The sequence below is a fragment of the Aquimarina spinulae genome (assembly GCF_943373825.1).
GTDB classification, from domain to species: Bacteria; Bacteroidota; Bacteroidia; order Flavobacteriales; family Flavobacteriaceae; genus Aquimarina; species Aquimarina spinulae.
Genome location: NZ_CALSBP010000003.1, coordinates 1 through 115,343, shown reverse-complemented (window position 1 = coordinate 115,343; position 115,343 = coordinate 1). Strand labels below are relative to the sequence as shown.

Genomic DNA, 115,343 nt, shown 5'->3' with positions numbered 1-115,343 from the left:
GTTATACACATATCATACCTACCACGCCTGAGCGAAAATGTAAGAATGATGATGATGTACAAATATATTATTCATTGTTTTTTTCTAAATACCCTGCGAATTTATAAAAAATTATTTTTACTCAAACGCATTTCAGCTTATTTTTTTGCGATTCATCTTTTTTCTATGATTAAATCCTTAGAATTTAACGCCTGCAATAGGTTGATTATAAACATTTTTATAACTTTAAAAAACCAATACTAATCAACAACGCATGAAAAATTTCTCCTCTTTTCTTATTTTTTTACTTTTTGCCTGGCTGGCAATATGGTGGTATTACTCTTGTGATTGGTGTACAAAAAGCACTAATGAAAGTATACCTGTAGTAGAACAAAAACCTGATCCCGAATTAGAAGCATTAGCAAAAAAAGCATATGAAGATAGCATCGCAGCAGCAAATAGAAGTGTTGGATTATTTGCAAAAGGACCCCACGGGCAAGATGTATTTAGATATGTTGAAAATCTAAAGATTAACAATACCAATGGAGATGTATTTATCCCCAATTCTCTAAAAGGTTTTAGCCAACAAGTAACTGATTACTTAGGACAACACCAAGATCAGGAACTTATCATTTATGGTTATGAGAATTCTTCTGAAAATAGTGATAGCACACAATTAGGTAGTTCTAGAGCTAACTTTATTAAAGATATCTTGGTTACAGCAGGAATTAATGCAGATCGTATCGTAACCAAAACGCAATTAAATAATTACACCTACTCTGATAATGGGGAATATCCTGGTGGAATACTATTAAATTTCAGCACATTAAATGAAGCTAGATTAGCCGAAGTTGAAAAAAGTATAACTACTCGAACATTGCATTCTAATTTTGGTCAAAAAACATTTCAACCAGATGCCACTTTATCTAATTATGCATTAGAGCTTAAAAATTACATTAATAAATATCCTGATAAATCTGTTGTAATCACTGGACATACAGATGATGTTGGTGAGGAAGAAGCAAATCTCTGGTTTGGACAACAAAGAGCAAATAATGTAAGAGAATATCTTATTTCGCAAGGTATAGCTAAAGATAAGATTATAGCCTTATCTAAGGGAGAATCAAATCCTATCGTTCCGAATGATAGCGAGGAAAACAAAGCAAAAAACAGAAGAATAGAAATAACCGTAAACTAAAAATATTATAACTATGTTAGATTTTTTAAACGAAGCAAATTGGTGGTGCCTATTATTGCTATTATTCCTGGCATTTTTGTTAGGAAGGTTCCTATCAAAAAGAGCGCTCAAAAAAAAATATAAAAAAGCATTGGATGAGTGTGAAAGAGAAAATGCCATGCTTAAAAATGCAAATAACGAAAAGGCAAATTCGACATTTTCTAATCCCGAAAATGGAATTAAAGCAGTTAAGACGCGGGATCACGGAGGAGTAGCTGTTACAAATGGCGGAGAAATGCCTACATTAAATTTTGATAGTTTTGGTAAAGCAGATGCCTCTCAAAAGGATGATTTAAAGCTAATTAGTGGTATTGGTCCTTTTATTGAAGAAAAATTAAACAGTATTGGTATCTATACTTTTGATCAAATTAGTAAATTTACCACAGAAGATATTGATACCGTAACTACTCTTATTCAATTCTTTCCTGGCAGAATTGAAAGAGATAAATGGACAAAGCAAGCTAAGAAACTTAAAGATAAGTAGTAACCACTAACCATTTTACTATTTAGTAAGGCCTTCATAATTTATATTATGGAGGCTTTTTTACTTATAAATATAAACAGAAGTAAAAAAAAAGAAGACTGCCCTTTCAGACAGCCTTCTAAACAAATCACTGTTATAAAAATTATTATTTTTTCACGAATTGTTTAATCATTATATCATTTTCTGATTTTAATTTCAGTATGTATATTCCTTTATTTAAGTTTTGAACATCCACCTTATTATTATTTATAACTCCCTGAGCAACAATTTGTCCAGCAGCATTCATTATCATATAATTTATTTCTGATATATCTGTTGTAGCAACATACATATCATTTTCTACAGGATTAGGGTAAAAGCTAAGTGGCATCGGAGTTATAGGAGGCCCTGTAAGATCAGTACTCTGGGTCGAATTAGCAACAGCTGCAACAGCTGCAGGAACTCCACATGGCCCAAGATTAGTCCAGATAGTAGCAGCTCTCTCATATAAATTTCCTAAGTATGTTACTCTACTCCCTACCGGATATGCCTGACCATTAACATAGGCAGCCACTCCTGCACAAGGGTCAACTGGTGCTGGAGCTAATGTATTAACATTAACTGCATTACTAAATCCAGATTCGTTTCCTGCAGCATCCTTAGCTTTAATTCTAAATTGATAAGGAGTATTAGCAGTTAACGAATTAATATTAGTACTTGTTCCGGCTGTAGATCCGATTCTAGTATTTCCTTGATATACATCATATTCTGTAACGCCAACATTATCATTAGATGCAGTCCAGGATAATGTTAGTGTAGTTTCTGCAACATTAGATGCTACAAGATTCGTTGGTGCTGTAGGCGCTTGAGCATCTCCTGGAACTCCACATGCTCCAAGATTAATCCATGTTGCAGCAGTTCTCTCATACAAATCTCCCGAGAATGTCACCCTGCTTCCAACCGGATATGCCTGTCCATTAACATACGCAGCTACTCCTGCACAAGGGTCAACTGGTGCTGGGGCTAATGTTGTAACATCAAGCGTATTACTAAATCCAGATTCGTTTCCAACGGCATCCTTAGCTCTGATTCTAAATTGATAAGAAGTATTAGCTGTTAACGAATTAATATTAGTACTTGTTCCTGCTGTAGATCCTATTCTAACATTTCCTTGATATACATCATATTCTGTAACGCCGACATTATCATTAGAAGCAGTCCAGGATAATGTTAACGTAGTCTCAGCAACATTAGATGAGATAAGGTTTGTTGGCGCTGTTGGCGCTTCATTATCTTGCACTCCATTAGCAGTAAATGAACCTGTAAAAATACCTCGCCCATAAGTAGAAGCTATAATCGTATTATTATTTTGATCTCCATTTATTTCCCAATAATCAAAAGAGGTTACACTAGCATCACTCATACCATTTTGTGATCTAACCCAATTTGGATTTGCTGTATCAAAATTAGTAGTAACCCATACTCCTAGTTGTGTTGCTACAATAACTTCTGTTCTATCTAATGGGTTTTGTAAAATATCTCTAACCGGGATATCAGGAAGATCTCCTTCTTTATTTGACCAATTAACTCCTGCATCAGAAGAGTACCATACACTAGTAACACCATAGTTATGAATCGTAACCATGATATCATTTGCTGTTGCTCCTAATCTAACAGAGGAAACAGATCCAACAAAAGGCGTATTTATTTCCGCCCAATTAGCTGCTCCAAAACCTACATTTGTTAATCTTAATAAACCACCAGAGGCAGTTCCTACATACCAGGTATTGTTAGCAAAAGGAGAAGCGATAAAAGCCGTAGGCTTGCTTGTTAGTAATGCATTTGTAATATCATCATTTCTATTTCCGGCAACATCAATAGTTTTTATAAAATAGTTCCAAGTCTCTGTAGCTGCATCATAAGAAGAGGCATTCGATAATAAGTAATTAGCATTACTATCATATCCCATTTGGTTTACAAAATCTCCGGTAGAGTCTTCATTTACAAGAGTAGTTGCTCCTCCTTGTATTCTACTACGTCCATCCCATGGTAAATTAAATCTATGAATTACATTATGTACATACGTAGCAATCATATATTCACCATCTTTATCTATAAAAGTGTAGAAACCATCTCCTCCTGTTAATTGTTCGGATCCATTTATTCCTGCTACTATATTTCTAAATGCCTGAGATCCATTATCCTGAGCTCCTGCAGAAAAGATACCTGCTACATCGCCAGCTCCATTAGGACCTATACCTGCCTTTACATATTGGGTTACATTATAATTATTATTTCTTGCTCCAAATACATTATTATTTGCAGCCGTAGACAAGCTATTTGCATAAAATACCCCTCCATCATTACCAAAAATTGCCTGATTTGAGTTTCCTGGTCTAAATGTCATAGCATGCTGATCTGCATGAACAATTGAAGCTCCTAATCCAGCTAAATTATTATTGTTAGACCATTTTGAAATTTGGCTCCATGCATCACCACTATTTGCAGATCTAAAAAGATCAATTCCTCCAACATATAGTATATTATCATTATTGGGGTCTGACTCTATCATTAAATCATAAAACGCCTGTCCTCTGGTAAAATCTTTTGCAGGAATACCATTGTCTACATCATTTGGTAATGTTGTAGCAGTCGGAGCTGTTGCAAAACCATCCAAACTACGATAAACATGAACTGGATCTATTACATCATTATTAGCATCTCTGGCAACACCTTGGGTTAATGCATATATTTTATTAGCATTGGTTGCAGAAGTTTCTAACTCTACTCTATTAGAATCATTAAGTGGGGAAGCTGCTGCTTCTGTCCAGGTTGCACCATCATTAGAGCTAAATACACGTCCTCCTCCATTTCCTAACGGTGAATTAATAGTACCAACCCATAATCTATTATCGGCTCCTATTTCAAAATCATTAGGTATATAGTAATAATTTACATTATTATTTTGGTATTGCATATTAGCCGATTCTATTCTATTCCAGTTCGCTCCACCATCTATTGATCGGTAAATTCCTGCAGACTGGATTCCTAACCAGTTTGTTGGTCCAGAAGAGTCTCCATATCTATGTGCTCCTACTCCAACGAATAATTCAGTACGATTTTGTGCTGTATTATTCCATGCTACAATATCATTTACATAATAAATCCCTGAAAGGAAAAGGTTTGTAGCGCTAAAATTAATATTTCCGCCTCCAGCAGCAGGAATATTGACAGCTTGCCAGGTATTACCACCATCTGTAGAGCGGTATACTCCATTACCTACCACTGCACCAAAGGTATATTGTTCTCCTGTACCTACATACCATGTATTTGAGTTTCTAGGATCTACAGTTATTGAGGTTACCGAAAGATTTCCGGGAACATTCTGCACTCGACTCCATTGTGAAGCGGCAGATGTAATATCGTTATTAACCCATAATCCACCACTTACACCACCGGCATAAACTCTTCTATTGTTGGCATCATTGGGGTCAAATAAAATAGCTCTGGTACGTCCTCCAATATCATTAGGACCTCTTTCTATCCAAGGGTTATCTTGAGCATCTCCCGGAGCTCTTTTTGCTGTATTTGCTAATTGTTTTTGAACTGCATAGATCTTCTCTGGTTCTGTTTTACCAGTTGTAGGATTCATAGTTAATTCCCACATTTGCTCAAAATATCTATTTGGCGGAAGTCCTTTGGCTTTTCGCTCAGACTTTGTAAGTCTTAAAGTCTCTTTGTAAGGGCTGTTTTTTAAATAGGTACTGTGTTGTTCTCGTAGATTATCGATTTCAGTTTCGTTCGTACTTTGTTCTAAATTGTCTTTCTTTATAGAAATAATTACGATTACTGATAGGGCGACTAATCCCAAGCCCAGTAGAACCGGGCGGATCATTCTTTTTTTCATATAAGCATTAGTTGAGTTTAAGGTTTAAAAGTAATATAATTACGGTAAAAAACCAAATTTAACACAATAGAAGTTAAATTTAACATAATTTAACTTTCTCACATCTAATACTAACTATACTCTATTTTTCATCACTCCAAGCAACAGAAGACATTTTCCAATCAAGACCTACTTTGATAAACTGAATAGTTTTCATTCCCCGAGACTCAAAATACACTCCGTTTAATTTACCCGATTTTTCATAAAAACTAAATCGTTGTGCTACATTACCGTATATTTCTGTTTTATGTAAAATTTCGCTTTCTCTAAAATCTGTAAGTGTCCCATCGCTTAGCATTTTTTTTCTTGGAGTTATAAACTCATTAAGATCATAGATTTCTGGAACACCATGGGTATTACTTATTATGATGCCATTAGAAATAAAGATATTCTCAATTTCTTCAATATTAGGGGTCTTCCCCTCTGCATTGGTAAACAGGCTAAAAAATCTCGTTGTTAGTTTGTTTAGTTCTTTTTCTTCCTTAGTATCTGTAGGGGTAGAAAAAAATAGGACTGTATCCTTTTCTGATAATTCTATCGTTTTCACAAAACGTAATCCTATTTTGTTTAACAACTTAATTGAAGCAATGTTATTAGGGTTTGTTATGCCAACAATTTTATCGAGATGTAAGGTATTTTTAGCATAGTTCATTGTTGCATTGGCTACTTCATACCCATACCCCAATCCTAAATGTTCTGGAAGCATTGCAAATCCGATATCAATATCTTCTAATGTATCTCTATTTACTAATCCACACATTCCTATAGAAGTACCGGTTTCTTTTAATACAATTACCCATAAACCGAACCCATTTTCTTTATAACTTTGTATTAGATTATTTTCTAAAAATCCCTTTGCTTCAGCTTGTGTTCTAACATTTCTATCTCCTATAAATTCTAACCACTTTGGAGAGTTAACCAATTCTAAAACAAAATCAGAGTCTTCTAGGCTAAATTCACGAAGAGATAATCTTTCGGTTTCTAATATTTTTCTCATTTGTATTCTAATGTTCTATTCATTATTCCTCACTTATAATACTATCAAACATATTAATATCTGTTGCACCTTCGGTACTTATAAAAAGAATATTAGTGGTTTCATTTATACGTAACGTTTCTTTTATCGGTTTACATTCTTGTTCTTTCATGATCGCAATAAAACCTGCTAAACCGCTAGCGCCAGATTCTCCAGAAATTATTTTTGTATCCGAACCACTAGAGAAATAAAGTTCCCGAATTGCTTCTCTGGAATATTTATCATTAATTTTGATTGAGACATCACTTCCATTTTTTATTAAATCCCATGCTCCTAGAGAAGGTGTTCCGCAATTAAGTCCCGCCATTATTGTTTCACTATTTCCTAACGAAGTCGTTATTTTTCCTTTTTTAAAAGAAGCAAGAATTGCATCTGCTTCTGTTGGTTCTACAATGATAATCTTAGGGCGGTTTGCTCCATACCTTTCTAAGTAATATCTAATTCCTGTTCCTGCAAAACTCCCTACACCAGCTTGTAGAAAAACAAGATCTATTTTTGGATTTGACGCAAGATGAAGGCTATCTTCCATTTCTTGAAAGAGTGTTAAATACCCTCCCATAATATATGCTGGAATTTCTTCATAATTCTCCCAGGCAGTATCCTGTACTAGCTCCCATCCATTTTTTTCACTTACTGCTTTAGCATAAGCACAGGTTTTATCATAATTACCATCTACTTGTTCAACTATAGCCCCTTCTTTTTCAATAGCTTTTATACGTTGATTTGTCGTTCCTTTCGGAACAAAAACTACTGCTTTTTTATGAAAAAAATTAGCCGACCATGCCACAGCTCTTCCGTGGTTACCATCTGTAGCGGTACAAAAAGTGTCTATCTGTGGTTTCTTTTTAAGGACCTGATGTATAGCATATGAAGCCCCTAACCCTTTAAATGCATTTAAACCAAAACGAAATGATTCATCTTTGATATAAATATTACCAACATTATATTTTTTGGAAAGGTTAGGTAAAGGAATCAAAGGTGTTGGTTTATATCCTGGTAAAGATGAATGAAATGCTTTCGTATCATCACATTCCTCCAGAATAGCAGTAGTTACATTATCTACAAATGTATTATCCGGATTATTTATGTAAAACGAAGAATCTTCCTTATTTTTTATCTCCATTTGAATGATTTTTTGTGTTTACGATCTTCATAGTATAGCATCTGCTATAATTCTTTATCGTTTATGATTACTAAGAGGTTTTACACGTATTTAAATTAATAAAAAACACAGGCACTCTAGAGTGCCTGTAAACCTAATCATACGATCTTGTTTTTCTATTGGTTACCAAGAATTATTGGCATTCCATCTTTTCCTGACCCTACAACTACTACCTTGGCATTAGGTGATTTGGCTAGTTGTAATGTAGCTTCTATTCCTTTTTCTTTAAGAATTTTATCTGTTAACGAAGCGCTTAAAATTTGATTAGCTACCGCTTTACCTTCTGCATCAATTTTTTGTCTTTCAGCTTCCTTTTTGGCTTTTTCTAATCTAAATTCATATTCTAACGATTCTTGCTCTTGTTTTAGCTTACGCTCGATTGCCTCTTTAATTGTTGGTGGTAATGTTACATCACGTACCAATACTTCATTAAGTTGGATGTATTGATTACTTACAATTTTCTTTGTCTCTTCAAAAATCTCTTTTTGAATCGCATCTCGTTTACTAGAATACAATTGCTCTGGAGTATACCTTCCTACTACACTACGGGCTGCAGATCGTATTGTCGGCAATAAAACTCTTGCCACATAATTTTCTCCTTTTTGTTGGTGTAATAACCCTAATTTTTCATAATCTGGTTGAAACCATGCAGAAGCATCTAATTTAATTTCTAACCCGTTAGAAGAAAGTACTTGCATTTTTTCAAAAACTTCTTGCTGTCGTACTTCATAAACGATTACTTTATTCCAGGGAGCAACTAAATGAAACCCTTCTCCCAGAGGTGGACTATCTGTAACCACACCTCCTCCAAATGTTTTATAAAGCACACCGGCTTCTCCAGAACCAATAGTTTCTGTTGATTTTGAAATAAAGACGATTACTAATACTAATAGAATTAGAATAGGCAATCCTATTTTTGGTAATTTTTCCATAATAATTTTGAGTTTTTAGTTTTAAATAAGTCCGTTATATTTTCGTGCAAACCATTCTATAGTAAGTAACAAAATAACTATTGCTAAAAGATATTTCCAGTCTATTAAAGATACTACATTTTCCTTATTTTTTTGTATCGTTTGATATCTTTGATCTGCTAGTAATTCTTTTATAAGTGTGTCTTTTTGATTTAAATAATATGACTTACCATTAGTATTAGTAGCTACTTGCTTCAGTTTTGTTACATCTGCGTTAAGAAATTGTTGTTCTACATCATATTCCAGAATTGCAAAACTTCCAGAACGTGCTATATTTTCACCTAATACTGTTACTGTATAGTCATAATTTCCCGCATCAAGATTACTCAAATCTACTTCATATGAATTATTTTTCAATAACATAGGTATAGTTTGAGTAGCTTCTGTTTCTTTATTTTTAATTGAAATTCTTAAATTTCCTCTCCTATCAAATTCGTAATTTTTTGTAAAATATTCTGCTTTAATAACAACACTGGCATTACCATAATAAAATGACTCTGAGATAGTATTTAACCTACTCTTTCTTTTATTTGAAGCCAGATACTGGATCAGTTTGCCAAAAAACTCATCAAAATCTTCAAATTTTTGAGTATCTAAATAACTTTGAGCTCTCCATCTCCATATTCCTTCTCCAAACAAAACGGCTTCTCTTATTCCTCCTTGTTCTATGGTTGCAAGTAACATTTCGTCTGTATCAATATTACTTATTGTTCTATATAATAAAGGGTCATGATTCGAATTCATTCTAATTTCTCCAAAAGTACCTATTAAAGGAGGGTAACCTTGAAAACCAATATCTTCTTGAAGAAATGCTCCATAATTATTGTTATACCTGGGAACATAATATTCATTCTGTCGTGTAATTTCCTGGGTATATTTATTTTGTATCCTATTAAGAAAAACCCAATCTGTTTTTGAGCCGGTAATCGTAAAATAATTTTTTTTCAGGGTATTTAATTTTTCATATACTGCCCTATATCTAGTATTGGGCTGATACAATATAACTAACTGATAATCATCTAATTCCTTATTCTCATTAGGTTTACTAATCGTTATACTTCGCCTTTCATTACTTTCGACACTTTTCTTTATAGCTCCAAGATCTGGATGTACTATATCACTAATCAACAACACATTGGTTTTTTGATCAATTACCTCGACAGCAAAAGTTTTCGAATTATTTATTGTGTTTTTTTCTATATCCAAAGGTATCAATGCCGCAACGTATTGATTTACACCTACCGTATTAGCCGGCAGGGTAAAATTAACTACTGTAGAGTTATTTGTTCCTGAGAAAGAAACGGGTTGAGAAAAAATTGTACTACTACCCGACCTTACCTGAAATGTAGTTGTAATCTCCTCATTGCCTGAATATGTAAGAATTACCTCTACAGGAAATTTATTTTTTAAATATGCATAACGGTTAACATTGAGTTGCTGTATTTTGGTATCCAGCACCTTAATTGTGTCTCCAGAAATAATCGGATACACAGCTTGCTTATACCCTATGCTACTAAATTGATAATCTTTACCATAAGTTTGATTTCCATCGGTGATCACAATTGTAGGAGCAATTGTATTTTTATGAATTTGCTCAAGTTCTTCTAACGCTTTTGATATATTAGTCTGCTTTTGATCAAAAGAAAAGCGTAGAGAATCATTTAATTTATCAGAAAATGAATAATAAGTAATATCAAATCTTTCATTGAGTTCTTCATTATCAGCAATTTGGTTTGCAAACTGAGTAATTTTCTGATCTTGTTTAAGATATTTTATTGAAGAAGAATTATCCACTGCAACTACCAAAGCAGGTTTCTCTACATAATACGTATTCTGTTTGAAAGTAGGATTAATTAACAGCAATAGTAGTGCAAAAACACTAAGGAAACGTAAAAAAGCAAAAAACAGGATGTTTTTTTTCCTGTTTTTTGTTTTATACCAATATTGAAACAATGCAACAATTAATGCTGTTATAAAAGCGGCTATGATCAATAAGATTGTTTCTGTTTGCATTCTATTAATTACGATATACGATGGTTGAGTTACGAATTACAATTTATTTTAGAGTGTTAAGTGCAACTCATTTCATACAAGTTGAAATTTAATGACTTTTAGCATCAAAAAATATTAAAATATTCAAAAAAATGATTCTTAAATCGTTAATCGTAATTCTAAAATCAAGTAAGCATTCCTCCATCCACATTAAGTACTTGCCCTGTAATATATGCACTTAAATCACTTGCCAGAAATAGGCATGTATTTGCAATATCTTCGGGACTACCACCTCGTTTTAGTGGAATTGCATTACGCCATCCTTCTACAACTTTCTCGTCAAGTTTTTCTGTCATTTCGGTTTCAATAAAACCAGGGGCAACTACATTACTTCTAATATTTCTAGAGCCAAGTTCTAGCGCAACAGATTTTGAAAAACCAATAATTCCTGCTTTTGAAGCTGCATAATTAGCTTGACCTGCATTACCTTTTACCCCAACAACCGAACTCATATTTATTATACTTCCTTTACGTTGCTTAAGCATAGTTCTTTGAACTGCTTTTGTCATATTAAATACGCTTTTCAGGTTTACCTCGATAACTTTATCAAAGTCTTCCTCACTCATACGCATTAAAAGGTTATCTTTAGTAATACCAGCATTATTCACTAAAATATCAATACTACCAAATGTTTCTAATACATCTGCAGCTAATTCCTGTGCCTGATCGTAACTTGCAGCATTACTTTGATATCCTTTAGCTTTTATTCCTAATCCGTTTAATTCTTTTTCTAATGTTTTAGCTGCTTCAACAGAAGAACTATAAGTGAAAGCAATATTTGCTCCTTGTTGCGCAAAAATTTCTGCTATTCCTTTGCCAATACCACGAGTAGCTCCAGTGATAATAGCTGTTTTACCTTGTAAAAGATTCATTCGTTATGTTCTAATTTTTGTGGTATCTAAACCATTTATAATTTGCAATGTGAATTCAAATATAAGAATTACAAACAGGTCAACAGCAATAAACCCTGTGATTTCTCACAGGGTTTATAAATTAATAATCGTTTATCTGATTTTACAGTTTTATATCTTCATTTTTCTTCTCATAATTGAAAAGATAATCAACATCCATTTCTTTAACTACACCTAATTTGGATAACGCATCCATATTTACATCTTTTTTATTACCAACTACAAGTACGTTATAGGTTTCTCCTTTTATATTTTCATTAAAGAAAGATTTAAGATCATCTAGAGTCATATCTTTAATAGTATTATACATCTCTTCTCGGTTATCATTATCGATTCCTCTTTTCTTTAATCCTTCATAAGTCCAGAAAATATTAGATTTGGTTATACGCTGAGCAGCAATTTTCTTTAATGTTGCTTCTTTTGCTGCGTTAAACTGTTCTTCTGCTTCTGGCATATTAGTCATTAAATCCATCATTGCATCTACTGCCTGAGGCATTTTATTTGCCTGGGTACCTATATATGCATATACATAATTAGAATCTCCTTTTTCTGATGCCGTTGAATATGCAGAAAATGCAGAGTATGCTAATGATTTTGACTCTCTAATTTCTTGAAACACTATAGACGATAACCCACTACCAAAGTATGTATTAAACAATCTTGAAGCTGCCATTTTACCAGAATCAAACTCTGATCCTTTTGCTAAAAATATCATTTCACTCTGTACCATATCATAATCAACAAAGTACACATTACCTCCGGTTTCTTTTTGAACGTATTTAACTTCTTCTGGGTAGTCTAACAATTCACCTTGAATCTTATGATTTTTGTTTATAGAGGCTATTGCTGCATCTACATCTTTACCATAATAAAATATACGTTGTTTGAAATTACGAAGCTCTTTAATTTTATCTACTAATTCCTGCGGATTAACAGCCTGTAACTCTCCTATTGTATAGATATTACGTAAAGGAGAATTATCACCATACATACCATAACTCATCAACCCATTCCACAAAATGTTTCCTTTTTGTGTTTTCGCATCCTGACGTCCTTTTGCGATCTGATCTACATATTTTGCATATGTTTCCTGGTTAGGAACTGCATTAGTCCATAAGTGCTCTAATAAAGCCAAGCCTGCATCAAGGTTTTCTTTTAATCCAGAAATACCAACATATGTTTTATCAGAACCTGCATTTACATAATAATCAATTCCTAGTTTATAGAACTCTTTCTTTAACTCTTCGGGAGAGTATTTATCTGTACCTAAATAATCTAGATATCCTGTTGCCAGAGAAACTTTACGATCATTATCTCTTCCCATATCAAAAATGATACTAAGATTAAATAAATCATTATTAGGATTATCAATATAAGACACTTTTAATTCGCTATTGGTTTTAGTTTCTTTAATTGCCGATTTATAATCAATATACTTAGGTGTTAAAGCAGGAGTTTCTTGCTGAGCAAATGCCTTGATAAATTCTGATTGTTTATCTCTATTTAACTCTACAGGTGTAATACCGGGATTTTCTACTTTGGTAATATTTTTATCTTCTCCTTTACGCTTATATATCACTACATAATTATCCTTGTAAAAAGAATTTGCAAAATCTACTAATTCTTGTTTAGAAACTTTTTTAAGTTCATTTAAGAATTCGACTTTATCTTTCCAATCCTCTCTATGAATAAATGCATTATAATATGCCGAAGCTAATGCAGTATTATTTTCATATTCTCTTGTTTGACTAAGTTTTAAATCATTAACTACGGCAGAGATCATCCAATCTTCAAACTCTCCTTTTTTTAACTTATCGATTTGAGAGAGCAATAAGTCTTTCACTTCATCCAGAGTCTGATCTGCTTTTGGTGATCCATAAAATTGGTGGTACCCATAATCATTTAAAAATGTAGGTGAACAACCTGCATTTTGAACTACTTGTTTCTGATTTAAGTTCAAATCAATTAGGCCCGCATTACCATTAGCAAGTAACATATCTGCTAATGTGAGTAGTTTTTCTTCTTTTGTACCTATTGCAGCAGAACGAAATGCCACAGAGACAGATTCTGCCGTAGGTCCAAATACTTCTTTAATCACCGGACTGGTTATTGGGTCTTCTTTAGGTAATACAGGGTGAACAACCTCTTTCTTCTCAAAACCACCAAAAGCTTTGTTTACTTTCTGTATAGTTTGATCAAAATCAATATCTCCAACCAATACCATAGCCATATTATTAGGAACATAATACTTGTCAAAATAATTATGTATCGCTACCATTGAAGGATTCTTAAGATGCTCAGAGGTTCCTATTGTTTTTTGTTGCCCATATGGATGATTGGGAAACAAACCTTCTAGCATCGCTGCGTATGATTTCCATCCATCATTATCCTGTCCTCTATTAAATTCTTCATAAACTGCTTCTAACTCTGTATGAAACAAACGTAATACCAACTGGCTAAATCGCTCACTTTCTACAGTAAGCCACTTATCTAATTCATTAGCTGGGATTTTGTTTTTGTATACGGTCTCTTCAAACCATGTATGTGCATTGGTTCCTTCTGCTCCTAAAGAACTAATCATTTTATCATATTCATTAGATATAGATATTTTTGAGGCTTCGAAAGAAACTTCATCAATCTTCTTGTATATCTCCTTCTTTTTATCTGCATCTGTTTCTGCCTTATGTTGTTCATATAAATCAGAAATCTGTTGTAGTAATACTTTTTCTTTTTCAAAATCCTGAGTACCTATCTCATCAGTACCTTTAAAAACCATATGCTCTAAATAATGAGCAAGCCCTGTAGCTTCTTTAGGGTCATAATTTGAACCAGCTCGTACGGCTATAAAAGTTTGAATTTTTGGTTCTTCTTCATTTTTAGCTAAATATACTTTTAAGCCATTCTCCAAGGTATATAGTCTTAACCCTGTTGGATCGTTAGTAACAGTTTCATAGTTGAAACCTGCTGTGTCGGTATGTTGTTCGACTTTAATTTCTTGCGAAACACTCGTTTCTGATGATGATTTTTTACAATTGCTAAGACAAATGACTGACAGCAATAACAAAACCGTTTTAATTAATTTCATATGTTATTTTAATTGTTTTATGGTGTTTTGTAACACACCAGAGTTGATTATATGAGTTAGTTTATAATTAATGTACTATAATACGTGTAGTTATTATCAATGTTACAAATATTAAGAATATTTTAACAGGAATAGAATTATATAAGAAGAGCAAATTATAGATAGTAAACTACCTTGATACAGGTATACCAAGTATTCTATAAAAGAAAGGTTTTTCACTAAAGATCTTAGGCACTACAACCACCTTTCTCCTCATAAGAGGCAATGCATTGTAAACTGGGTCGTAGGAGATTAAAAGAGAAGTTTTTCAAAAGACTTCTGTAATACCATTAGTTTACATTGTAGGATTTTAAAAAAAGGAAATACTGGTATTGAAGATATATGTAATGAAGGAAGAGAAAAATCGTTAAATACATTAAATAGATTTTTCACAATTCTTTTATTTTTAAATATTCAAGAAAAAAATCCGCTGGATAATATGATAAGTATTCTTCATTGGTTATTAACCTTTCATAACCTTTTAATTTTTTGCCTATAGGTTTTACTGTAAATTTTTTGTTGTTAGCAAATACTAAAGCATTATAAACAAATTCTGAGCAATACAACCCCAAATTGGTTTTAGGGTCAAAATCAAAATGAATCTTTTCTTTTTCAAGTTTTTTTATATACTCTTTCAATCTTTCATATTCTTCTTTGCTAATTGGCAATGACCAAATTCTATTATCTTCTTTATTTGGGGAAGACCAAAAAAGATCTAATTTTTCTTTTATTAATGAAGAACCAAAACTATTAATACTGTCATAACTAACATTATATACATATGCATCAATATCTTTGCTAAAAGTGATACCAATATGTGAAATATCGTTAGGAGTAGAATTGTATTTTAAAACTAAATTACCTTCTTTACTTTTTGAATTTCGTGATACTATATATAAATGTCCATCATAACTTATATTATCACAACTAAATAACATAAAAGTTAGTAAAAAGAATGCAGTTATTTTGGTTAAATAAATTTTCATAATTGTGTATAAAACGAATTCTAAATATTATATTCCAGTACTTAAATGTAATCTGTATTTTTAAATAGTGTGAGTGTGAGTTTGAATTATAAAACTAAAACAGCTTTCATAATTCACACTCACACTATTTAAAATTGGGTTATACTATTTATACAAACCAATCTCTTATTTATTGTCTGGATTTGTATAGGTGTAAGCTGTTGAGCTTGCAGTCACTCCTGTAGCTATGGTCCCCGCCATTGTACCACCAACATCTGCAGCAGCTACTATTAGCCATTGCCACCATTTTCTCTTCTTTGCAAGTGAATTATCAGCTACTCTTATAGAGCTATAATAATTATACCAATAGCATGTTGAGTATCTTGCCGTAGAAATAGCAGATAAAATTGTTTTTCTCTCCTCTCTAGTATAATCTTTATTTTGAAGAGCATTATTCTCGAATCTAATTAAATCCCCTTGAACTGTATCAAAATTAGGTTCTCTCTCTGAATATGCGTTATCAAACAGATAATCAATTAAAACTTTTAAATCATTTTTTGCACGTGATGACAATCTCAGGTCGTTTATAATGTTATGAAAATTATTTCCAAAATCATCAATTCCTCTCAATATATCTGATGGATCTACAGGGGCTTCCTCATCCTTAATACTTAAAAATCTTGGATTTTCATTTGCTAAACCTTCAACAATACTAACTATCTCATCTACCGACAATCTTTTTCCCGAATAATTAAGAACAAATTCATTTAATATTTCATTATGTATTTCACCTACATAATTGTAAGGGTTTTTCGAATCAGCTATTGTAGTACAATATTCAATAGCATTTTTAGAGCTATCAGAAATAGTTTTTAATTGATTTTCTTGTAAATCATTATTATTGTCTTCTGCACAAGAAAACAGTAAAAAACCTAAAAGTAACGTTATTATAATTTTTGATTTGTGTAACATATTTAATATAATTTTAATTGTATTAACACTATAAACATTTAAAGACACTTATAGTTTATGTCCATTCTTCGCGAAAGAATTTTTATTAATATTTTTATGCTTTCTAACCACAAGATGAAGATGCAGCAGTTAAACCACCACCTATTGCTCCAACTATACCTACTCCAACGCACCCTACAACAGCCCCGACTCCAGCTCCAACAGGAGTAGCTATTCCTGCACTAGGTATGCCAGCTATTGCAGCTCCTGCAGTTGCGCCAACAGCTCCACCAACAGCGCACCCAGCTACTCCACCTGTTAATGCTCCTCCTATTGTTGCCGCAACACATGACCCCCAACACGACCACCATCCATCGCAGTCTTTTTTATTTATAGAATTAAATTTTATTAAATTAGAATCTTTTAATGTTTCCATCCAGTCTGTAAATTCAACTAAAAAACTTATAGTGTCTACTAATAATTGTTTTTCTTCAACTGACATCTTTGAATTTATGACATCCCTTTGTAAAGAAGTTAAGCTATTTTTGTATTCTTCTTTAGTATCATAATTGTTAGTCTTTTGAAGACTATTAGATAGATAGATATACTCTTTTGAAAATACTGGGTGATTATTTTGATTTTGTTGAATTTTAACAATTCTTAATCCATTTTTTTTAGATTCTTCAATAAATAAACTTCCTAAATCCTCATCGCTTAGTTTTGGATTTGAAATAGATTTCTTTAAAAGAAAATCAAAAGAACCTATTAGTTTTCTGATATTTTCAGAATTATCCATTAACTCTTCTTGTTGAATTAGTTTTTGATCAATATTATTTAAACTCTCAACCGTTTGTTTATCAATATTATCTGTTGAGCAACCTATGGTGAAAAGAGATATACAAAATATCAAGATGAATTTTTGAAGTATATTAAAGTTTAATGTTTTCATTTTTTTATGATTTATATTAATAATAGTTAGAAAAAAAGTTTATAGTAGACTAATAACTTATAACGCACATAATTCGTCATTCTCTGAAATATCTGCACAATTACAACTTGTTGTATTCACAGACATCCCAAGAATATTTAGACATTGATCTTCAACTTCTGTAATCACTTTAATATTTAGTAATCTCCCTCCCGATACCTTTTTTTGCTCTTTTCTATTTAAGACCTTCCCTAGTCTTGAAATATTTTCTAACATGATTTATGTTTTAAAAATTAAAATTTACTATGATCATTTAAAGACACTCACAGCATATGTCCATTCTTCGCGAAAGAATTTTTTGATATAATTAGAAAAGAAAAAAAGATTCCCTATTAATAATTACGCTGTCCTGTGACCATAATAAGTATTTTGTTACCCAAAAAAATTATCTTTTTTTGATAAAAAACAGTAAAACACTGATTATCAATACTGAAAAAAGGAATAAAATAACCCCGTAGAAGAGATTATTGGATGGAAATAATTTGGTTTCTGAATCACCAATTAATACAAATGTTGCCCAATAATGAGGTGAGGCATCTGATAAAGAAGTCGAGTTTATATATTCAATTTTAGCATTATGCAAAGCTTTAGATTTAGTTTGCCCCTTATCTAAATTACTATAAAAGCTTTCCATTATCTGAGCTGTAGATTTATCATTAGCACTCCATAGAGATGAAATCACCGTATTAGTCCCTGCATAGAAAAACCCTCTCGCCAAACTCATAACACCCTCACCTTTGGCTATTTTCCCTAAAGACGTATTACAAGCACTTAATACCACTAATTCTGCTTGATTTCTGGACGTGTATAACTCATGATATTCTAAACTAGTATCATTAAATGCTATTTGAAGGTTATCCGAAAAATTAGCATGCGTAGCCAGATGGATTATTTTATGGTTCTCTATTTTGGATAAAAAATTTTGTTTAGATGCTTCCTTTTCTATATAACTACTTAAGGATATATAATCATCTATAGCATTAATTTCATTGATACTGTTGGTAATATCATCTAAATCGCTATGTGCAAAAGTTACTGGGGCAAAGGCTACTAAATTCATAGATGGCTTTCTCTTTACGGTAGCATTATGCTGTAAAAAAGACATAGAATACCCATAACTTATTTCGTTGTCTTCTATAAGATATCGATTTGAATTCTTATCTATTACTAAAGATTCAAAAGGAATATATTGTAGAGTACCATCAGGAATTATAATAAGGTGTTTTTGATTCAAAGACATTGAGATTTTACCTTTTGGAATCAATAAAGTATATAATTCGGAAGCTATTTCCTGAAATCTTAATCTATCTTCTTCTGTCTCAAAAGGTTTAGATAATTGATTTCTGTATGTTCTAATCAGTTTTTCTACAGCTTTTAATTCGCTTATTCTTATTATTTCTGTTTTGGTATTAGAAACCAAAACTGCATACAATTCACTAAAAGAATCATCATCATCATCAATATTACTAACATAAGATATGATAACACTGTCTTTATCTAAAGTTTCTTGAATTTTCTTTAAATCAATTATGCTAGTCGTTTCTTTCTCTTTGTAATAATCTGGAAATACTATTTGTAAAGAGTCTTCTTGTTTCTGATATTGTTGTTTTAATTCGAAACGCTTATGCTCTAATTTCTTAATACTGTCTTTATTTTTCTGAGTAGAAATTAAATTTTCTAGATCTAGAATCTGCTTTTTAAGCTCATTTTCTAGTTCTAATACTTCACCTGGTAATTGCCATTTATCAGTATTCTTAAGGATATCTTCAGTTAAAAGTAATGCTTTCTTTTTTTCTGAAAAATAAAAGGCTTTTTCTTCTTTATCAAGAATTTCACAAATCAGTATTCCCTTTAGATAAATTTCTGAAGCTTTTTTTCGCCAGTTCAATCTTGATTTTTCTTCCTTGCTAACATCGAGTAAAACATCAACTAATTTATCTGCTGATAACAAATTAGAAAGTGCGAGTTCAATATGTTTACTATTATTTTCTTTCTCATATAGTTTTATAAGAATAGTTGCTTTCTGAATCAAAGCTAGTAAAATGTAGTACTGATTATCCGAAATTATTAAATCATTCAATCTAGGTAAAGTTGAGATATTCTGATCCAGATGAGTGCTCTCAATTAGAGACTTTTGAATATTATCAAGTGCATCTTGATACTCGCTATTTTCTATATAATAATTACTTAAATTATGATATACTATAGACTTCTCTTTTCTTCCTCGAGAATATTTCAATCCATTATTCAAAAAGAAGAGGACACTGTCTTTTCGTTCTTCATTTTTAGCATCCATATATAAATCCCCAAGATTGGTATACGATGTATATACAAAAGTAGAATCATTCTCTTGTATGGCTTTATTTAAATTTCGATAACTATAATATCTGGCTTTTTCAAAATTTAATCTTTCTTTAGTATTATAATAAATTCCATAGTAGTTATTCAAAGTACGATAGTCATGTACTGAATAATTCGGAATAAGAGAAAAAAGTTGATTGGCCTTATCCAGTATCTCCAACATTTTATCTAAACTGTGTTTAGTACCTATTTCAAATAAAACACGTGAATAATTTATATATTTTTTTATTAAAAGTTTCTTTTTATCAAATTTTTCTAAACCAGTAACCCCACGAGAATAGTAGTCCTTTGACTTAAAAAAATCCCCACGTTTATAATAATACTTTCCTAATTCACAAAACGCTTTGGCTGTACTATATTCATCGGTATTAATATCAACTACTTCTTGATAACAAGTTATAGATTTTTCAAAATTCTTTACAAAGGAATAAAAAAGCCCTAAATTATATAGAGCTTTTGCATACTTACTATTTCTTATATGTAACTTTCGATATACTGATATTTCGTATTCTACATATCTAATTCCTTTTATATACAAATCTTCTCGATAGAGTTTTCTGGAAAATTCATGAGCGATTTTAATACTATGCAAATACTGTTCTTTTTTCTCATAAAGATCTATAATACTATCAACTTCTTTTTCAATACTAGAAATAGTGATATCCTTACGATCCCATAAAGACTCGTAATATTCATATAAATCCTGAGCATTACCATTTATTGTTATACACAAGAAGCCTATCCAAAGAAATATATATGATTTCAATATTAATCTTCCTTATAGTCTTTACAGTTAGCATTCAAAGTCACTTTATCCATATCTTCTTTATCTGGATCATTAAGTGGTGCAGGTCGGTATGACGCATAAATTTCAGCATCTACTACCCAAACTTCAACATCGTCATTATCCTCTATTTCACATCCTTCCCAACTTAATAACAGACCGGTACCGATGTAATTGCCACGAATTTTTTCTTTATTATATTCCGAAGTTCCTTTTCTATATTCAATTAAAATTTCCATAGTTCTAACTGCACGTACCTGCTTAACGTCTGTTTCTTTAGTAACATTATAAGGTATATCGGTATCGTATGTACAACTTATTACAGACAAAAATGCACATATAATCAATACTATATTAAAAAAAAAACTTCTTTTCATCTCTATAATTTTATAAATTAATTTACTTTCACCTTATCAGTTACCAAAACATCAATTTTGTTACCCAAACGAAGATAAAAAAATTATTTTCGCATATAAAGATTCACTATTTTTTGATGACGGAAAAAACGCAACACCTTACCAGTTTACTTAATAATGACTCTAAAGGAATCATGAACATCTATAACCTGGTATTTCCTAGAGTTAGAAAATTTATTCTACAAAATAAAGGACAACAACAGGATGCCGAAGATATTTTTCAAAAGGCTTTGTTGCAGATTACCGTTCGATACCGTAAAGAAAGATTTGAAATCAAGAGTAGTTTTGAAGCCTATTTATTTACCTCTTGTAAAAATTTATGGCGTAGAGAATTAAAAATTTCAAAAAACAGGGTAACAAATAGTGAAATTATTGAACTAGTACCTGCCGAACGTAATCTCGCATTATCAATTCTAGAACAAAAAAGATGGGAATTATTCACCGAAAAATTGAATTTAATCTCAGATAATTGTAAAAAAATATTAACCCTGTTTTTTAATAATACTTCTTATGAAGATATTGTAAAAACAATGGGGTATAATTCTGAAACCGTTGCCAGACAGCGTGTTTTTAAATGTAAAGCAAAATTATCTGAAGTAATCAAAAACGATGAACGCTATAATTCTCTAAAAAAACTATGAGTATAGATGAACAAATATTAATTCAGGATTTTCTAAATAACAAACTTACAGAAAAAGAAAGAGATCTGGTTTTGTCAAGAATGGAAAGTGATAAAGATTTTCTTGAAAAAGTTAATTTTGAGAAACAACTCATTCTTAATTTGAATGATTCTGAATGGAGTATTAGTAGCAATACCAACTATTCTGAAATTGATGAGTATGAAGTATTATTTAGAAGTGAATCAACCCAAACACTAAAAGATACATTACATATAGTAAATTCTGAATATCAGCTACAACAAAAGAAAAGAAATCAATCTTGGCTTTTATACACAGGTATCGCAGTTATTTTGGTTATTATTGGTCTTACCCTTTTTTCTCCTTTTAAAACTTCTCCTAATAAACTATATGCATATTATTTAGATTTATCAGAACTACCTTCTTTAGTAGATCGGGGTAATAGTGAACAAAAATTACTAATCAAAGCGCAAAAATTATTTGAAGCTAAAGAATATGAGCAATCGTTGGATATTTTAGAAGAAGAACTTTCTAATGCTCAAGAGAATAGAGCAACCATATATCTTTATACTGGAATTTCTCAAATGGAACTAAGACAATTTGACAAGGCAGAAATTAGTTTTAATACACTAATAGAAAACAAGTTTATAGACAGTCCTAAAGGTAAATGGTATAAAGCTTTATTATTTCTTAAAAAGAATGACATATCAAAAGCAAAGAATATATTACTCCAAATTACAGAGTCTTCAAGTAATTATAAATTTAAAGAAGCATCAGAGCTTTTAAGTAAGCTATAAAAAAAACTTATAATGAAAATTCATTATAAGTTTTTTTATAAGCAATAAGTTAATCTCATTTTTTGAGATTAATCATATAATCTCTAACCGAGTACTTCGGCAACTTTTTTACCTATTTCTGCAGGAGAATCTACTACATGAATTCCGCATTCTCTCATAATTGCTTTTTTGGCAGCTGCAGTATCTTCACTACCTCCAACAATAGCTCCGGCATGTCCCATAGTACGTCCGGCAGGGGCTGTTTCACCAGCAATAAAACCTACAACAGGCTTAGAGGTTCCACTTTCTTTTATCCATTTTGCAGCATCTGCTTCTAATTGACCTCCAATTTCTCCAATCATAACCACACAATCTGTTTCCGAATCATTGATCAATAGTTCAACTGCTTCTTTTGTAGTGGTACCAATAATTGGGTCACCACCTATTCCTATAGCAGTAGTTATCCCGAGTCCTTGTTTTACAACTTGATCTGCTGCTTCATAGGTTAACGTACCTGATTTTGATACAATACCTACATTACCTTTTTTAAATACAAAACCTGGCATAATACCAACTTTTGCTTCTCCCGGAGTAATTACCCCTGGGCAATTTGGACCAATAAGTCTACATCCTTTATCGCTAATATAGTTTGAAGCGGTAATCATATCTGCAACGGGAATACCTTCTGTAATTGTAATAATTACTTTTATTCCTGCATCTGCAGCTTCCATAATTGCATCTGCGGCGAAAGCTGGTGGTACAAAAATAATTGTAGTATCTGCACCTACTTCTCTAACTGCATCTTCTACGGTATTAAAAACAGGTTTATCTAAATGAGTTTGCCCTCCTTTTCCGGGAGTTACTCCTCCTACAACATTTGTTCCGTACTCGATCATTTGACCTGCATGAAAAGTACCTTCACTACCTGTAAACCCTTGTACAATAATTTTTGAATCTTTATTAACTAAAACACTCATTGCGTTATGATTTTTTATTTTTTTAGAGCTCCAAAAGTAAGCTTTTGAAAATTATGGTTGAAATGAAAAACTAATTATTTTGAAATAAATGACATTATACTTTCTGGAGCATTATCTCCTTGCTGACTTATTTGGTATCCTCTATATAATTTATCATTCTTAAGTTCCCAAATTGTAATAAAATGAGCTATAGGCTCTTCTTTATCTGGTGCTTCGATAGTTTGAACAAAATATGTATATCGTATAGTCACTGTATTTCCTTCGGCTATTAGGTGACTAATTTCACATCTCAAAGTTTCAAAAGACGATGCCATTTCATTAAACATGGTCTTAATATCATTAAAATTTTTCTTGTTAAACCCAAAACTGCTATTCCAATATAATTCAATTTCGGGATGTAAATACTCAGAAAAGGCTTCAGTATTATGAATAAGATCTGTTTCATAAAAAGACCGTACTATATCCTTAACTGTTTTACTCATTTTTTTTCAATTTATCTATCAAATCAGGAATTTGTCGTATTGACGCAATCTCCTTATATTTTTTTCTAAATTCATCTGCAGGAGTACCAAAATAACTCTTATTAGCCTCTAATGACTTACTCACTCCTGATTGTGCAGAAATAATGGCTTTACTACCAATAGTAATAGCGCTGGTAATACCTACCTGCCCCCAGATCGTTACTTCATCTTCAATAACAACACAACCCGAAATTCCTACTTGAGAGGCAATCAAGCATTTTTTCCCTATTACAGTATCATGACCAACATGTACCTGGTTATCTATTTTGGTCCCTTCTTTTATAATAGTATCCCCGGTAACTCCCTTATCTATTGTACATGACGACCCTAAATCTACATCATCCTCTATCACTACACGTCCTCCAGAAATTAATTTATCAAATCCGTGAGGTCTTTTCTGATAATAGAAAGCATCGGTTCCTAAGATAGTACCTGCATGTATAGTAACATTATTACCAATACTAGTATTATCATAAATACTTACATTGGCATGAATAATACAATTATCACCAATACTCACATTATTTCCTACAAAACTACCGGGTTGTATAATTGTATTCTTACCAATTTTAGCGGTTTCTGAAATTAAGGAATCTGCTTTTTTGAAGGGTTTGAAATATGTTGTAAGTATGTTGAAGTCTCTAAAAGGATCATCAGAAATAAGGAGCGCCTTACCTTCTGGGCATTCTACTTCTTTATTAATCAAAATTACTGTTGCAGCACTTTGTAATGCTTTATCGTAATATTTTGGGTGATCAACAAAAACTATATCTCCTGGAGAAACTACATGAATTTCATTCATCCCTAAAATCGGGAAATTAGAGTCCCCTACATACTCTGACGATATAATAGTAGCTATTTGTTGTAAGGTATGCGTTTGTGGAAATTTCATTATAAAAATTTGGGATATAAAATATTATTCTTTTATTCTTTCTTTATACGTCCCTTTTTCTGTTTCAACTTTAATTTTATCTCCTTCATTGATAAAAAGAGGTACCATTACCTCTGCTCCGGTTTCTACAGTAGCTGGTTTAGTAGCATTGGTAGCTGTATTCCCTTTAACACCAGGTTCTGTAGCTGTTACTTCAAGAATAACGCTTGCAGGCATTTCTACAGAAAGAGGCATTTGATCTTCAGAATTAATAATAATAGTTACCACTTCTCCTTCTTTTAATAAACCAGGAGCATCCAAACTAGATTTTTGTAATGTAATTTGATTGTAATCCTCGGTATTCATAAAATGAAAAGTATCACCTTCGGCATATAAATACTGAAACTTATGTGTTTCTACTCGTACATCATCAATTTTATGACCTGCAGAGAATGTATTATCGATCACTTTTCCTGTAGTCACGCTTTTTAGTTTTGTTCTTACAAACGCGGGGCCTTTACCAGGTTTTACGTGTAAAAATTCAATAATCTTATAGATATCGTGATTGTATTTGATACACAATCCATTTCTGATGTCACTAGTACTTGCCATTATTCTTTAATTTCTTATGATTATTATCTGTATCGAATTACTTAATTAGAAAAATATCCCTTCATGATTCCTCTCTGAGAGTTTTTAATAAACTCTAAAACCTCATCACGTTCTGGTGTTGCTTCCATTTCTGCTTCGATAATTGCAACTGCCTGAGTGTTGTTATAGTTCTGCTGATATAAAATTCGATATATATTCTGTACTTCTCTTATTTTTTCTGTTGTAAATCCTCTTCGACGCAGACCTATAGAATTAATCCCAACATATGATAGAGGCTCTCTGGCAGCTTTAACAAACGGAGGTACATCTTTACGTACTAATGATCCTCCTGTTACAAATGCATGATTACCAATACTACAAAACTGTTGTACCGCAGCCATACCAGCCAAAACAACATAATCACCAACATTAATATGGCCCGCCAATGTACTGTTATTAGAAAATATACAATTATCACCTACAATACAATCATGGGCTATATGGCAATATGCCATAATCCAGCAATTTTTTCCTATTTTGGTTTTCATTCTATCGGTCGTTCCTCTATTGATTGTAACACACTCTCGAATCGTAGTATTATCTCCAATTTCGGTTATGGTATCTTCATCATTAAATTTTTTATCCTGAGGAGTGGCAGAAATAACAGCTCCTGGAAAAATACTACAGTTTTTTCCTATGCGTGCTCCTTCCATAATAGTAACATTAGAACCTATCCAGGTTCCTTCTCCTATCACCACATTATTATGTATGGTTGTAAAAGGTTCTATTACAACATTTTTTGCAATTTTTGCTCCTGGATGAACGTATGCTAATGGTTGATTCATCTATTTTATTGATTATTTTGATTTTACAATTTGCGCCATAAGTTCTGCTTCGGTAACTAATTTGCCATTAGCATAGGCAAAAGCCTGCATATGACAAATACCACGACGAATGGGTGTTATCAATTCTAATTTAAATATCAAGGTATCGCCTGGTAATACTTGCTGCTTAAATTTTACTTTATCTATTTTCATAAAATAGGTAAGGTAATTCTCTGGATCGGGTACTGTACTCAATGCTAAAATCCCACCTGTCTGAGCCATCGCTTCGATCTGAAGCACTCCTGGCATTACCGGTGCTCCCGGAAAATGTCCTACAAAAAATGGCTCATTCATAGTTACATTCTTAAGACCAACCACATGTTTATCAGACATTTCTAAGACTCTGTCTATTAATAAGAAAGGAGGCCTATGTGGAAGCATTCCCATAATCTTATTAATATCCATTAAAGGTTCTTTAGAAAGATCAAATTGAGGAACTTTATTACGCTTTTCTATTTTTATAATCTTAGAAAGCTTTTTAGCAAACTGGGTATTTACATAGTGTCCAGGTTTATTAGCTATGATTTTTCCTCTAATCCTTGTTCCTATTAATGCAATATCTCCTATAACATCTAATAATTTATGGCGTGCAGCCTCGTTTGGATAATGTAATGTTAAATTATCCAAAATACCATTAGGTTTTATAGCAATAGATTCTTTTCCAAATGCTACTTTAAGTTTTTCCATCGTACTTGGACTTAATTCTTTATCCACATACACTATAGCATTATTTAAATCTCCTCCTTTAATCAAGCCATGTTCTAACAGCATTTCTAATTCGTGTAGAAAGCTAAAGGTTCTAGCATCTGCTATTTCCTTTTTAAAATCTGAAAGACGTTTTAAAGAAGCATTTTGAGTTCCTAATACTTTGGTTCCAAAATCAACCATTGTAGTCACCTGATATTCATCAGATGGCATTACAATAATTTCACTACCAGATTCTTCGTCTACATAAGAAATTACATCTTTTACAATGTATTCTTCTCTTTCTGATTCTTGTTCTACAATTCCTGCTTGCTCCAGAGCTTCGATAAAAAACTTACTAGAACCATCCATAATCGGAGGTTCTGATGCGTTTAATTCTATCAAAAGATTATCGATTTCTAATCCAACACAAGCTGCAAGTACATGTTCTGATGTCTGAATGCTAACCCCGTTTTTCTCTAGATTTGTCCCTCGTTGCGTATTTACAACATAGTTAGCATCAGCTTCAATAATAGGATTGCCTTCAAGATCAATTCTGCAAAATGCATAGCCATGATTCTCTGGTGCCGGTTTAAAAGTTAACGTTACTTCTTTTCCGGTATGTAAGCCCACACCTGTAAGCTTTATTTCCTTTTTAATGGTTCTTTGTTTTCCTACGACAATATCACTCATTATTGTTTATCTTTTTCTCTAGTTTGTATACTCTATCCACAATTTTGGGAAGATTTTTAAAATGCACATAAGATTTATTAAAGTCAGAGTATCCTAAAGCAGGTGACCCCTGAATAGCTTCTCCGTCTTTTATATTTCTTCCTATACCTGATTGTGCTTGTATTTTTACATTATTACCTATAACAAGATGTCCTGCAATACCAACTTGCCCACCAATAAGACAATGTTTGCCAATTTTGGTAGATCCTGCAATTCCTGTCTGAGCTGCAATTGCTGTATGCTCTCCTATTTCTACATTATGAGCAATTTGTATTTGATTATCTAGTTTTACTCCTGTACGTATAATTGTAGATCCTAGTGTAGCTCTATCAATAGTTGTACCTGCTCCTACATCAACATTATTTTCTATTATAACATTACCAGTCTGAGGTACTTTACTATATTCTCCCTTTTCGTTAGGTGTAAATCCAAAACCGTCTGCTCCTACTATTGCTCCACTATGAATTACACAATTATTTCCGATTATGGTCTCTGAATATATTTTTGCACCGGCAAAAACAATTGCATTATCGCCAATAGTTACATTATCTCCTATATATACATTAGGAAAAATCTTAGCATTTTCACCAATTTTCACATTATCTCCTATGTACGAAAATGCTCCGAAATAAATATTTTCTCCAAAAGATGCTGTTTCAGAAATAAAACTCGGTTGTTCTATCCCTGCTTTATTCATCTTTACCATATTATAATACTCCAGCAGTTGGGAAAACGCTTTATATGCATCATCTACTCTAATAAGAGTTGTTTTAATTGTCGACTCTGCCTCAAAGTTTTTATCTACTATAGTTATTGATGCATCAGTAGAATAGATATATTGGGTGTATTTAGGATTTGACAAAAAGGTCAATGAACCTTTAGTTCCTTCTTCAATTTTAGCTAGTTTAGATACTTCGACGGTTTCATCTCCCTCGATTTCTCCGTTCAAAATACCCGCAATTTGTGTGGCTGTAAAAATCATTCTAGCAAAAGTATAAAAAATGTGTTAATGTTTGTGCTTTGGATAGCACATAAAATATTTGGTTACCGGTTTTGATAGGGCTTCAAGATTAAACTCATCTGTAGCTTTAACTACATCTACAATTTTTCTTGATTTATATAAAATATTTATATTCTGCTTATTAAGGTGGTAGGCCTGGTTAGAAATAGTCCCTTCAAAAATAAAATAACGGGCTTCTTCATCAGAAATTTTATATTGTTTCTTAAATTTTTCGATATGATTTTCTTTTTTATGACTCTGAAAAGGTTTCTTTTTAATTTTTATTTTTAAAAGATCTCTATCAATAATCATCGAAGACAGCATGCTTAAAACAAAATCTTCTGAACGAGACCATTCTTTCATTGCCGAAATAATATCATAATCGTCTAATCTAGAAAATGTTTCTAAAACTTCTGTAGTAAAATTTTCTGCTGTTATCTTATTTTCGAGAAAAAATGTTAATGCTTCACTAGCTTTTAGTCCTGTCCCCTTCTCTACCAACTCTTTAGCTCTTTTCAATACTCTAATCAATAAATTCTCTGCTACCAAACTTGTTTTATGAAGATATACCTGCCAATACATCAAACGCCTGGCCAGTAAAAACTTTTCTACAGAATAAATCCCTTTTTCTTCTACTACCAATTCATCATTAACAACAGTAAGCATGGTAATTAGACGTTCACTATTGATATTTCCTTCGGCCACACCAGTATAAAAACTATCGCGTTTCAGATAGTCCAAACGATCCATATCTAATTGACTCGAAATTAATTGATGTAAAAAATTACGATGATATTCTCCTTTAAAAATTTGAATTGCCAGCGTTAAACTACCGTTAAATTCTTCATTAATTTTCTCCATAAACATGAGAGAAATAGACTCATGATTTACCTCATTTACGATGCTATGTTCCATCGCATGAGAAAAAGGACCATGGCCAATATCATGTAACAAGATTGCTACATAAAGAGCTTCTTCCTCCTCTTCAGAAATGCTAATCCCTTTAAAACTAAGAACTCTCACGGCTTTTTGCATAAGATGCATACATCCTAAAGCATGGTGAAATCTGGTATGATGTGCTCCCGGATATACCAAATATGAGAGTCCCATCTGAGATATACGACGCAACCTCTGGAAATACTTATGTTCGATAAGATCGAAAATTAGTTCATTAGGTATCGTAATAAAACCGTAAATTGGATCGTTTAATATTTTAAGCTTATTTCTTTTTTTCAAGTTCATCTTACATTTACGGAGGCAAATATACATATATGCTAGGCATATAAAACATTTCAAAAAGAATTTAAATTATTAAAGTTTTCTTAGTAAAGTGAATAAATAGGCTATATATTAAGTTTATAAATAAAAAAAAATAAAATTTGATGAGTAAAATAAAGATACTTTGGGTAGATGATGAAATTGATTTGCTTAAACCACATATATTATTTTTGGAACAAAAAAACTATGACGTAACCAAGTGTCAAAGTGGAACTGAAGCATTAGATATAATAGATGATGATAATTTTGATATCATTTTTTTGGATGAAAACATGCCAGGTCTTTCTGGAATAGAGACATTATCAGAAATTAAGGAAAAAGAAGATAGTATTCCTGTAGTAATGATTACCAAAAGTGAAGAGGAATATATCATGGAAGAAGCAATTGGTAGTAAGATCGCCGATTATTTAATTAAGCCTGTTAATCCTAATCAAATACTTTTAAGTTTAAAGAAAAACTTAGACAATTCTCGTTTGGTTTCAGAAAAAACTACAGCCAACTACCAACAAGAATTTAGAAAAATAGCTATGGATATGGCTATGGTAAATTCATACGAAGAATGGTCTGATTTATATCAAAGACTAATTTACTGGGAATTACAACTAGAGAATATTGAAGATACCGGGATGTTTGAGATTTTAGAATCACAAAAAGTAGAGGCAAATTCTCAATTCTGTAAATTTATCGACAAAAATTATCCCAATTGGTTTGACAAAAATGGGGAAGCTCCGGTAATGTCTCACACTTTATTTAGAGATAAAGTAGTACCTGAAATTAGTAAAAACCAACCTACTCTTTTAGTAGTAATTGATAATCTGCGATATGATCAATGGAAAGCTTTTGAACCTATCATAAATAACTATTACAAAAAAGAGCAAGAAGTTTCATATTGTAGTATTCTTCCAACGGCAACACAATATGCCAGGAATTCAATTTTTTCTGGACTTATGCCTTCTGAAATGAAAAAAATGCATCCAGATCTCTGGTTAGACGACACAGATGAAGGAGGGAAAAACATGAATGAAAATGAATTTCTAACCGCACAATTAAAGCGATTAGGGATGGATATCAAACATGAATATTATAAAATCACTAACGAAAAATCTGGAAAAACCTTAGCTGCAAATTTCAAAGGACTAAAAGACAACGACTTAACAGTTGTAGTATATAATTTTGTGGATATGCTTTCTCATAGCAAAACAGAAATGGAAGTAATCAAGGAACTTGCCTCAAATGACAAATCATACAGGTCATTGACTCAAAGTTGGTTCAAAAATTCTCCTTTACTAGAAATGATTCAGCAAGCACAACAACTTGGGTTTAAACTACTGTTAACTACAGATCACGGTACAATAAATGTAAAAAATCCTTCTAAAGTGATAGGTGATAAAAACACAAGTCTTAATTTACGATATAAGACAGGAAAAAGTCTTACTTATGAAAGAAAGGAAGTTTTGGAAGCAACAAACCCAAAAGCGGTACATTTACCGTCAATAAATATGAGCAGTTCTTTTATTTTTGCAAAAGGAGATTATTTCTTTGCCTATCCAAATAACTATAATCATTATGTTAGTTATTACAGAAATACATATCAACATGGTGGAGTATCTTTAGAAGAAATGATCATTCCTTTTATAGTATTAAATCCTAGATAGCTTCAAAAATCATGTAGTATTCTGGTTTTAAAATATAGAATTATTAAAATGACAATAGAATATACCTTACAGGATCTTCCTGATGTGGCAGAAAAAATAATCTCGAATGCAACAAGTAAAATAATTCTCTTTGATGCTGAGATGGGAGTTGGTAAAACTACATTAATAAAAGAAATATGTAAATATCTGGGGGTAGAAGATATCATCTCTAGCCCCACTTATTCTTTGGTAAACGAATATGAAAGCAATGATGGAGTTATATATCATTTTGATTTTTATAGAATAAAAGAAGAAGAAGAAGCATATCAAATAGGGTTTGAAGAATATTTGGACTCTGATGCATGGATATTTATAGAATGGCCCGAAAAAGTTTCAGGATTATTACCCAAAAATAGTATTAGCATTACTATTAATTTACTTGATAATGAAAAGCGTATTCTTTCATTTTAGAAATACTGATAATCATAGTTATACCATCAAATAATTAATCCTATTTGTTTTCTTGGCTTTTTTATTCGTAATTTGAGATACAGAATTTCACACAAATGAGTACACCAAAATCTCCTTTTACCAAAGAGCAGCTGCTACCGCAGGAAGAAATGATAGAAGTAGCCCGCAAAAAAGGAAAACTTTTTATTGGTATCCCTAAAGAAACCCATTATCAAGAAAAGCGAGTATGTCTTACACCAGATGCCGTAGCTGCATTAACAGCGCATGGTCATCGAGTTTTGTTAGAAACCAATGCCGGTATTGGAGCAAGTTTTACCGATAGAGATTATAGCGAGGCAGGTGCAGAAATCACTAATGATAAGAGAAAAGTTTTTGGGTGTCCAATTATTTTAAAAGTAGAACCACCTTCTTTAGAGGAGCTCGAATATATAAATCCGCAAACTGTATTAATTTCTGCTCTACAGCTTAAGACACAGTCCAAAGAATATTTTCAGGGACTTGCCAAAAAAAGAATTACCGCTCTTGGTTTTGAGTTTATTCGAGATATGGATGGTGCCTATCCTGCGGTAAGAGCACTTAGCGAGATTGCAGGAACAGCAGCGGTACTCATTGCTTCAGAATTGATGAGTAGTGCTACAACTATGGGTTCTGGATTAATGATGGGTAATATTAGCGGTGTCCCCCCTGTAGAAGTTGTTATTCTTGGTGCTGGTACTGTTGGCGAGTTTGCTGCACGTTCGGCTATTGGATTAGGTGCAAATGTAAAGGTTTTTGACAATTCTATCACCAAACTTCGTTGTATACAAACCAATGTGGGACGCCCTTTATACACATCTACTATTCAGCCAAAAAATTTATTAAAAGCTCTACGTCGTTGTGATGTAGTAATTGGTGCCATAAGAGGAAAAAATCGTGCTCCGATTATAGTTACCGAAACTATGGTAGAACGTATGAAATCTGGCGCAGTAATTATCGATGTAAGTATAGATATGGGAGGATGCTTTGAAACAAGCGAAGTTACTTCTCACGACCACCCTACTTTTGAAAAACATGGAATTATACATTATTGTGTACCTAACATCCCTTCTCGATATGCCAGAACATCTTCATTATCGATAAGTAATATCTTTACGCCTTATCTATTACAAATTGGTGATGAAGGAGGAATAGAAAATGCTGTACGTTTTGATCGTGGACTTAAGAATGGGTTGTATTTTTATCATGGGATTTTGACTAGTAAACCTATTGCAGATTGGTTTGACCTTTCTTATAGAGATATAAACCTACTAATTTTATAATAGTATTGCATTACTCTTTTTATAGTAAACTTTGCAACGCTAAGCGTATGATTTTTTAAAACTTTGCTTACTTTTGGCGTCATAATATTGCATTCTGTTTATGAAATTAGCACAACGATTATTTTATTACTTAGGTGGATTTGCCATCGGCCTTATTCTTTTATTTTTCTTTCTTGGCGGAAAAAAAGCTTCTTGTGATTATGGCCCTTCTGCCAGGGTACTAAAAAATATTAGAATAAAGAAAAAAGCTTTTTCTGAACAAGCGTCAAGCGATATGATAAAATATGAAATAGATACTGCAGATGTTTCTTTTTTATTAACAAATGGGGATGTGATTTTTTCTAAAAGCAATACTAAATTAGATTCTTGCAAAACCTATTTTATTGAAGGAGCTATTAAAGAAAAAAATGTTAATATGCTTATCGAAAATTGTGATTCTATTGCTAAAATTAACGCATTGAATCTTATTCAATAAACTAATTATACTTATTTACCCTATTGGGAGCTCTACACAAACTATTGTACCAATACCATAGTTAGAATCTATTTTTATAAGTCCGCTGTTATCCGATATTCTTTGTTTTATACTTCTTAACCCTACTCCAGAGTTGGCTTTTTTAGTATTAAAACCATTGCCATTATCTTCTACCATCATATTCACGACATTAATTTCTTCATGAATCGTTATATTTATCGATACTTCGGTTGCCTGAGCGTGCTTATTTATATTAGTTATCAATTCTTGAATAATTCTATAAATTGTTAATTGCAAACTCTCTGATATATTATTTATTTTTTTTTCTGGATGAATATAATATTTATACTCTATATCTTTACTGGTAGAAAAACCCACAAGTTCTTTCATTAAATCTGTAAAATACAAGTGGTTAATTTTTTTTGGCATTAGATCATGAGAAATAGATCGAATCTCATTATAAGTAGAATCCACACTAGTAATTATAGGCTCTAACTCTGATGGTAATTTATTTTTTATACGATTCAATCTCATTTTGATAGCAGCCAAATTCCCTCCAATACCATCATGTAAGTCTTTAGAAACTCTTTCCCGTTCTTTATTCTGGCCATCGACATAAGCCTTAATTTTTTGTAGTTTATGTGTATCTAATAGATTACTAACCTTTTCTTCATTTAATTCTTTCTGATTCGCATATAACAGTTTTTGACTCTTCAAACGTTGTATATACATAAATAATATTATGCTTAATAATAGAACCAACACTACAGCAATAACAATATGTGTTCTCTGTGTAAGCACCAACTCTTTTTGACGTGCTATTTCTAGTTCTTTTTTTGAAGTTTCATATTCAGCCTCTATTTCAAATATTTTTTGATTACGTCTAAAATTATGTAAACTATCAATTGCGTTACGATATCTAACTATATATCTCCTAACCATTTTAATATCGGATTGCAAGGCATACACAAGTATCATATTATTTGCAATTGAAGAAAGTGATTGATAATTACCGGTTTCTTTTGCCAATTCTTCGGCTTTTTTTAAATAAACTAGTTCCTTTTCATAATCTTTTTCTTTATGATATATCACAGATAGATTAATCAAAACCATACTATATAAATTAATATAGCCGAATTCTTTAGTCAATTTACTTGCTTCGATTAGGTATTCTTTAGATTTTTCAAGCTTTTTTAATTTGTAATGCATCGCCCCTAGATTTATTAAAATCTTACAAATATTATGGTTGTCTTTTTGGTTCTTATACAACTCCATACTTTTTAAAAGGTTAGCTTTTCCTTTATCATACTCTTTATTACTGTATTGAATCAATCCCAAAGAGTTATATGCCGCCGCTAATAAATAATCCAATTCTGTTTCTTTAATAATGAGCTGTAGATAATCCTCTGCTTTTTCAAAACTCCCTAGTTCTCTATGTACCTCAGAAAGCTTATAGTATAACTCATGCTTTTGTTTTGGGTTTGGGTTATTTTCTATTTTCTTTAATGCTTCAAAAATTAATGCTACAATTTTTTCCTGATCCCCACGTATACTATTTAATTGACTCATCCTTATCACCGCAAAAGCAAACAAGGTATCACTATCAACAGATCTACTAATATCAAGAGCTTTGTCATAAAATACAACAGCAGAATCAGACTTCGCTAAATTTTCGTAAGCAGTAGCTAGTTTCACATAACTACTAACTAAGTAGGTTTTGTTTTTAGAATCTATACTATAATTTACCATCTCTTGAGCATGTAGCAATGCTTTATCAGATGATTCGTTCTCAATACTATCAAATTGCCTCTCAAGAGTTCTAAAGGAATTCTGCTGACTATATACATGAAAAGCGAAAAGGGCAAAAATTAGGGCAAGAATATGGTTATGAATATAATTCATGACACAAAAATAAAGTTAGGTTTATTCACATTGTAGTTACACTCAAAAAAAAGAAATCAATGAGTTAGGTGGTAATATACTAATTGTTTATGTATAAAAATAATTCGGATAAAAATATCCGAGAAAAAATGAATTTTTACAGATTTATATCCGAATTTTGAGTAAAATCATAAAAATGTAGAAGGTAAAAGTTGTAAAAAGCTAATTCACCTAGAATAAAAGAAAAGCTTTCAAATAACTAATGCTCCTTACTTTCACTAAATAGAACAATATATATTTTGATCTTTAAATTGAATTAAGTAATAAAGGGAACTTCATGGTATACACCCAATACTTTTTTCCTAATCGTTCAATTTCTTTTATTTTTTTAAATCCTATTTTCTCATACATAATTCGAGCAGGATTCATAAATTCTGATGTATGCAGAGCAATAGTTTTTTCTCCACTCTTTTTTGCGTACCTCAAACAAGAGTTAACCAGTTCTTTTCCTATCCCAAAGCCTCGATATTTTGGATCAACTCCTAAAAATCGTATATAACACCAATCAGATTCGTACAACTCTGTTGGATTTCCTTTCGGAATAAAATAAATCATCCCAATTATATCTGAATTGATTTCACAAATAAAAATTTTACTAATTTTTATAAGATTTAATACATTTTCTTCACTTTCTAAAATAGCACTTAATCTGTTCCAGTGCTCTGGACTTAGTACATCTGAAAACTCTGCGTATGAAATTTTCCCTAATTGCCGTAATCCTTCCATATCATCAGCATTAGCTTCTCTATATTTCAAACCTTTATTCATGTAGGGTTATTTCAGTTTAGTTTGCATTGCCCAAAACTCAAAAGTTTCATCGCCAATAGTAAAGTTATGTTCTCCGGCAATTTGGTAGCCTTTCTTTTTATAAAAAGTAACAGCCTGTTTTTTTAATTTTAGGTTAGACAACCATATGTAATTGTTTTTGTAATCAACAGCTGCCTTTACGATACATTGATGCAACTTCCCTCCTATACCTCTTGCTTCATATCCTTGTAGTAAATATATACGCTGAAGCTTACAAATACGCTCTTCATCTATAAATTCTGAAGGGGAATCTAATTTTAATTTGGCATACCCTATGGGTAATGAATTATACGTATCGGTAACCATCCAATATAGGTTATCGGGTTTTGCTAAACTATTTTTGATTTTATCAATAGAAAAAGCCCAATCCAAGTAATTGATCAGGTTGTTTTTATTATTAAAAAATTCCCCATAAGATTCGTCAAAAGTTTTTCTTCCCAAAGATGAAATCTTTTCTGCATCTTCTATAGTTGCTCTTCTTATATCAACTGTATTCATTTTTTATTTCCTTTTCTTCAGTAAACTTATTTAAGTTACCATTACAAAACTTAATTATTTCAAATAATGTAACTATATGAATAAAAATCTTCATCTTTTACAAATCCAATCTTTTCATACAATCTTTGGGCTGTATAATTATCTTTTCCTGTTCCTAAATCTACTCTTATAGCCCCAACTTGCTTTGCCAGATCAAAAGCTGAATTAATTAACCTTTCAGCAATTCCTTTTTTACGATACTCAGGCATAACAAATAAATCATTTAAAACCACTATTCTTCCTAATGACACTGAACTAAATGAGTGATAATTTAATACAAAACCTAAAGGATTATTGGTATTATCATCTATAGCTAAATAGGCATTTGCCTCTTTATTTTGAAGTCTTTCTTTTAGGTAAGATCTGTATTTATTTATATCCGAAGGCTTCTTATAAAAAACCATATATTGATCAAACAATTCCGTCAAAACATCTAATTCTTCGATAGTAGTTTCAATAATTTCAATATTCATTTTTTGTAGTATGTTACTTAATTTTGCTCTTATCTTTTTCTTGGCTCTATATTGGTAAACTCTTTCAAAATCTCTTTAAAAGCATTTTCATCAATTGGTTTGTACACTATTCTTGATCCTACAGGGTGTTTTTCGACACAATTACCTGTCAGGCAATTTACCGGTCGAGTTGGCCTTTTTTCAAAACCACCTCCGCAATTAGGACATACATTATGCAAAACAGTATCTACACAGCTAATACAAAAAGTACATTCATAAGAACAAATCATTGCCTCATCACTATCATTAGGTAGTGCTTTATTACAATGTTCACAATTAGGTCTTATTTCTAGCATATCCTTTGTTTTTTTATGGTTTGTATTGTTTTAGTGCACTTTGTATTTGCTGCTCCTCGGTCGTTTCTGGGTATAAAATATATTTTGGGGCTATTATTCGTTTTACATCTTTAACAATAATATTTGTGATTGTTGCAAATGGAAACTTACCTCCGGTTAATTGCAACAAAAGAGCTTGCATAGTAGTGTATTCGGGATCATTTTTTGCCACAATCTTAGCTACTCCTTTTAATTGAAATCCTTTTTGAACAAAAACATCTATAAAGCTAATACATACATTATCATTCTCTTTAATGTTTTTTACGGTTTGCGGAGAAGCAATATTGGCAATAATAATAGCAGTATCGCTATAATATGTAAAAATTTCTTTGGGTGATACATTAGGGATATTATCTAATGAAGATGTGGCTAACCAACATAATACACTTTTATCAATATACTTCTTTATTTCTAGAGTAAGCATTTCTACTATTATTTTTTATTGTTCGTCACATAATTTAATACTGCATTTGGCACTTTAATGTCCTTTTGCAGATCAGTATCCGAAATAGCATCAAAAGCTACTTGTTTAATAGGAACTACCCCTGCCCATATCGGTAAATCAAGATCGCCAGGTTCATCATTTACCCCTTCTGCCCTTACTTTTGCCGAAGCTGTTTCTATACTAATTTCAAGAACTAAAGTTCCTTTAAATTCTTTTTCGTTTGGCTGTCTTACATTATCCCAATGACCAGGAACCATATGATTAAGTATATACTCCAGGGCCTCCATTTTTTCTTGTGGGTCTTCTACTTTTTTTACCTTACCAAATACATTTACCGATCTATAATTCGCAGAATGATGAAAAGCCGACCTTGCTAATACTAATCCGTCAAGATGCGTTACCGATATACTCGCCTCTCCAGCTTCTAATAAACTTAACATCATTCTATTTTTTAGTGATCCATGTAAATAGATCTTATCATCCTTTCTAGCGTATGCCATAGGAATCACAATAGCCTGGTTTTTATACACATACCCAACATGACACAAAAATGCATCATCTAATATGGTATTAATAGCATCTACATCGTAATTTGCTCTTTTCGGTCCGCGAACTACTTTATTTAGTGCGGAAGTTGAATATTCTGCCATAATTTATTTTATTTCTTACTCAAAAATAATAGTTTTATGGTGTGTTAAAGCAATCCAGTTTATAAATAATTAGTAGTCCAGTTTTGTTTCCATTTAAAAACAACATAGTTCTTGTTAGAAATAGTAATCGTAATCTATACCTTCAGTTATGTGATCAAATTATTGGTTTCATAAAATCTGGAAAGCTACCGCCTTCTACAAAATTACCGGGATCCCGAAAATTAGCTGAAGCTCTTAATGTTCATCGCAAAACAGTAATTTCGGCATATGAAGAACTTATCTCCCAGGGATGGGTCGAAACCATTCCCACAAAAGGTACTTTCGTTACCAGTTCTTTACCTATCATTAACCCTAAAAATTTTGTTCGGCCAGTTCTAAAAAACAACATGAAAGAGAAAAGTGGTTTCTCTTTTCTAACCCGATCACATTTAGTACGTAAACCTAAGCATAAAGCCAACAAAAAAATGCTCGTTGTTGATGATGGTTGCCCTGATCACAGATTAGCACCAATAGAAGAAATTGCAAAAGTATACCGAAATATTACTAAAAAAAGTCATCATGAAAATTTGCTCACCTATGGTTCTATATATGGAAATTTAGAATTGAGAAAAAATCTGGTTACATATCTTAATCAAACCAGAGGCTTACACATTACTATTGATAATATTTTGATTACCCGTGGGAGTCAGATGGGAATTTACTTAAACAGTCAATTACTACTTTCTTCAAAGAATAAGATTATTGTTGTTGGTAATACTAATTATATGACAGCAGATAATACGTTTAAAGAAGCGGGAGCTTATATAGAACAAGTACCTGTTGATGATCAGGGTTTAGACACTAATGCTATCGAAAAGCTTTGTAAAATCAAACAGATTAATGCCGTTTATACTACTTCTCATCATCATCACCCAACTACTGTAACACTTTCTGCAGAACGACGTATGCATTTACTACAGTTAGCTCAATACTATAGTTTTGCAATTATCGAAGATGATTATGACTATGATTTTCATTATAACAATGCTCCGATTTTACCATTAGCTAGCAATGATGACCACGGAAATGTAATCTATATCGGAGGGTTCACTAAAATTATTGCCCCTGCTATTCGAATTGGATATTTAATTGCTTCGAAAGATTTCGTTGACGAAGCTGCCAGATTAAGAAGAATTATCGATAGACAAGGAGATACGCTGCTAGAACAAACCTTAGCTCAAATGATTAGTACAGGAGATGTACAAAGACATTGTAACAAGGTTCTTAAAATTTACAAAACACGAAGAGATCTGTTTTGTTCTTTATTGAAAGAGAAACTAGGTAAGTATTTTGATTTTGAAATTCCAAAAGGAGGAATGGCAATATGGGTAAAGCTAAACAAAGCATATAATTGGGATATCATATGCAATGAAGCCGAAAAACTAGATCTAGAACTTAATCCGGATTGGCGTCGTTATGATAATGATAATTCGAGACACAACGGAATCAGAATGGGGTTTGCTTCACTAAATGAAGAAGAGATTCGCGAAGTTATTGACAGGTTGACAACTATATTTGATACTATAAAATCTACAAAATAAAAAACTAGTATTAACTTACTTTTACTTCCCGTCTATTTAATTGTATTTTATCTAACCAAACTATTATGATAAACCCAAAAGTATAAGAAAGCATATCTAGCCATGAAAAAGAATTACCCAATACAATTCTTGCTAGTTTATAATGCCCTAATCCCAAAACTTCTACAAAATTAAAATACTGTAAAATTTCAATTGTATATGAAAAAATCAAAGTACCTATTGCAATTAGTTCTGCTTTTCCCTTTAAAAAGCTCCTAAAAAAACAATAGATCAATATTACAACAATAGTATCTCCCAAATATGGGCGAATAATCTTATCATCTACAAAAAGTGCAATCAGAATTTCAATCAAAAAGATAAAAATTGTTAAAAAAAAGTACTTCTTTTGAAATGTAAACATAGAAATTCTGGGTGTTTTTTATATATGCAAGTTAGCATTCAAAATTAATATTTTTGAAACAAAAACTACTTATACCTAATTAAACAATGTTTATTCTATAATCAAATCATATTTTGTTAACAGCCCTATAAGTCCCGATGTACTAAACTTTGCTTTCTTTAATTTGTTGATTTCTGGATCGATTATAAAGTTTTTGGCAGTTCTAAAATCAACTTTCTCGGCAATAGTTCTTTCAAAAATTGCTCCAGATAAATTACAATTAGACAAGGCCGAACCTGTAAGATTAGCATCTGTAAAATCTGCTTCTTTTAAACTACAATCGTTAAACGTAATATTTTTCATAGAAAAGCCATAAAAAGATACATAATCAAGATTGCAATGATCAAACTCTACTTCAAATAGAAAATCGTTGCATGTACTAAAATCTAACCCCAGCATTTTACAAGCTTCAAAAACAACTTCCTGAAAAGAAGTCTCTTTCATCATTACTGTACTAAAATTACAGGTATCAAATCTACATTCTAAAAAAGTAACCACAGACATATCTGTCTTAGAAAAATTACAGTTTACGAATGTGCAATTATCATATTCTCTTGATGGTAGTTTTTGATTAGAAAAATCTTGGTTTTCAAAAGTTTTATCGATGACTGGATGACTCATAAAAATAGATATCAATACGTTAGTTTATTCTCCAGGGCGGATTTTTTCTATTATCTCCTGCAAAATATAAAATGATTAGGTTTCCGTCGGGATCTTTAAGCCTTGCTTCCCTCCATAACCAGCGTTGATCTGTAGGCAATAGATCAAATTGCAGCCCTTCGTTAATAAGGCGTTCTACTTCTTTGTCTAATTTTTCAGTTTCAAAATATACATGTACACCATTATTTTCGGGCAATACATCAACCAGGTGAATAGAAAAAGTAGCATCACCATCTACACATTCAAAACGTGCATACTGTGGTAATGATTCAACAATAAGATGTAATCCTAGTTTCTTATAAAAAGAAATAGAGGTAGAAACATCAAGAGATGGTATGGTAACTTGGTTTAGATTCATTTCATATTCTTTAAATTATAAAACTTACACTATAATACTACCCTCCTATTCTATCGCATGTTTCAAAACTTCTAAGGATATCCTATAGTCTTCTTCTTTTCTTTTCTTGAGAAAGTAGGTTCAATTCTCTGCTGGTTTGTCCGGCAACCGAAGTATTTTCTTCTGCTCTACGAATTAGATATGGCATTACATCCCGTACAGGGCCAAAAGGCAAATATTTTGCCACATTGTATCCTTCTGCAGCCTGATTAAAACTTATATGGTCACTCATTCCATACAATTGACCAAACCAAACTCTAAAATCATCTTTACCGATATTAAGTTCTGCCATTAACTTCATCGCCAGGTAACTACTATCTTCATTATGCGTTCCTATAAAAACAGAGATATCCTCTATGTTTTCAAGAATATATTTCATTGTAGTATCAAAATTCTGATCTGTATGTTGTTTATCTTTACAAATAGGAGTAGGATATCCTTTTTCCTTAGCGCGTTCATTTTCCTTTTCCATATATGCGCCACGCACAATTTTTACACCAATCTTAAAATCATATACTCGTGCTTCTTCGTGTAATTTTTGTAAATACTCCAGACGATCGTGTCTATAAAGTTGCAATGTATTATATACTATTGCTTTTTCTTTATTGTACTTTCTCATCATTTTTGCCACCAATTCATCAGCAGCATCCTGCATCCAGCTCTCTTCTCCATCAATCAGTAACGCTACATCGCAATCATGGGCTTTTTTACACACCATATCAAAACGTTCTTCGATACGCTCCCATTCTTTTTCCTCTTCTGCGTTTAAAGGAGTTCCTTCGGTTTTCTTTTGCCAAATTAAAAAACGACCAAACCCCGTAGGTTTAAATACTCCAAAAGGCATTGCGTCTTTTTGATCTGCAAACTCCAAGAGTTTTATCGTTTTTTCTAACACTGCATCAAATTGGGCCTCCTCTTCTTTTCCTTCTACCGAATAGTCTAATACAGAACACACCTTCTTGCCATACATATTATCTACTACCGATAAACAATCTTCTTCACTAACTCCTCCACAAAAATGGTCAAAAACAGTAGCTCTAATTAATCCTTGAACTGGTAAATGTGCTTTTATAGCAAAATTAGTAACCGCAGTTCCTATTCTAACCAAAGGTTCATTAGAAATCATTTTAAACAGAAAGTACGCTCTTTCTAGCTCTGAGTCGCTTTTCAAGGTAAATGCAGTCTCAGTATTATCAAACAAATTGTTTTGGTTCATCAAAAGTTAATTTTAAAAATATGCACATAGAAATACGATTAATTCTTATGCATACATTGCACTTATTTTAAGATATCTGCAAATATAGAACTTGCGAGTTTATTTTATTATAAATTCTGCTTAATTTCGCTCCCTATAATTTAATACTATATGAAGCCCATAGTTTCAAAAGACTCTGTTGTATATTTTGGTGAAGAATGCTATACAGCATTGAACGCATATCTCGAAAAAGCCAACCATTCAAAAATATGTATCCTCGTGGATGATAATACCCATGAGCACTGTTTATCTTTATTGATGAGTAAGATTGAGAAAGAGTATGATATCGAAGTGATTGAAATAGAAAATGGTGAAATCCATAAAAATATCGAAACATGTAGCGGTATCTGGAATGCGCTCTCAGAATTAGGTATGGATCGAAAAAGTCTAATGATTAATCTGGGAGGTGGTGTTATTACAGACCTGGGTGGTTTTATAGCTTGTACCTATAAAAGAGGAATTAGTTATATCAATATCCCAACTTCACTACTGGCAATGGTAGACGCCTCTGTAGGGGGAAAAACCGGTGTTGATTTAGGTAACCTAAAAAATATGGTAGGTGTGATCAGTGAATCCGAAATGGTTCTTGTTGACACAGAATATCTGGCTACTTTACCGGTAAATCAAATGTGTAGCGGATTTGCCGAAATGCTAAAACACGGACTCATTCAAGATCGGGGATATTGGGAAAAAATAAGTGACCTTTCTCAACTTAATTTTGAAGATTTGGATCAAATGATTTATGACTCTGTAGTGATCAAAAACAAAATTGTTTCTGAAGACCCTACCGAGCAAAATATTCGTAAGTATCTTAATTATGGCCATACACTAGGTCATGCTATCGAATCTTTTTATCTAACTCATCCCGAAAAACCTACATTACTTCATGGCGAAGCTATTGCAATAGGGATGATTATGGAGGCTTATATATCTAAAGAATTACTTTCTTTAACCAAAGAAGATTTGGAACATATTAGCGCTGTAATTTTGGCTACATTTCCAAAAATAGATATTGATGCAGGAGATTATAAAAAAATTATGGAACTTCTTATTCATGATAAAAAGAATGAGAATGGAAATATTTACTTTGTTCTACTAAATACTATTGGTGAAGCAAAATACAACTGTATTGTATCGGATGAATTGATTCTTACATCTTTTGAGTATTATGCTTCTTTATGATTTTGAGTATTAAGGAATAATGATTTTATATTTTATGATTGAAGTGATTTAAACGGTAATATCTATTTCTGTAAAGTACGCTATTATTCATAATATTGAGAAGCTACACTCTTAGTATTTCATTACATTAGCAAAAGACAATACATACTAAAACACAACTTCTTGAGAAAAAAATTTATAAAGCTTTTTAAAATACTACTACTAAGCATACTCGCATTGGTAGCTATTACGGTTGCGACCTTATATTTTTCTTTACATGAAAAACTTCCTGAAGGAAAACCTGGCCCTGAAGCTGATAAATTTGCATTAAAAATACTAGATGCTATTAAGCATGATAACTATCTAAATACCGATTATTTACAATGGACTTTTAGAAATAAAAACCATTATCTCTGGGATAAAAAATCTAATACTGTAACTGTAAAAATAGACGATCACTCCGTACTTTTACATTTGGATTCTCCAGAAAAAAACCGAGTACTTAGTACAATGCATCTTGGTGATCATAAAAAGAAAAAAATAATAGAAAAAGCATTGGTGAACTTTAACAATGACTCTTTTTGGTTGATTGCTCCTCATAAGCTTTTTGACAAAGGAACGATTCGTAAATTAGTAACCTTAGAAAACGACACTAAAGGATTGTTGGTTACCTACCAATCTGGAGGAACTACTCCCGGAGATTCGTACCTCTGGAAAGTTGACAAGAACTATAGACCTACAAGTTATAAAATGTGGGTATCAATCATTCCGATTGGAGGGCTCGAAGCTACCTGGGAAAACTGGATAACTACAAAAACAGGAGCGCACCTCTCTCAACATCATAAATTACTTGGTTTCGGAATCCCAATTAGTGATCTTAAAACCTGGAATGATTAACAGGTATAAAAAAGTGGGGCTTGCACCCCACTCTATTATAGCCCAATATTATATTCTACTTATTTTATAGATATTTTTTTGGTAACTGTCTTTTTAAAACCTGTTACCTGAACAAAATACATTCCTGGAGAGAATGTACTAATATCTATAGTATGACGATCTTTTCCTCCAGGAGGAGTATCTAAATCAACAACTTTTAGTACTCTACCATTAATATCTTTAATAGATAATGTAGAAGAAGTATTTAATACATTACTAACTTCAATGGTAAGAACTTCATCTGCTGGATTAGGATATGCTTTAATACTTAGCTCACCAGAAACTCCACCTCTTTGTAGAGAAGCTTGAGTAGCAGAACCACAACGTCCAAGGTTTCTCCAACCAGTAGATGTTCTTTCGTATAAACTTCCTTGATACGTCACCTTATCTCCTACAGAATATGTTGTACCACTAGAATAAGGCTGTACTCCTGCACATGGATCATTTGGATTAGTTGGGCATGGCCCCAGGTTTCTCCAACCAGTAGATGTTCTCTCATACAAACTTCCTTGATAGGTTACACGATCTCCTACAGAATATACAGTACCGCTAGAATAAGGTTGCACTCCTTCGCAGGTGATTCCACCATCCGTACAGTTACCAGTAGAAGCATAACTATCCTGGCTACATTGAACCGTAAAAGAATCTACAGTAGCATTAGACGAATTTTTAGCTTCCCAGCTTGCTCCTCTAGTAGTTGAAACCTGTCTGGTTTGACCAGAACTAATTGAAAACTGAGAACTATTATTTGTAAAATACTCTAAAGTACAATCTGTATTATTGTTAAACGTTACAGTTGCAGAATCACCAGTATTACACCCGGTAGTACCACATGCCTGAAGACAGCTTGAAGAACTTATCTTGTTACGAATAACATTACCCGGTTGTGAGCCAAATCCTTTGGTGAAGTTAATTCCTGCACTAGTAAGGTGACAGTAACTCATAATAGTCCCTCCATCTGATGGGATCGCTGGTTTAGAACAACTTCCTTCTACATTATAACAACCATCAATTGCAGTATTATTACCATTCCAAACACAAGCCTGAGTATGATTTGAACCTAGGTTATGTCCCATCTCGTGTGCTATTACCATTACAGAAAATGAATAGGTAGGAACATTACTAAAAGTTTTGTTAATACCAGAAACTCCATATCTATAATTTGGCTGACAAACAGTACCTAAATATGCCACACCACCAGAGAAATTATAAGTAACAAAATGTCCAAGATCTGCTCCATTAAGACCATTTTGCTCTCTATAACTTGAATAATCGGATAACCCGCTAAAAGGATTTTGAGACGTCCACGCATTTATCTGCGATATTTTTACAGTCATATTATCATTTGAATATAATATAGCTACCTGATTAAATATAGATTGTAAATAATCAGAAGCCTGTTGACTTCCTCCTTTATCCGTTACAACATCATTCCCTATATCAAAGTATACTTTAACACACTTTTCTGCTGCTTTACTGGCAGAAGGATTGTCTGAAAGTTCTTCTTCTGTATATCCTTCATAATTCGCTTCGGTATTACAAGTAAAATCTTGTAAATGAAGTAAATTATTATCCTCATACATAATGTGTTCTGAACTGTTTTCTAATCGCCCCATAACAAGGTTGCCGTTTTCGCCACTTATACTGATAACACCCGAGACTTCGCCATCTAATAAACTAATGGCGGCAATAGAGTTTGTTTTACCTCGTACTACTCCTCTATAATGAGAAACAGTTTTATCCGATTTAACAACTTTACCAGAAGGCATTTCTACAACTTTAAAATCATCTGTAGCAATATCAACTTTAACCAATTCTAGTACCATAGAAGATTTTTGCCCTGGAATTTCCAAATTCATAGTTTTGGGAGCATTAGACTTCATAGAGGCCATTTTTTTAGCATCTAAAGAAAATAAAGTATAATCTTTAACCTCTTTTGGTAATTGTACATTCGATTTTTGCTTAGCTGTCATTAAGCTAAACAATTTAACGTCTTGAAAATCAGAACCCTGTGTTTTTTGTTGTTTTACCAACTCACTAGGTGTATGCTGCGACTGTTGAGCCTGCATAAAATTTATTACCATAAAAAAGGTAATTGCAATTTTGAACATGTTTTTCATCGTGTTTAGTTTTAGTTTTGAAGAATTCTTCTATTGACTACATTGGGCTATTTATACGATCAATAGTAAAAACTTCAAAGAGTTTGTGAATAATTAAGTTACTAATTCTACATACCGATTTAAAAAAGTTCACGGGTAGTTCTAAAAAATACAAATCATTCAATGTTTTAGTTAAAAAACTAAAAAAACATCATTAAAAAAACCAGTTTGATCAAAAAAATCATTGAAAAAGAACATTTTGTTAGATATTTTTATTTCTAAAAATTGATCTTAAATTCAAATAAATGTCTAATAATCCGTAATATTTTTTTTTTAGAATGCTGGTATTCAAAATTTCATAAAACTTCTTACTTGTTAAAACAAAATTCTTACATGAATTTTATATTGAAAGAAAATTAATACGTTGATTTTATGTTTTACACCTACTTAAAATACTGTTTTTCAGTTAATTAAAAGCATTTTTACAAAATAAAAAACGTATATCTATAACAAAAATGTTGATTTAACATGACTGAAACTTTTCCAATTTCACAAAACGCTGTCAAATAACTACATTTGCAATCTTGGTTTAAAATTTATGGTTACATCAGAAGAAAATATTGAGGTTTTAGGAGCACGTGTTCACAACTTGAAAAATATCGACGTTACCATACCTCGTGAAAAATTAGTAGTGATTACAGGTTTATCGGGATCTGGTAAATCTTCTTTGGCCTTTGACACCATTTACGCAGAAGGGCAACGACGTTATATAGAGACTTTTTCTGCCTATGCAAGACAATTTTTAGGAGGATTAGAGCGACCAGATGTCGATAAGATTGATGGACTCTCTCCTGTTATTGCAATCGAGCAAAAAACAACCAGTAAAAGTCCACGTAGTACGGTTGGAACCATCACCGAAATTTATGACTTTCTCAGATTATTATTCTCAAGAGGAAGTGATGCTTATAGCTTTAATACCGGAGAAAAAATGGTAAGCTATAGTGATGAGCAGATCAAGAATCTAATTTTAAAAGATTTTACCGAAAAAAAGATAAGCATTCTGGCTCCTATTGTTCGTTCTAGAAAAGGGCATTATCGAGAGCTATTTGAGCAAATTGCAAAACAAGGTTTTGTAAAAGTGCGTACTAATGGAGAGATTAAAGATATCACCAAAGGTATGAAGCTCGATCGTTATAAAACTCATGATATCGAAATCGTTATTGATCGATTAAAGGTCACCAAAGACCAGGATAATTCAAAACGTCTAATGGAGACGATCAATACTGCAATGTACCACGGTAATGATGTATTGATGGTGATTGAGCAAGAATCTCAGGAAGCTCGCTTCTTTAGTCGAAATTTAATGTGCCCATCTAGTGGTATTTCTTATCCCAACCCAGAACCTAATAACTTTTCATTTAACTCTCCAAAAGGAGCCTGCCCTAAATGTAATGGTATAGGAAATCTATATGAAGTAAATCTAAAAAAGATCATCCCTGATGATGCTATATCGATAAAAAATGGAGGCTTAGCTCCACAGGGACCTCAAAAAAACAATTGGATTTTTAAACAATTAGAATTAATCGCACAACGCTATGATTTTAAATTAAGTGATCCTATAAAAAAAATCCCAGAAGAAGCCATGCAAATTATCCTTCATGGCGGAAAAGAAAAGTTTACTGTAAATAGCAAATCTCTTGGAGTTACCAGAGACTATAAAATTGATTTTGAAGGCGTAGCTTCGTTTATCGATAATACATATAAAAATAATGATTCGACCTCATTAAGAAGATGGGCCAAAGATTTTATGGATAATATTCAATGTCCATCATGCAAAGGATCAAGACTACGTAAAGAATCTTTATATTTCAAAGTAAATACAAAGAATATTGCCGAATTATCTGCAATGGACATTAGTGAGCTTTCTGAATGGTTTAAATCTCTTCCCGAGCATTTAAGCGAAAAACAAAATAAGATTTCCGGAGAAATATTAAAGGAAATTAATGCCAGACTTCAATTTTTGGTAGATGTAGGGCTTACCTATTTATCTTTAAACCGAAGTAGCAAATCACTTTCTGGTGGCGAGGCACAACGTATACGATTAGCTACTCAAATCGGTTCGCAACTGGTTGGAGTTTTATACATTCTCGACGAACCCAGTATCGGTTTACATCAGAGAGATAATCAGAAACTAATCAATTCACTAATCCAGTTACGGGATATCGGTAATTCTGTTATCGTTGTAGAACACGATAAGGATATGATAGAACGCGCTGATCATGTTATCGATATTGGCCCTTTGGCCGGGAAACACGGTGGAGAAATTATTAGCGAAGGTACTCCAGAAGAATTACAACAACACGATACACTTACAGCAGATTATTTAAGTGGAAAAAGACAAATTGAAACTCCTGCCAAACGTAGGAAAGGAAACGGAAAAACCATTTCACTAAAGGGAGCTACAGGAAATAACCTAAAAAACGTATCTATTGATATTCCTTTAGGCAAAATGATTGCTGTTACCGGGGTTTCGGGTAGCGGAAAATCTACACTCATCAACGAGACACTCTACCCTATTTTAAATGCATATTATTTTAATGGTGTAAAAAAACCAATGCCATATAAAAGCATCAAAGGTCTCGAACACTCGGATAAAGTAATTGATATTAATCAATCACCTATAGGTCGTACACCTAGGTCAAACCCTGCAACATATACAGGTGTTTTTTCTGAAATAAGAAGCTTATTTGCCAAAACTCCCGAAGCCATGATTCGTGGATACAAACCGGGACGTTTTAGCTTTAATGTTCAAGGAGGAAGATGTGAAACCTGCAAAGGTGGTGGATTAAGGGTAATAGAAATGAATTTCTTACCCGATGTATATGTAGAATGCGAAACCTGCCAGGGAAAACGATTTAATAGAGAAACTTTAGAGATTCGATATAAAGGAAAATCCATTTCTGATGTCTTAGAAATGACAATCAATGAATCCTGTGTATTCTTTGAACATATCCCCAAGATTTCAAGAAAATTGAAAACTATTCAAAATGTTGGTTTAGGATATATTACTCTTGGGCAACAATCAACTACACTATCTGGTGGTGAAGCACAACGTATCAAACTAGCAACAGAACTATCAAAAAGAGATACCGGTAACACTTTTTATATTCTTGACGAACCTACAACGGGTCTTCATTTTGAAGATATTCGTGTTTTGATGGACGTACTAAATGAATTGGTAAATAAAGGAAATACAGTTTTAATTATTGAACATAATCTGGATGTAATCAAAATGGCTGACTATATTGTTGATATCGGATATGAAGGAGGGAAAAATGGAGGGAAAATTGTAGCTACAGGAACACCAGAAGAAATTATAAAAGATAAAAAAAGCTATACCGCTCAGTTTTTAAAGAATGAGCTGTAAGCAACAATATTTAAAAAATAAATTATGAGAAAAGAGCAACACCATAAAGGCTGGAATGAAATAAAGACAAATGATTCATGGGCAATCTTCAAGATTATGGGAGAATTTGTTAATGGGTTTGAAAAAATGAGTAAAATAGGGCCCTGTGTATCTATTTTTGGATCTGCTCGTACAAAAACAGATGATAAGTACTACCAATTAGCTGTAGATGTTGCCAAAGAAATTGTGGATCAGGGTTACGGAGTTATTACTGGCGGTGGTCCCGGTATAATGGAAGCAGGAAATAAAGGAGCACATCTGGGAGGAGGAACCTCTGTAGGGCTTAATATAGATTTACCTTTTGAACAACATGACAATCCATATATCGACAGTGATAAAAGCTTGGATTTTGACTATTTTTTTGTACGTAAAGTGATGTTCGTAAAATATTCTCAGGGATTTGTAGTTATGCCAGGAGGGTTCGGAACTTTGGATGAATTATTCGAAGCAATAACATTAATACAAACCAAAAAAATAGCAAAATTCCCAATTATACTGGTAAGTACAGAGTTTTGGGGCGGACTAATCGATTGGGTAAAAAGCACATTACTCCAAAAATTCGGAAATATAAGTCCCGAGGATTTAGACCTAATACATATTGTAGACACCCCTGGTGAAGTATTAGATATTTTAGATAAATTTTATACTCAGTATAATTTAAGTCCGAATTTCTAATTCATTTTGTTATCAAATCAATTATTAATATAAAATCGATTTTGAAGAGTATCATAGTAAGGCACTGCCTATAGTTAATAAAGTTTTAATAGACAAGACCAAACAGGTAACAATATTCCTTTTTGATTTATATCTTAAAAAACACCTTTTAATTACATATAAAAGTTGAATATTTTAAAAATATATAGTTTTATAATTTTCTTTTTTGCGCTTACCTTAGGGTCTGCACAGCATAATATTATTATAAATGCTAATCTAGACTCCAAAAAAAAGATAATAACTATAGAACAGGAAGTTACTTATACCAATTTATCAAAAGATACGCTTACACAAATATTCTTTCATGATTGGGCCAATAGCTTCTCTGATAAGACCACTCCCCTTGGTAAAAGGTTTGCAGAAGATTTCATAAAACGTTTTTACTTTGCCAAAGACGAAGAACGAGGAGGAACTATAATCCAAAATGTCAGTGATAAAGAATCACAACCTCTACAGTGGGGACGGCACGATGGAATCCAGGATATATTATGGGTAAAATCTTCTAAACCTATTTACCCAGGAGAAAATCAAACCTTTCTTTTAAAATATCAAATTAAAATTGCAAGCAGCAAATTTACCAGGTACGGATATCACCCTAACGGAAATTTTAGCTTAAAATATTGGTATATCCTTCCAGCCGTATATGATACAAAGTGGAATATCTATAGCCATAAAAACCTAGATGACCTATATGCTCCTATTGCAGATTATCAAATTCATTTCACTTTGCCTTCTGCTTATGAAATAGTTAGTGATCTAAAACAAAAAAATAGCATTCTATCAAAGGATGAAACAACCAAAACTATACAACTCGAAGGCAACAAAAGAAATGAAGCAAACTTGTACTTAGAAAAAACATCTTCTTTCTATAGTTTCCCTTCTGATGGTGTTCAGTTTATAAGCAATATAGATGACAATGATTTAATGCCAGAAATGAAATCGGTAGCAACCGATAGAATTATTGAATTTTTACAAAAGAAATTAGGCCCATATCCTTTTGACAAGATTGTAATTTCTGAAAATGATTACAAAAGTAACCCTGTATATGGACTAAATCAATTACCCGATATATTAAGACCTTTTCCCGACGGTTTTCAGTTTGAAATCAAACAACTTAAGACAATTACCGAAAATTATCTTGAAAGAACTATTATTATAAACCCCAGATACGATGCCTGGATAAAAGATGCGATACACATCTACTTAATGATGGCATATACAGAACAGTATTATCCCGAAATGAAAATTATCGGTAAACTAAGTAAAGTAATTGGTATACGGTGGTTTCATGTTGCCGATCTGGACTTTAATGATCAATATTTCTTAGCTTATAAAAATATGGCTCGATTGTTTTTAGATCAGCCTTTATTACAGCCACAAGATGAATTAGTAAAATTTAATAAAAATATTGCAAATGCATATAAGGCAGGTGTAGGTTTTAAATATTTGGAAGATTACCTGGGTGATGATAACATTGTCGATCAGAGTATTAAAGATTTTTACACTCAAAATGTATTAAAATATACAAATTCTGAAAAGTATAAAAAAGCACTTATCAATATAGCTCCTCTTGATATAGAATGGTTTTTTGAAGATTATGTGCAAACCAATGAAAAACTTGATTTTAAAATAAAGTCTGTAAAAAAAGAAAAAGATTCGATAGAAGTTACAATTAAGAATAATGGCAATAACACAATGCCAGTTTCTTTATCTGGATTTAGAAAAAAAGATATGGTTTCTAAAACCTGGGTTACAGGTATTACCGGTACTAAAAAAGTAAAAATTGCCAATGAAGATATTAGTAAACTGGTATTGGATTATGATCAGAACATCCCAGAAGTAAATAGACGTAATAATTACAGAAATCTAAAATGGATATTTAACAAACCTATACAGTTTAGGTTTTTACAGGATATAGAAGACCCAAGGTATACTCAAGTATTTTTTATTCCCGAAGTAGAGTTTAATGTATACGATGGTTTTTTGTTAGCTTCAAAATTTTATAACAAGACTTTCATAAAAAGAAATTTTCAGTACAACCTATCCCCTGCTTATGGTTTCAAATCCAATAAATTATTGGGATCAGCATCTATCTCCTATAGACAACAACTGTCTGATTATGGATTATATAAAGTACAATATGGGGTAAATGGTAGTATGTTTAGTTATGCTCCCGATTTATTATTTAAACGATTTTCATCATCTATAAGTTTTCATTTTAGGCCCGAAGATCTTAGATCCAATAAAAAACAGAGGCTTCTCCTTAGAAATATTAATGTTTTTAGAGATCGAGATAAAGAAAACCCTGTTGTTACTCCTGATTATAATGTTTTTAATGTAAGATATCGATATTCTGATTTTAACCTTATCGATTTTCTAGGATATACTGTTGATTATCAAATATCAAAAAATTTTAGTAAGCTATCAGCTACTGTAAATTACAGGAAACTGTTTCTTAATAATCGACAATTAAATTTACGTCTATTTGCTGGGTCTTTTCTTTTTAATGATACAGAAAAAGATGGTGATTTCTTTAGTTTTGCACTAGACAGACCTACAGATTATTTATTCGATTATAATTACCTTGGACGTAGTGAAGATACTGGTTTGGTAAGCCAGCAGATTATTTTGGCAGAAGGAGGGTTTAAATCACAACTCGAATACCCTTTTGCCAATCAATGGATCACTACCCTTAATGCAAATACCAATTTATGGAAATGGATTTATGTATATGGAGATGTAGGACTGGTAAAGAATAAAAACATCTCCCCTAAGTTTGTCTATGATGCAGGAGTTAGACTTAGTTTAGTAGCAGATTACTTCGAGGTCTTTTTTCCTGTAGTGTCTAATAAGGGATGGGAAATATCACAGCCAAATTACGAAGAGCAAATTCGATTTATCATAACATTAAGCCCAGAAACATTAATAGGTCTTTTTACCAGAGAATGGTATTAATCTTCTTACAAAAAGTTATACTGAAAAATAAATGTGAAAATTTTGAACATTTGTTAACCAATCCTTAAAATAATGTCCAAAAACTATAATTCATCAATAAAAATACAGTTTTAATGAATTATATTCAAAAAAATTAAGAGTTTCGACCTTGCAAATGGCTAGGATTTTAGCTAAATTTGCAAAACATTAAAAACACCGTTCACATGCAGCCTGAAACCATTACTTCATCTAATATTTCATTCGAAGAATATAGAGATCAAATACTTAGAGACTACAAAATAGCATTGATTAGTAGAGAATGTAGTTTACTGGGAAGACGAGAAGTATTGACAGGTAAATCTAAGTTTGGAATTTTTGGAGGAGGAAAAGAGTTACCACAACTTGCTATGGCCAGAGTTTTTCGTGATGGTGACTTTAGATCGGGATACTACAGAGATCAAACATTTATGATGGCTATTGATCAATATACGGTAGAACAATTCTTTGCCGGATTATACGCCCATACAGATATCAATAAAGAACCTTTTGCTGCAGGAAGACAAATGGGAGGTCATTTTTCTACTCACAGTCTTAATGAAGATGGCACATGGAAAAACCTGATGCAACAAAAGAACTCGAGTGCAGATATTTCTCCTACCGCTGGCCAAATGCCAAGATTACTAGGTCTTGCTCAGGCATCAAAGGTATATCGTAACGAAAAAAGCATTACTAATCATTCTAATTTCTCTAGTAAAGGAAACGAAGTAGCATGGGGAACTATTGGTAATGCAAGTACCAGTGAAGGTTTGTTTTGGGAAACTATTAATGCAGGAGGTGTACTACAGGTACCAATGGTGGTTAGTGTTTGGGATGATGAATATGGTATCTCTGTTCATGCAAAGCATCAAACAACCAAAGAAGATATTTCTCTAATTCTAGAAGGCTTTAGACGTGATGAAAATCACGAAGGTTATGAAATCTTAAAAGTTAATGGTTGGGACTACCCTGCACTAATGGATGCTTATGAAAAAGCCGAAAAATTAGCACGTGAAAAACATATTCCTGTTATTATTCATGTTAAAGAATTAACACAACCACAAGGACACTCTACTTCTGGATCTCACGAAAGATACAAAAGTGAAGAGCGATTAAATTGGGAACGCGAATATGATTGCAACAAAAAGTTTAAAGAGTGGATTATTGAACATAATATTGCAACAGTAGAAGAGCTTCTGGATTTTGAAAAAGCTGCAAAAAAAGAAGTAAGAAAAGGAAAAACAGAAGCCTGGAATGCTTATTTGTCTGAAATTAAATCAGAACAAAAAGAAGCATTAGAAATTCTTAAATCTGTCGAAAATAAAAGTGCTAATAAAAACTTCATTTCTCCTCTGGTTAATGTTTTAACTTCAAAAGAAGAACCGATACGCAGAGATATTCTTGAAGCTACAAGAAAAACATTACAATACATTACAAAAGAAAATTTTGTAGAAAAATCTAAACTTCAGGAATGGATAAATAATTACATTTCTCGTATTCAACCAAAATATAGTAGCCATTTATATAATGAAAATGACTCTAGTGCTATTCATGTAGAGGAAGTAAAAGCTCAATACGATACCAATACACCACAAGTTGATGGTAGAGTTATTTTAAGAGATAACTTCGAAAAGCTGTTTAGCAGAATTCCCGAAGCTCTTATTTTTGGAGAAGATAGCGGTAAAATTGGTGATGTAAATCAAGGACTTGAAGGGCTTCAGGAAAAGTTTGGAGAAACCAGAGTGTCTGATACCGGTATTAGAGAAGCTACAATAATAGGACAAGGAATTGGGATGGCTATGCGAGGGCTTAGACCCATTGCAGAAATCCAATATTTAGATTATATTTTATATTGTATACAAGGATTAAGTGATGACCTTGCTACACTACGATATAGAACTTTTGCAAAACAAAAGGCCCCTCTAATTATAAGAACCCGAGGACATAGACTAGAAGGAATATGGCATTCTGGTTCTCAAATGGGTGGCCTTATTCATTTACTAAGAGGTATTCATATTCTTGTACCTCGAAATATGACTAAAGCCGCTGGTTTTTATAACACATTAATGGATAGTGACGAACCTGCCATAGTTGTAGAATGTCTTAATGGATATCGTCTAAAAGAAAAGATGCCTACTAATTTATCCGAAATCAGAACACCAATTGGTATTGTTGAAACAGTTAAAGAAGGAACAGATATCACCTTGGTATCCTATGGCTCTACATTGCGATTGGTTGAACAAGCTGCAAAAGAATTACTATCGGTAGGAATTAATGCCGAAATAATCGATGTACAGTCTTTACTTCCTTTTGATTTAAATCATGATATTGTTAAAAGTGTTGCCAAGACCAACCGATTATTGATTATTGATGAAGACGTACCAGGTGGTGCTACCGGATATATTTTACACAAATTGATTGATGAACAAAACGTGTATCAATATCTTGACAGCAAACCACAGACTTTAAGTGCACAACCGCATAGACCTGCTTTTGGAACTGATGGAGACTATTTTAGCAAACCTTCTATAGAAGATATTTTCGAAAATGTGTATGCCATTATAAATGAAACAGATCCGGTTAATTTCCCTAAATTAAGATAATTAGCTACTGAAAGTCTTCAATTTTTAATCGTTTTCCATCTTTATAGGATATTACAAATATTCTCTTATCAAACCCTGATGCTATTAGTGTTTTTCTAAAATCCTGAGCTTCGGCCAAGGTTTCAAAAATACCTAAACTCATTTTATAGAATGAAGTATCACTATAAATAAGTGTATTTGTAAATTTCTCAGAAATAGCAGGGGTGTTTTTTGCATTAAATGCTTTTAACTGTACTGAATACACAGTATCTTTCTTAATCAAACTTCTATACAGGTATAGGTTTTTGATTTCTTTAAGGTTAATTTTTTCTTTTTTTAATGCTTTTAATTCTTCCTTAGCAGAAGCCAGCTCTCGTTTTACTACAGAAAGCTCACTAATCCCTGCTTTGCCATTTTTTGATGGTGGTTTGCTAAAATAAAAAGCATTGGCTACAAGAAAAATAGTTAATAGAAATAGAACTAGTGAGAATGACCCAAATAGTCTATTAGATTTCTTACTTTTTTTTAGCCTATCCGACTCTTCATCCAGAAGGTCTTCGAGCTTTTTCTGTTTAATTTCGGCTTTTTCTATCTGGTAATGTAGAGATAGAAGATCCTCATCTTTCATAACTTTCATTGTGGGGGGTAGCTTCAAAAGTTTAGTTAGTTATTCTAAAGATATTTTTTAAACAATGCTTAAGGGAGTTTCTGTTCGGTTATTTTATATACTATTCCATTACTAATTTCCAAAATTAAAACAGGTCTGTCTGTTATTACTTTCTGGAAAGCCTTTAATGGAAAACCGGAAGAAATTTGATTAATATTTTCAATCTTCACCCTCGCCTTATCGTCAAGCTCTAATATTTTAGACTTAGAACTCTGGTTATGAATATAATAATTATTATATAAAAAATACAATGTATCTCCATTTTTATCCAAATCATATTCAGCTTTCCCTAATTCTTTAGCTTTTTTAACTGCTTTTCTACCCTGATAATACTCTATAATATCTGCTTCTATAAAAACAACATCATTGCTTTTATACACCTTGTTTATGTAACAATATTTCCTTTCAAACTTTAGTTTAGACTTACCATCTTTAGCACCCTCTTCTTCTTTCTTTGCATCTCCAATACCATCCGAAAGAGAAGTTGTCGAATTTGCCTTATTTGATAGTTCTTCATTTTGATACTTAGAAATATCAGTTTTAAGTTTATTCACTTCCTTTTGTAAAGAATCATTTTCAAATATAAGTTGCTGAACATCCACTTCTCCTTCTAAAGAATCAATGTTGGTAGTATTTTCCTTTTTCCCGAGGATCACGTAGAGACTCCCTGCGGTTAGCAACAACATCAAAATAAGAATAAATATAAAATAAAAATTACGTCTTCTTTTACTTCTCTTTAAATCTTCAGAAATAGAGATAAGTCGATCCTCCAGCCGTTGCTGTTTGATATCAGTTTTTTCCATCTGATAATGCATCGATATAAGCTCTTCTTCCTTCTTATCCATTGTATGCTAAGGTAAAATTCTTATTTTAGGAAAGATTAATAATTACAAAAACTAAGGCATCCATTTAATGTTTTTAAAATCTGGTTTTCTTTTTTCAAGAAACGCATCTCTTCCTTCTTTGGCTTCATCTGTCATATATGCTAGTCGTGTTGCTTCTCCAGCAAATACCTGTTGCCCTACCATACCATCATCTGTAAGATTCATTGCAAATTTTAACATTTTGATAGATGTTGGTGATTTCTCAAGTATTTCTTGCGCCCATTCATATGCCGTATTTTCAAGGTCGTCATGAGGAATCACTGCATTTACCATTCCCATTTCATAAGCATCCTGCGCCGAGTAATTTCTTCCTAAAAAGAAAATTTCACGTGCTTTTTTTTGCCCAACCATCTTTGCTAAATAAGCAGAACCATATCCTCCGTCAAAACTTGTAACATCTGCATCGGTTTGTTTAAAAATAGCATGTTCTTTACTTGCCAGAGTAAGATCACAAACTACATGAAGGCTATGCCCTCCTCCTACAGCCCATCCTGGTACAACTGCAATAACAACTTTTGGCATAAATCTAATAAGCCTTTGTACTTCTAAGATATTTAACCTGTGTCTACCATCATCTCCCACATATCCCTGGTGACCTCTAGATTTTTGATCTCCTCCACTACAAAAACTATATACTCCGTCTTTTGTCGAAGGTCCTTCTGCAGAAAGCAAAACCACACCTATAGATGTATCTTCTTGTACATCATAAAAAGCATCATAAAGTTCACTTGTTGTATTTGGCCTAAAAGCATTACGTACATTTGGTCTGTTAAATGCTATTCTTGCAACACCTCCCGATTTTTTATAGGTAATATCTTTGTATTCCTTTACAGTTTTCCAATCTATTGAACTCATTAATATGTTTTTTTGTATCCTCAAAAATACTACAATATACTATATCTCACTGCATCAATTACAGGGTAAATCCCCTAATTTTTAATTTTATTTCAAATAAAAAATAGATTTTAGTATAGTTTTTGATGGTTTTATTCTGAATTGATAATATATTTACCATTATGAAAGTTTTTTTAGTACTACTTATCGGAAGCATCAGCTTTTTATCATATGGACAAGAAGATGCCATACAAACCATAGCCATAGAATGGGAACAACTAAGCGCTCCACTGGTAATGCATAAAAAAGAGGTTGAAACTCAAAAATATCAATTACAGGAAGTAGATTTGACCGTAGATTTAAGACAGCAAGCTTTTAAAAAAAGTTATACGATGTATATTGATACTCCAAAATATAAAAATATTTCATCAAAATATAATGTTGCAATCCCACAGCCTAAAACATCTGGTTTTAGGGTATACGGTAACGGTTACAACCCTAACAATAAAGGAGGTATAAAAAACACGGCATATAAAGATGCTAGTTTGTACAGTGGTGCTTTCTGCCCTATCACAGGTTTGGCATACTAATTTATCCTGCTAAAAAAATCTAAAACTCTTATTTATTTTGGTTTAAAATCTTTTTGATACGGTTATTTACCAACAGGAATTCTTTCGTCGATGAATTGAAGTGGCATATCTCCAGATAAATCAAACATATCTAAAATATCTTTGATAGTTTCTTCTTCCTCTAGCTGTTCTTCTACAAACCACATCAAAAAGTTCTCTGAGCCAAAATCATTTACCTGCCTGCATTTTGCAACAATTTTGTATATAGATTGCGTGATAGATATCTCATGATTAAGCGTCATTTCAAAAATTTCTCGAAGCGAAGAAAATTCATGAGTAATATTAGAGACATTAGGAGAATAAGCAGACCCACCTGTATCATTAATGAATTTAAAAATTTTCATCATATGCTCTCTTTCCTCTTGCGCTTGTTTATAAAAAAAGGAAGCACTATTTACAAGCGTTTTCTGATCACACCATGAAGCCATTGCTAAATACAGTGACGAAGCCTTTTGTTCTTTCTCTATTTGCTTATTAAGCATATCCATTACCTCTAGATTAATGCTTATTTCTTGTCGTGTTAGATTTTCCATTTTCCAATATTTTTAATAAAAGTATAGAAAATCCAGATGTAAAACTTAATCGATACTTAATTTATAGTAAGTCTAAATCTAATATCAAAATATCATGATACCAACATAGCATTTAATTCTATCATTGCAAATGTTCCTTTCATAAGATCTACAAAATCCAACACCATTAATGTGTCTAATAAAATTAAATGTTCTTTATCACATAACGATAATAATACAGTGTCATTATGATTAAGTAAATCATCTATATAGTCAAATGTAGACATTTGTTTTGCCTTATATCTTAGGCTAAGCAATTGACAGAAAGAAATTTTAACCATTTTATGGCCAAAATCAATATAATAACATCGCTCTGTTGATGATTGATAAGAGGAGTAATATGTTGAAGAAAAAATTAATTCCATAATTAACGGCCGCTAAAATACTTTTTATTTAGATTTAATCCAAATAAAATAAGTAAAAAATAACTTCTCCTTTAACTATAACTATGGATTGTATTTTTGATCTACTCTACCAGACGTATTCCTTCTTTCTCGATAATAATTTTTCTTTCTTTATACAGTGATCCGATAGCTTTTTTAAAACTTTTCTTACTTAATTGAAAAACTTCTTTAATATCTTCTGGATCCGATTTATCATTTAGATCAATAAAACCGCCACTAGATTTTAACTCTTTTAAAACCTGCTCTGCATTTGGTTCTATTCCTCTAAATCCATGTCGTTGTAATGTAAGGTCTATCTTGCCATCAGGGCGAACTTTTTTCACAAACCCTTTAAGCTGATCTCCTGGTGTAATCTTTTGAAAAATTTCATCACTATATACTAACCCCAGATGTTTTTGATTTACAATCATATTCCAACCTTGTGGTGAAGGATGAGAAGCGATAAGATCAACTTCATCATATGAAGACAGTAAAACTAAAGAATTATCTAAAAAAGCGTTGGTCTTACTTGATGCAACAAGTCGATTGGTTTCTTCATCAAGGTATACATAAACAAGGTACCAGCTACCTACTCTCATTTTTGAAGATTGTTCTCTAAACGGAACAAAAAGATCTTTTTCTAATCCCCAATCCAGAAAAGCACCAATTTCTGATACGTTTGTACATTTTAAATAGGCAAAAGATTTTACAGTTGCAAAAGGTTCTAAGGTAGTAGCAACAATACGTTCTGAGCTATCCAAATACACAAATACCTTTAAAACATCTCTTATTTGAAATTGTTCTGGTACATACTTATTAGGTAATAAAACCTCGTCCCCTTCTTCGTCACAAAGGTAAATCCCTTGATCTCTCTCTCTAACAATCTCTAACATATTGTATTCCCCAAGCTTAAGCATGTCTATTTTTTTGCGCAAAGATAATTCTTTAATCCTCCTGTTTATCTAAATTCTACAAAAAAAGGTGTTCATTGCAATGAACACCTTTTTTTGTTGTAGAAAATCGTATACTATTTATAAACAGATTCTTTTCCGAAATGTTTTGTCAAAAGGTAATAAACAACCGCTCTATACTTATTACGGTTTGATTTACCATAAGCTTCAATTACAGAAGCAATACCTTCATCTAGCTTTGATCCATCAGAAAGACCAAGTTTATTGATTAAAAAGTTTTTCTTTACGGTATCTAATTCACTTTGATCCGAACCAGATACTGTAGCAGCATCTGCATTGTAAATTGAAGGACCACATCCAATAGTAACCTTGGTTAAAAGGTCCATATCTGGAGTCTGACCAATTTTATCTTTGATATCTGCGGCGTATTTTGTGATTAATTCATCTCTTTTACTCATAGGATAAATGTGTTTTCAGGTTTTTAGTTCATTTTTTTTCCAGATCAAATATAGATGAATTATTCATTAATAATCCACCTACAAAGCATATTAAAACAAGGAAATTAGACAAAATGCTTAAAATAATCGACTAAAGTACTATCATTTTCTTTTCGAGGCGTAAAAACTTCAAGTAGTTGAGGCATATGATCATTTTCATATACTTTTTTAGATTCATGAACTAATTCTTCAAGAGTATGCGCAGTATGATATTCAAAACCAAACATTTTACATAAATGTATTGCCGTAAGATGATGTGTCGTTTCAAAATATGTTTCAAAATTAACACTTTCCTCTTTTCCTGGTAAAATTCTGAATATCCCTCCTCCTTCATTATTAATAACAATAATTTTGAAATTCGAAGGAATATATTCATTCCATAACCCATTACTATCATAAAAGAAACTCAGATCTCCAGTTATCAAAGTTGTAGGCACTCCCGAAGTCAGAGCTGCCCCAATAGCAGTAGATGTACTTCCATCGATACCACTTGTTCCTCTATTACAGAACACCTGAAAAGTTGGATTTAGTGTAAATAGTTGCGCATAACGAACAGTAGAACTATTACTTAACTGTATCATTTGCCCATCTGTAATACTATCAAAAATAACTTCAAACGCTTTAAGATCGGTAAAAGGGATTTTATCAAGATATGCTGCATGTTTTAATCTACGATCATCTCTAATAGAAACCCAAAAAGGTTTATAAGTACTATCGATGCTCTTCATTTTGTAAAAAAAACGCGAGAAGAACACATTGGGTTGCAATTTTATGTGCTCTGTAAGGCAAAAATAGGTGTCATATGCTTTTTTCGAATCAATATGCCAGTGCGATTTTGGTTGATATTGTCGCAAAAATGCTTTGATTCGCTTAGAAACAACCATACCTCCAATAGTTAAAAGAATATCTGGCTGCAGTGCCTTAAATTCGTTCTCATTCAAAGTAGAAATCAATTGATCAATACAATTAATATGGGACTCATGATGAATATTAGATGTTGTTTCTGTTAGTACCAAGACCGAAGGATCATCGGCAAAATATTCTATCCATTTTTGCTCAACTGTGCCTGGTGAATTAACACCTATCAATACCATTTTACGTTTTGCCTGGTTCCATTCTTCACGCATTTCTGATTGTAAATCTTCAGAAAACTGATGATGTGGTTTTTCTACCGGGATATTTCTGGAAACAATAGTAGGATGCTCTAGTTTATCATATAAAGGCTCATAAAAAGGTACATTAATATGTACTGGTCCTTTTCGTTCTATTGCTTTATTTAGCGCCAGATTGATTTCTCTTTCATTATGTTTTTGAGCTTCATGGTGTTTTTGACGTATTTTGGGATCATCAATTTTTGTTTCTACAACAACCTCAGAATATAAATTAGCCGAGTACAAAATATGGTTCTCAAATACATTTTTTTGACGAATCGTTTGTCCGTCTCCAATATCAATTCTTTCAATAGGACGATCTGCACTTAAAACCACTAATGGTATATCACTATAAAATGCTTCTGAAATTGCAGGATAATAGTTTAACAATGCGCTACCCGAAGAACAGACCAAAGCAACCGGTTTTTGGATTTGTTGCGCAATACCTAATGCAAAAAATGCAGCACATCGTTCATCTACGATACTATAGCATTGCATATCGGGGTGTTCACTAAAACCAATTATTAGTGGTGCATTACGAGATCCTGGCGAAATAACAATATGAGTAATTCCTTTTGCTTCGCATAAGGTAACAATAGATTGTGCTAAAGGAATTTTTGAATATAAGCGTTTCTTCATTCGAATCGCTAAATTACAATATCGTACTAATTTACACCAGAATTTTAAGTAATTTAACCCTGGTTACAACAAAACTCTTTTCATTGTCTCTGTTTTCTTCACAGTTTCCTCCCATTCTTTCTCTGGATCAGAGTCTTTTGTTATTCCTCCTCCTACATAAAGAATTGCTTTACCATTACTCAACTCCATACAACGAAGGTTTACAAATAAATTTGATTTAACAACACCATCTTTATTCATATTGAGTTCTCCCAGAAAACCAGTATAATACTTACGATTATATCCTTCTGTAGTAAGAATAAAAGATTTAGCCTCATCTTTAGGAAGTCCACAAACCGCTGGAGTGGGATGTAATACTTCGATTATTTTTTCAATTCTTGAATTTTCATTATCCAAAACCCCACTAATATCGGTACGCAGATGCAAAAGTGTACCAGCTTTATGTGTATAAGTTTTAGAGTGTTGTATATCATTAATAATTGAAGATAATTTGCTCGTAACAAAAGAAGTAACCATTTTCTGTTCTACTAATTCTTTAGTCCCCCAATCGACATCTATAGTATTTATATATGGCTGGGTACCCGCCAGAGCCATAGTAAAAAAATTATTACTTTTTACTCGAATCAAGGTTTCTGGAGTCGCTCCCATCCATGTACCAATTTTTGGATGGTACCATAGGTACACAAAAGCTTTTGGATAAAAATGAATTAGGTTTTTAAATATATGTAGACTATTAAAAGAATCTGGTATCGAAACCTCCTCTTTTCGAGATAATACTACTTTTTTAAAACGATCAGATTGTATTGCTTCAATGCCCTTTTTTACAAGCTCTATGTGTTTTTTTTGGGCTTCAGGTTCTACCAAAAGAACGTTATCTATTTTTCCTAAAGTTCTTTTTTCGTTACTTATGGTTTGTGATAAAATGGTAGCAGTGCAATAGTCACTTTTTTCTGAAGGAATAATAACAGCTTTATGAGCACTATCAAAAGGAGCAAAAACAAATCCCGAAACAGCATAATCCTCTACTTCATACATCTGGTTATTTTCCTGAAAAACAGCATGTAGTGTCATAGAATCAGCTTTTCTATACACCACAAAAGGCAGATTTTGATCTAATTGTTCTTCAATTTTCGCATAAACATCTCCTATATCCATACTATTTGGTTTTAGGAAGCGCAATAGTGGTCAACTTAACTATCGAAACCAGGTTACCTTCTTCATCCTTTATCTTTATATCCCATAACTGAGTAGTACGGCCTTGATGTAAAATTTCTGCTTTCGCAAACACATACCCCTGCTTAACACTCTTTACATGATTTGCAGAAATCTCTATTCCTCTTATATAAAAATCTTTAGCATTAAGAAAAATAAATGATGCAGCACTGCCCACACTCTCTGCTAATGCCACCATAGCTCCCCCATGTAAAACACCATCTGGCTGATGCACCTTGGGAGTCACCGGCATTTTAGCAACCAAATAATCTTTGCCAACTTCACAGAAAGAAATCTCTAAAGTTTCCATTAAAGTATTTTTACACATCTTAGCACATTGTTCCAGCACTTCTGTCTGTGTCAAATTCATAAGCTTAATAATTTAAACCAAAAATATACAATGCTATTTAATAATTCTAACTATATTTGATTATTATTTTAACGAACGTTCAATAAAATGCCAAAAGTAAAAACGTCCAAAGAAGAAGTTCTAAAAAAGATAATCCCTATCCTGCGCTCTCGCGGAGTTCAAAACAGTAGCATGAGTGAGCTCTCTAAAGCCTGTGGTATACAGAAGTCTCATTTTTATTATTATTTCAGCAATAAGGAAGATCTAATTAGAGAAGTTCTGGCAACTGTTCACAGTTATTTTAATTACAATCTATTTAGGATTATTGAAAGTAACACTTTAACTCTTAATGAAAAAGTACTAAAAATGAAGCTACTTCTGGACAAATTATTCAAAGCCTCAGATGGTGGGTGCATTATGGCAAATACAGCATTAGAAACCATTCACCTCGACCCCATATATAAAAAAGAAATACAATCATTTTTTAAGGATTTTATTTTAGGACTGCAACAACTGCTTGAAGTGAATCACTCAACAGAAAAAGCATTACTACTGGCAGAACAAATGGTTCAGGATATCGAGGGTGGTATTTTATTAACGCAAATTTACGATGATCCAAAATATATTAACAACGCTATGAAAAGAACAGAAACGGCAATATTAAATCAGTAAAACATGGAATCATACACTATTCGTTCTTTTGACGATTATCCCATTTCGGTACATGAGTTTGTTCCTAAATCTCCTAATCATAAAACAATAGTTTTTGCTCCTGCGGTGGCAGTTCCTCAAAAAATTTATTACCCACTTGCAGAATATCTCGCTACCAAGGGATGTAATGTATTTACTTTTGATTACCGAGGAATAGGAGATTCTCTTTCTCAAAGCATTCAATCTTTAAAAGAACATGGTTTTGTTTTCTGGGCACAGGATTTTAAATCAGTTTCTAAACATGCCAAAGAAGAATTTCCCGAAAACGAACAGTATATGATCGGCCATAGTTATGGCGGCAATAGTGTCGGCTTTAGCGATGCGTATCAATATTATGACAAATACTTTACTGTAGCTTCTCAATTTGGATTCTACAAGCATTTCACTTTAAAAATGAGAATACTCATCTATCTTAATTTTAAGTTTTTTGTACCGCTTACCACATCGCTTTTAGAGTACTACCCTTCTGGTTGGTTTGGATTAGGAAAACCCTTAACCACCAGAGTAGCCAAAGATTGGGCTATTTTTTTATTGCATCCGGATTCGATGTTGTATTTTACCCAAAAAGATACTAGCACATATTATAAAGAAATCAAAGAGCCTATGCTTTTATTAAGCATTGATGATGATTCTTTTGCTCCTAAAAAATCAGTAGATATTTTGGGTGAACGCGTATACAAAAATGCTGAAGTGACCAGAAAACATCTAAAACCAAGTGATTTTAATCTAAAAAATATTGGCCATTTTGATTTTTTTAGAACAAAAAATCGGGATATCTTGTGGCCGATTGTTGATGATTGGTTTCATCTTAATTAAATACAAAAGATCTATTATCATATATCATATGAGTGCTATCGAAAAAGAAACTTCTTACACTACTACAAACACCTATTCTACACTTAATAATCTACACCCTGATACTAAAAATATTTGGTTAGTTTTTCATGGGATCGGATACTTAAGTAGATATTTTATACGGTTGTTTGAAAGCCTTGATAAAGAAGATAATTATTTTATTGCACCGCAGGCTCCTTCTAAATACTATAAAGGCAATAATTACAGAAGTGTTGGTTCTAGTTGGTTAACCAAAGAAAACACCTTGGCAGAGACCAAAAATGTATTACGATATGTAGATGCAATACTAACATCTGAAGAGCTGCCTGAGCATGCAAAGTTAATTATCTTAGGGTACTCTCAAGGAGTAAGTATTGCCAGTCGGTGGGTTGCCAGTCGTAAAATTAATTGTGATGCCCTGGTTATGATTTCTGGCGGTTTTCCTAAAGAATTATCCAGAGAAGATTTTTCTTTTCTAACTGATCAAACAAAAATCACTCATATTCTGGGGGAAAAAGATCCTTTTTTTGAAATCGAAAAAGTTGAAGCCGAGAAAGTACGAGTGCAGCAAATATTACCACAGATTGAATTTAGAACGCATCCAGGAGGACACGAGCTAGACCCAAAAACCTTAATCGACTTATTATAAACCTATTGCACTACTTTTTTAACGTTTCTATTGCTGACCTACTATGAACGGTATCATAAATAATAGTAAGTTTTTGAATCTCATTTTCTGAATTAAGGACTATAATATCTACTACTTTAAACACCACTCTTTTTCCGTCTTTTAATTCCCAGTCAAAATCAAAGAGCAGTGAAATTCTATTGGAGTTTTTTTCAAAAAACAAACCATCAAACTTCAATTTTGAAGTAGTGGTATCATCTGCCAAAGCTTTATAAAACTTACTAGCTGGCATTGTTCCGTACAATGGGGATTCAACGATTCCGTCGTCGGCAAATAAACTAACAACTTTATCTACTTCATTTTTTTCTAAAAACGAGAGGTAATTCTGGGCAACTTCTTCTTTTGTCATACTTATAAATATCTTTCTTTTATAACCTCAAAATGATGTTTTTGATGTCCTATTAATATATATCCTGCAGCTCTTGAACTCATAGGGCTACCACTCGCCTCTCCTATTCTGGTTAACATTTCATCAGTGAAGCTTTTGAATAATGAAATAGAGTTAGTTCTTGCAGACTGAAAATCTGAAATCAATTCTTCTTTGCTATAATTATTCGCATTTGAATACGGAACATAATCATCTTGTTCAAACCCCATAATTGGTGTTTTATCATTCCTTGCAAAACGCAAGGCACGATATGCAAAAATACGTTCCCCATCAATTACATGTTGTAACACTTCTGCAACAGTCCACTTATCCCCTGCATAGGCATGAGTAAGTTTTTCCTCAGGAATGGATTGCACAAAATCAACAAATTCTTTTTGGCCGCTTTCTAATCCCTTTACAATATCAGGCGACTCTGCTTTAGCAATATATGTTTCATAATACGGATTAAATTCCCCTTCTTTTAACTGTGATACCATAGTGTATTATATATAGATTAAATTCCAATTTATTTGTAATAGTATGTAAACTCACATTACATTATAAAACTTTGTCATGAAGTATAATATGAGTTAAAAAATGAAGCTGAAATTTAATCATTCCAGCTTCATAATATAATATCGTTAACAGTACTTTATTAAAAAATTATGCCGAATTACGGCTCGCATTAATATTCCCAAACAAAGAACGAGTGACCATTTTCTCATAAATTGCAATATCTTCAGGGTTTACATCTTTATTTTTATTTAAATCCTGAATTTTCTTCAATGCATATTGCTGTATCGTGAGCAAGGGCAATACGATATTTTCTCTAATATCGATAGATGCTTTTCCTGCAGGTTCGTTTTGCATTAACTCTGAGTATCCCGTTAACTTAAATAACAATCGTTTGGTTAACAAGTATTCGTCATGAATGATATCCCAAAATGCACCATACTCCTCATCTTCTTTCATATAAGAAGTTAATTCAAAAAAGGACTTCGTAAGACTCATCATACTATTACCGATCAACGTTCTAAAAAATGGTGAACCTTTATACAGAGACATTACTTTATCAAATTCTCCTTTTTCTTCAAATACTTTTAGAGCTGTTCCTACTCCATAAAAGCCAGGGACATTTTGTTTTAACTGGCTCCAACTTCCTACAAAAGGTATTGCTCTTAAATCACCAAAATCTAAAGTTGCGCTTTTACTTCTTTTAGAAGGTCGGCTACCAATATTTGCTTTCCCGTAGTACTTTAATGTACTCATATGCTCCAGGTACGGAAGAAATTTAGGGTGATTTTTAAAATCAACATAAGTTTGATAACTTATATCAGCAAGCTTTTGCATAGTCTGCTTATTCTCTACAGAGAAAAGATTACCCTCGTTACTTGTTAATTCATTTTCTACTCCGGCTCCTAATAATTGTTCTAAATTATACTGACAAGAATCCAGTGTCCCAAAATTAGAACTAATCGTCTGCCCCTGAACAGTTAATTGAATTTCCTCATCTTCGATTGTTGGCCCAAGAGATGCATAAAATTGATTTGTATTTCCTCCTCCTCTTGCAGGTGGTCCTCCTCTACCATCAAAGAATATAACTTTTACATTGTATTTTCTAGAAACTTCGGTTAATGCTTCTTTGGCTTTAAAGATTCCCCAATTCGCCATAAGGTATCCTCCATCCTTGGTTCCATCAGAAAAACCAAGCATAATAGTTTGTTTCATTCCGCGGCGTTTTAGATGCCCCATATATTCTGGATTATTATATAAAGACTCCATTACCTGGTCTGAAACCTGTAAATCTGGCACTGTTTCAAAAAGAGGAATTACATCTAGCGTAGGAAATTCCCAACCACAAAGCCTTATTAATGCAAATGTCTCTACTATATTAAGTTCGCTTCCATTATTACTAATAATATAACGATTAGCTGCTCGTTCTCCATTATTTTGCTGTATCGTTTTTATTGCATAAATAGATTCTATTGTTGCTCTTGTTATATCATCATCAAAAACAGAAGGATCTAATTTTCCTTTAATAGAAGAAAGCACACTAACCTGTTCTTTTTCAGAAAGAGATTCATATTGTTTAGGAAAAATATCTAACCCCAATTTATTCGTCTTCTGTACAACTTCTGTAAGCACTTTGTGATGAACTCTTGAATCTTGTCGAACATCAAGTGTGCCGAAATGAAAACCAAAAATTTTCACCTTATTAATTAGATCTTGCAGGTCTTCTAGAAATAAAGATTGGTGCTCTTTTATTAATTCTTCTCTAATCTCGAGCAATCCATTCATTAATGTTTCTATAGATAATGGTTCTGCGGTTTTTGCATAATAAAAGTTATCATACAATGCATTTTCTAAGACCGCTATTTTATCCTGAAGGTTACCAAAAGTAATTCTTCGTTTTAATACTCGAATATCACGATAATAATTAATCAAAATTGTTTTTCGTAATCGTTTTGCTACTTTTAAAGTAATCTCTGTCGTTACAAATGGGTTTCCGTCTCTATCTCCTCCGGGCCAGAATCCTAAATTAATTAAATCATTTTCGAGATCTTCTCCTTCAAATATATTTTGCTGGATATAATTATATATGGTTCCTGCAGAATGATAAAATACATTTTCTAAATACCAGATCAAGCTTACTGCTTCATCATAAGGTGTTGGTTTTTCTTTCTTAAAAAAAGCAGTTTTACCTAGTTGAGCTAGTAGTTTTTTTATTCTAGGAGAATCATTATTACGAATTGCATCGTCTAAATCATGAATAATCCCGAGTACTGTTCCTGGGTAAAATTGTGTAGGATGAGCTGTTAAGGTTGGACGAATTTTAAATCTCCTTAGATAATCTTTTAACTCTTCTAATTTACCTTTTGCTTGGGCTTCTTCTTTGATACTTCTTAAAGTCCCTCGACCATCCATATTATTTACTACAGGAAAGGCAGCATCTTCTATTGCATCAAACAATACAACTTGACGTTCGATATACTGAATAAACCTAAATAACAAATCATGCTTTTCTTTTGACTCAGGATTATCCTGGTATAATAAAAAAAAGTCTTCTACAATTTCTGTAGGGTTCTTGTGCTGATCATAGCCTTTCTCGCACACTTCTTTAAAAAGTGGTAATAACACCCCTGTGTTACTTATAGTATCAAAAGGTAATGTTATAAATATACTATTGTATATCTGGTACTTAGCAAGAACGTTTTCATTAAAACGTTCAATTTTTGGTTTTCTAGCCATTGGTGTGGTGGTACTTGTTTATGGTTAATATGTATTCTTTTTAATAATACAGCAGAGAAAATTTATTTAACACATCTCGCCATATGTAATTACAAAAGGTTTTTAACTAATAAGCCCTTTAAGTTTTTCTTAAAGGGCTTATTCTATATTTGTTTAGTTATTCCCTTTATAAATCCTGAAAAATAGAGTGCATTAATCGTTTCTTATCATTAATACTCTCTTCTAATGAAATCATAGTTTCGGTACGATATACGCCATCAATATCATCTAGTTTAAAAATAATCTCCTTAGCATGATTCGTGTCTTTAGCTCTTACTTTACAGAAAATATTAAACTTTCCTGTTGTAATATGAGCAACCGTTACAAATGGTATTTCATTAATCCTTTCTAAGACGAATTTGGTTTGCGAAGTATTCTGAAGATAAATTCCTACATATGCTATAAATGAATATCCCAATTTCTTATAGTCTAATGTTAAAGAAGATCCTTCAATAATACCTGCTTCTTCCATTTTTTTAACTCGCACATGTACTGTACCCGCAGAAATCAACAATTTTTTTGCGATATCTGTAAATGGTGTACGAGTATTCTCGATCAACATGTCTAGAATTTGGTGGTCAACTTCGTCTAATTTAAACTTTGCCATATTGTTTTTTTATTATTTTTCCCGATTATTTACATTGCAAATTTAGCAGAAAAATACAGTTTCCATACATTTTATTTTAACTTTTTGTTGATTCTATTAAGAATAATTCAGAGTTTAGGTGAAATTTTAACAGCATAGCCTCTGGAACTATCTCTACTGTAACGTTTTCGTTATATATTGTCCTTTTTTTGCCAATAATCTCTCTATGACCGTAAAATTTTTGAAGATCGCCAATTTTAACAATTTTTGGTATAAATTTCACACTCTTTTTGACTAATTCTTCGCTGTATTGAACGGCTATATCTACATTTTCACCCTTTAACATGACATCTCTTATAATGACATCATAGAAACATTTTCCATTTTCTGGTATTGAAAAATAATCTTTATATCTATCTCCTGTGATTTGAGTAGTCGTTATATATTCTATCGAAGTTAAAAGAGAATAAAATATGTATTCTCTGGTTATTTCACGATCATAATCATTAGAGTAGTGCCCAGCTTCAAACAATATAGTAGGTATTCCCATACTCGCTAAAGTATCCCCTACACAATTTAAATTAAATCCATCATCATATCGCCCTACTTGATTCGGAATAAAGTGTTGGAGCACCATATTCATCTTAGCAATGATTTCCATAGCTATTTTACGACTTGGAGTTATTGATCGTTCCAAATCACTTGCAGGAGATAAAAAAGACACAGTGGCAGGATACTTAGTTTCTCCTGCACTAAAAATAGTACGTTGCCCATGAAGATTAAACGCAAAATCCGGTCGAATACGCTCGACTAGTTTACTAAATACTATACTCTCCTTTTGTGTTTTTTGCTGTGCATCTCTATTAAGATCTACCTGGTTAAAATTAAGCCTGGTATATGCCTTTGCTCCATCGGGACTTAAAATAGGTATTATATATATTGTACACTCTTCTAAAATAGTTTTTGCCAAATCATTTGAAACGTCTGTAACGAAGTTTAAGAGATCAAATACAGCCTTTGTAGTTGTACTTTCATTACCATGCATCTGCGACCAAAACAAAAGTTTTTTAGATCCACTACCTAATTTAATAAGATGTATAGATGCATTATTCTCAGAAAACCCTATCTGTTCAATTTCGGTTTTTAAAGATAAAAGATCTAATAAAGGAGAAATATAATCCAGAGTAATATAACGCCCAAATAAAGAAACTTCTTTATAGGTATCGAACCAGTTCTGTAATGTATGCGTATCCATTAATTTGTTTTAGAAGGTTACGAAATTACTATAGTTTACCGAAGATTCATAACAAATCAGATTAATATTTACACTTGTAAACTAGAGTACTGTTTACAAGTGTAACAATAATCTATTTACATTTGTAAACACTTAAAATAGATCTATTTGTTTACATCGTTAAACAGTTATGCTTGTTATGTTTCCAAATGTATTCTAGTTATTAACAGAAAAAATAATAACAATAATATATATTATGCATAATCTTAATAATCAGATAATTAAAGATAATTAAGTAAATGAATGATTTAACACTCCTTATTGCTAGTTTACAATTGTAAACTAGTCTTTTCAACAAATTTGTTTACCTTTGTAACCAATATTTACTCTTAAACTAGTTTACAATGGTAAACAATAAAGATTTTGGTAAAAGAATCCAAAAAATAATGGATTATCATGCTGTATCTGCCTCATCTTTTGCAGATTACATGGGTGTAGGTCGTTCTTCTATTTCTCATATTCTTAGCGGACGTAACAAACCTAGTCTTGATTTTGTAATGAAGATTGTTGATGCATATACTGATGTAGATTTACAATGGTTGTTATATGGAAAAGGAACATTTCCTAAATCTGAGAATGTTTCTATTGAGAAAAAAAATCCTTTGCCAGACACCTCTACTATTTCTCAATCTACACCTCCTTCAATTACAGTTTCTAAACAAGATTTATTTTCACAGTCATCCCCAGAAGAAAAAATAACTGATCCTAATACTCCTCCTCTAGAAAAAATTTCTCGAGTAATTTCTACAGAAAATGAAATAGATAGAATTGTTATTTTTTATACCGATGGTACCTTTAGTTCATATCACATGAAAAAATCTTAACAACTTTTTTCTTCCTTTCTATTAACTTTCTGGAAATAGAATTATTTTCGTTTTTCATTTATAACAATTATGAAGCGATTTGCTTTACTATTTTTCTCTACGCTACTTATGAGTAGTTGTTACCAACAAGAACGCAACTGTACAGATTTTCATACAGGGACTTTTGAATTTGAAACTTTTCTGGATGGTGAATTGGTTACAACCACTTTTATTCGAAATGATACTATAGAAATTGATTATTTCAGAGGTAAGGCTGACACAGCCAGTATTCGATGGATTAATGACTGTGAATATATTGTACAAAAATTGTCTCCCAAAAATATGGCAGAGAAAAAAGCTATACATATGAAAATCTTAACAACCGATAAAAACATCTACACTTTTGAATACGGATTAGTAGATGCAACTAATAAACAACGTGGAACCGCAAAAAAAATAAAATAATGTTCGAAATTTTCACATCTGCAGATGCTTGGGTCGCCCTATTAACACTTACATTTTTAGAAATTGTTCTTGGTATTGACAATATCATCTTTATTTCACTGGCTTCTAACAAATTACCAGATCAACAACAAAAAAAGGCAACTAATATTGGATTACTATTAGCCATGGTTATGCGTGTCGTTCTATTATTTGGTATATCACTATTAGTTGCCATGGAAGCTCCTTTTTGGCATATCAATCTTCCCTGGATAGAAGCTGGTATTAGTGGTCAGGCTTTAATCCTATTTGCCGGTGGAATTTTCCTACTATATAAGAGTGTTCATGAAATTCATGAAAAGGTCGATGAGAAAGGTGAAGAAGAAAAAGAAATTGAAGCTAAAAGTTCTTCTTCTCTTTCTAATGCAATTGTACAAATCACCTTAATTAATGTTGTCTTTTCTTTTGATTCTATCCTTACAGCAGTAGGAATGACAAACGGATTAAGTGATAATCCTAATGATGCTTTAATAATAATGATTATTGCCGTAGTAGTATCTGTATTAATTATGATGCTGTTTGCAACTCCTGTAGGACGTTTTGTAAACAAACACCCTTCAATTCAGATACTTGGACTTTCATTCTTAATCCTTATTGGATTTATGCTTATCGCAGAAGCTGCACATTTAGCACATCTTCAGATATTCGAAAGCGAAGTTGGTACCATACCAAAAGGATACCTCTATTTTACCATTGCGTTCTCACTATTAATAGAGTTTCTAAACTTTAAACTACGAAAAAAGCAAAAAACAGCTAAACAAAAAGTATAAATATAATCTGTAATAGTATAAACATTCAAAAGGTAAATGGTCTGAAGGTATCAAAATAAAACAACTGAATTATTTTGGGAAAGAGCAAATTTGTATTTCACTAAAAGCGAATTGAAAAATGTAGAAATTGATTATCTGGAATACTTAAAAATGAAACCAAGTCATTTTCTAAGTATGTTTTTTTAGGTTGGCTATATGAAAAAAATAAAAATTACAGCCAAGCAATCAAACTTTATCAGGTTATCCAAAAAGCAACTAAAAAAACAAAAAATAATTTTGTTTATTAAGATTGCTACAAGAAAATCAAAAGAATGAATTGATACTACTTATAAGACTATACATTTCCTTGAAGAGATTGTAACAAGTGTAACAACTTATCGATTGATTCGTCTTCTGGGAAATGTATAGATAATGAGCCAATTAATAGTCCAAACAGAAAAGCTTAACTTCTCATATTCGAAATCTAAAAAAGATATCGATAGTTTAGACTTAGAAGTCCCTAAAGGAAGTATATATGGTTTTTTAGGTCCAAACGGTTCAGGAAAAACAACTACCATAAGACTTCTCTTAGGTTTACTCAATAAAAATTCGGGAAATATTAGGGTTTTTGAAAAACCTTTCGCAAACCATAGAATTGATACACTATCAAAAATTGGAGCATTAATAGAAAACCCTTCTCTTTACAACCATTTAAGTGCAAAACAAAATTTACGTATTGCCTCTACGTATCGGGAAAACATCAAGAAAGATCGAATAGATGAAGTTTTAGAAACGGTCAACCTTTTACATGTAAAAAATAAAAAAGTAAAAACCTTTTCTTTAGGAATGAAACAACGTTTAGGGCTAGCAATAGCACTACTTTCAAAACCAGAGTTATTGATCTTAGATGAGCCAACAAATGGATTGGACCCAAAGGGAATTATCGAAATGAGGGAATTAATAAAAAAATTGAACAAAGATGGTATCACCATTTTTATCTCAAGTCATTTATTAAGTGAAATTGAAAAAACATGTACTCATGTTGGGATTATTAGAGAAGGAAAAATGCTTTTTCAAGATACTGTCAAGGCTTTAACCGATTCACAATCAGATCAATTACGGATCGAACTTGAAACAGACGATAAGCATCGCACATATGATCAACTGATTCAAATGGGGTTCGAAATAAAAAAGATAGAACATGAAGAACACCTTCTTTCGGTTTCTGTAAAAGAAAAATCCCAAATTCCTGTATTGGTCGATTCGCTTCAAAAAAATAACATTGGTATTTATCAGGTAACGATTAAAAATAACCTGGAAGAATTGTTTCTTAATCTCACCGAAAATTAATAAAAATGACAACTACTACATTCTATTTCAATAGCTTAAGAAACGAAACCCTAAAATTGAAACATACGTTTGCCTTATGGCTAACAGCTATTTGTGCACTACTTATCCCTTTATTATTTTTTATAGTATATATGGTAAAGTGGGAAAAATTGATTCCTGCCGAAGGAGTTAACCCCTGGAATAAATTCGCAAATGAGCAAATTGTGAACAGCCTTCCTGCATTGGTTCCTTTATTTATTGTCCTTATTACAAGTTTAATTATTCAGGTTGAACATAAAGCTACGGCTATTAAACATTTGTTTGCTTTACCAATCCCAAAATGGAGTGTTTATTTTGGTAAACTAAGCATAATTATTGCTGCTGTATTTGCTACATATGCTATGTATTATGGTTTAATTTTGCTAAATGGAAATGTATTAGGTGGCATGCGCCCACAATTAAATTTTTCAGAATTTTCTCCAGAATATGTATTTCATATAAAAATACTATTTCGCTCTTTTGTTTCTGTTTTGGGTATTTTAGCCATTCAATTCTGGTTAAGTTTTCGATTTAAAAATTTTATTATTCCTTTAGGCGTTGGTATGGTATTGGTAATTGTAGGTTTAATCGCTGCAAGAGCACCCGAGTCTATTTATTTTCCGTATTCCTATTCTATGATAAGCATGAACCCATTAGATGAAAAAACTTCAGATCTTAGTCTCTTTTGGTGGTTCCCTACGGTATCATGGTATAGTTTAGGATATTTTCTTGTTTTTGCGATTGCAGGCTTCTTTGATATTAAAAGAATGAATGTAAAGTAAAAAAGAACATTCATTATAAAAACAATCACATTTATAAATAATTATACTAACAAATAATTCTTGATCAGATCCCATTCTGCTCCTTAATTATAATCAACACAAATTATTAATATTTGAAAATGTTTTTCACAAGTATAATATTAGAATCAAAATAATTTGGTTAATATTATACTCCTAAAAAATATTTTTCACATGAATGATTTAGAAATAGCAAAACAGATACAGCTTAAGCACATAAGTACTATTGCCGAAAAACTAGGATTAAATTCTGACAATATTGAAATGTATGGTAAGTATAAAGCCAAATTACCGCATTCGGTTATTGATAAAAATAAGGTAAACAAAAGTAACTTAATTCTTGTTACTGCTATTTCTCCAACACCTGCAGGTGAAGGAAAAACCACAATGTCGATTGGTCTGTCTGAAGGTCTAAACCAATTAGGAAAACAAACCACAGTGGTTTTAAGAGAACCTTCATTAGGTCCTGTTTTTGGAATTAAAGGTGGAGCTACAGGTGGTGGTTACTCACAAGTACTTCCGATGGAGGATATTAACCTACATTTTACTGGTGATTTTTCTGCTATAGAGAAAGCTCATAATTTACTATCGGCTGTTATTGATAATAATATACAAAGTAAAACAAATTCATTGGGTATAGATGCCAGAACTGTTACCTGGAAAAGGGTAATGGATATGAATGACAGAGCCCTTCGACATATTGTTGTAGGCCTGGGAGGAACAACCTCTGGTGTCCCAAGAGAAACAGGTTTTGATATTACGGCAGCATCAGAAATAATGGCAATCTTATGCTTGGCAGATGATTTAGAAAACCTAAAAGAGCGATTAGGGAACATCTTTATTGGATATACTTTTGGTAAAAAACCAGTATATGCCAAAGATCTAAAAGTCGAAGGAGCTATGGCAGCACTTCTTAAAGATGCAGTCAAACCAAACCTGGTACAAACCATAGAAGGTAACCCGGCAATTATTCATGGCGGACCTTTTGCCAATATAGCACAAGGTACCAACTCTGTAATTGCAACACGAATGGGAATGTCTCTTTCTGATTATACCGTAACAGAAGCAGGTTTTGGTGCAGATTTGGGTGCAGAGAAGTTTTTGGATATAAAATGCCAAAGCGCTGGGATTTCACCAAAAGCAATCGTAATCACTACTACAATACGAGCATTAAAATATCATGGAGGAGCGGATTTAAAGTCATTGACGGATCCAAATGTAGAAGCGCTTAAAAACGGAATACCAAATCTTGAAAAGCATTTAGAAAATGTAAAGCAGTTTGGAATCACTCCTGTTATTGCTATCAATAGATTTGTGTCTGATAGCGATGAAGAAATTGCAGCTATTCAAGAGTTTGCAAAAAATAATAATGTAAGAGTTGCTTTAGCCGAAGTTTGGGCTAAAGGAGGAAAAGGTGCCATTGAGCTTGCAAAACACGTAGTTGAGATTGTAGAATCTGGTGATTCAAACTTTTCTCCACTATACAATTGGGAAGCAGATGTAACCGAAAAGATTGAAACTATTGCTACCAAAATATATGGTGCAAATCGTGTGGATTATACTGCAAAAGCAAAGAAAAACCTAAGAACAATTGCAGCATTAGGATTAGAGAATCTTCCTGTTTGTATTGCCAAAACTCAAAAATCATTATCTGATAACCCCAAATTAATAGGTCGTCCTAAAGATTTTACTATAACGATTAGAGAAATAGAAATAGCTGCAGGTGCAGGGTTTTTGGTGCCAATTACCGGAGATATGATGAGAATGCCAGGTCTTCCTGCGCATCCGGCATCAGAAAACATCAATATTGATAATGACGGAAATATTACAGGCCTATTTTAGAAGTCAATATCAATAAATATGCTCGTTTGCATTATAGTTAATGTTTAACATAATACAATTATTTCTATTAACTTTGTGTAAATGGCTCTTTATTAATTAATAGTTCTTATGGCAATTAGAAATTATGAAGGCAAGAAATATGAAGTAGATTCAGTGAATAAAACATTAGATTCACTTACTATTGAAGAAGCATTGCAAATAAATATCAACAATAAACCCTTTACGGTGTCTATGAGGACTCCGGGAGAAGATATTAGCCTAATTCGAGGGATGCTTCATTCTGAAGATATCATTAAAAACATAAATTTCCTGCCCGATATTGTCTTAAAAAAAGAGAATGATGATGGTATTGTAACTGTAGTAAATCTCACTATTCCTGAAGAAGAACTAGGTGACGGATATTCTAACAGCAGAAGTTTATTATCTGTCTCTTCTTGTGGCATTTGTGGCCGAACAGAACTTGGAGATTTATCCTTCCTAGGAAAAACCATTGATGATACCGAAATAATTGATGTTAATATTATTCATCAATTATTTACAAAAATGAGCGCTTTACAGCATAATTTTAACCAATCTGGGGGTGCACATGCCGCAGCTGCATTTACTAAAACCGGAGAATTGCTATGCTCGATGGAAGATATTGGTCGTCATAATGCTGTAGATAAAGTTATTGGTAAACTAATTTTATTAAACAAACTGGATCAAGCAAAAATAATTACTGTGAGTGGACGTGTTTCTTATGAAATCGTTGTTAAATGTTTTAAAGCAAAAATTCCGTTTCTAGCAGCGGTTTCTGCACCATCTTCTTTAGCTGTTGATTACTCTAAAGAACTAGGGATTACACTATTAGCATTTTGTCGTAATCAGAGAGCAACCTGTTACTCTAATCCTTATCGAACTAAAACAACTAAACAATTTCGAGACATCGATACAAAAGCAAGTTAAAAAGAATATATGTCAGATAATTTAAGTGAATTATTAGGTAGAAAAAAAGTAGATCAAAGCCTTTTCAATAAAATGGGAGAGCTGGCAAAACCTGCAGGTACACCAAGTGATGAAGAGTTAGCAAAATTAGCTGATGAATTTTTAATTGGAAAAGCCAATGCCTATGGCACAGCTAGTTTCTATGATTTTTTAAAGCCCGAAAACAAAGGTAAGAAAGTATATGTATGTAATGGGACCGCATGTGTTTGTGCCGGTACGCAAGATACTGTAGGCAATTCACTTAAAGATCATTTCAAGGAAGATGAAATTGGGCATATGACATGTCTTGGGAGATGTCATGAGAATAACGCATTTCATTATAATGGAAAAAATTATTCTGGTGATGCACTTCATAATCTTAATCAAATTATCAATTCAAAAAATGAGTTAAATCAAGATAATTATGCTATAAAAGCTAGCGGAAAAGCAATACTTACCCAATCATTCACTACTATTTCTGATTTTTATAAGCCGCTTATAAATGCACTCAAAAAAGATTCTGCAGAAATATTAGAGGAAATTAAAACCTCAAATGTTCGAGGTCGAGGTGGTGCTGGGTTCCCAATGGGATTAAAATTAGAGTTTTGCAGAAATGTAGAAAACACTACAAAATTTATTATTTGTAATGCCGATGAAGGAGATCCCGGTGCTTTTTCTGATCGATATTTATTAGAACATCAACCCCATTCGGTATTATTCGGGATGCTTATTTCTGGATATGTTACACATGCAAGTTACGGGATTGTGTATATACGTGCAGAATATCCTGAAGCTGTAAAAATTGTACAAGATGCGATTGATGACCTTCGAAATGAAGGGTTAATCGGGGATAATATTCAAGATAGTGGGTTTAATTTTGATTTCAAAATTATACAAGCGCAAGGATCATACATTTGCGGAGAAGAAACGGCACTTATCAATTCTATAGAAGGGCAACGACCAGAAGTTCGTGTTCGCCCACCCTACCCAGCTCAAAAAGGCTTATTTAATAAGCCAACTGTAGTCAATAATGTGGAAACATTAGCCGCTTTACATTACATTATAAGTAACGGAGGAAATGCCTGGAAACAAATTGGAACTGAACGTTCTTCTGGAACAAAACTAGTCTCCTTAGATAGCTTTTTTAATCGACCTGGCCTCTATGAAGTAGAAATGGGAACTCCTCTTTCTGTAGTTATTAATGATTTGGGTGGTGGATTTAAATCTGATGTTAAAGCGCTTCAGATTGGTGGCCCTCTTGGAGGAGTAGTCCCCATCTCAAAAATTGATGATTTAACAATAGATTTTGAATCATTTTCAAAAGAAGGTTTCTTACTGGGTCACGCATCAATTATTTGCATTCCTTCAAGTTTTCCAATGATGAAATTTATAGAACATCTTTTTGATTTTGCTTCTTATGAAAGCTGCGGAAAATGTTTTCCATGTAGATTAGGAACAAAACGCGGACATGAGCTTTCTAGCAAAGCATTACATTCTGGCCATAAAATAGATCAAAAATTATTCTCAGACCTTTTAACTACCCTCGAACAAGGGTCGTTATGTGCACACGGAGGTGGTATCCCACTGCCTATCCGAAATACGTTACACTATTTTGAAGATGAATTGAAAACGTACTTCAACTAAACATTTAATATCATGAAAACAGCTTATATAGATAATCAGGCTTTCGAAATAGTTGAAGGAGAAACTATGCTCTCTTTTATAAGAAGGTATAAAGAAAGAAATCTTGTTCCAACCTTATGTGATGCACCAAACTTAGATCCTTTCGGTTCTTGCCGTGTGTGTAGCGTAGAAGTAGCCTTAGAAGAAAACGGAGCTGTTAAGACCTTGGCTTCTTGCCATACCCCAGTTTCAGAAGGACAATATATTTACACAAATTCTGAATCGGTTAAAGAGTTACGAAAAAATATCGTTGAGTTGGTACTAACAGACCATCCTCTTGACTGTTTAACCTGTGAGGTAAATGGAAATTGTGAGCTACAAACGGTTGCTGCTCAGGTAGGAATCAGAGAAGTTCGCTATCCAGAGGGAGACAATCATCTTCATAAAACAAAAGATTTAAGTCATCCCTACATGACTTCAGATTTATCCAAATGCATTAATTGTTATCGATGTGTACGTGCATGTGATGAAGTGCAAGGACAATTTGTATTAAGTATGTCTGGAAGAGGGTTTGATTCTTCTATTATCAAAGGATTAGATCAATCTTTTATGGATTCTGATTGCGTAAGCTGTGGTGCTTGTTCTCAAGCATGCCCAACTTCTGCTATTTCAGATGTTTTTCAGTCAAAAGCTATTAAAGCAACCGATACAACAAGAACCATTTGTACCTATTGCGGTGTAGGGTGTAATCTTGAAGTTGCAACCAGTAATGGAGAAATATTAAGTATTCAAGCTCCTTATGATGCCGAGGTAAACCAGGGACATACCTGCTTAAAAGGTCGTTATGCATTTAAGTTTTACGATCACCCAGAGCGTTTAAATTCTCCTATGATTAAAAGAAATGGGGCATTTGAAAAGGTTAGCTGGGATGAAGTATATGAATATATCGCTTCAAAATTAACTTCTTATAAAAATGAATTTGGCTCGGATTCTATGGCAGGGATTTCGTCTTCACGATGTACCAATGAAGAGAATTATTTAATGCAAAAATTCTTTAGAGCTGTAATCCAGACTAACAATATAGATGGTTGTGCACGAGTATGCCACTCGCCTACTGCTTTAGGAATGCAACGCACATACGGTACCGGGGCAGCTACAAACTCTATTGATGACTTAAAAGATACAAACTGCATTATGGTTATTGGGGCTAACCCAACCGATGCACACCCCGTAACAGGAGCCAAATTAAAGCAGTTTGCGATGAAAAGTGATAATGTATCTATTGTCATTGATCCAAGACGTACCGAATTGGCCAAATATGCGACACACCACTTAGCATTAAGACCAGGAACTAATGTTGCTGTTCTTAATATGATGATGTATTACATTATAACCGAAAAACTGGCAGATGCTTCTTTTATCGAAAGTAGAACAGAAGGATTTGAAGAGTATAAAAAAGAGATTCTTTCAATAAATATAGACAAGTTAGAAGCCGTTTCTGGTGTGGATCGCAATCAAGTACGCGAAGCGGCTATTGCCTATGCTTCTGCTCCAAATGCGATGTCTTTTCATGGATTAGGAGTAACTGAGCATTCTCAAGGTACATTTACAGTAATGCAAATTGCCGATTTGGCTTTGCTTACAGGTAATATTGGAAGACGAGGTGTTGGTGTAAATCCGCTACGCGGGCAAAATAATGTACAAGGTTCTGCTGACATGGGAGTACAACCGCATCAGGGAGCAGGATATTTGGATATTACTAACGATCAGGTAAATAAACAGTATAATGAATTTTACGGTGTAAATGTACCTATGAACATAGGATACAAAATACCTGAAATGTTTGATGCTGCCTTGGCGGGAGATCTAAAAGCAATTTGGATTATAGGAGAAGATGTGGTGCAAACAGACCCTAACACACAAAAAGTTATTAAAGCACTTCAGGCAACCGATCTGGTAATTGTTCAAGAATTATTCATGACCGAAACTGCAAAATATGCAGACGTTATTTTACCAGGGGCATCATTCCTTGAAAAAAGCGGAACGTTTACCAATGGAGAGAGGCGTGTTCAAGCGGTTCATAAAGTTGTTGAACCTATTGAAGGGTCTAAACCAGACGGACAAATTATTGTAGATATTATGAATAAAATGGGATATGCTCAACCAGATTATACTCCCGATGGGATGTTGGAAGAAATATCTCAAATCGTTCCTTTCTTTGCCGGAATTAAATGGGATAGATTAGGTGTAAATGGATTACAATGGCCTGTTGCAAAAGATGGTACAGATACGCAAATCCTTCATAAAACAGATTTTAAACGAGGAAAAGGGTTATTTGAGTTTAATTCTTGGGAAGAAACCAAAGAGCTAACTTCACATGCCAAAGATTATCCATATATTTTAACAACAAACAGGGAGTTAGAGCATTATAATTGTGGAGCTATGACTCGTAGAACGGCTAATGAACAAATATTATCTGATGATTATTTAATGATTCATCCAGAAGACGCTCAGGAAAACTTAGTTAATGAAGGTGATTATGTCTGTCTAGAATCTCCTAGAGGGAAAGTAGATGTAAAAGCCAGAATTACAGATGAAGTAAAAAAAGGTGTATTAAGTACTACTTTTCATTTCCCCGAAATTATGATTAATAATTTAACCGGAGATATTCATGATTCTGAAGCAATGTGTCCAGAATACAAGGTTGTCGCTGTTAGAATACGAAAAAGTAAAGGAAAATTCAAACCACAGTTAAGTTAAATAAATAGCTTTATTAATTTGTAATTCCTTGATTAAAAAAAATGATCATATCAATGTAAAAATTGATGTTTTGATACTTCTAATAATCAAAAATAACTTTTTAACATACTAGCGAATAAACATGAGGTCAACAAACCAATATAGTATCGTTATTATATGTTTTTTTATTTAAAATTCTGTTAAAAAGTTAAATTTTTGTTAAAAAAAAGTTAACACTATAAATTGTGTTTTTTCGTTTTTTTTCAATTCATTTATACTAGTATAATTCAAATAACACTTCGTTCATTAAGCATTTTAAAGAAAGAGAGTTATTTTTTTGAAGCAAAAATTCTTAAACAAAATATAAGTTTTTTAAACGACAGAAAACGCAGACCACCTCAGTATGTTATGTTAATTATGGAGTTTACTTTTTTTATAAATCCAAAGATATTATAGGTAATTAATAGCTCCTTTTTTTGTATTTATTGGTAAACAAAAGATGTGTAAACGTTATTCAAATCTGCGTAATGGTTTTACAGTAAGCAAATTACAGTATAATTTCAAAATTTGTAAGAATTTTATTCCACATAGTTTTCACAAAATTCTGCATACGCACATTACACCCTTTTTTTTTGTACATTAGACAGGTAAGCACTTAAATAGCTTCATATTAACCCCTTAATAATTTATGAAAATGAAATCTCTTAAAACAAAGTTTTTTATTTTAACCTTCCTCCTATTTAGCACTAATTATTCCCAAGAAAAAGTAGATCATAGTGCTTGGGATAATATCCTAATTCTTAATGTAACACAAAATGGTTTAGTTGATTATGATGGTGTAACATCAGATGTAATTAATTTTTATCAATATTTTAGATCTCTTCAAAATATCTCTCCAAAAGATAATTGGAGAAGAGAGGAAAAGCTGGCATATTGGATTAATGTTTATAACGCCATTTCGATGAAAATGATAATTGATGAATATCCAATAGAAACCATAAATCAAATCGAAAACCCCTGGAAGAAAAAAGTTTTTAAATCCGAAGGAGTTCGTTATAGTTTAGATAATATTGAGCATGATATCTTACGAAAATTTGGCGACCCTCGAATTCATTTTTTACTTAATTGTGGATCCATGTCATCTCCTCGGTTATGGGATAGAGCTTATACAAGTAATAACATCAATAGTGCTTTAGAAGAAAGAACCAGAGAGTTTATTAACGATCCTCAAAGAAATCAAATTACTACAAGTACTGTCAAAATTTCAGAATTATTTAAATGGTATGAAGACGACTTTACAAGCTACAATATTGATGTAATTGATTTTATTAATCAATATGCTACAGTCAAAATATCCAAAACAACGAAAATAGACTATGTTACATATGATTGGAACCTGAATATAAAAGATAAAAAAACTCCAATCACCAGTAATAATTAGATTAACCTCCTTCTTTACAATATTTTAATGATTGGTATCTTCTCCTAAAACAATTAAGGTACTACAAGTAATTTTTACAGCTTAGAAAATGGTATCACGCTATGATGTGATAGTACTTTTATTTCTAACGATTTTATGAATCACAAAAAATAAAAAGAATATAAAAAGTACGAGTGAATGATAAACTAACTCTACCAATATTCTTAAAACCTAAATAAGCCAACTATGTTCAACTATTTAATCAATCCGAAAAAGATGATATGGATATTTTGTGTTGTTTCCATTTCTTCATTATCTGGACAAACCATTATAAATGGTTTTTTTCCTAAACAACATGACTTTACTTTTGCTACTTCTGTTTCTTATAAAAGTTTTGATAATTTTTATAGAGGTGCAAATGTAACCAAGGGGAATCCAGCTGGTATGGGTGAAATTTCTTCATCTATAATAAACATATATGCAGAATACGGTGTACTAGAATGGTTATCTACCACAGTTACATTACCATACATTTCCGTTAAAAACGAAACAGGAGCTCTAGATCCAGTATCAAAAACTAATGAGGTAGACGGAATACAAGACTTAAATCTATTTCTAAAAGCCAAAATTGTAGATAAAAGATTTAATAATGCTTCAAAAATATCGATGGGAGCAGCTGCGGGAGTCGCTGTACCCGTGGGTGGATACGAAGAAGCAGGAATACTTTCATTAGGAAATGGTGCTACTGCTTTTGATGGTTGTGGTTTTATACAATTTACTACCTTTTCTAATCTTTTTCTAGAATTGCAGGCTGCATATAGTTTAAGAAATAATGCTGATTTTGATATCCCAAATGCTACACTCTTTAGTATGAAACTTGGTTACTATAATAAATGGTTTTATGCACATACAAAAATTGGTATTCAGAATTCATTAAGTGGATTTGATATTGGTTCTCCCGAATTCGTAGAAGCTGGAGGACCAGGAGCATTGCCAGAAACCGAAGTAGATTACACTAATTTTTATCTGAATATATATGTACCTATATATAAAAATAATTTTGGTGTTTCTTCAGGATATACCGTGAACATGAATGGTAGAAATTATGATAAAGCTTCTGCTGTTTCTGTAGGTTTGGTATATAAAACCAACTAATCATATAACTTGGATACAAGATGCGCCAGAGTTATTCTCTCCTATATTTAGTGATTGATTCTAGTAAAACAGTCCATTCTAATAAATAAGAGGAAAATTCCTTAGGCAAACAATACCAAAAAATAAGACAAGATTATTATTTATTCAGTTTGGGTTCAATGCTTTTAGTAAAACTTCTAGTCTATTCGTGTTGAATGTGAAATGACTTAAGTTGCTAACGTTTAAATGAGTTTATACGCGACAAGCTAAAAAACAAGTATTCAATTAAAATTTACTTTAATGAAAAAGATATATTTCATTCCCATAATTTTCATTCTAATCTCGTGTAACAATGATGATTACATTCTACTAAATACAGAAGTAGATCAAGATCAAAAGAGTTTTTTAAAAAAAGCGCCTGGTGCAACAGGTTTAGATAAGCAACTTCTAAATGATTTAGAGAATGTATCAAATGGTATTGGAGCACCTTATTTTATACTTCCTGACAGTGAACAATATAGCAGTATCCCTCAAGATCCGTTAAACCTAATTACAGTCGAAAAAGTTGAATTAGGAAAACTCCTTTTTCATGAAACTGCTACAGGAGGGAATCCTAAAACCTCATCTAATTTATTTACTTATTCTTGTGCCTCTTGTCATCATGCTGCCGCTGGATTTAGTTCTGGTCTTAGACAAGGTATTGGAGAAACTGGTGTGGGATTTGGTATGAGTGGTGAAGGTAGAATTATTAACTCAAGTATTCCATTAGATAGTGTAGATATACAACCAATTCGTTCTCCAACCGTATTAAATGTTGCTTATCAGGATATAATGCTTTGGAATGGACAGTTTGGAGGTACTGGAACAAATGAAGGTACAGAAGCTAATTGGGGAGGTATTGCCGAGAATTTTTTAGGATTTCAAGGTGTAGAAGTTCAGGCTATAAAAGGACAAGGAGTTCATAGATTATTAATTGATGATGCATTTGTTACAACTTTTCAATACAAACAAATGTTTGATAATGCTTTTCCAGATATACCCGAGACCGAAAGATACTCTACAGTGAATGCTGCATTAGCTATTGCCGCTTACGAAAGAACTATACTCCCTAATCAATCTCCATGGCAAAAATGGTTAAAAGGAGAGTACAACATGCTTACTAAAGAAGAAAAAAGAGGCGCAAAAATATTCTTTGGTAAAGGAAAATGTTATGAGTGCCATACAGGTCCTGCTCTGAATGATAAAAATTTCTATGCATTTGGAATGGGGGATTTTGATAATTCAAACCAAGCATTTGTATTACAAGATGTGAACTTTGATAATGTCAAAAAAGGAAGAGGAGGTTTTACTAAAGTCACAGAAGACAATTATAAATTTAAAACTCCAACATTATATAACCTTGTTAATAATGGTTTTTATGGTCATGGAGGGACATTTACGTCTGTTAAAGAGGTTATTGAGTATAAAAATGAAGGTATTCCCCAAAACACAGAAGTCCCGACGGGTAATTTAGCCTCACAATTCGGAAATATAAACTTAACAAAAAAAGAAATTGATAACCTTACCCTATTTATCGAAAATGGATTGAAGGATCCTAATCTAATTAGATATGCCCCAATAGCACTAAATTCTGGAAACTGTTTCCCTAATAATGATAATATATCCAGAATAGATCTTGGGTGTAATTAAATGATTTTGCTAGTTTCTCTAAACTATTTCCGCAATACCGATCAAAAAATAGTCGAGTATTAGGTGTACTATTGTAGTGTTCAAAAAGCAAATTATGCCCGAAAACACAAAAGATTCATACCAATATAGGATTTCTAATGCAATCACTTTTATAGAAGAAAATCTAAAAAATGTACTTACACTGGATCGTATTGCACAGGAAGCTTGTTACTCTAAATATCATTTTATTCGTCTTTTTGCGGCTGTTACAGGAGAAACAGTAGTAGACTATGTAAGAAAACGAAGAGTTTCTGAGTCTGCACATGAGTTAATTCTTACCCAAGAACCTATTGTAGCTATTGCAGAACGTTATCAGTTTGATTCTCAGCAAGCATATACACGAGCTTTTCAATCTGTTTTTAAGACAAGTCCTGGAAAATATCGAAAAAAAGGGTATCGATTTGTAGCTTTTGAACGGTATACTTTATCACCAACAGATATCAATAAATTACAAAACGATTTTGTTTCTATGGAGCCAAAAATTATTACGATTACAGACAGAAAATTAATAGGGATGCGAATAAAAACCTCTCTAGCTAATGATACAACATCCCAAATGTGGCAACAATTTATGCCCAGAAGATTTGAGATCAAAAATAATAAAAACACGGGGTATTATTCTGTACAGACCTTTGATGAAGACATCACTTTTGATACTTTTACAGAAGATGTGATATTCGAAAAATGGGCTGCCGTCGAAGTCACAGATTTTGATCATATTCCAGAAGGCATGACTTCTTATGTACTACCAGGTGGTAAATATGCTATATTCATTCATAAAGGCCCTGTAGATACTTTTAATAAGACAATGGATTATATACACGGAAAATGGCTTCCTAATTCTGGGCATGAATTGGATCGAAGAAATCATTTTGCCATTATGGGAGATAAATATCATGGGCCACATCATCCAAAATCTGAAGAAGAAATTTGGGTTCCAATTCAATAATTTGCATAATCTTCAACATTATATTTTTTCTAAAAATGGAAATACCTTATCTCTGTAACTAACACCTATAGGAATTTCTACAGTATCAATATCAATATCGTTTGTTGTAAAAGCCGTTACTTTTTTTAGATTAATAATATAAGATCGATGTGTTCTCAAAAATTCTTTATCTGCTAATTCGAGTTCTATATCACCAATTTTATACTTAGCCACAATACATTTCTTATCCGTATGTATTTTTATATAATCTTTTAGGCTTTCAATGTATAAAATGGTATTTAAATGTATTTTGTGATGTTTGTTTCCTGATTTGATAAGAATATATGGATCTTCTCCGGTTAATGCATTAACGGGTGCTTCTGTATCTCTTTGAATTCCATTTCTTATTCTGAAATAACGCTCTACTGCTTTAAAAAACCTATCAAAAGTAACAGGTTTCAAAATATAATCTACGATATCCAGGTCATACCCTTCTAGAGCATAATCTCTATAAGCCGTTGTTAGGATAGTACTAGGAGGATGTTTTATCGTTTTTAAAAGGTCTATCCCAGTTACCGAAGGCATTTTTACATCCAAAAACAATAAATCAATAGCTTCATTATTCAGAATCTCAAAAGCTTTTAGTGCATTATTACAGGAGGCAACCACTTCTAAAGACTCTATTTGAGAAATGTGCTTTTCTATAAGTCGTACAGCCAAAGGTTCATCATCAACGATCAAACATCTTGTCTTTGTAGTAAATGTATTCATACTGTAAGTTCTAGAGTTACTGTAAATAAATTTTCTTTTTCTTTGATATTAAGTATATAACTATCAGAGTAAATTAAATCTAATTGTTGCTTGATGTTATTAAGCCCTATAGATTCCTTAACTCCCTCTTGTGTAGAGTTAGCAACAGAATTAGTTACTACAAAGGTAAAAAGAGTATCTTGATAACGAATAGAAATATCAATTTCTGGGGATCCGCTATCCTCTCCTGCTCCATGCTTAAATGCATTTTCTACTAATGGAAGCAAAATAAGCGGAGCTATTTCAATATCCTCTTCTAATGATGTATTAAATGTCACCTGCAAACGATCGTCATATCGTAGTTTTTCAAGGGCAATATAATTTTCCAGGAAAGAAATTTCGTTTGTAACTGAAACAAATTTAGTGTTACATCTATACAGCACATAATCCAGTATCTCTGATAGCTTACTTATCGATTCTGGAGTTTTTGGAGAATTATCCAAAGACAACATATAAATATTATTAAGAGTGTTAAATAAAAAATGAGGATGTAATTGAGTCTTAAGCATTTTTAATTCTGCTCCCACTTTCTCTTTTTCTAATAACAAATTTTGTTGTTTCACCTTAGAAATATCTACTATAAACTGAACTGCCAGAAAAATTAATGCTGCTATATAAATACTAGGGAAATAGTGTACCATCAAAAATTTTACATCCAGAAAAATTTCAGCAACTGTTTCTTGAGTAAATGGAGGTTTTCTTACCAATGGTTCTGCTACATGAACTATTAACACTCTACTTAATGCACTAAATATGTAAGCACTAAGGCTAATTAAAATGGCAAAACTCACATACTTTTTTGTGTAAATAAATTTGGGAACCAAAACGTATGTTAAAGAATAGGAAGCTAATATTTGAGGAATCATAATACAAATCTTATACACCAAAGAAGCGACCATTGTATGATTTTCTTCAAAATCATCTCTAACCATAAAAAACAATAACACAACCAACCAAAATATAATATGAAAAGATAATCTTGACTGTGTAAAATGTTCTTTTAATTTTTTAAAATTCATAATCCAAATATGCTGTTATATACGATTTATTCTCTAAAAAAAATCAATCAATAATTTCACTCTAAATTACTGCTTTTTTGGAGAGGTATTTTACTATAGGCCAACTACTTTTTATAAAGAAACTCGGCGGCAGATACTCCCATTTTTCGATGGTTATGGCCAATATTTGGTATTATTTTTAGCTCCCAATTAAAAATGAGATTCATCTTCTTCGCTTTTGCTTTTGCCTCGTTAAAAAAGAATTTCCCTCTTTCTAATCTATGTACTCCTTGTTTATCAGCAGATATTGATCTCAACAAAGTACCACCTATTTCATTTTCATTATCTAATTCTCCTATAAATAAAATTAATTTTTTTCTAAACGAAGACTTCAAATCTTGCTCTGTAAGTTTTGTGTTTTTTATTCCAAAAGGAAGTTCTGATTCAAAATCTGGCAAAGTATAAAAACCGGAATTAGATGCTAAAATCCTGTTGGCTTTAGAATTTTGCTGGAAGATTGCCATACGATGTAAAATTTGACCACCTGCAGAATGCCCAAAAAGATCATATTGTGTTTGGGTAGCATGTAGAGTATCAACAACAAGGTCAAATAACCTGTCAAAGTCCTGAAAAATCCATTTTTCGGGATTAGAATTCACTTTAAAAGTAAAGCTATCCTCTTTTAGCTTTACAATATTAGAGTTTTTCACATATTCTATATTGTTTTTCAAATTCAAATCATACATCAATCCACACATATGATAGGCTCCGAATCCATATTCTTTTTCAGAATACATTGGTGAAAGAATAAGTACGCCATATTTTTCTGAAGCAGAAATCCAGGCATCTCTATAACTATCTCCATTTCTTCCTGCCCCGGGAACAACGATTAAAATTTTTGATTCTGATTGGTAGTTTTTTGGCTTATGATAAAACACTTTTATGCTTTTGTTTTTATTTCCGTTTCCGCCATCAATAAGAAATTCTCCAGAACCATTTTGAATGTTAATTTCGTTTAAAATCAATTTTTTTTCCAAATCAATTTTCTTTATGAGTTTCATTTTGCAATGTGAACAAGTTCCGGGTTTAGAAAAAGTTAATTCATCACAGGATAGTCCGCAAGGTTTGCAAATGTAGTCTTCTATTTGATTTTCAAAAGAAGTAAGAATTAGAACTACACTAAGTAAAAAGGCCATTTTTGTTTCCATCTTTTTGTTCATTAATAATTATACATAGTGTTCTACCAAAATGTGATATCTCGTTTATGAGATCATACTATAGTTTTTGTTATAATCAAAAAGATTAGTTTTCGTTTGTAAACACCCCAGAAAATCTAAATAATGGTAAACTCTGTGATGGTTTTACTAGTCCTGGACTCCTATAATACATAGTTTTTCCATAAATAGTATTGTTATTAAAATCAATTACTGTATATAAAATTCCGTGAGGGTGTATAAGTGCATATCTATTTTTTCTTTGTAAATAAATAAGAGGGTATATTTTCATATCCTCTGTATTTGGTTCAATAATTAGTCTGTCATTTTCACCATCAAGAATGAGAGTGCCTTTTTTATCAATTTCTTTTCCTTTATTTTTGACTTTAAGAATAACTTCTGCTTTTCCTTTAGGTTGAGTAATTGGAGTGGCTGGAGTTAGAAAAAGTAAAGCAATCATATGCGCAGTTTCTTCAATTGCCCATATTCTTTGAGCATTTGCCATGATAGAAATGGTTAGTTCTTCATCTGGAAAAATACTAATTACACTTCGGGTTCCTCCCATCGCGCCTGCATGTTCATGAATTCGTCGTCCATCTATATCCCAATTTTCACGCCATCCTATCCCCACTCCTGTTTTTTTCCCTGAACTTAGTTTTTGGCTTTCAAACATTGTTTTAACAACACTTGTCTTTATAAATCCATTTATATAAGAATCGCCCATTTTGGTTAAATCAGTTGGAGTAGAAACCATTCCTCCTCCTGCCCACTTGTAACTAGGATTTTCTGGATTACTGATCTTTACTGGAAGTCCTTTATTTATTCCTTCTTTATAAAAATCATATAGCTCTGTCATTTCGATAGATGGATTAGATCGAAAATCGGGCTGAGTTGCTTGCATAGATAAAGGTTTCAATACTTTATCATTTAGATAATCAAGAAAGCTTTGATTTGATGCTCCTTCAATTACCTTAGATAATAAAGTGTATCCATGTGTACTGTATTGATATTTAGAACCTGGTTCATGTAAAAGTTCTATATGTGCAAATACTCCTAATGCTTCTTCTACAGATTTATAAAAACGTTGTTCAATTTTATCTTTATATGAATAATGGGGAATACCAGCAATATGTCCGGCAAGTTGTCTTGTGCTAAACGAATGTTTTTTCTTAGGAAACATAGGTACATAGGAATGTACGGGTTCATCTAGATCTAATTTATTTTCTTGAATTAATTTGGCTAGCGCAGTTGCTGCTATAACTTTAGATACTGATGCTGCTCTAAATTGAGTATTTGGCGTTACTTGCTTTTTTGTTTTCAGATTCGCATACCCAAATCCTTCAGCAAAAATAATTTTTTCTTTATGACGTATTGCAATTGACATCCCTGGAGGGGTATTTGGTAAATCCATCAATTTTTCTATCATCGCTTTAGCAAGGTTTTTGGGTTGCTTAAAGGAATCTTGAGCATAAGTATTATTCCAAATTAAAAACAAAAAACTTAAAACAATTAATCGCTTATCAAACATATCGTTACTATTTATTTTGATTATTCTATATAATTATAAGGGTTCAAAAAATTCATTTAATTCCTTATTCAGAAAATATATTTAAACAAAAATATGTCTTGTTATGAGTCTAAAATACTGAAGTAGACCAATCCTTAAAAAAAACACCCAAATACAGTAAAAAAACCCATGAAAAAAGCATATGCATTATTCTTTATCATCCGACGATTTTTTGATAGTATTTGTCGATAACTCAAAATCAGTATCAACAAAACAAGCACTTTTGGCAAGAATCAAAAAACGAATCAGAATGAAGAAAATAGCATTTATATGCTTGTTAAGTGGTTTTATGTCATTACAAGCGCAAATGTCAAAACAATTAACTCTTAGTGGTAAAGTAATAGAAAAAGTATACAAACAACCGTTAGAGTTTGCAACAATAGCAATAATAAACTCGGTAAATCAAAAAACTATTACGGGTGGAATCACCAACGCAGAAGGAAATTTTGCTATAGAAGTCCCTCCTGGTAAATACACTATTAAAATAGAATATATCTCTTTTAAAGCATACATAGTAAATGATATAACTGTCGCCGCTGATATGACTCTTGATACTATAATACTCGAGGAAGATAATGAGCAGTTAGCTGAAGTAACAATAGTATCAGAAAAAACTACTGTAGAATATAAATTAGATAAAAAAGTATTTAATGTAGGAAAAGATCTTATTCATAAAGGAGGAACAATAAGTGATGTATTAGACAATGTGCCTTCGGTAAGTGTAGACGCAGCAGGAGCAGTTAGTCTTAGAGGAAATCCTAGTGTTAGAATACTAATTAATGGAAAACCTTCTGTACTTACTGCAAACAATGGGCTTGAGCAGATTCCGGCAGAAAACATCGAAAAAGTAGAGGTTATCACCAACCCTTCAGCCAGATACGAATCTGAAGGCGCTGCAGGTATTATAAACATTATTCTTAAAAAAAATAAACGTTCTGGTTTTGGAGGTTCTTTACAACTTACTTCAGGAATTCCTGCAAATCACAATGCAAATATTAACCTAAATTATAAAACAGAAAAAATTAATGTATTCGCTAACCTAGGGTACAGATATGCTAATTTTTTTGGAAAAGAAAAACAAACACAAACTACCCAAATAAACGCTATAACCAATAGTGTAAACCTTAATGCAGACACCAAAAGAAATGATGATCATTATAATATTTATTTTGGCGGGGATTATTACGTTAATGATAAAAACACACTTACTGCAAGCTTTTATCATAACAAATTAAAGAATACTGATGAAACTGATTTCACTTATACTTATCTAAATACCAATAAAGAAACAGATAGTGTTATATCACGAAAAGAGGATTATAAAGAACCTCAAAATTTTAATCAGTTAGAAATCAATTATGTAAAAACATTTGATAAAAAGGGGCAAAAATTTACAGCTAATGTTCAGTACGATTTTTGGAATGATGATGAAAATGAAATGATCACACAACAACGTATTCTACCAACCGAAGGAGGTCTAACAAGAATCAGAACCCGGGATGTAGAAAGTAGTAAAGATCTTCTTATACTATCTGACTTCATATCTCCTTTGACCGAAAAATCCAGATTAGAAACAGGTGTTAGAGCAGAAATCAGGAGAATTACCAGTGATTATACCGCATGGGCAGACGATCAAATATTAGAAGGTTTTGATAATCGCCTGGATTATGACGAGCGTATTTATGGAGCATATATGCAATATGGTAACAATAGAAAAAAATTTAATTATCTTCTCGGGGTTAGACTAGAACATTCTAATATCGGTATTAGTGATCGCGAAGCTCTTTTTAGTAATAAGAAAAAATACACAGACATATTTCCTACCACTCATTTTACTTATAATTTTACAGAAAGAACTAATCTTCAATTAAGTTATAGCAGAAGAATTAACAGGCCTAGGTTCTGGCAATTAAATCCTTTTGGAGGGCTTTCGGATCCTAGAGATCTCTTTGCAGGAAATCCTGATTTAAACCCTGCATATGCCAATATTCTTGAACTTGCATTATTAAAAAGGTGGGCAAAAATAACGCTCAATCCATCAGTTTACTATCAATATCATACAGATTTCTTTCAGTTTATTACCTCTCCTACTGCCGAAGGAGGTTTTATAACAACACCCGTAAATTTATCTCATGAAGAACGTCTTGGATTTGAGTTAGCAACAACATATAACCCGTTTAAATGGTGGCGTTTATCTGGTGAGTTTAATTATTATACTTTTACACAAGAAGGAACTTATGAAAATATCAATTATGATACAGAAGATACAAAATGGTCTACAAGAGTAAATTCTAGAATGAAGTTTTCAAAAGGGTTTTCTATACAAACAAATTTTACCTATCAGGGAAAAAGTAATAGTGGGCAAAGACTTATCAAATCACAATATTGGGCAAACTTTGGGATTAGTAAAGACCTATTTAAAGACAAAGTTTCTCTAACGCTTAATGCGAATAACATTTTTGATTCTAGAATTAATAAATCCACAGTTACAGGGCAAAACTATAATTTGGTTTCCTCTACTACCAGAAGTGGCAGAAGAGTTAGTGCGACTCTTACATATCGTTTTAATCGTAAAAAATCTGACCGTGACCGTTTACCAGACTAATCAATATACTGGTACTAAAATTTCAATTAATAAAAGCCCTTTAGATTTTCTAATTCTAATGGGCTCTTACTAATATTTGTCATCAACAACAAATAGGTTATCTGCTATTTCATAATTACAAATTTTAATGCACTTTTGCAGTATTAAACAATCCATATAATAAACGTATCATTATAATGAGTCTAGAAAGAGAATTACACAAGCGTAGCGGATCTGTATGTGAATTATCAGGAGAAACTGAAAATTTAAAAGTCTATGAAGTTCCTAAGTCTCCGGGGACAGGTCTGGATTCGCATATTCTTATTTCTCAAGTGTGTTTAGAACAAATAGAAGACCCTGAAAAAGTAGATGCAAATCACTGGCGTTGTCTTAATGATAGTATGTGGAGTGAAGTTCCTGCGGTACAAGTAATGGCATGGAGAATGTTACATAGATTAAAATCTGAAGGTTGGCCGCAAGATTTATTAGATATGCTATATCTGGATGAAGATATGACAGCATGGGCAAATGCCACTGGAGATGGTGATGATAAAGAGGATGCTATTAAACATTTAGATGCCAATGGTGCACTATTACAAGCTGGAGATTCTGTTGTCTTGATTAAAGATCTGGATGTAAAAGGTGCTAATTTTACTGCCAAACGAGGTACTCATGTTCGAAATATTTCATTAGTGCATGATAATGCCGAACATATAGAAGGTCGAGCTAATGGGCAACATATTGTGATTCTTACAAAGTTTGTAAAGAAATCTTAAGATAAATAAATAGTTCTATATTTTGTTGGTAGTAGTGTTTATGTATTCGTTTTCAAGCATCGACATGATTATTAAGTTTTTAAATTCACCATTAACCCATATACTATCTCTTAATATTCCTTCCTCTTTAAACCCTTCTGATTGATATAAATATCTGGCTCTTTCATTCGTTTCGAATACATCTAACCACAAGCGATGACAGTCTAATTTTTTAAAACAGTACTGTTTTAGTTCTTTGATTGCCATTCTACCATAACCTCTTCCTTTTGAGTTTATAACGATTCTTCGAAATTCAATACTCCTGTTGTTATTTTGTAATCCTGCCAATATTACAAAACCAATTGTTATATTATTTTCAGATTTCAATATCAAATGTTCTATATCGCTATCCGTTATCAGGTGTAAATGTTCTTCTCTGGAGTTAGGCAATATGAACTGTGAGTTTTCAGTATCGGCTTCTATCGATACGACAGTCTCAATATCTATTTCTTGAGTTTTACAGATTAACAAATTAGAATGTTTTTTACTTTTTCATTTCTGAAGAAGTTAGTTTCTCTATTAAGTTTATTAATATGTACCACTACATATTAATACTTTTTAATCAATATCTAAAAAAGACTAGCTTGTTCCCCTTCTTCACCGGTATCAGTGTCATTATCTAAAGATTTTGTTGAAGTTTGATTGTCGGTTGCTTCAGGAGATACATTCTCTTCTTCTATCACTTCAATTTCTTCGGCAGGAAGAGACTCTTGTTCTTCATATGGTAATGGATCCAGTAGATTGATCTGTTTTACTTTATGTGTAGTTAATTGATTTCCCAAAGCTTTTGATCCTTTGATCGATATAAACTCTTCGAGGTTTATTTCATCGTTCGGTCGTTGATCTTTGCCTCTAAGCTTCGTAAATATTATTTCTGCTATCGGTCTATAATCTGTAGAAACAACTTCTAAGAAAGATTTTTGATGTTCTGTAATAAAAGCCTCTTCGCGCTCTGGGTGTTCTATTAAAAACCGTTTTACATAATATTTTTCTTTCTCCCCATCCCAATATATTGCAGATATTGGTTTTTTGGGTTTCCATTTTTCTAAAACAATCATATCCGAACTAAAATGCAATGTCATTTCGGGAATTATTGTTTTTGCATTACCTTTTTGGGTAATAACCAAAAGACGATCCTCTCCTCTAAATTCACCTAATAATTCTCCTCTTCCATCTACATTAAGGCGTTGTACCGAATCATCAAACCAAATTCTTCGTGGTTTTAGGGTAGATACTCCTTGTTCTTTCAATTCAACACGTTTAATATTATATTTAGTGACAATATTTCCTTTTACCCCTCTACCTTTGATTAACAAATCGGCAAAGTCAAGGTCAAATTTTAATTTTTTAATACTTCCTGCTTGTCGCAAGAAAATAGTAATTACTTCGGCCTCACCATTTGGGTTAGCAGAGAAATACGTGACTTTTGATCCTTTTTTCCCTTGTGCAAGATCATATTCTTTATCCCTGGTGACCCCGGTAACGGCAAAACGCTTAACATATGAAGCTCCTCCTCTACCGTCCTGATAAATCAAATTATAGATGGTACGTTTATCTTTTTTCTTAAAGACAGCAACATGAATTATATTTTTACCTATAAAAGTCTTTGATCCAACTTTGGTGATCATTAACTTTCCTTCTCCTGTAAAACATATAATATCATCAATATCAGAACAATCTGCTACATATTCATCTCTACGAAGTGAAGTCCCTATAAATCCTTCTTCTCGATTTACATATAATTTTGTATTTCTAATTACTACTTTGGTTGCTTCAATATCATCAAAAATCTTGATTTCGGTCTTACGCTCTTTTCCTTTACCATATGTAGTTTTTAGCCTTTTAAAATAATCTATTGCAAACTCTATAAGGTGCTCAAGATTATGTTTTACCTGAGCTATATCTTCTTCAAGGGCATCTATTTTTTGCTGTGCTTTATCTATATCAAATTTAGAAATACGTTTAATTCGAATTTCTGTTAGACGTACAATATCTTCCTCGGTAATCGCTCGTTTTAGATGTTTGATATGAGGTTGTAATCCTTTATCAATAGCTTCAATCACCCCCGGCCATGTTTCTACTTCTTCTATATCCCGGTAGATCCGGTTTTCGATAAATATTCTTTCTAATGATGCAAAATGCCATTGTTCCTGTAATTCTTCTAACTGAATCTCGAGCTCTTTCTTTAATAATTCTACTGTATTATCGGTAGAACGGCGTAACATTTCTGAAACACCAATAAAGTTTGGCTTATTGTCTTCTATAACACACCCTAATGGTGATATAGACACTTCGCAATTCGTAAATGCATAAAGTGCATCGATCGTTTTATCAGGGGAGATACCAGAAGGAAGATGTATTAATATTTCTACTTTTGCTGCGGTATTATCCTCTATTTTCTTAATCTTTATCTTTCCTTTTTCATTAGCTTTAAGAATAGAATCTATTAAAGATGTGGTTGTAGTAGAAAATGGTATCTCATTTATAACTAAAGTGTTCTTCTCATATTGAGATATCTCGGCACGCACCCTAACTTTACCGCCACGATTACCGTCATTATAATTTGTAAAATCTGCTATTCCAGATGTAGGAAAGTCTGGAAAAATAGTAAATCGTTTACCTTGTAAATGTTTAATGGATGCATCGATCAATTCGATAAAATTGTGTGGTAAAATCTTAGTACTTAATCCAACCGCTATTCCTTCTGCTCCTTGTGCCAGTAATAAAGGAAATTTTACTGGGAGATTAATAGGTTCTTTCTTTCTACCATCATAGGATAATTGCCAGTCGGTAACTTTGGGATTGTAAACTACATCTAATGCAAACTTAGACAGACGGGCTTCTATGTATCTAGATGCGGCTGCTCTATCACCGGTAAGGATATTACCCCAGTTACCTTGCATATCAATCAGCAATTCTTTTTGCCCAACTTGAACCATCGCATCAGCAATACTGGCATCACCATGAGGGTGATACTGCATCGTATGCCCAACAATATTGGCCACTTTATTATATCGACCATCATCGAGATCCTTCATAGAATGAAGAATACGACGTTGTACTGGTTTTAAACCATCTTCAATTGCCGGTACTGCTCGTTCTAAGATTACATAAGATGCATAATCCAAAAACCAGTCTTTATACATTCCTGTAACCTTAGTGATCACCTCTTGTGGTTGATGATCTTCGGGGGTAGAATCGTGATGTAGTTCTTCGTTTTCGTTTTCCAAATCCATATATAATTTCTGGGGCTTCTAATAATTATAATTCTTCATCTATTGTATCCAGTTCTACTTTTAGATTATCTATGATAAATTCTTGTCGTTGCGGTGTGTTTTTTCCCATATAAAAAGACAATAATTCTTCAATCGATTTTTCTTTATCCAGCATTACAGGATCTAAACGTATATCATCCCCTATAAAGTGCACAAATTCATCTGGAGAAATCTCACCTAATCCCTTAAATCGTGTGATTTCTGGTTTACCTGATAATTTTGCAATAGCATCTCTTCTTTCCTGCTCAGAATAACAATAGATTGTTTCTTTTTTGTTCCGAACTCTAAATAATGGAGTTTGTAATATATATAAATGTCCTTCTTTTATTACTTCGGGAAAGAATTGTAAGAAAAAGGTGATTAACAACAATCGTATGTGCATTCCGTCTACATCGGCATCTGTTGCAATTACAATATTGTTATATCTTAAATCTTCTAATGATTCTTCTATATTTAATGCTGCTTGTAATAGATTGAATTCTTCATTTTCGTACACAATCTTTTTACTCATGTTATAGCTATTCAACGGTTTTCCGCGTAAGCTAAAAACAGCTTGAGTATTTACATCTCTGGATTTGGTTATTGATCCACTTGCAGAATCTCCCTCGGTAATAAACAGAGTACTTTCGAGATTACGATCTTTCTTACTATCAGTAAGGTGAACACGACAATCTCTTAATTTCTTATTATGTAGACTGGCTTTTTTTGCCCTTTCTTTTGCTAGTTTCCGAATTCCGGATAAATCTTTACGCTCGCGTTCTGCCTGTAATATTTTACGTTGTAGACTTTCTGCTGTATTAGGGTTCTTATGAAGAAAGTTGTCTAATTTAGTTTTTACAAAATCATTAATATAGGTTCGAACTGTTGGTAAGTCTCCTCCCATTTCTGTAGATCCCAATTTGGTCTTGGTCTGACTTTCAAAAACAGGTTCCATCACTTTTATGCTTATCGCAGATACAATTGATTTACGAATATCACTGGCCTCATAGTTTTTACCATAATATTCTCTAATGGTCTTTACTACTGCTTCTCGAAATGCAGCCTGATGTGTTCCTCCTTGTGTAGTATGCTGCCCATTTACAAAAGAATGGTACTCCTCACTATATTGTGTTTTACTATGAGTAATCGCTATTTCGATATCATCACCTTGAAGATGAATAATATCATACAATCGATCCTCTTGATTTATAGTATCAGAAAGTAAATCTTTTAATCCATTTTCTGAAAAATATTTCTCACCATTAAAGATAATGGTCAAACCTGGATTAAGATACACATAGTTTTTTAGCATTTTGGCTACATACTCTGCGCGGTACTTATAATGTTTAAATATAGTACCATCTGGCACAAAAGATACTTTAGTTCCTCTTCTACGAGAAGTTTCTTCTAATGTTTCCTGATTCGTAAGATTTCCTTTTTCGAATTCTGCCGAAGCTGATTTACCATCTCGAGTAGACTCTACTTTAAAAAATGCAGATAACGCATTAACCGCTTTGGTACCCACTCCATTAAGTCCTACTGATTTTTTAAATGCCCGGGAATCATATTTACCTCCGGTATTCATTTTAGAAACGACATCTACCACTTTACCTAGCGGAATCCCACGTCCATAATCTCGAACAACTACTTTTTCTCCTTGAATAGAGATTTCAATCGTCTTGCCCGCTCCCATTACATACTCATCAATCGAATTGTCGAGTACCTCTTTTACTAAAATATAGATACCATCATCTGCAGAAGAACCATCACCTAGTTTCCCGATATACATTCCGGGTCGCATACGTATATGTTCTTTCCAGTCGAGGGATCGTATATTATCTTCGGTGTATTTGGTTTCTTTGCTCATAAATATAGGGTAGAATGCCTGCTAATATAAGGTTTCACTTACAAAATTAAAATAGCCTTTCTACAAAGTAATTAACAAATCGACAGTGAATTTTGTTGATTATTTGGTATGCAGCCATTTGAAGCATTTAATTAGACCGTTTTTAAATAAAAAACAGAAATCACATCCCAAGAAACTCCTCTTTAAAGCTCGAAATAAAATCATTAATATATTTTTTATGTACATCTTCTTTTCTAACGGCCAAATAATGGGTTCTTTTTACCCCATACTTCCCAATGCTTTTAAATATTAAATCTCTAGGCATTTTGAGTGATTTTAATGCCCATTTTGGCATGCATATGATTCCCATATTGGCATTCACCATTTCTAAAGAAACTTCGGTAAGCGGGATAGCAGAAATTTTTATGGGGGTTATGCTATTGGGTTTTAAGAATTGCTCATAAACAGATACTGTTTCTAAAGGGAAAGAATGAATGATCAAATGAATATTTGCAAAGTCACTAGCACTTAAATATTCGGCTTTGCCATACTTATGTTCTTTGTGCATAATAGCATACGTTTCATCCTCAAACAATGTAATACTTGATAATCGATCATTTGCAGGTATAGAAGTTACTAAAGCAATATCAATTTCGTTTGATAATAGTTTTGAAATCGGTTGATGTGTGGCTTCAAGAATAAGATCTACATCAATCTGGGGATATAGCATTCCCATTTTTTGAATGAATCCCGGTAATCCCTGATAAAAAGAATAACACTCTGTACTTACTTTAATATTTCCTTTAGATCCCGTTTTTATTTGTTGGATACTATTAAATCCTTGTTCAATAGTTTCGAGTACTTCATTAGCCACTCTATACAATTCTCGGCCTTCTTCTGTTAATTTCCATTTATTTCTTGTTCTATGAAATACTTTAAAACCTAATCTCCCTTCTAATTCTTTTAATTGATGACTTAATGCCGATTGCGTTAAAAACAATCGCTCTGATGAGTTAGCAATATTACCCTCTTCTGTAATAGTTTTTATGAGTCTGAAATACTTAATATCCATACCTACAAAGCTACAATAATACTATGGTACCGAATGTGAAAATATTTCAATTACAGTATCGAATCATTCATCTAATCCAGTAGGAATAGACTATGAATTGATGGTACATTTGACAAAATAAAAACACAGCATAATGGAAAATCAAATTAAATTTTACGAAAACAAATTAGCTTATGAAATGGATCCTTCTGATTTATTTGATGCCCTCGAAAAAGAAGAAAACATCATAGTGGTCGATACCAGACAATCTTTTGGGTATAAAAAAGAACATATCCCAACTGCTATTAACCTACCTCATCAGGAAATGACAGTAGAAAACACGACTCATCTTGATAAAACAAAAACTTATATTTGTTATTGTGATGGTATAGGTTGTAATGCTTCGACCAAAGGAGCATTATATATGGCCAGGCTTGGTTTTAAAGTAAAAGAATTAATAGGTGGTATTGAATGGTGGAAATTTGATGGATATGCCACACAGGGAACCAAACCCTCTGAGGGTTCCTTAATTCGATGTGCATGTTAAAAACAAAATTATGATCATTAGATTTGCAAAAGAAGAAGATATCAAACAAATTGTTTTACTGTGTAAAGCTCATGCTATATATGAAAAAGCAACGTTTGATTCTAATAAGAAAGCAACGTTACTTTTACAATATCTTTTCGAGTCAGAGACTGTCCTAAAGTGCGTTGTTGTAGAACAAAATAACGAGCTTTTGGGATATGCAACTTTTATGAAACAGTTCTCGACCTGGGATGCTAATTTTTATATCTATCTCGATTGTTTATATCTTAAAGAAGAAACGCGAGGAAAAGGAATTGGTACAAAAATAATGGCTTTGATAAAAGAATTTGCTATATCAGAAAACTGTACTGTTATTCAGTGGCAAACTCCAGATTTTAATACCGATGCCATCAACTTTTATAAAAAAACAGGAGCAAAATCAAAAGCCAAAGAAAGGTTTTTCTGGAAAGTGTAACCAGAAAAACAATATAAACCATACTCTTCAAGTTTTTTATGCTAAAGAATTGTTACTATAGTTCGATAAAATTCATTTTATTTTTACCTTTAATCACTACTTACAGAATAATAAATTATAAACTTTATGTTTACACTTGAAGAGTTAAATCAAGTCAAAAAACGGAAACATTTGATCCATCTTGCAGATCAAAAAAACATCAACATCAAAAAAATATTACAGAAACTTCGATATGAGGAGGAGCTTCGCTCTCTACAAGGAGAACTGGTAAATCTTCAGCAATGGATAGCAAAAAAGAAGCTACGTGTTGCAGTAATTTTTGAAGGAAGAGATGCTGCCGGTAAAGGAGGGTCTATAAAACGATTTACAGAGCATCTTAATCCTCGTTCTATGCGTATTGTTGCGTTATCAAAACCTACCGAAGTCGAAAAAGGACAGTGGTATTTTAGAAGATATATTAAAGAATTACCTAACCCGGGAGAGATTGTTTTTTTTGATCGTAGCTGGTATAACCGTGCTGTTGTAGAACCTGTTATGGGGTTTTGCACCAATAAACAATATAAAAATTTTATGGTACAAGTTCCCGAATTTGAACATATGCTATATGAAGATGGGATTATAGTAATCAAGTTTTGGTTCTCGATATCTAAAGAAGAGCAGAAAAAACGCTTTGATGCAAGACTACAAAATCCTTTAAAAGTATGGAAATTTAGCCCTGTAGATATGAAAGGACAGCAATTATGGACTAAATACACTAAATACAAGGAGCAAATGTTCTCAAAAACCCATACAACATTTAGCCCCTGGGTTATTGTAAAAACCAACAGTAAGAAAACTGCTCGTTTAGAAAGCATGAGGTATGTATTATCGAGATTTGACTATACAGGTAAATCAAAAGCAAAAACCACATTACTTCCTGATCCTAATGTGATTCTAAGGTACTATAGATATATTGAACAAATAGATATTTGATGAATGAAGACAACTCAAAAAACAAAACATATTAACCTTTCTAAAGAAGATCTGGAAATCCTAAACTCTCCTATTGGTTTAAAATATCTGTTTATGGATAAAAAGACTGATGTTGAAAAGGTGTTGAGAATGGTTAAATATGAAATACAATTAAAAGAACTTCAGGCCGAACTTATCAAATTACAAAACTGGAGCATAAAAAATGAGAAGAAAATAGTAATTATTTTTGAAGGCCGTGATGCTGCAGGAAAAGGCGGGGCAATACGCCGAATTACTTCTCATATAAATCCCAGACATTTTCGAATTGTAGCATTGCCAAAACCTACTAGTGAAGAAGAAGGACAATGGTATTTTCAGCGTTATGTAAATCAATTGCCTACACCAGGAGAAATGGTTCTTTTTGATCGTAGCTGGTATAATCGGGCAGTTGTAGAACCTGTTAATGGGTTTTGCACCGAAAATCAGTATACAACATTTATGGGGCAGGTAAACGATTTTGAAAGAATGATATTAGAATCTGACACGTATCTCATTAAGTTTTATTTTTCTATCACCAAAGAAGAACAAGCTGCTCGTTTTAAAGATATCAAATCAAGTCCTTTAAAAAAATGGAAAATGACCCCTGTAGATGAAAAGGCTCAAGAACTCTGGGAAGAATATACTAAGTATAAGGTTAAAATGTTTAAAAAAACGAATACCGAGCTTTCTCCCTGGGTTATCATCGAGGCCGATCGTAAAACCGAAGCGCGAATTAAAGCTATACAATATGTTTTAAATACGATTCCTTACAAAGATGAAGAAGTTATTTAAAATTAAAAAAGGCCCTGTACAAGGGCCTTTTTTAGTTTTTTTTTTATAAATATCTATCCTTTTAACCAAGCTTTTCTAAGCTCTGATTGCTCTTTTGTAGAATTATCAATTACTTTAAGTTTTTTCCCTTTGGTAAAAGATTTAGTTACTTTAGTTTTAATAACAACTTCTTCTCCTGCTCTATTAAGTTTAACTTCAATATCATCTCCTTCTTGCCATTGAAAAGTCGCACCTAGTATATTATTAGCATTCTGCAATGTCAATTTAGTACCATTTACTTCTACAATATCATCGTTTGGTTTCGCTCCATTTTCTGCCCAGAAGCTATTATCAGAAACTAAATCTGTAAAAAAGATAGTTCCTTTTTCCTGATTTCCAGCTACAATTAAGACTCCAGAATTTTGGATATAATTTGTTTCTACTCTTTCTGATTCTACCGATAACCCAACTTTTTTAAAGAATTCTTCATAGTTAATAGGAGTTTTTCCTACAACATGAGTTTGCAAAAATTCACCAATAGCTGGATAAGTCATTGCCGTAATCTCTTCTATAATTTTATCATCGTTAAAAGGTTTGTTTTTACCATATTTAAGAGATAACTCTTTCATCAAAGATAAGATTCCTCGATTCCCATTACTTTCTTCACGCATTAGAATATCAATACACATGCCTATTAATGCTCCTTTTTCATATACATTAACATAGTTAGCGGCATAAGGTTGATCCAATATATTTTCACTCATTACGGTAAAACTCATTGTATCATCAAATCCACTTGCACTCTGAATTTTACCCATGATTTTATCATAAAACTCCTGCTCTTCTACCAATCCCTGGTTAACCTGAAATAAGGTCGCAAAATATTCGGTTACTCCTTCATACATCCATAAATGTTTTGAAAAAGTAGGTTTGTCATAATCGAAGTAATGTACATCTTCAGAATGCACACTAAGTGGAGTTACAATATGGAAAAATTCATGAGAAACGACATCAATCATTGCAGATGCCAACGCTTCATCGGGCATTTGTTCTGGTAATACTACTACGGTAGACGTATGATGCTCTAGTGCTCCAAATCCCGCAGGGGCATTTTCTGTGCTGGGTGCTAAATACAAATATATATCATAACGAGGCGTACTATTGATATCTCCAAGATATGCTTTTTGCCCTTTCATCATTTTAAATACCGTTTCTTTTATCTTAGCCGCTGTATGTACTTTATTCGGAGAATATATACTTAGCACAATTTTGATATCCCCAACCATAAATTCTTCGACATCAAGATTTCCATACATCATTGGGTTATCTGTAATTTCAAAATACCGTGTTGCCAAATATTTATCTGTAGTAACTGCTTTATCTTCACTAATTGTTGATCCTGCATTGGGCAAAGCAGAGGTTCTCTTCATTTCCGATGGCGCTTTTACCTCTAATGCATACTGATTATTTTTCAGCACATCAAAATATCCTATAAACCCATGAAGATTTAACACATAATTGTCTGGCTCTATATTGGTCCCAGAAGGGGAGAAAGGTGTGCCGATATCTGTGTTTTCTATATCATAAGTATCATTGACCAGGTAGCTAATTTTATCAAGCTGCTTGGCATTTGCAATCAACCATGTATTGGTGTCTTCTTTTTCTGTTTTAATTTCATTTCCTTGATAATCAAAAGCTTTAAAATCATCTACAAATTTCCCAAAATCACTTACAGCATAAGTACCCTGCACCACTTTGGGAATACGATATTTTACGGTATCCTGAATAAAGCGTCCTGGATTTATAGTAACCGGAACTTTATCGTCTTTTACCTGAGTTAAATCTATGGCTGTTGCTATAGGTACATTTGTTGCTATATCATTTGTAGGAGTATTGGTTCCACAACCAATTAATAATACACCAATGGAAATCTTGGCTAATGTTTTTTTCATTGTATTGGATTAACTATTTACTTTAGCTAGACTTAAAAAAATGTCTAGTGTGTCAATTTTGATGATGCAAAATATACAATTTGCATAGACTTTAGCTTATTTTTAGCACTTTTTATAACAAAACCACTATTTTGGATTTAATAATTAATAAACAGCGATTACAATTCTCTAAAAGCCCTAAGTTACTAGCTCCAGAAAAGGTAACCGTTATTTTTTTACATGATTCTTTAGGGTGTATTGAATTATGGAAAGATTTCCCCAAACAAATAGCAAAAAAAGCAGGGTGCAATATTCTTTCGTATGATCGCCAGGGATATGGTAAATCTGCTCCTTTTATTACTTCTAAAAGAAATAATGATTACTTAAAAGAAGAGGCTCATATTCTAGGGAAAATAATACAGAATTTAGGGGTAAGCAATGTGGTATTATTTGGCCATAGTGATGGTGGTAGTATTGCCTTATTAACTGCAGCTTTGTTTCCTGAAAAAATTACAGGTATTATTACAGAAGGGGCCCATGTATTTGTAGAGCAAGAAACCATTAACGGTATTAAAGCGGCAGTCCTTGCGTATCAAAATACTTCTCTTAAAGAAAAACTATATAAATACCATGGAAATAAAACTGAAGCTGTTTTTAGAATGTGGACAGAGACATGGCTTTCTGAAGCTTATCAATCCTGGAATATTGAAGAATATTTACCTAAGATTAAATGTCCTTCTCTAATAATTCAGGGAGAAAAAGATGAGTATGGAACACTGGATCAGGTAAATTCTATTGTAAAAAACACGTCGGGTTACTCTGAAGATTTACTAATTCCTGATATTGGGCATACACCACATAAAGAGAGTACAGAAATTGTGGTTAAAAACGTCATTTCATTTATTAATAAGATATATCCTTCTCATTAAAAACTAAGGCAACAAATGCTTTGCTATAATGTTTTTAAGGTCATTCTTATTTAATGGTTTATTAATAATATCATTCATTCCTATTTCCATACATTCTTCTTGCACTTCACTTAACTCTGCAGCTGTAAGAGCAATAATGGGTGTGATCTCATTAAATTCTCGTATACGTCTGGTAGCTTCTGTTCCATTAAGATAAGGCATATTTAAATCCATCAGGATAAGATCAAAATCTTCTTTTTTAACCATTTGCAAAGCATTAAAGCCATTCTCTACAATAGTACAGTCATACCCTATTATATTTAAAAGGTTTTTGGTAACAATTTGATTTATTTTATTATCCTCTGCCACCAATATTCGTCTATAAACAGTATTGATGTTATTACTATTCGAGTCTATTTCTTTCTCTTCCTTTTCATCTATAATTTCTAATTGTAAATCAAAATGAAACTTGGTTCCTCTCCCTTCTTTACTGTCCAAATAAATTTTGCTATCCATCATCTCTAAAAGATTTTTAACAATAGATAAACCTAATCCTGTTCCTTCAGACTTATTAAACTCTCTACCTACCTGGGAAAACTTCTCGAATACAAACTCTTTTTTATCTTCTGGGATTCCTACACCATTATCCTCTACTTCATATCTAATAGTAATCATCTCATTCTCGATAGAGAGGATTTTTATTCTAAGCCATATTTTTCCATTTTCAGTAAACTTTGATGAATTTCCGATCAGATTAATTAGAACTTCCGATATTTTAAGAGAATCTACATTTAGTACATCTGGTAGTTCATTAGGTATTTCTAAAATAAGCTCGTTATTTTTATTTTTTGCCTGGTACTCAAAAGAATATAATAAGTTCTGAGAAAGCTGAAGTAGGTTTGTAGGAGTCTTTGTAAGTTTTTCATTATTAGACTCAATCTTACTTATTTTCAACACTTTATTTATTAAATCCAAAAGGTAGTCTCCAGAAAATTTTAATGAACTAAGTAATTTTTTGTGCTTTGGCGAAATATCTTTTTCTTCTAACAATAATGTGGTAATCCCTACCACTCCATAAAGAGGAGTTCTTAGTTCATGACTCACTGTAGAAATAAATTGAGATTTTGTATTGGTAAGTTTTTCTGCTTCTGCCTTTGCTTCGATAAGCTGCTCATTTTTTTCTTTTAAAGCATCGCTATTTTTTTCTCTCACTTTATATTTCCTATACAATAAAAACAAGATGATTAGTAATAGAACAAGACTCACCAACAGTATATTAATAATAGTATTTTTTCTGGCTATCTCTTCTAAATATACTTCTTGTTTATTGTTTTCAAGCTGTCTTTGATATATATCTTCATCAAAGTTTGCCTTTTTAACCTCTACCGGTTTTGTTTCCCCTCTACTGGATTTCTCTAGTGATGCTACTTTGCTGTCATCAATATTATCGCTTATTCGTCCATAACCAACAATACTAATAAATACAAAGCAGTACAGTACTACTATCCTTAAGCCCCCTTTACTCATAAATATTACAAATCTAATTTACTTATCCAATTTTTTCTTTGGAAAGCAATCCCCATCAACGTAAGTAAACACTTACTAATTAGAGTGTTAAATTAATGAAAAAACATTAAAAAATACTCAAAAATAACATTGAAACTTTTTATAGGCGAATAGATTTTCCCCTATTTTGTTTTTTCTTTGAGATTACATATACTCCAAGAATCACTATTGTAGCACCAATTATTTGAATTATTGACAAGTTTTCTCCCAAAAGGAAATAAGCCAATAAAATTGTAGATACAGGCCCTAAACTTGCTATAATCGAAAAATTAGAAGCTCCCAGTTTAGCAATAGCTGCAGATACCAAATAAGAAGGTATAATTGTAGAAAAGACTGCCATAATAATACAAATAAAATATACTTCTAAGGGGTAGTTCATTATATTTTGCCTATCAAAAACCAAATATTGAATAATTATACATAGAGATGAAACTATCATTGCATATGAAGTAAAAGTTACTACACCAAACTTAGGAATTAACCATCCGCTCCCTACGAGATAAATAGCATAGGTTAATGCACTTAAGAAAACCAAAGCACCACCCAGAATGACATGCGTAGTTTCAATTTGAAGCTCTCCCCAAAATGTAACGATCACACCAATATATGTTAGTAAAATAGCTAATAGTTGTCGCTTCGTTATTATATTTTTCAAAAAAATACGTGAAATAATAATAACCAGTGTTGGATAAATAAAAAGAATTATTCGTTCTAACCCTGCCTTAATGTATTGTAATCCAAGGAAATCAAAATAACTCGCTAAATAATACCCAACGAATCCAAAAAATAAAATCCACAAGTAATCTATTCTTCTAATTTTATTTTTCTCTACTGGTTTTTTATACAAGGCCAATACAATGTATATAGGTAAAGAAAACAACATTCTAAACAATAATAGATGTTCTGAGCTTATTTCAAATTTATACGCTAATTTGACTAATACTGCTTTTGCAGAGAATAAAACGATACCAACAATTGCCAGTGCAATTCCGTACGAGGATAACTTACTATTTTGCATTTTTCAAAAATAGTAGTATTGTTATTTTTGAAAAATCTAAAAACTTTCTAATTACGATACCCAACAAAAAACCCTTTCTGGCATTACCAGAAAGGGCTTTATAAATCAACAAGATATTTTTATACATTAAATAAGAAATGCATTACATCTCCGTCATTTACGACATATGTCTTTCCTTCTACTCCAAGCTTTCCGGCTTCTCTCACCTTAGATTCGCTACCATACTTTACAAAATCATCATACTTGATAACTTCTGCTCGTATAAAACCTTTCTCAAAATCGGTATGAATCACTCCTGCTGCTTGTGGTGCCGTAGCCCCTATATTAACCGTCCATGCTCTTACTTCTTTCTCGCCAGCAGTAAAATAAGTTTGCTGGTTTAATAATTTATATGCTGCGCGAATTAATACTGATGCCCCTGCTTCTTCTAACCCCATATCCTGCAAAAATAATTGGCGCTCTTCATAATCATCTAGCTCGGTAATATCAGCTTCGGTACCTACGGCTAACACTATTACTTCTGCTCTTTCTGATGCTACAGTTTCTTTTACTTTTTTCACATAATCATTTCCATCAACTGCAGCCCCTTCGTCAACATTGCAAACATAAAGTACTGGTTTATCTGTTATAAACTGTAATGGTCTAACATATGCGGTATGATCATCTTCAGAGATGTCGATTGCTCTAACCGATATTCCTGCTTCTAGCCCTTCTCTAAGTTTTAATAAAATTGCTTCTTCCTTTTGTGCTTCTTTATTACCGGTTTTGGCTGCCCTTTTTACTTTATCCAGTTTTTTTTCTACGCTTTCCAGATCTTTAAGCTGCAATTCTATATCGATAGTTTCTTTATCTCTAATTGGGTCTACCGAGCCATCTACATGAACAATATTATCATTATCAAAACAACGTAATACATGTATTATAGCATCTGTTTCTCTAATATTTCCTAAAAACTGATTCCCTAATCCTTCTCCTTTACTCGCTCCTTTTACTAAACCTGCAATATCCACAATTTCGACCGTTGCGGGGATTACCCGTTCGGGTACTACTAACTCCTCTAGCTTCTCCAGCCTATGGTCTGGTACATTCACCACCCCAATATTGGGTTCTATGGTACAAAAAGGAAAATTAGCACTCTGTGCTTTTGCATTAGATAAACAATTAAACAATGTTGATTTTCCAACATTTGGTAACCCTACGATTCCTGCTTTCATGGTACGTATATTAATAATGGTTGGGATATATTCTATGGTTCGCTCCCAATTTTTAAGAGTGCAAAGATAATGCTATTCATCTATAGTAAACAAGTACAGATTCATAAGATTATTTAATAAATAAATTACAGCAAAAATTTCCAATTAAAGTCTTTAGGTTTTAGCATATTTTAGTTTTTTTGTAATTTTATATCTAATAAATACATAAATGAAAACTTTAAAAACTCTAATCACAGTAGTATTTATGATATGTACTACTGTTAACTACGCACAATCAGACGAAAAAAAAGACAAACAAAATTCTTCACAAGAAACAGTAACTAAAACTATTCGTATCAAAGGGCCTAATGGTGAAGAAAAAGTTATTAAAAAACAGGAAGTTATTACTAAAAAAAGCAAAATAACGTTTAGCCCTGACGGTGAAGATCAAATTAATCAATCTGCTATTTATGAAGATGATGAAGTAGTAGTACAAAAGTTTGAAACTACTTCGGATATGGTGGGTTACACTAAAGTTGCAGATGAGAAAGGTTTTATAGTAACTTTTTTAAATAAATCAGGAGATAAAGTTGCTAAGGTAAGACCTCTTAGAAAGGGGCTCTATATTGTAAATTCTGGAGGTAATGATAACTGTTTAGGGTATTTTGATGAAAATAAAAATTTCATCCTAGAGATGTATGACTCCAAAATAGATGAGGTAACCAAAATTGTATATAAATATCAAGAAAACTAAATATTAAACAACATTAATTAACAATTAAAACCGGATCTCTAATAAGATTCGGTTTTTTTATGATTTTCACCACATAGATCTTTCTATGTAAACTTCTATTTATAAATAATTTATGATAAATAATAGGCACAGCCTTATTTGAAAAACCTAAATTTAGGTGATGATTTAAAATCATAGTATAAATCTTAAAACCAAAAATTATGTTACAAACAATTTTAAATTTTAAAGGAGTCCAGAAACTTAACAGAAAACAACTTCAGGTTATTAAGGGTTCTGGATGGCCGAGAAACGAACAAGATTGTCTAGCTTGTGGTGG

General features: G+C 32.4%; 100 protein-coding genes. 40 read left to right on the top strand and 60 right to left on the bottom strand.

Features of this window, described 5'->3' with window-relative positions:
• Positions 1 to 253 precede the first annotated feature (253 nt).
• The gene (locus NNH57_RS23230) at positions 254 to 1,177 is read left to right on the top strand and encodes an OmpA family protein (RefSeq protein ID WP_074406369.1); all 924 of its coding nucleotides are present in this window, start codon (positions 254 to 256) and stop codon (positions 1,175 to 1,177) included.
• Between the two features lie 13 nt (positions 1,178 to 1,190).
• Positions 1,191 to 1,700: a hypothetical protein gene (locus NNH57_RS23225; protein ID WP_108808901.1), complete on the top strand. Its 510-nt coding sequence runs from the start codon at positions 1,191 to 1,193 to the stop codon at positions 1,698 to 1,700.
• A gap of 145 nt (positions 1,701 to 1,845) precedes the next feature.
• Here NNH57_RS23225 and NNH57_RS23220 read toward each other — a convergent pair whose 3' ends face one another.
• From NNH57_RS23220 to NNH57_RS23160, 13 genes are all read right to left on the bottom strand, one after another.
• Positions 1,846 to 5,586, bottom strand: a complete 3,741-nt coding sequence (locus tag NNH57_RS23220; RefSeq protein ID WP_108808900.1) for a fibronectin type III domain-containing protein — start codon at positions 5,584 to 5,586, stop codon at positions 1,846 to 1,848.
• A gap of 121 nt (positions 5,587 to 5,707) precedes the next feature.
• Positions 5,708 to 6,622 carry a GNAT family N-acetyltransferase gene (locus NNH57_RS23215; protein ID WP_199915441.1) on the bottom strand — a complete coding sequence of 305 codons (915 nt, stop codon included), beginning with the start codon at positions 6,620 to 6,622 and terminating at the stop codon, positions 5,708 to 5,710.
• Positions 6,623 to 6,644: 22 nt separating this feature from the next.
• Positions 6,645 to 7,784 (bottom strand): diaminopropionate ammonia-lyase, encoded by a 1,140-nt coding sequence (locus NNH57_RS23210; protein WP_108808899.1) that lies wholly within the window; start codon positions 7,782 to 7,784, stop codon positions 6,645 to 6,647.
• A 155-nt stretch (positions 7,785 to 7,939) separates the two neighbouring features.
• A complete protein-coding gene (locus NNH57_RS23205; protein ID WP_074406374.1) occupies positions 7,940 to 8,755 on the bottom strand; it encodes a prohibitin family protein in 816 nt (271 codons plus the stop codon).
• A 21-nt stretch (positions 8,756 to 8,776) separates the two neighbouring features.
• Positions 8,777 to 10,807: a hypothetical protein gene (locus NNH57_RS23200; RefSeq protein WP_074406375.1), complete on the bottom strand. Its 2,031-nt coding sequence runs from the start codon at positions 10,805 to 10,807 to the stop codon at positions 8,777 to 8,779.
• Between the two features lie 164 nt (positions 10,808 to 10,971).
• A complete protein-coding gene (gene fabG / locus NNH57_RS23195) occupies positions 10,972 to 11,718 on the bottom strand; it encodes a 3-oxoacyl-[acyl-carrier-protein] reductase (RefSeq protein WP_025663711.1) in 747 nt (248 codons plus the stop codon).
• Between the two features lie 142 nt (positions 11,719 to 11,860).
• A complete protein-coding gene (locus tag NNH57_RS23190; protein ID WP_108808898.1) occupies positions 11,861 to 14,842 on the bottom strand; it encodes a M16 family metallopeptidase in 2,982 nt (993 codons plus the stop codon).
• Positions 14,843 to 15,270: 428 nt separating this feature from the next.
• Entirely contained in the window at positions 15,271 to 15,867 is a 597-nt protein-coding gene (locus NNH57_RS23185; RefSeq protein WP_132066179.1) for a hypothetical protein, read from the bottom strand.
• Positions 15,868 to 16,032: 165 nt separating this feature from the next.
• A complete protein-coding gene (locus NNH57_RS23180) occupies positions 16,033 to 16,818 on the bottom strand; it encodes a hypothetical protein (RefSeq protein ID WP_074406378.1) in 786 nt (261 codons plus the stop codon).
• Between the two features lie 103 nt (positions 16,819 to 16,921).
• Positions 16,922 to 17,746: a hypothetical protein gene (locus NNH57_RS23175; protein WP_082994751.1), complete on the bottom strand. Its 825-nt coding sequence runs from the start codon at positions 17,744 to 17,746 to the stop codon at positions 16,922 to 16,924.
• A 57-nt stretch (positions 17,747 to 17,803) separates the two neighbouring features.
• Complete coding sequence (locus NNH57_RS23170) at positions 17,804 to 18,001, bottom strand: hypothetical protein (RefSeq protein WP_074406379.1); 198 nt, start codon at positions 17,999 to 18,001, stop codon at positions 17,804 to 17,806.
• Positions 18,002 to 18,170: 169 nt separating this feature from the next.
• Entirely contained in the window at positions 18,171 to 20,912 is a 2,742-nt protein-coding gene (locus NNH57_RS23165; protein ID WP_108808896.1) for a CHAT domain-containing protein, read from the bottom strand.
• Positions 20,913 to 20,914: 2 nt separating this feature from the next.
• The gene (locus tag NNH57_RS23160; RefSeq protein WP_108808895.1) at positions 20,915 to 21,307 is read right to left on the bottom strand and encodes a hypothetical protein; all 393 of its coding nucleotides are present in this window, start codon (positions 21,305 to 21,307) and stop codon (positions 20,915 to 20,917) included.
• Positions 21,308 to 21,423: 116 nt separating this feature from the next.
• Between NNH57_RS23160 and NNH57_RS23155 the strand changes: the two genes are divergently transcribed.
• Positions 21,424 to 21,987 carry an RNA polymerase sigma factor gene (locus tag NNH57_RS23155; protein ID WP_108808894.1) on the top strand — a complete coding sequence of 188 codons (564 nt, stop codon included), beginning with the start codon at positions 21,424 to 21,426 and terminating at the stop codon, positions 21,985 to 21,987.
• Positions 21,984 to 22,781, top strand: a complete 798-nt coding sequence (locus NNH57_RS23150) for a hypothetical protein (RefSeq protein ID WP_108808893.1) — start codon at positions 21,984 to 21,986, stop codon at positions 22,779 to 22,781. Before NNH57_RS23155 ends, NNH57_RS23150 begins: the two co-directional genes overlap by 4 nt.
• 83 nt (positions 22,782 to 22,864) lie before the next feature.
• On the opposite strand, the gene sucD is transcribed toward NNH57_RS23150, so the two are convergent.
• The 8 genes from sucD to NNH57_RS23110 form a co-directional block, all read right to left on the bottom strand.
• Positions 22,865 to 23,737: a succinate--CoA ligase subunit alpha gene (gene sucD, locus NNH57_RS23145; RefSeq protein ID WP_025663703.1), complete on the bottom strand. Its 873-nt coding sequence runs from the start codon at positions 23,735 to 23,737 to the stop codon at positions 22,865 to 22,867.
• A 74-nt stretch (positions 23,738 to 23,811) separates the two neighbouring features.
• The gene (locus tag NNH57_RS23140) at positions 23,812 to 24,219 is read right to left on the bottom strand and encodes a nuclear transport factor 2 family protein (RefSeq protein ID WP_074406384.1); all 408 of its coding nucleotides are present in this window, start codon (positions 24,217 to 24,219) and stop codon (positions 23,812 to 23,814) included.
• Positions 24,212 to 25,150: a UDP-3-O-(3-hydroxymyristoyl)glucosamine N-acyltransferase gene (gene lpxD, locus NNH57_RS23135; protein ID WP_074406385.1), complete on the bottom strand. Its 939-nt coding sequence runs from the start codon at positions 25,148 to 25,150 to the stop codon at positions 24,212 to 24,214. The genes NNH57_RS23140 and lpxD (NNH57_RS23135) overlap by 8 nt, the downstream gene beginning before the upstream one ends.
• 24 nt (positions 25,151 to 25,174) lie before the next feature.
• Positions 25,175 to 25,741, bottom strand: coding sequence for an elongation factor P (efp, locus tag NNH57_RS23130; protein WP_074406386.1), 567 nt, complete (start codon positions 25,739 to 25,741; stop codon positions 25,175 to 25,177).
• 41 nt (positions 25,742 to 25,782) lie between these two features.
• Positions 25,783 to 26,565: an acyl-ACP--UDP-N-acetylglucosamine O-acyltransferase gene (lpxA, locus tag NNH57_RS23125; RefSeq protein WP_024769297.1), complete on the bottom strand. Its 783-nt coding sequence runs from the start codon at positions 26,563 to 26,565 to the stop codon at positions 25,783 to 25,785.
• Positions 26,566 to 26,577: 12 nt separating this feature from the next.
• Complete coding sequence (locus tag NNH57_RS23120; protein ID WP_074406387.1) at positions 26,578 to 27,981, bottom strand: bifunctional UDP-3-O-[3-hydroxymyristoyl] N-acetylglucosamine deacetylase/3-hydroxyacyl-ACP dehydratase; 1,404 nt, start codon at positions 27,979 to 27,981, stop codon at positions 26,578 to 26,580.
• Positions 27,974 to 29,002, bottom strand: a complete 1,029-nt coding sequence (gene lpxD / locus NNH57_RS23115; RefSeq protein ID WP_051575516.1) for a UDP-3-O-(3-hydroxymyristoyl)glucosamine N-acyltransferase — start codon at positions 29,000 to 29,002, stop codon at positions 27,974 to 27,976. The genes NNH57_RS23120 and lpxD (NNH57_RS23115) overlap by 8 nt, the downstream gene beginning before the upstream one ends.
• 24 nt (positions 29,003 to 29,026) lie before the next feature.
• Complete coding sequence (locus NNH57_RS23110; protein ID WP_074406786.1) at positions 29,027 to 30,256, bottom strand: HD domain-containing protein; 1,230 nt, start codon at positions 30,254 to 30,256, stop codon at positions 29,027 to 29,029.
• Positions 30,257 to 30,402: 146 nt separating this feature from the next.
• Here NNH57_RS23110 and porX point away from each other — a divergent pair, with 146 nt between their 5' ends.
• The 4 genes from porX to NNH57_RS23090 all read left to right on the top strand — a co-directional run bounded on the left by porX (position 30,403) and on the right by NNH57_RS23090 (position 34,176).
• Entirely contained in the window at positions 30,403 to 31,953 is a 1,551-nt protein-coding gene (gene porX, locus NNH57_RS23105; RefSeq protein WP_108808892.1) for a T9SS response regulator signal transducer PorX, read from the top strand.
• A gap of 48 nt (positions 31,954 to 32,001) precedes the next feature.
• Positions 32,002 to 32,403, top strand: coding sequence for a tRNA (adenosine(37)-N6)-threonylcarbamoyltransferase complex ATPase subunit type 1 TsaE (tsaE, locus tag NNH57_RS23100; protein WP_074406389.1), 402 nt, complete (start codon positions 32,002 to 32,004; stop codon positions 32,401 to 32,403).
• A 95-nt stretch (positions 32,404 to 32,498) separates the two neighbouring features.
• Positions 32,499 to 33,701: an alanine dehydrogenase gene (locus NNH57_RS23095; protein WP_074406390.1), complete on the top strand. Its 1,203-nt coding sequence runs from the start codon at positions 32,499 to 32,501 to the stop codon at positions 33,699 to 33,701.
• 100 nt (positions 33,702 to 33,801) lie between these two features.
• The gene (locus NNH57_RS23090) at positions 33,802 to 34,176 is read left to right on the top strand and encodes a DUF4258 domain-containing protein (protein WP_074406391.1); all 375 of its coding nucleotides are present in this window, start codon (positions 33,802 to 33,804) and stop codon (positions 34,174 to 34,176) included.
• A 15-nt stretch (positions 34,177 to 34,191) separates the two neighbouring features.
• Here NNH57_RS23090 and NNH57_RS23085 read toward each other — a convergent pair whose 3' ends face one another.
• From NNH57_RS23085 to NNH57_RS23055, 7 genes are all read right to left on the bottom strand, one after another.
• Entirely contained in the window at positions 34,192 to 36,078 is a 1,887-nt protein-coding gene (locus NNH57_RS23085) for a tetratricopeptide repeat-containing sensor histidine kinase (protein WP_108808891.1), read from the bottom strand.
• Between the two features lie 285 nt (positions 36,079 to 36,363).
• Positions 36,364 to 36,885, bottom strand: coding sequence for a GNAT family N-acetyltransferase (locus NNH57_RS23080; RefSeq protein ID WP_074406393.1), 522 nt, complete (start codon positions 36,883 to 36,885; stop codon positions 36,364 to 36,366).
• Between the two features lie 6 nt (positions 36,886 to 36,891).
• Positions 36,892 to 37,422 (bottom strand): GNAT family N-acetyltransferase, encoded by a 531-nt coding sequence (locus tag NNH57_RS23075; RefSeq protein WP_108808890.1) that lies wholly within the window; start codon positions 37,420 to 37,422, stop codon positions 36,892 to 36,894.
• 59 nt (positions 37,423 to 37,481) lie between these two features.
• Positions 37,482 to 37,934, bottom strand: coding sequence for a GNAT family N-acetyltransferase (locus NNH57_RS23070; RefSeq protein ID WP_108808889.1), 453 nt, complete (start codon positions 37,932 to 37,934; stop codon positions 37,482 to 37,484).
• Positions 37,935 to 37,963: 29 nt separating this feature from the next.
• Positions 37,964 to 38,269, bottom strand: coding sequence for a DUF1272 domain-containing protein (locus NNH57_RS23065; RefSeq protein ID WP_074406396.1), 306 nt, complete (start codon positions 38,267 to 38,269; stop codon positions 37,964 to 37,966).
• 13 nt (positions 38,270 to 38,282) lie between these two features.
• Positions 38,283 to 38,732: a pyridoxamine 5'-phosphate oxidase family protein gene (locus NNH57_RS23060; protein WP_108808888.1), complete on the bottom strand. Its 450-nt coding sequence runs from the start codon at positions 38,730 to 38,732 to the stop codon at positions 38,283 to 38,285.
• 8 nt (positions 38,733 to 38,740) lie between these two features.
• Positions 38,741 to 39,403, bottom strand: a complete 663-nt coding sequence (locus NNH57_RS23055; protein ID WP_074406398.1) for a pyridoxamine 5'-phosphate oxidase family protein — start codon at positions 39,401 to 39,403, stop codon at positions 38,741 to 38,743.
• A gap of 83 nt (positions 39,404 to 39,486) precedes the next feature.
• Here NNH57_RS23055 and pdxR point away from each other — a divergent pair, with 83 nt between their 5' ends.
• Positions 39,487 to 40,983 carry a MocR-like pyridoxine biosynthesis transcription factor PdxR gene (pdxR, locus tag NNH57_RS23050; RefSeq protein ID WP_082994752.1) on the top strand — a complete coding sequence of 499 codons (1,497 nt, stop codon included), beginning with the start codon at positions 39,487 to 39,489 and terminating at the stop codon, positions 40,981 to 40,983.
• Between the two features lie 10 nt (positions 40,984 to 40,993).
• On the opposite strand, the gene NNH57_RS23045 is transcribed toward pdxR, so the two are convergent.
• From NNH57_RS23045 to NNH57_RS23030, 4 genes are all read right to left on the bottom strand, one after another.
• Positions 40,994 to 41,335 carry a ribosomal maturation YjgA family protein gene (locus NNH57_RS23045; RefSeq protein WP_234423433.1) on the bottom strand — a complete coding sequence of 114 codons (342 nt, stop codon included), beginning with the start codon at positions 41,333 to 41,335 and terminating at the stop codon, positions 40,994 to 40,996.
• A gap of 138 nt (positions 41,336 to 41,473) precedes the next feature.
• Positions 41,474 to 42,043, bottom strand: a complete 570-nt coding sequence (locus NNH57_RS23040; RefSeq protein WP_108808887.1) for a pentapeptide repeat-containing protein — start codon at positions 42,041 to 42,043, stop codon at positions 41,474 to 41,476.
• A 19-nt stretch (positions 42,044 to 42,062) separates the two neighbouring features.
• Entirely contained in the window at positions 42,063 to 42,440 is a 378-nt protein-coding gene (locus NNH57_RS23035) for a VOC family protein (RefSeq protein ID WP_074406402.1), read from the bottom strand.
• An 82-nt stretch (positions 42,441 to 42,522) separates the two neighbouring features.
• Positions 42,523 to 43,695, bottom strand: a complete 1,173-nt coding sequence (locus tag NNH57_RS23030; protein WP_074406403.1) for a proline dehydrogenase family protein — start codon at positions 43,693 to 43,695, stop codon at positions 42,523 to 42,525.
• 150 nt (positions 43,696 to 43,845) lie between these two features.
• Between NNH57_RS23030 and aroB the strand changes: the two genes are divergently transcribed.
• Together aroB and NNH57_RS23020 are read left to right on the top strand one after the other, a co-directional pair.
• A complete protein-coding gene (gene aroB, locus NNH57_RS23025; RefSeq protein ID WP_108808886.1) occupies positions 43,846 to 44,916 on the top strand; it encodes a 3-dehydroquinate synthase in 1,071 nt (356 codons plus the stop codon).
• Positions 44,917 to 45,078: 162 nt separating this feature from the next.
• Complete coding sequence (locus NNH57_RS23020; protein WP_132066055.1) at positions 45,079 to 45,792, top strand: hypothetical protein; 714 nt, start codon at positions 45,079 to 45,081, stop codon at positions 45,790 to 45,792.
• 59 nt (positions 45,793 to 45,851) lie between these two features.
• Here NNH57_RS23020 and NNH57_RS23015 read toward each other — a convergent pair whose 3' ends face one another.
• On the bottom strand, positions 45,852 to 47,951 hold the full coding sequence (locus NNH57_RS23015) for a M12 family metallo-peptidase (protein ID WP_108808884.1): 2,100 nt from the start codon (positions 47,949 to 47,951) through the stop codon (positions 45,852 to 45,854).
• A 577-nt stretch (positions 47,952 to 48,528) separates the two neighbouring features.
• Here NNH57_RS23015 and uvrA point away from each other — a divergent pair.
• The 4 genes from uvrA to NNH57_RS22995 all read left to right on the top strand — a co-directional run bounded on the left by uvrA (position 48,529) and on the right by NNH57_RS22995 (position 57,683).
• Complete coding sequence (gene uvrA, locus NNH57_RS23010; RefSeq protein WP_074406407.1) at positions 48,529 to 51,357, top strand: excinuclease ABC subunit UvrA; 2,829 nt, start codon at positions 48,529 to 48,531, stop codon at positions 51,355 to 51,357.
• Between the two features lie 24 nt (positions 51,358 to 51,381).
• On the top strand, positions 51,382 to 52,071 hold the full coding sequence (locus NNH57_RS23005; RefSeq protein ID WP_074406408.1) for an LOG family protein: 690 nt from the start codon (positions 51,382 to 51,384) through the stop codon (positions 52,069 to 52,071).
• A gap of 165 nt (positions 52,072 to 52,236) precedes the next feature.
• Positions 52,237 to 55,065 carry a gluzincin family metallopeptidase gene (locus tag NNH57_RS23000; RefSeq protein WP_234423432.1) on the top strand — a complete coding sequence of 943 codons (2,829 nt, stop codon included), beginning with the start codon at positions 52,237 to 52,239 and terminating at the stop codon, positions 55,063 to 55,065.
• 203 nt (positions 55,066 to 55,268) lie between these two features.
• The gene (locus NNH57_RS22995; protein ID WP_074406410.1) at positions 55,269 to 57,683 is read left to right on the top strand and encodes an alpha-ketoacid dehydrogenase subunit alpha/beta; all 2,415 of its coding nucleotides are present in this window, start codon (positions 55,269 to 55,271) and stop codon (positions 57,681 to 57,683) included.
• A gap of 4 nt (positions 57,684 to 57,687) precedes the next feature.
• On the opposite strand, the gene NNH57_RS22990 is transcribed toward NNH57_RS22995, so the two are convergent.
• The 3 genes from NNH57_RS22990 to NNH57_RS22980 form a co-directional block, all read right to left on the bottom strand.
• On the bottom strand, positions 57,688 to 58,290 hold the full coding sequence (locus NNH57_RS22990; RefSeq protein WP_074406411.1) for a hypothetical protein: 603 nt from the start codon (positions 58,288 to 58,290) through the stop codon (positions 57,688 to 57,690).
• A gap of 68 nt (positions 58,291 to 58,358) precedes the next feature.
• Positions 58,359 to 59,174, bottom strand: coding sequence for a hypothetical protein (locus NNH57_RS22985; protein WP_108808882.1), 816 nt, complete (start codon positions 59,172 to 59,174; stop codon positions 58,359 to 58,361).
• 51 nt (positions 59,175 to 59,225) lie between these two features.
• Positions 59,226 to 60,068, bottom strand: coding sequence for a 1,4-dihydroxy-2-naphthoyl-CoA synthase (locus NNH57_RS22980; protein ID WP_074406413.1), 843 nt, complete (start codon positions 60,066 to 60,068; stop codon positions 59,226 to 59,228).
• Positions 60,069 to 60,229: 161 nt separating this feature from the next.
• Here NNH57_RS22980 and NNH57_RS22975 point away from each other — a divergent pair, with 161 nt between their 5' ends.
• Complete coding sequence (locus tag NNH57_RS22975) at positions 60,230 to 60,637, top strand: hypothetical protein (protein WP_074406414.1); 408 nt, start codon at positions 60,230 to 60,232, stop codon at positions 60,635 to 60,637.
• A gap of 62 nt (positions 60,638 to 60,699) precedes the next feature.
• Here NNH57_RS22975 and NNH57_RS22970 read toward each other — a convergent pair whose 3' ends face one another.
• From NNH57_RS22970 to NNH57_RS22940, 7 genes are all read right to left on the bottom strand, one after another.
• On the bottom strand, positions 60,700 to 61,209 hold the full coding sequence (locus NNH57_RS22970; protein ID WP_108808881.1) for a ferritin: 510 nt from the start codon (positions 61,207 to 61,209) through the stop codon (positions 60,700 to 60,702).
• 92 nt (positions 61,210 to 61,301) lie between these two features.
• A complete protein-coding gene (locus NNH57_RS22965; RefSeq protein ID WP_025663668.1) occupies positions 61,302 to 61,613 on the bottom strand; it encodes a hypothetical protein in 312 nt (103 codons plus the stop codon).
• Positions 61,614 to 61,714: 101 nt separating this feature from the next.
• Positions 61,715 to 62,548 carry a CvfB family protein gene (locus tag NNH57_RS22960; protein ID WP_074406415.1) on the bottom strand — a complete coding sequence of 278 codons (834 nt, stop codon included), beginning with the start codon at positions 62,546 to 62,548 and terminating at the stop codon, positions 61,715 to 61,717.
• A gap of 110 nt (positions 62,549 to 62,658) precedes the next feature.
• On the bottom strand, positions 62,659 to 63,000 hold the full coding sequence (locus tag NNH57_RS22955) for a DUF2853 family protein (RefSeq protein WP_074406416.1): 342 nt from the start codon (positions 62,998 to 63,000) through the stop codon (positions 62,659 to 62,661).
• A 104-nt stretch (positions 63,001 to 63,104) separates the two neighbouring features.
• Complete coding sequence (gene menD / locus NNH57_RS22950; RefSeq protein WP_074406417.1) at positions 63,105 to 64,829, bottom strand: 2-succinyl-5-enolpyruvyl-6-hydroxy-3-cyclohexene-1-carboxylic-acid synthase; 1,725 nt, start codon at positions 64,827 to 64,829, stop codon at positions 63,105 to 63,107.
• Positions 64,830 to 64,892: 63 nt separating this feature from the next.
• Positions 64,893 to 65,984 (bottom strand): chorismate-binding protein, encoded by a 1,092-nt coding sequence (locus NNH57_RS22945; RefSeq protein ID WP_108808880.1) that lies wholly within the window; start codon positions 65,982 to 65,984, stop codon positions 64,893 to 64,895.
• 1 nt (position 65,985) lies between these two features.
• Positions 65,986 to 66,411 (bottom strand): PaaI family thioesterase, encoded by a 426-nt coding sequence (locus NNH57_RS22940; protein WP_074406419.1) that lies wholly within the window; start codon positions 66,409 to 66,411, stop codon positions 65,986 to 65,988.
• An 87-nt stretch (positions 66,412 to 66,498) separates the two neighbouring features.
• Between NNH57_RS22940 and NNH57_RS22935 the strand changes: the two genes are divergently transcribed.
• Genes NNH57_RS22935 through NNH57_RS22925 form a run of 3 tightly spaced genes read left to right on the top strand, consistent with a single transcriptional unit; the run spans position 66,499 to position 68,584 of the window.
• Positions 66,499 to 67,062, top strand: a complete 564-nt coding sequence (locus NNH57_RS22935; RefSeq protein ID WP_074406420.1) for a TetR/AcrR family transcriptional regulator — start codon at positions 66,499 to 66,501, stop codon at positions 67,060 to 67,062.
• A 3-nt stretch (positions 67,063 to 67,065) separates the two neighbouring features.
• A complete protein-coding gene (locus tag NNH57_RS22930; RefSeq protein ID WP_108808879.1) occupies positions 67,066 to 67,917 on the top strand; it encodes an alpha/beta hydrolase family protein in 852 nt (283 codons plus the stop codon).
• Between the two features lie 28 nt (positions 67,918 to 67,945).
• On the top strand, positions 67,946 to 68,584 hold the full coding sequence (locus NNH57_RS22925) for an alpha/beta hydrolase (RefSeq protein WP_234423431.1): 639 nt from the start codon (positions 67,946 to 67,948) through the stop codon (positions 68,582 to 68,584).
• Positions 68,585 to 68,594: 10 nt separating this feature from the next.
• On the opposite strand, the gene NNH57_RS26590 is transcribed toward NNH57_RS22925, so the two are convergent.
• The 5 genes from NNH57_RS26590 to NNH57_RS22900 form a co-directional block, all read right to left on the bottom strand.
• The gene (locus NNH57_RS26590; RefSeq protein WP_234423430.1) at positions 68,595 to 68,972 is read right to left on the bottom strand and encodes a nuclear transport factor 2 family protein; all 378 of its coding nucleotides are present in this window, start codon (positions 68,970 to 68,972) and stop codon (positions 68,595 to 68,597) included.
• Between the two features lie 2 nt (positions 68,973 to 68,974).
• Entirely contained in the window at positions 68,975 to 69,487 is a 513-nt protein-coding gene (locus NNH57_RS22915; protein ID WP_108808878.1) for a DinB family protein, read from the bottom strand.
• A gap of 166 nt (positions 69,488 to 69,653) precedes the next feature.
• Positions 69,654 to 72,239, bottom strand: coding sequence for a phosphoenolpyruvate carboxylase (locus NNH57_RS22910; protein ID WP_108808877.1), 2,586 nt, complete (start codon positions 72,237 to 72,239; stop codon positions 69,654 to 69,656).
• A gap of 166 nt (positions 72,240 to 72,405) precedes the next feature.
• The gene (locus tag NNH57_RS22905; protein ID WP_025663656.1) at positions 72,406 to 72,885 is read right to left on the bottom strand and encodes an Lrp/AsnC family transcriptional regulator; all 480 of its coding nucleotides are present in this window, start codon (positions 72,883 to 72,885) and stop codon (positions 72,406 to 72,408) included.
• A gap of 76 nt (positions 72,886 to 72,961) precedes the next feature.
• Positions 72,962 to 74,119: a M14 family zinc carboxypeptidase gene (locus NNH57_RS22900; RefSeq protein WP_108808876.1), complete on the bottom strand. Its 1,158-nt coding sequence runs from the start codon at positions 74,117 to 74,119 to the stop codon at positions 72,962 to 72,964.
• Positions 74,120 to 74,502: 383 nt separating this feature from the next.
• Between NNH57_RS22900 and NNH57_RS22895 the strand changes: the two genes are divergently transcribed.
• The 13 genes from NNH57_RS22895 (at position 74,503) to NNH57_RS22835 (ending at position 90,777) form a co-directional block, all read left to right on the top strand.
• Positions 74,503 to 74,982 (top strand): helix-turn-helix domain-containing protein, encoded by a 480-nt coding sequence (locus tag NNH57_RS22895; protein ID WP_074406425.1) that lies wholly within the window; start codon positions 74,503 to 74,505, stop codon positions 74,980 to 74,982.
• Between the two features lie 69 nt (positions 74,983 to 75,051).
• Positions 75,052 to 75,426 carry a DNA topoisomerase IV gene (locus NNH57_RS22890; RefSeq protein WP_074406426.1) on the top strand — a complete coding sequence of 125 codons (375 nt, stop codon included), beginning with the start codon at positions 75,052 to 75,054 and terminating at the stop codon, positions 75,424 to 75,426.
• On the top strand, positions 75,426 to 76,232 hold the full coding sequence (locus tag NNH57_RS22885; protein ID WP_074406427.1) for a TerC family protein: 807 nt from the start codon (positions 75,426 to 75,428) through the stop codon (positions 76,230 to 76,232). Before NNH57_RS22890 ends, NNH57_RS22885 begins: the two co-directional genes overlap by 1 nt.
• Positions 76,233 to 76,643: 411 nt before the next feature.
• Positions 76,644 to 77,561 carry an ABC transporter ATP-binding protein gene (locus tag NNH57_RS22880; protein ID WP_074406428.1) on the top strand — a complete coding sequence of 306 codons (918 nt, stop codon included), beginning with the start codon at positions 76,644 to 76,646 and terminating at the stop codon, positions 77,559 to 77,561.
• Positions 77,562 to 77,566: 5 nt separating this feature from the next.
• Positions 77,567 to 78,361, top strand: a complete 795-nt coding sequence (locus NNH57_RS22875; protein WP_074406429.1) for an ABC transporter permease — start codon at positions 77,567 to 77,569, stop codon at positions 78,359 to 78,361.
• 192 nt (positions 78,362 to 78,553) lie between these two features.
• The gene (locus NNH57_RS22870; RefSeq protein ID WP_074406430.1) at positions 78,554 to 80,221 is read left to right on the top strand and encodes a formate--tetrahydrofolate ligase; all 1,668 of its coding nucleotides are present in this window, start codon (positions 78,554 to 78,556) and stop codon (positions 80,219 to 80,221) included.
• Between the two features lie 108 nt (positions 80,222 to 80,329).
• On the top strand, positions 80,330 to 81,166 hold the full coding sequence (fdhD, locus tag NNH57_RS22865; protein WP_108808875.1) for a formate dehydrogenase accessory sulfurtransferase FdhD: 837 nt from the start codon (positions 80,330 to 80,332) through the stop codon (positions 81,164 to 81,166).
• Between the two features lie 9 nt (positions 81,167 to 81,175).
• Positions 81,176 to 82,828 carry an NADH-ubiquinone oxidoreductase-F iron-sulfur binding region domain-containing protein gene (locus NNH57_RS22860; RefSeq protein ID WP_108808874.1) on the top strand — a complete coding sequence of 551 codons (1,653 nt, stop codon included), beginning with the start codon at positions 81,176 to 81,178 and terminating at the stop codon, positions 82,826 to 82,828.
• A gap of 12 nt (positions 82,829 to 82,840) precedes the next feature.
• Positions 82,841 to 85,567 carry a formate dehydrogenase subunit alpha gene (gene fdhF / locus NNH57_RS22855; RefSeq protein ID WP_108808873.1) on the top strand — a complete coding sequence of 909 codons (2,727 nt, stop codon included), beginning with the start codon at positions 82,841 to 82,843 and terminating at the stop codon, positions 85,565 to 85,567.
• 673 nt (positions 85,568 to 86,240) lie between these two features.
• Complete coding sequence (locus NNH57_RS22850) at positions 86,241 to 86,987, top strand: DUF547 domain-containing protein (RefSeq protein ID WP_074406434.1); 747 nt, start codon at positions 86,241 to 86,243, stop codon at positions 86,985 to 86,987.
• 255 nt (positions 86,988 to 87,242) lie between these two features.
• Positions 87,243 to 88,121: a hypothetical protein gene (locus tag NNH57_RS22845; RefSeq protein ID WP_132066053.1), complete on the top strand. Its 879-nt coding sequence runs from the start codon at positions 87,243 to 87,245 to the stop codon at positions 88,119 to 88,121.
• A 279-nt stretch (positions 88,122 to 88,400) separates the two neighbouring features.
• The gene (locus NNH57_RS22840) at positions 88,401 to 89,789 is read left to right on the top strand and encodes a cytochrome-c peroxidase (protein ID WP_108808871.1); all 1,389 of its coding nucleotides are present in this window, start codon (positions 88,401 to 88,403) and stop codon (positions 89,787 to 89,789) included.
• A gap of 94 nt (positions 89,790 to 89,883) precedes the next feature.
• Positions 89,884 to 90,777, top strand: coding sequence for an AraC family transcriptional regulator (locus NNH57_RS22835; RefSeq protein WP_082994755.1), 894 nt, complete (start codon positions 89,884 to 89,886; stop codon positions 90,775 to 90,777).
• Positions 90,778 to 90,795: 18 nt separating this feature from the next.
• Here the strand turns inward: NNH57_RS22835 and NNH57_RS22830 are convergent, their stop codons facing one another.
• The 4 genes from NNH57_RS22830 to NNH57_RS22815 all read right to left on the bottom strand — a co-directional run bounded on the left by NNH57_RS22830 (position 90,796) and on the right by NNH57_RS22815 (position 95,306).
• On the bottom strand, positions 90,796 to 91,527 hold the full coding sequence (locus NNH57_RS22830) for a LytR/AlgR family response regulator transcription factor (protein ID WP_074406437.1): 732 nt from the start codon (positions 91,525 to 91,527) through the stop codon (positions 90,796 to 90,798).
• Complete coding sequence (locus NNH57_RS22825) at positions 91,524 to 92,585, bottom strand: sensor histidine kinase (RefSeq protein WP_234423429.1); 1,062 nt, start codon at positions 92,583 to 92,585, stop codon at positions 91,524 to 91,526. The genes NNH57_RS22830 and NNH57_RS22825 overlap by 4 nt, the downstream gene beginning before the upstream one ends.
• A gap of 104 nt (positions 92,586 to 92,689) precedes the next feature.
• Entirely contained in the window at positions 92,690 to 93,772 is a 1,083-nt protein-coding gene (locus NNH57_RS22820) for a hypothetical protein (protein WP_199915440.1), read from the bottom strand.
• 94 nt (positions 93,773 to 93,866) lie between these two features.
• Positions 93,867 to 95,306, bottom strand: a complete 1,440-nt coding sequence (locus tag NNH57_RS22815) for a serine hydrolase domain-containing protein (RefSeq protein WP_074406438.1) — start codon at positions 95,304 to 95,306, stop codon at positions 93,867 to 93,869.
• A gap of 289 nt (positions 95,307 to 95,595) precedes the next feature.
• Between NNH57_RS22815 and NNH57_RS22810 the strand changes: the two genes are divergently transcribed.
• Together NNH57_RS22810 and NNH57_RS22805 are read left to right on the top strand one after the other, a co-directional pair.
• The gene (locus NNH57_RS22810; RefSeq protein WP_108808870.1) at positions 95,596 to 97,950 is read left to right on the top strand and encodes a TonB-dependent receptor; all 2,355 of its coding nucleotides are present in this window, start codon (positions 95,596 to 95,598) and stop codon (positions 97,948 to 97,950) included.
• A 176-nt stretch (positions 97,951 to 98,126) separates the two neighbouring features.
• Positions 98,127 to 98,705, top strand: a complete 579-nt coding sequence (locus tag NNH57_RS22805; RefSeq protein WP_074406440.1) for a PhnA domain-containing protein — start codon at positions 98,127 to 98,129, stop codon at positions 98,703 to 98,705.
• Positions 98,706 to 98,720: 15 nt separating this feature from the next.
• Here the strand turns inward: NNH57_RS22805 and NNH57_RS22800 are convergent, their stop codons facing one another.
• The 4 genes from NNH57_RS22800 to NNH57_RS22785 form a co-directional block, all read right to left on the bottom strand.
• The gene (locus tag NNH57_RS22800; RefSeq protein WP_074406441.1) at positions 98,721 to 99,215 is read right to left on the bottom strand and encodes a GNAT family N-acetyltransferase; all 495 of its coding nucleotides are present in this window, start codon (positions 99,213 to 99,215) and stop codon (positions 98,721 to 98,723) included.
• A gap of 98 nt (positions 99,216 to 99,313) precedes the next feature.
• Positions 99,314 to 101,980 (bottom strand): DNA gyrase/topoisomerase IV subunit A, encoded by a 2,667-nt coding sequence (locus NNH57_RS22795; protein ID WP_108808869.1) that lies wholly within the window; start codon positions 101,978 to 101,980, stop codon positions 99,314 to 99,316.
• A 25-nt stretch (positions 101,981 to 102,005) separates the two neighbouring features.
• Positions 102,006 to 103,865 (bottom strand): DNA topoisomerase IV subunit B, encoded by a 1,860-nt coding sequence (locus NNH57_RS22790; protein WP_074406443.1) that lies wholly within the window; start codon positions 103,863 to 103,865, stop codon positions 102,006 to 102,008.
• Positions 103,866 to 104,025: 160 nt separating this feature from the next.
• Positions 104,026 to 104,916, bottom strand: coding sequence for a LysR family transcriptional regulator (locus tag NNH57_RS22785; RefSeq protein ID WP_074406444.1), 891 nt, complete (start codon positions 104,914 to 104,916; stop codon positions 104,026 to 104,028).
• Between the two features lie 133 nt (positions 104,917 to 105,049).
• Between NNH57_RS22785 and NNH57_RS22780 the strand changes: the two genes are divergently transcribed.
• From NNH57_RS22780 to ppk2 (NNH57_RS22765), 4 genes are all read left to right on the top strand, one after another.
• Positions 105,050 to 105,442, top strand: coding sequence for a rhodanese-like domain-containing protein (locus NNH57_RS22780; protein ID WP_074406445.1), 393 nt, complete (start codon positions 105,050 to 105,052; stop codon positions 105,440 to 105,442).
• A gap of 10 nt (positions 105,443 to 105,452) precedes the next feature.
• Complete coding sequence (locus NNH57_RS22775) at positions 105,453 to 105,896, top strand: GNAT family N-acetyltransferase (protein WP_074406446.1); 444 nt, start codon at positions 105,453 to 105,455, stop codon at positions 105,894 to 105,896.
• Between the two features lie 126 nt (positions 105,897 to 106,022).
• Entirely contained in the window at positions 106,023 to 106,868 is an 846-nt protein-coding gene (gene ppk2, locus NNH57_RS22770) for a polyphosphate kinase 2 (RefSeq protein ID WP_074406447.1), read from the top strand.
• Between the two features lie 3 nt (positions 106,869 to 106,871).
• Positions 106,872 to 107,678 carry a polyphosphate kinase 2 gene (gene ppk2 / locus NNH57_RS22765; protein WP_074406448.1) on the top strand — a complete coding sequence of 269 codons (807 nt, stop codon included), beginning with the start codon at positions 106,872 to 106,874 and terminating at the stop codon, positions 107,676 to 107,678.
• Between the two features lie 53 nt (positions 107,679 to 107,731).
• Here the strand turns inward: ppk2 (NNH57_RS22765) and NNH57_RS22760 are convergent, their stop codons facing one another.
• Positions 107,732 to 109,609 carry a M61 family metallopeptidase gene (locus NNH57_RS22760; RefSeq protein WP_108808868.1) on the bottom strand — a complete coding sequence of 626 codons (1,878 nt, stop codon included), beginning with the start codon at positions 109,607 to 109,609 and terminating at the stop codon, positions 107,732 to 107,734.
• A 131-nt stretch (positions 109,610 to 109,740) separates the two neighbouring features.
• Here NNH57_RS22760 and NNH57_RS22755 point away from each other — a divergent pair, with 131 nt between their 5' ends.
• The gene (locus NNH57_RS22755) at positions 109,741 to 110,517 is read left to right on the top strand and encodes an alpha/beta fold hydrolase (protein ID WP_234423428.1); all 777 of its coding nucleotides are present in this window, start codon (positions 109,741 to 109,743) and stop codon (positions 110,515 to 110,517) included.
• A gap of 3 nt (positions 110,518 to 110,520) precedes the next feature.
• On the opposite strand, the gene NNH57_RS22750 is transcribed toward NNH57_RS22755, so the two are convergent.
• From NNH57_RS22750 to ychF, 3 genes are all read right to left on the bottom strand, one after another.
• A complete protein-coding gene (locus NNH57_RS22750) occupies positions 110,521 to 112,023 on the bottom strand; it encodes a response regulator (RefSeq protein ID WP_108808867.1) in 1,503 nt (500 codons plus the stop codon).
• A gap of 139 nt (positions 112,024 to 112,162) precedes the next feature.
• Positions 112,163 to 113,080: a DMT family transporter gene (locus NNH57_RS22745; RefSeq protein ID WP_074406451.1), complete on the bottom strand. Its 918-nt coding sequence runs from the start codon at positions 113,078 to 113,080 to the stop codon at positions 112,163 to 112,165.
• Positions 113,081 to 113,199: 119 nt separating this feature from the next.
• Positions 113,200 to 114,294, bottom strand: a complete 1,095-nt coding sequence (gene ychF / locus NNH57_RS22740) for a redox-regulated ATPase YchF (RefSeq protein WP_074406452.1) — start codon at positions 114,292 to 114,294, stop codon at positions 113,200 to 113,202.
• A gap of 208 nt (positions 114,295 to 114,502) precedes the next feature.
• On the opposite strand from ychF, the gene NNH57_RS22735 reads away from it, so the two are divergent.
• A complete protein-coding gene (locus NNH57_RS22735) occupies positions 114,503 to 115,027 on the top strand; it encodes a hypothetical protein (RefSeq protein WP_074406453.1) in 525 nt (174 codons plus the stop codon).
• The last annotated feature ends 316 nt before the right edge of the window (positions 115,028 to 115,343 follow it).

What these genes read in the sequence shown, in the direction of transcription:
- NNH57_RS22925 (WP_234423431.1), top strand. Translation starts at nt 67,946, where the DNA reads ATGAGTGCTATCGAAAAAGAAACTTCTTACACTACTACAAACACCTAT.
- NNH57_RS22840 (WP_108808871.1), top strand. Translation starts at nt 88,401, where the DNA reads ATGAAAAAGATATATTTCATTCCCATAATTTTCATTCTAATCTCGTGT.
- ppk2 (WP_074406447.1), top strand. Translation starts at nt 106,023, where the DNA reads ATGTTTACACTTGAAGAGTTAAATCAAGTCAAAAAACGGAAACATTTG.
- NNH57_RS26590 (WP_234423430.1), bottom strand. Translation starts at nt 68,972, where the DNA reads ATGACAAAAGAAGAAGTTGCCCAGAATTACCTCTCGTTTTTAGAAAAA.
- NNH57_RS23170 (WP_074406379.1), bottom strand. Translation starts at nt 18,001, where the DNA reads ATGTTAGAAAATATTTCAAGACTAGGGAAGGTCTTAAATAGAAAAGAG.
- NNH57_RS22885 (WP_074406427.1), top strand. Translation starts at nt 75,426, where the DNA reads ATGTTCGAAATTTTCACATCTGCAGATGCTTGGGTCGCCCTATTAACA.
- NNH57_RS22735 (WP_074406453.1), top strand. Translation starts at nt 114,503, where the DNA reads ATGAAAACTTTAAAAACTCTAATCACAGTAGTATTTATGATATGTACT.
- uvrA (WP_074406407.1), top strand. Translation starts at nt 48,529, where the DNA reads ATGGTTACATCAGAAGAAAATATTGAGGTTTTAGGAGCACGTGTTCAC.
- NNH57_RS23085 (WP_108808891.1), bottom strand. Translation starts at nt 36,078, where the DNA reads ATGAATTATATTCATAACCATATTCTTGCCCTAATTTTTGCCCTTTTC.
- NNH57_RS23160 (WP_108808895.1), bottom strand. Translation starts at nt 21,307, where the DNA reads ATGAAAAGAAGTTTTTTTTTTAATATAGTATTGATTATATGTGCATTT.
- NNH57_RS23030 (WP_074406403.1), bottom strand. Translation starts at nt 43,695, where the DNA reads ATGAACCAAAACAATTTGTTTGATAATACTGAGACTGCATTTACCTTG.
- NNH57_RS22890 (WP_074406426.1), top strand. Translation starts at nt 75,052, where the DNA reads ATGAAGCGATTTGCTTTACTATTTTTCTCTACGCTACTTATGAGTAGT.
- lpxA (WP_024769297.1), bottom strand. Translation starts at nt 26,565, where the DNA reads ATGAATCAACCATTAGCATACGTTCATCCAGGAGCAAAAATTGCAAAA.
- NNH57_RS22815 (WP_074406438.1), bottom strand. Translation starts at nt 95,306, where the DNA reads ATGTTTGATAAGCGATTAATTGTTTTAAGTTTTTTGTTTTTAATTTGG.
- NNH57_RS22875 (WP_074406429.1), top strand. Translation starts at nt 77,567, where the DNA reads ATGACAACTACTACATTCTATTTCAATAGCTTAAGAAACGAAACCCTA.
- NNH57_RS22775 (WP_074406446.1), top strand. Translation starts at nt 105,453, where the DNA reads ATGATCATTAGATTTGCAAAAGAAGAAGATATCAAACAAATTGTTTTA.
- NNH57_RS22860 (WP_108808874.1), top strand. Translation starts at nt 81,176, where the DNA reads ATGTCAGATAATTTAAGTGAATTATTAGGTAGAAAAAAAGTAGATCAA.
- efp (WP_074406386.1), bottom strand. Translation starts at nt 25,741, where the DNA reads ATGGCAAGTACTAGTGACATCAGAAATGGATTGTGTATCAAATACAAT.
- lpxD (WP_074406385.1), bottom strand. Translation starts at nt 25,150, where the DNA reads ATGAAATTTCCACAAACGCATACCTTACAACAAATAGCTACTATTATA.
- NNH57_RS23230 (WP_074406369.1), top strand. Translation starts at nt 254, where the DNA reads ATGAAAAATTTCTCCTCTTTTCTTATTTTTTTACTTTTTGCCTGGCTG.
- NNH57_RS23210 (WP_108808899.1), bottom strand. Translation starts at nt 7,784, where the DNA reads ATGGAGATAAAAAATAAGGAAGATTCTTCGTTTTACATAAATAATCCG.
- NNH57_RS22900 (WP_108808876.1), bottom strand. Translation starts at nt 74,119, where the DNA reads ATGGATACGCATACATTACAGAACTGGTTCGATACCTATAAAGAAGTT.
- fdhD (WP_108808875.1), top strand. Translation starts at nt 80,330, where the DNA reads ATGGCAATTAGAAATTATGAAGGCAAGAAATATGAAGTAGATTCAGTG.
- NNH57_RS23055 (WP_074406398.1), bottom strand. Translation starts at nt 39,403, where the DNA reads ATGGCAGAATATTCAACTTCCGCACTAAATAAAGTAGTTCGCGGACCG.
- NNH57_RS23060 (WP_108808888.1), bottom strand. Translation starts at nt 38,732, where the DNA reads ATGCTTACTCTAGAAATAAAGAAGTATATTGATAAAAGTGTATTATGT.
- NNH57_RS23205 (WP_074406374.1), bottom strand. Translation starts at nt 8,755, where the DNA reads ATGGAAAAATTACCAAAAATAGGATTGCCTATTCTAATTCTATTAGTA.
- fdhF (WP_108808873.1), top strand. Translation starts at nt 82,841, where the DNA reads ATGAAAACAGCTTATATAGATAATCAGGCTTTCGAAATAGTTGAAGGA.
- NNH57_RS22790 (WP_074406443.1), bottom strand. Translation starts at nt 103,865, where the DNA reads ATGAGCAAAGAAACCAAATACACCGAAGATAATATACGATCCCTCGAC.
- NNH57_RS22850 (WP_074406434.1), top strand. Translation starts at nt 86,241, where the DNA reads ATGAAATCTCTTAAAACAAAGTTTTTTATTTTAACCTTCCTCCTATTT.
- NNH57_RS22910 (WP_108808877.1), bottom strand. Translation starts at nt 72,239, where the DNA reads ATGGCTAGAAAACCAAAAATTGAACGTTTTAATGAAAACGTTCTTGCT.
- NNH57_RS22975 (WP_074406414.1), top strand. Translation starts at nt 60,230, where the DNA reads ATGAAAGTTTTTTTAGTACTACTTATCGGAAGCATCAGCTTTTTATCA.
- NNH57_RS23040 (WP_108808887.1), bottom strand. Translation starts at nt 42,043, where the DNA reads ATGAGTCATCCAGTCATCGATAAAACTTTTGAAAACCAAGATTTTTCT.
- NNH57_RS22965 (WP_025663668.1), bottom strand. Translation starts at nt 61,613, where the DNA reads ATGGAATTAATTTTTTCTTCAACATATTACTCCTCTTATCAATCATCA.
- NNH57_RS23080 (WP_074406393.1), bottom strand. Translation starts at nt 36,885, where the DNA reads ATGAATAAAGGTTTGAAATATAGAGAAGCTAATGCTGATGATATGGAA.
- NNH57_RS23220 (WP_108808900.1), bottom strand. Translation starts at nt 5,586, where the DNA reads ATGAAAAAAAGAATGATCCGCCCGGTTCTACTGGGCTTGGGATTAGTC.
- NNH57_RS22880 (WP_074406428.1), top strand. Translation starts at nt 76,644, where the DNA reads ATGAGCCAATTAATAGTCCAAACAGAAAAGCTTAACTTCTCATATTCG.
- NNH57_RS22750 (WP_108808867.1), bottom strand. Translation starts at nt 112,023, where the DNA reads ATGAGTAAAGGGGGCTTAAGGATAGTAGTACTGTACTGCTTTGTATTT.
- NNH57_RS23065 (WP_074406396.1), bottom strand. Translation starts at nt 38,269, where the DNA reads ATGCTAGAAATAAGACCTAATTGTGAACATTGTAATAAAGCACTACCT.
- NNH57_RS22985 (WP_108808882.1), bottom strand. Translation starts at nt 59,174, where the DNA reads ATGGATAAGAAGGAAGAAGAGCTTATATCGATGCATTATCAGATGGAA.
- NNH57_RS22945 (WP_108808880.1), bottom strand. Translation starts at nt 65,984, where the DNA reads ATGGATATAGGAGATGTTTATGCGAAAATTGAAGAACAATTAGATCAA.
- NNH57_RS22895 (WP_074406425.1), top strand. Translation starts at nt 74,503, where the DNA reads ATGGTAAACAATAAAGATTTTGGTAAAAGAATCCAAAAAATAATGGAT.
- NNH57_RS22980 (WP_074406413.1), bottom strand. Translation starts at nt 60,068, where the DNA reads ATGAGTTCAATAGATTGGAAAACTGTAAAGGAATACAAAGATATTACC.
- NNH57_RS23190 (WP_108808898.1), bottom strand. Translation starts at nt 14,842, where the DNA reads ATGAAATTAATTAAAACGGTTTTGTTATTGCTGTCAGTCATTTGTCTT.
- NNH57_RS23090 (WP_074406391.1), top strand. Translation starts at nt 33,802, where the DNA reads ATGAAATTAGCACAACGATTATTTTATTACTTAGGTGGATTTGCCATC.
- NNH57_RS23175 (WP_082994751.1), bottom strand. Translation starts at nt 17,746, where the DNA reads ATGAAAACATTAAACTTTAATATACTTCAAAAATTCATCTTGATATTT.
- NNH57_RS23180 (WP_074406378.1), bottom strand. Translation starts at nt 16,818, where the DNA reads ATGTTACACAAATCAAAAATTATAATAACGTTACTTTTAGGTTTTTTA.
- NNH57_RS22785 (WP_074406444.1), bottom strand. Translation starts at nt 104,916, where the DNA reads ATGGATATTAAGTATTTCAGACTCATAAAAACTATTACAGAAGAGGGT.
- lpxD (WP_051575516.1), bottom strand. Translation starts at nt 29,002, where the DNA reads ATGATTTTTACAGCCACACAAATTGCGGGTATTTTGAACGGAGAAATC.
- menD (WP_074406417.1), bottom strand. Translation starts at nt 64,829, where the DNA reads ATGAAGAAACGCTTATATTCAAAAATTCCTTTAGCACAATCTATTGTT.
- NNH57_RS22830 (WP_074406437.1), bottom strand. Translation starts at nt 91,527, where the DNA reads ATGAATACATTTACTACAAAGACAAGATGTTTGATCGTTGATGATGAA.
- NNH57_RS22745 (WP_074406451.1), bottom strand. Translation starts at nt 113,080, where the DNA reads ATGCAAAATAGTAAGTTATCCTCGTACGGAATTGCACTGGCAATTGTT.
- NNH57_RS22995 (WP_074406410.1), top strand. Translation starts at nt 55,269, where the DNA reads ATGCAGCCTGAAACCATTACTTCATCTAATATTTCATTCGAAGAATAT.
- NNH57_RS22820 (WP_199915440.1), bottom strand. Translation starts at nt 93,772, where the DNA reads ATGGAAACAAAAATGGCCTTTTTACTTAGTGTAGTTCTAATTCTTACT.
- NNH57_RS23035 (WP_074406402.1), bottom strand. Translation starts at nt 42,440, where the DNA reads ATGAATCTAAACCAAGTTACCATACCATCTCTTGATGTTTCTACCTCT.
- porX (WP_108808892.1), top strand. Translation starts at nt 30,403, where the DNA reads ATGAGTAAAATAAAGATACTTTGGGTAGATGATGAAATTGATTTGCTT.
- ychF (WP_074406452.1), bottom strand. Translation starts at nt 114,294, where the DNA reads ATGAAAGCAGGAATCGTAGGGTTACCAAATGTTGGAAAATCAACATTG.
- NNH57_RS23215 (WP_199915441.1), bottom strand. Translation starts at nt 6,622, where the DNA reads ATGAGAAAAATATTAGAAACCGAAAGATTATCTCTTCGTGAATTTAGC.
- NNH57_RS22960 (WP_074406415.1), bottom strand. Translation starts at nt 62,548, where the DNA reads ATGCTTAAGCTTGGGGAATACAATATGTTAGAGATTGTTAGAGAGAGA.
- NNH57_RS22905 (WP_025663656.1), bottom strand. Translation starts at nt 72,885, where the DNA reads ATGGCAAAGTTTAAATTAGACGAAGTTGACCACCAAATTCTAGACATG.
- NNH57_RS23015 (WP_108808884.1), bottom strand. Translation starts at nt 47,951, where the DNA reads ATGAAAAACATGTTCAAAATTGCAATTACCTTTTTTATGGTAATAAAT.
- NNH57_RS22805 (WP_074406440.1), top strand. Translation starts at nt 98,127, where the DNA reads ATGAGTCTAGAAAGAGAATTACACAAGCGTAGCGGATCTGTATGTGAA.
- NNH57_RS22955 (WP_074406416.1), bottom strand. Translation starts at nt 63,000, where the DNA reads ATGAGTAAAAGAGATGAATTAATCACAAAATACGCCGCAGATATCAAA.
- NNH57_RS22835 (WP_082994755.1), top strand. Translation starts at nt 89,884, where the DNA reads ATGCCCGAAAACACAAAAGATTCATACCAATATAGGATTTCTAATGCA.
- fabG (WP_025663711.1), bottom strand. Translation starts at nt 11,718, where the DNA reads ATGAATCTTTTACAAGGTAAAACAGCTATTATCACTGGAGCTACTCGT.
- NNH57_RS22810 (WP_108808870.1), top strand. Translation starts at nt 95,596, where the DNA reads ATGAAGAAAATAGCATTTATATGCTTGTTAAGTGGTTTTATGTCATTA.
- NNH57_RS22795 (WP_108808869.1), bottom strand. Translation starts at nt 101,980, where the DNA reads ATGGATTTGGAAAACGAAAACGAAGAACTACATCACGATTCTACCCCC.
- tsaE (WP_074406389.1), top strand. Translation starts at nt 32,002, where the DNA reads ATGACAATAGAATATACCTTACAGGATCTTCCTGATGTGGCAGAAAAA.
- NNH57_RS23200 (WP_074406375.1), bottom strand. Translation starts at nt 10,807, where the DNA reads ATGCAAACAGAAACAATCTTATTGATCATAGCCGCTTTTATAACAGCA.
- NNH57_RS23005 (WP_074406408.1), top strand. Translation starts at nt 51,382, where the DNA reads ATGAGAAAAGAGCAACACCATAAAGGCTGGAATGAAATAAAGACAAAT.
- NNH57_RS23225 (WP_108808901.1), top strand. Translation starts at nt 1,191, where the DNA reads ATGTTAGATTTTTTAAACGAAGCAAATTGGTGGTGCCTATTATTGCTA.
- NNH57_RS23150 (WP_108808893.1), top strand. Translation starts at nt 21,984, where the DNA reads ATGAGTATAGATGAACAAATATTAATTCAGGATTTTCTAAATAACAAA.
- NNH57_RS22780 (WP_074406445.1), top strand. Translation starts at nt 105,050, where the DNA reads ATGGAAAATCAAATTAAATTTTACGAAAACAAATTAGCTTATGAAATG.
- NNH57_RS23155 (WP_108808894.1), top strand. Translation starts at nt 21,424, where the DNA reads ATGACGGAAAAAACGCAACACCTTACCAGTTTACTTAATAATGACTCT.
- NNH57_RS23075 (WP_108808890.1), bottom strand. Translation starts at nt 37,422, where the DNA reads ATGAATACAGTTGATATAAGAAGAGCAACTATAGAAGATGCAGAAAAG.
- NNH57_RS22915 (WP_108808878.1), bottom strand. Translation starts at nt 69,487, where the DNA reads ATGGTATCACAGTTAAAAGAAGGGGAATTTAATCCGTATTATGAAACA.
- NNH57_RS22970 (WP_108808881.1), bottom strand. Translation starts at nt 61,209, where the DNA reads ATGGAAAATCTAACACGACAAGAAATAAGCATTAATCTAGAGGTAATG.
- NNH57_RS23120 (WP_074406387.1), bottom strand. Translation starts at nt 27,981, where the DNA reads ATGAGTGATATTGTCGTAGGAAAACAAAGAACCATTAAAAAGGAAATA.
- NNH57_RS22825 (WP_234423429.1), bottom strand. Translation starts at nt 92,585, where the DNA reads ATGAATTTTAAAAAATTAAAAGAACATTTTACACAGTCAAGATTATCT.
- NNH57_RS22990 (WP_074406411.1), bottom strand. Translation starts at nt 58,290, where the DNA reads ATGAAAGATGAGGATCTTCTATCTCTACATTACCAGATAGAAAAAGCC.
- NNH57_RS22870 (WP_074406430.1), top strand. Translation starts at nt 78,554, where the DNA reads ATGAATGATTTAGAAATAGCAAAACAGATACAGCTTAAGCACATAAGT.
- aroB (WP_108808886.1), top strand. Translation starts at nt 43,846, where the DNA reads ATGAAGCCCATAGTTTCAAAAGACTCTGTTGTATATTTTGGTGAAGAA.
- NNH57_RS22940 (WP_074406419.1), bottom strand. Translation starts at nt 66,411, where the DNA reads ATGAATTTGACACAGACAGAAGTGCTGGAACAATGTGCTAAGATGTGT.
- NNH57_RS22935 (WP_074406420.1), top strand. Translation starts at nt 66,499, where the DNA reads ATGCCAAAAGTAAAAACGTCCAAAGAAGAAGTTCTAAAAAAGATAATC.
- NNH57_RS22930 (WP_108808879.1), top strand. Translation starts at nt 67,066, where the DNA reads ATGGAATCATACACTATTCGTTCTTTTGACGATTATCCCATTTCGGTA.
- NNH57_RS23070 (WP_108808889.1), bottom strand. Translation starts at nt 37,934, where the DNA reads ATGAATATTGAAATTATTGAAACTACTATCGAAGAATTAGATGTTTTG.
- NNH57_RS22845 (WP_132066053.1), top strand. Translation starts at nt 87,243, where the DNA reads ATGATATGGATATTTTGTGTTGTTTCCATTTCTTCATTATCTGGACAA.
- sucD (WP_025663703.1), bottom strand. Translation starts at nt 23,737, where the DNA reads ATGAGTGTTTTAGTTAATAAAGATTCAAAAATTATTGTACAAGGGTTT.
- NNH57_RS23185 (WP_132066179.1), bottom strand. Translation starts at nt 15,867, where the DNA reads ATGAAAATTTATTTAACCAAAATAACTGCATTCTTTTTACTAACTTTT.
- NNH57_RS23095 (WP_074406390.1), top strand. Translation starts at nt 32,499, where the DNA reads ATGAGTACACCAAAATCTCCTTTTACCAAAGAGCAGCTGCTACCGCAG.
- NNH57_RS23140 (WP_074406384.1), bottom strand. Translation starts at nt 24,219, where the DNA reads ATGAGTAAAACAGTTAAGGATATAGTACGGTCTTTTTATGAAACAGAT.
- ppk2 (WP_074406448.1), top strand. Translation starts at nt 106,872, where the DNA reads ATGAAGACAACTCAAAAAACAAAACATATTAACCTTTCTAAAGAAGAT.
- NNH57_RS22760 (WP_108808868.1), bottom strand. Translation starts at nt 109,609, where the DNA reads ATGAAAAAAACATTAGCCAAGATTTCCATTGGTGTATTATTAATTGGT.